This is a genomic window from Kitasatospora sp. NPDC093806, assembly GCF_040683335.1.
In the GTDB taxonomy this organism is placed as follows: domain Bacteria; phylum Actinomycetota; class Actinomycetes; order Streptomycetales; family Streptomycetaceae; genus Kitasatospora.
On sequence record NZ_JBFBDO010000002.1, the window covers coordinates 57,672 to 168,769 of the forward strand.

General features: G+C 73.1%; 107 protein-coding genes and 3 tRNA genes (2 of these 110 cut by a window edge). 50 read left to right on the forward strand and 60 right to left on the reverse strand.

Annotation, left to right across the window (positions count from 1 at the left end):
• A protein-coding gene (locus AB0N76_RS02540; RefSeq protein ID WP_363552320.1) for a S41 family peptidase crosses the window boundary here: on the forward strand, positions 1-1,255 show its 3' end. 1,991 nt of this gene lie to the left of the window's left edge; the window shows 1,255 of its 3,246 coding nt (coding positions 1,992-3,246); its start codon lies off the left edge, out of view; its stop codon occupies positions 1,253-1,255.
• A 51-nt stretch (positions 1,256-1,306) separates the two neighbouring features.
• On the opposite strand, the gene AB0N76_RS02545 is transcribed toward AB0N76_RS02540, so the two are convergent.
• The gene (locus tag AB0N76_RS02545; protein ID WP_363552322.1) at positions 1,307-1,522 is read right to left on the reverse strand and encodes a hypothetical protein; all 216 of its coding nucleotides are present in this window, start codon (positions 1,520-1,522) and stop codon (positions 1,307-1,309) included.
• A gap of 234 nt (positions 1,523-1,756) precedes the next feature.
• Here AB0N76_RS02545 and AB0N76_RS02550 point away from each other — a divergent pair, with 234 nt between their 5' ends.
• Positions 1,757-2,554: a phosphoribosyl-dephospho-CoA transferase MdcG domain-containing protein gene (locus tag AB0N76_RS02550; RefSeq protein WP_363552324.1), complete on the forward strand. Its 798-nt coding sequence runs from the start codon at positions 1,757-1,759 to the stop codon at positions 2,552-2,554.
• 10 nt (positions 2,555-2,564) lie between these two features.
• On the opposite strand, the gene AB0N76_RS02555 is transcribed toward AB0N76_RS02550, so the two are convergent.
• The 4 genes from AB0N76_RS02555 to snpA (AB0N76_RS02570) all read right to left on the reverse strand — a co-directional run bounded on the left by AB0N76_RS02555 (position 2,565) and on the right by snpA (AB0N76_RS02570) (position 7,463).
• On the reverse strand, positions 2,565-4,682 hold the full coding sequence (locus AB0N76_RS02555; RefSeq protein WP_363552326.1) for a phosphocholine-specific phospholipase C: 2,118 nt from the start codon (positions 4,680-4,682) through the stop codon (positions 2,565-2,567).
• A gap of 192 nt (positions 4,683-4,874) precedes the next feature.
• On the reverse strand, positions 4,875-5,531 hold the full coding sequence (locus AB0N76_RS02560) for a pentapeptide repeat-containing protein (protein WP_363552328.1): 657 nt from the start codon (positions 5,529-5,531) through the stop codon (positions 4,875-4,877).
• Between the two features lie 420 nt (positions 5,532-5,951).
• Positions 5,952-6,572 (reverse strand): snapalysin, encoded by a 621-nt coding sequence (gene snpA, locus AB0N76_RS02565; protein WP_363552330.1) that lies wholly within the window; start codon positions 6,570-6,572, stop codon positions 5,952-5,954.
• A gap of 216 nt (positions 6,573-6,788) precedes the next feature.
• Entirely contained in the window at positions 6,789-7,463 is a 675-nt protein-coding gene (snpA, locus tag AB0N76_RS02570) for a snapalysin (RefSeq protein WP_363552333.1), read from the reverse strand.
• A gap of 261 nt (positions 7,464-7,724) precedes the next feature.
• On the opposite strand from snpA (AB0N76_RS02570), the gene AB0N76_RS02575 reads away from it, so the two are divergent.
• The gene (locus tag AB0N76_RS02575) at positions 7,725-8,921 is read left to right on the forward strand and encodes a LysR family transcriptional regulator (RefSeq protein WP_363552335.1); all 1,197 of its coding nucleotides are present in this window, start codon (positions 7,725-7,727) and stop codon (positions 8,919-8,921) included.
• Positions 8,922-9,019: 98 nt separating this feature from the next.
• On the opposite strand, the gene AB0N76_RS02580 is transcribed toward AB0N76_RS02575, so the two are convergent.
• A complete protein-coding gene (locus tag AB0N76_RS02580; protein WP_363552337.1) occupies positions 9,020-10,210 on the reverse strand; it encodes a low temperature requirement protein A in 1,191 nt (396 codons plus the stop codon).
• Positions 10,211-10,808: 598 nt separating this feature from the next.
• Positions 10,809-12,515, reverse strand: a complete 1,707-nt coding sequence (locus AB0N76_RS02585; RefSeq protein WP_363552339.1) for an ABC transporter family substrate-binding protein — start codon at positions 12,513-12,515, stop codon at positions 10,809-10,811.
• Between the two features lie 351 nt (positions 12,516-12,866).
• Between AB0N76_RS02585 and AB0N76_RS02590 the strand changes: the two genes are divergently transcribed.
• The 6 genes from AB0N76_RS02590 (at position 12,867) to AB0N76_RS02615 (ending at position 19,051) form a co-directional block, all read left to right on the forward strand.
• Entirely contained in the window at positions 12,867-13,850 is a 984-nt protein-coding gene (locus AB0N76_RS02590) for an ABC transporter permease (protein WP_363552341.1), read from the forward strand.
• A 121-nt stretch (positions 13,851-13,971) separates the two neighbouring features.
• Positions 13,972-14,865, forward strand: coding sequence for an ABC transporter permease (locus tag AB0N76_RS02595; RefSeq protein WP_363552651.1), 894 nt, complete (start codon positions 13,972-13,974; stop codon positions 14,863-14,865).
• Positions 14,862-17,003, forward strand: a complete 2,142-nt coding sequence (locus AB0N76_RS02600) for a dipeptide ABC transporter ATP-binding protein (RefSeq protein ID WP_363552343.1) — start codon at positions 14,862-14,864, stop codon at positions 17,001-17,003. Before AB0N76_RS02595 ends, AB0N76_RS02600 begins: the two co-directional genes overlap by 4 nt.
• Positions 17,004-17,169: 166 nt before the next feature.
• The gene (locus AB0N76_RS02605) at positions 17,170-17,931 is read left to right on the forward strand and encodes a DUF4239 domain-containing protein (protein ID WP_363552345.1); all 762 of its coding nucleotides are present in this window, start codon (positions 17,170-17,172) and stop codon (positions 17,929-17,931) included.
• Between the two features lie 89 nt (positions 17,932-18,020).
• A tRNA-Lys gene (locus AB0N76_RS02610) sits at positions 18,021-18,094 on the forward strand.
• A gap of 156 nt (positions 18,095-18,250) precedes the next feature.
• Entirely contained in the window at positions 18,251-19,051 is an 801-nt protein-coding gene (locus AB0N76_RS02615; RefSeq protein ID WP_363552347.1) for a GPP34 family phosphoprotein, read from the forward strand.
• A 33-nt stretch (positions 19,052-19,084) separates the two neighbouring features.
• Here AB0N76_RS02615 and AB0N76_RS02620 read toward each other — a convergent pair whose 3' ends face one another.
• Both AB0N76_RS02620 and AB0N76_RS02625 read right to left on the reverse strand, forming a co-directional pair.
• Positions 19,085-19,969, reverse strand: coding sequence for an alpha/beta hydrolase (locus AB0N76_RS02620; protein WP_363552349.1), 885 nt, complete (start codon positions 19,967-19,969; stop codon positions 19,085-19,087).
• Positions 19,966-20,847: a DUF998 domain-containing protein gene (locus AB0N76_RS02625; protein WP_363552653.1), complete on the reverse strand. Its 882-nt coding sequence runs from the start codon at positions 20,845-20,847 to the stop codon at positions 19,966-19,968. Before AB0N76_RS02625 ends, AB0N76_RS02620 begins: the two co-directional genes overlap by 4 nt.
• Positions 20,848-21,038: 191 nt before the next feature.
• Here AB0N76_RS02625 and AB0N76_RS02630 point away from each other — a divergent pair.
• The 3 genes from AB0N76_RS02630 (at position 21,039) to AB0N76_RS02640 (ending at position 25,039) form a co-directional block, all read left to right on the forward strand.
• Positions 21,039-21,112, forward strand: a tRNA-Lys gene (locus AB0N76_RS02630).
• A gap of 268 nt (positions 21,113-21,380) precedes the next feature.
• Complete coding sequence (locus AB0N76_RS02635; protein ID WP_363552351.1) at positions 21,381-23,789, forward strand: transglycosylase domain-containing protein; 2,409 nt, start codon at positions 21,381-21,383, stop codon at positions 23,787-23,789.
• An 86-nt stretch (positions 23,790-23,875) separates the two neighbouring features.
• Entirely contained in the window at positions 23,876-25,039 is a 1,164-nt protein-coding gene (locus tag AB0N76_RS02640) for an EamA family transporter (protein WP_363552353.1), read from the forward strand.
• Here AB0N76_RS02640 and lepB read toward each other — a convergent pair.
• A complete protein-coding gene (lepB, locus tag AB0N76_RS02645; RefSeq protein ID WP_363552355.1) occupies positions 25,006-25,788 on the reverse strand; it encodes a signal peptidase I in 783 nt (260 codons plus the stop codon). The two genes, AB0N76_RS02640 and lepB, sit on opposite strands and share 34 nt — an antisense overlap.
• A 215-nt stretch (positions 25,789-26,003) precedes the next feature.
• Complete coding sequence (locus AB0N76_RS02650; protein WP_363552357.1) at positions 26,004-26,366, reverse strand: chorismate mutase; 363 nt, start codon at positions 26,364-26,366, stop codon at positions 26,004-26,006.
• A 390-nt stretch (positions 26,367-26,756) separates the two neighbouring features.
• On the opposite strand from AB0N76_RS02650, the gene AB0N76_RS02655 reads away from it, so the two are divergent.
• Positions 26,757-27,185, forward strand: coding sequence for an OsmC family protein (locus AB0N76_RS02655; protein WP_363552359.1), 429 nt, complete (start codon positions 26,757-26,759; stop codon positions 27,183-27,185).
• A gap of 425 nt (positions 27,186-27,610) precedes the next feature.
• Entirely contained in the window at positions 27,611-29,887 is a 2,277-nt protein-coding gene (locus tag AB0N76_RS02660; protein WP_363552361.1) for an EAL domain-containing protein, read from the forward strand.
• Between the two features lie 146 nt (positions 29,888-30,033).
• On the opposite strand, the gene AB0N76_RS02665 is transcribed toward AB0N76_RS02660, so the two are convergent.
• Positions 30,034-31,149: an LLM class flavin-dependent oxidoreductase gene (locus tag AB0N76_RS02665; protein WP_363552363.1), complete on the reverse strand. Its 1,116-nt coding sequence runs from the start codon at positions 31,147-31,149 to the stop codon at positions 30,034-30,036.
• Between the two features lie 583 nt (positions 31,150-31,732).
• Here AB0N76_RS02665 and AB0N76_RS02670 point away from each other — a divergent pair.
• Together AB0N76_RS02670 and AB0N76_RS02675 are read left to right on the forward strand one after the other, a co-directional pair.
• A complete protein-coding gene (locus AB0N76_RS02670) occupies positions 31,733-32,332 on the forward strand; it encodes a hypothetical protein (protein ID WP_363552365.1) in 600 nt (199 codons plus the stop codon).
• Between the two features lie 297 nt (positions 32,333-32,629).
• A complete protein-coding gene (locus tag AB0N76_RS02675) occupies positions 32,630-33,916 on the forward strand; it encodes a hypothetical protein (RefSeq protein ID WP_363552367.1) in 1,287 nt (428 codons plus the stop codon).
• Here the strand turns inward: AB0N76_RS02675 and AB0N76_RS02680 are convergent.
• The 6 genes from AB0N76_RS02680 to AB0N76_RS02705 form a co-directional block, all read right to left on the reverse strand.
• Positions 33,913-34,776, reverse strand: a complete 864-nt coding sequence (locus tag AB0N76_RS02680; RefSeq protein WP_363552655.1) for an alpha/beta hydrolase — start codon at positions 34,774-34,776, stop codon at positions 33,913-33,915. The genes AB0N76_RS02675 and AB0N76_RS02680 overlap by 4 nt on opposite strands.
• Before the next feature lie 98 nt (positions 34,777-34,874).
• The gene (locus AB0N76_RS02685; protein ID WP_363552369.1) at positions 34,875-35,987 is read right to left on the reverse strand and encodes a branched-chain amino acid ABC transporter permease; all 1,113 of its coding nucleotides are present in this window, start codon (positions 35,985-35,987) and stop codon (positions 34,875-34,877) included.
• A 143-nt stretch (positions 35,988-36,130) separates the two neighbouring features.
• Positions 36,131-36,997 (reverse strand): branched-chain amino acid ABC transporter permease, encoded by an 867-nt coding sequence (locus AB0N76_RS02690; protein ID WP_363552371.1) that lies wholly within the window; start codon positions 36,995-36,997, stop codon positions 36,131-36,133.
• Positions 36,997-37,863 (reverse strand): ABC transporter ATP-binding protein, encoded by an 867-nt coding sequence (locus AB0N76_RS02695; RefSeq protein WP_363552657.1) that lies wholly within the window; start codon positions 37,861-37,863, stop codon positions 36,997-36,999. Before AB0N76_RS02695 ends, AB0N76_RS02690 begins: the two co-directional genes overlap by 1 nt.
• 2 nt (positions 37,864-37,865) lie before the next feature.
• A complete protein-coding gene (locus AB0N76_RS02700) occupies positions 37,866-38,618 on the reverse strand; it encodes an ABC transporter ATP-binding protein (protein ID WP_363552373.1) in 753 nt (250 codons plus the stop codon).
• A gap of 77 nt (positions 38,619-38,695) precedes the next feature.
• The gene (locus AB0N76_RS02705) at positions 38,696-39,970 is read right to left on the reverse strand and encodes a substrate-binding domain-containing protein (RefSeq protein WP_363552375.1); all 1,275 of its coding nucleotides are present in this window, start codon (positions 39,968-39,970) and stop codon (positions 38,696-38,698) included.
• A gap of 386 nt (positions 39,971-40,356) precedes the next feature.
• Between AB0N76_RS02705 and AB0N76_RS02710 the strand changes: the two genes are divergently transcribed.
• The 4 genes from AB0N76_RS02710 (at position 40,357) to AB0N76_RS02725 (ending at position 46,259) form a co-directional block, all read left to right on the forward strand.
• Positions 40,357-41,127, forward strand: a complete 771-nt coding sequence (locus AB0N76_RS02710) for a CoA transferase subunit A (RefSeq protein ID WP_363552377.1) — start codon at positions 40,357-40,359, stop codon at positions 41,125-41,127.
• Between the two features lie 6 nt (positions 41,128-41,133).
• Positions 41,134-41,844 (forward strand): 3-oxoacid CoA-transferase subunit B, encoded by a 711-nt coding sequence (locus AB0N76_RS02715; protein ID WP_363552379.1) that lies wholly within the window; start codon positions 41,134-41,136, stop codon positions 41,842-41,844.
• 482 nt (positions 41,845-42,326) lie between these two features.
• Positions 42,327-44,303: a cellulose synthase catalytic subunit gene (locus AB0N76_RS02720; protein WP_363552381.1), complete on the forward strand. Its 1,977-nt coding sequence runs from the start codon at positions 42,327-42,329 to the stop codon at positions 44,301-44,303.
• A 96-nt stretch (positions 44,304-44,399) separates the two neighbouring features.
• Positions 44,400-46,259 (forward strand): kelch motif-containing protein, encoded by a 1,860-nt coding sequence (locus AB0N76_RS02725; RefSeq protein ID WP_363552659.1) that lies wholly within the window; start codon positions 44,400-44,402, stop codon positions 46,257-46,259.
• A 10-nt stretch (positions 46,260-46,269) separates the two neighbouring features.
• Here AB0N76_RS02725 and AB0N76_RS02730 read toward each other — a convergent pair whose 3' ends face one another.
• The 4 genes from AB0N76_RS02730 to AB0N76_RS02745 all read right to left on the reverse strand — a co-directional run bounded on the left by AB0N76_RS02730 (position 46,270) and on the right by AB0N76_RS02745 (position 50,493).
• Positions 46,270-47,514: a glycoside hydrolase family 6 protein gene (locus AB0N76_RS02730; protein WP_363552383.1), complete on the reverse strand. Its 1,245-nt coding sequence runs from the start codon at positions 47,512-47,514 to the stop codon at positions 46,270-46,272.
• A 51-nt stretch (positions 47,515-47,565) separates the two neighbouring features.
• Positions 47,566-48,294: a uracil-DNA glycosylase gene (locus AB0N76_RS02735; protein WP_363552385.1), complete on the reverse strand. Its 729-nt coding sequence runs from the start codon at positions 48,292-48,294 to the stop codon at positions 47,566-47,568.
• A 114-nt stretch (positions 48,295-48,408) separates the two neighbouring features.
• Positions 48,409-49,623 carry a low temperature requirement protein A gene (locus AB0N76_RS02740; RefSeq protein ID WP_363552387.1) on the reverse strand — a complete coding sequence of 405 codons (1,215 nt, stop codon included), beginning with the start codon at positions 49,621-49,623 and terminating at the stop codon, positions 48,409-48,411.
• Positions 49,624-49,713: 90 nt separating this feature from the next.
• Positions 49,714-50,493 (reverse strand): HAD-IIA family hydrolase, encoded by a 780-nt coding sequence (locus AB0N76_RS02745; RefSeq protein ID WP_363552389.1) that lies wholly within the window; start codon positions 50,491-50,493, stop codon positions 49,714-49,716.
• Between the two features lie 492 nt (positions 50,494-50,985).
• On the opposite strand from AB0N76_RS02745, the gene AB0N76_RS02750 reads away from it, so the two are divergent.
• The 3 genes from AB0N76_RS02750 to AB0N76_RS02760 all read left to right on the forward strand — a co-directional run bounded on the left by AB0N76_RS02750 (position 50,986) and on the right by AB0N76_RS02760 (position 53,154).
• The gene (locus AB0N76_RS02750) at positions 50,986-52,095 is read left to right on the forward strand and encodes a Gfo/Idh/MocA family oxidoreductase (RefSeq protein ID WP_363552391.1); all 1,110 of its coding nucleotides are present in this window, start codon (positions 50,986-50,988) and stop codon (positions 52,093-52,095) included.
• A gap of 64 nt (positions 52,096-52,159) precedes the next feature.
• Positions 52,160-52,663: a hypothetical protein gene (locus AB0N76_RS02755; protein WP_363552393.1), complete on the forward strand. Its 504-nt coding sequence runs from the start codon at positions 52,160-52,162 to the stop codon at positions 52,661-52,663.
• Positions 52,664-52,704: 41 nt separating this feature from the next.
• On the forward strand, positions 52,705-53,154 hold the full coding sequence (locus AB0N76_RS02760; protein ID WP_363552395.1) for a hypothetical protein: 450 nt from the start codon (positions 52,705-52,707) through the stop codon (positions 53,152-53,154).
• 6 nt (positions 53,155-53,160) lie between these two features.
• Here the strand turns inward: AB0N76_RS02760 and AB0N76_RS02765 are convergent, their stop codons facing one another.
• Positions 53,161-53,583 carry a type II toxin-antitoxin system VapC family toxin gene (locus AB0N76_RS02765; RefSeq protein ID WP_363552397.1) on the reverse strand — a complete coding sequence of 141 codons (423 nt, stop codon included), beginning with the start codon at positions 53,581-53,583 and terminating at the stop codon, positions 53,161-53,163.
• Positions 53,576-53,860, reverse strand: a complete 285-nt coding sequence (locus AB0N76_RS02770; protein ID WP_363552399.1) for a type II toxin-antitoxin system Phd/YefM family antitoxin — start codon at positions 53,858-53,860, stop codon at positions 53,576-53,578. The genes AB0N76_RS02765 and AB0N76_RS02770 overlap by 8 nt, the downstream gene beginning before the upstream one ends.
• A gap of 155 nt (positions 53,861-54,015) precedes the next feature.
• Here AB0N76_RS02770 and AB0N76_RS02775 point away from each other — a divergent pair, with 155 nt between their 5' ends.
• The 5 genes from AB0N76_RS02775 (at position 54,016) to AB0N76_RS02795 (ending at position 58,925) form a co-directional block, all read left to right on the forward strand.
• The gene (locus tag AB0N76_RS02775) at positions 54,016-54,312 is read left to right on the forward strand and encodes a DUF6412 domain-containing protein (RefSeq protein ID WP_363552401.1); all 297 of its coding nucleotides are present in this window, start codon (positions 54,016-54,018) and stop codon (positions 54,310-54,312) included.
• Positions 54,313-54,408: 96 nt separating this feature from the next.
• Positions 54,409-55,116: a membrane protein insertase YidC gene (gene yidC, locus AB0N76_RS02780; RefSeq protein WP_363552403.1), complete on the forward strand. Its 708-nt coding sequence runs from the start codon at positions 54,409-54,411 to the stop codon at positions 55,114-55,116.
• 122 nt (positions 55,117-55,238) lie between these two features.
• Complete coding sequence (locus AB0N76_RS02785; protein WP_363552405.1) at positions 55,239-56,009, forward strand: CDP-alcohol phosphatidyltransferase family protein; 771 nt, start codon at positions 55,239-55,241, stop codon at positions 56,007-56,009.
• Between the two features lie 185 nt (positions 56,010-56,194).
• The gene (locus AB0N76_RS02790) at positions 56,195-57,460 is read left to right on the forward strand and encodes a serine hydrolase domain-containing protein (protein WP_363552407.1); all 1,266 of its coding nucleotides are present in this window, start codon (positions 56,195-56,197) and stop codon (positions 57,458-57,460) included.
• Between the two features lie 244 nt (positions 57,461-57,704).
• Positions 57,705-58,925: a serine hydrolase domain-containing protein gene (locus AB0N76_RS02795; RefSeq protein ID WP_363552409.1), complete on the forward strand. Its 1,221-nt coding sequence runs from the start codon at positions 57,705-57,707 to the stop codon at positions 58,923-58,925.
• Positions 58,926-59,072: 147 nt separating this feature from the next.
• On the opposite strand, the gene AB0N76_RS02800 is transcribed toward AB0N76_RS02795, so the two are convergent.
• Together AB0N76_RS02800 and AB0N76_RS02805 are read right to left on the reverse strand one after the other, a co-directional pair.
• Positions 59,073-60,305: a hypothetical protein gene (locus AB0N76_RS02800; protein ID WP_363552411.1), complete on the reverse strand. Its 1,233-nt coding sequence runs from the start codon at positions 60,303-60,305 to the stop codon at positions 59,073-59,075.
• 142 nt (positions 60,306-60,447) lie between these two features.
• A complete protein-coding gene (locus tag AB0N76_RS02805) occupies positions 60,448-60,879 on the reverse strand; it encodes a hypothetical protein (protein ID WP_363552413.1) in 432 nt (143 codons plus the stop codon).
• Positions 60,880-60,982: 103 nt separating this feature from the next.
• Here AB0N76_RS02805 and AB0N76_RS02810 point away from each other — a divergent pair, with 103 nt between their 5' ends.
• Entirely contained in the window at positions 60,983-61,453 is a 471-nt protein-coding gene (locus tag AB0N76_RS02810) for a MarR family transcriptional regulator (protein WP_363552415.1), read from the forward strand.
• Between the two features lie 34 nt (positions 61,454-61,487).
• Here the strand turns inward: AB0N76_RS02810 and AB0N76_RS02815 are convergent, their stop codons facing one another.
• From AB0N76_RS02815 to AB0N76_RS02825, 3 genes are read right to left on the reverse strand one after another with little or no spacing between them, the layout of a single operon-like run.
• Positions 61,488-62,336 (reverse strand): helix-turn-helix transcriptional regulator, encoded by an 849-nt coding sequence (locus AB0N76_RS02815; RefSeq protein ID WP_363552417.1) that lies wholly within the window; start codon positions 62,334-62,336, stop codon positions 61,488-61,490.
• Between the two features lie 19 nt (positions 62,337-62,355).
• Complete coding sequence (locus AB0N76_RS02820) at positions 62,356-62,871, reverse strand: DUF6879 family protein (RefSeq protein ID WP_363552419.1); 516 nt, start codon at positions 62,869-62,871, stop codon at positions 62,356-62,358.
• The gene (locus AB0N76_RS02825; protein ID WP_363552421.1) at positions 62,843-63,097 is read right to left on the reverse strand and encodes a hypothetical protein; all 255 of its coding nucleotides are present in this window, start codon (positions 63,095-63,097) and stop codon (positions 62,843-62,845) included. Before AB0N76_RS02825 ends, AB0N76_RS02820 begins: the two co-directional genes overlap by 29 nt.
• A 209-nt stretch (positions 63,098-63,306) precedes the next feature.
• Here AB0N76_RS02825 and AB0N76_RS02830 point away from each other — a divergent pair, with 209 nt between their 5' ends.
• From AB0N76_RS02830 to AB0N76_RS02845, 4 genes are read left to right on the forward strand one after another with little or no spacing between them, the layout of a single operon-like run.
• Positions 63,307-63,456: a hypothetical protein gene (locus tag AB0N76_RS02830; protein ID WP_363552423.1), complete on the forward strand. Its 150-nt coding sequence runs from the start codon at positions 63,307-63,309 to the stop codon at positions 63,454-63,456.
• On the forward strand, positions 63,453-64,634 hold the full coding sequence (locus tag AB0N76_RS02835; RefSeq protein ID WP_363552425.1) for a methyltransferase domain-containing protein: 1,182 nt from the start codon (positions 63,453-63,455) through the stop codon (positions 64,632-64,634). The genes AB0N76_RS02830 and AB0N76_RS02835 overlap by 4 nt, the downstream gene beginning before the upstream one ends.
• A gap of 46 nt (positions 64,635-64,680) precedes the next feature.
• Positions 64,681-65,427, forward strand: coding sequence for a phosphotransferase (locus tag AB0N76_RS02840; RefSeq protein WP_363552427.1), 747 nt, complete (start codon positions 64,681-64,683; stop codon positions 65,425-65,427).
• A gap of 8 nt (positions 65,428-65,435) precedes the next feature.
• On the forward strand, positions 65,436-65,978 hold the full coding sequence (locus AB0N76_RS02845) for an AAA family ATPase (RefSeq protein ID WP_363552429.1): 543 nt from the start codon (positions 65,436-65,438) through the stop codon (positions 65,976-65,978).
• 195 nt (positions 65,979-66,173) lie between these two features.
• On the opposite strand, the gene AB0N76_RS02850 is transcribed toward AB0N76_RS02845, so the two are convergent.
• A complete protein-coding gene (locus tag AB0N76_RS02850; RefSeq protein WP_363552431.1) occupies positions 66,174-66,296 on the reverse strand; it encodes a hypothetical protein in 123 nt (40 codons plus the stop codon).
• Positions 66,293-66,655, reverse strand: coding sequence for an ATP-binding protein (locus AB0N76_RS02855; RefSeq protein ID WP_363552433.1), 363 nt, complete (start codon positions 66,653-66,655; stop codon positions 66,293-66,295). Before AB0N76_RS02855 ends, AB0N76_RS02850 begins: the two co-directional genes overlap by 4 nt.
• Positions 66,656-66,851: 196 nt before the next feature.
• On the opposite strand from AB0N76_RS02855, the gene AB0N76_RS02860 reads away from it, so the two are divergent.
• The 5 genes from AB0N76_RS02860 to AB0N76_RS02880 all read left to right on the forward strand — a co-directional run bounded on the left by AB0N76_RS02860 (position 66,852) and on the right by AB0N76_RS02880 (position 70,437).
• Positions 66,852-67,694 (forward strand): helix-turn-helix transcriptional regulator, encoded by an 843-nt coding sequence (locus AB0N76_RS02860; protein WP_363552435.1) that lies wholly within the window; start codon positions 66,852-66,854, stop codon positions 67,692-67,694.
• An 8-nt stretch (positions 67,695-67,702) separates the two neighbouring features.
• Positions 67,703-67,888, forward strand: a complete 186-nt coding sequence (locus AB0N76_RS02865; RefSeq protein ID WP_363552437.1) for a DUF397 domain-containing protein — start codon at positions 67,703-67,705, stop codon at positions 67,886-67,888.
• Between the two features lie 68 nt (positions 67,889-67,956).
• Entirely contained in the window at positions 67,957-68,613 is a 657-nt protein-coding gene (locus AB0N76_RS02870) for an RNA polymerase sigma factor (protein WP_363552439.1), read from the forward strand.
• Positions 68,610-69,650 carry a CU044_5270 family protein gene (locus AB0N76_RS02875; RefSeq protein ID WP_363552441.1) on the forward strand — a complete coding sequence of 347 codons (1,041 nt, stop codon included), beginning with the start codon at positions 68,610-68,612 and terminating at the stop codon, positions 69,648-69,650. Before AB0N76_RS02870 ends, AB0N76_RS02875 begins: the two co-directional genes overlap by 4 nt.
• A 115-nt stretch (positions 69,651-69,765) precedes the next feature.
• The gene (locus AB0N76_RS02880; protein ID WP_363552443.1) at positions 69,766-70,437 is read left to right on the forward strand and encodes a peptidase inhibitor family I36 protein; all 672 of its coding nucleotides are present in this window, start codon (positions 69,766-69,768) and stop codon (positions 70,435-70,437) included.
• Between the two features lie 88 nt (positions 70,438-70,525).
• On the opposite strand, the gene AB0N76_RS02885 is transcribed toward AB0N76_RS02880, so the two are convergent.
• Positions 70,526-72,028 (reverse strand): MFS transporter, encoded by a 1,503-nt coding sequence (locus AB0N76_RS02885; protein WP_363552445.1) that lies wholly within the window; start codon positions 72,026-72,028, stop codon positions 70,526-70,528.
• Positions 72,029-72,201: 173 nt separating this feature from the next.
• Here AB0N76_RS02885 and AB0N76_RS02890 point away from each other — a divergent pair, with 173 nt between their 5' ends.
• Positions 72,202-72,933, forward strand: a complete 732-nt coding sequence (locus AB0N76_RS02890) for a TetR/AcrR family transcriptional regulator C-terminal domain-containing protein (RefSeq protein ID WP_363552447.1) — start codon at positions 72,202-72,204, stop codon at positions 72,931-72,933.
• Between the two features lie 120 nt (positions 72,934-73,053).
• Here the strand turns inward: AB0N76_RS02890 and AB0N76_RS02895 are convergent, their stop codons facing one another.
• From AB0N76_RS02895 to AB0N76_RS02930, 8 genes are all read right to left on the reverse strand, one after another.
• The gene (locus tag AB0N76_RS02895; RefSeq protein WP_363552449.1) at positions 73,054-73,611 is read right to left on the reverse strand and encodes a hypothetical protein; all 558 of its coding nucleotides are present in this window, start codon (positions 73,609-73,611) and stop codon (positions 73,054-73,056) included.
• A gap of 149 nt (positions 73,612-73,760) precedes the next feature.
• Positions 73,761-74,819 carry an adenosine deaminase gene (locus AB0N76_RS02900; RefSeq protein ID WP_363552661.1) on the reverse strand — a complete coding sequence of 353 codons (1,059 nt, stop codon included), beginning with the start codon at positions 74,817-74,819 and terminating at the stop codon, positions 73,761-73,763.
• 105 nt (positions 74,820-74,924) lie between these two features.
• Entirely contained in the window at positions 74,925-76,220 is a 1,296-nt protein-coding gene (locus AB0N76_RS02905) for a DUF445 domain-containing protein (RefSeq protein WP_363552451.1), read from the reverse strand.
• A gap of 89 nt (positions 76,221-76,309) precedes the next feature.
• On the reverse strand, positions 76,310-77,716 hold the full coding sequence (locus AB0N76_RS02910; protein ID WP_363552453.1) for a nucleotide sugar dehydrogenase: 1,407 nt from the start codon (positions 77,714-77,716) through the stop codon (positions 76,310-76,312).
• The gene (locus tag AB0N76_RS02915) at positions 77,713-79,065 is read right to left on the reverse strand and encodes a glycosyltransferase (RefSeq protein ID WP_363552455.1); all 1,353 of its coding nucleotides are present in this window, start codon (positions 79,063-79,065) and stop codon (positions 77,713-77,715) included. Before AB0N76_RS02915 ends, AB0N76_RS02910 begins: the two co-directional genes overlap by 4 nt.
• 194 nt (positions 79,066-79,259) lie before the next feature.
• Complete coding sequence (locus tag AB0N76_RS02920) at positions 79,260-80,219, reverse strand: ATP-binding cassette domain-containing protein (RefSeq protein WP_363552457.1); 960 nt, start codon at positions 80,217-80,219, stop codon at positions 79,260-79,262.
• 38 nt (positions 80,220-80,257) lie between these two features.
• Complete coding sequence (locus tag AB0N76_RS02925; protein WP_363552459.1) at positions 80,258-81,106, reverse strand: ABC-2 family transporter protein; 849 nt, start codon at positions 81,104-81,106, stop codon at positions 80,258-80,260.
• Positions 81,099-81,899: an ABC-2 family transporter protein gene (locus AB0N76_RS02930; RefSeq protein ID WP_363552663.1), complete on the reverse strand. Its 801-nt coding sequence runs from the start codon at positions 81,897-81,899 to the stop codon at positions 81,099-81,101. Before AB0N76_RS02930 ends, AB0N76_RS02925 begins: the two co-directional genes overlap by 8 nt.
• Before the next feature lie 306 nt (positions 81,900-82,205).
• On the opposite strand from AB0N76_RS02930, the gene AB0N76_RS02935 reads away from it, so the two are divergent.
• Positions 82,206-84,641, forward strand: a complete 2,436-nt coding sequence (locus AB0N76_RS02935) for a transglycosylase domain-containing protein (RefSeq protein ID WP_363552461.1) — start codon at positions 82,206-82,208, stop codon at positions 84,639-84,641.
• Between the two features lie 32 nt (positions 84,642-84,673).
• On the opposite strand, the gene AB0N76_RS02940 is transcribed toward AB0N76_RS02935, so the two are convergent.
• The 4 genes from AB0N76_RS02940 to AB0N76_RS02955 form a co-directional block, all read right to left on the reverse strand.
• Positions 84,674-85,849, reverse strand: a complete 1,176-nt coding sequence (locus AB0N76_RS02940) for a winged helix DNA-binding domain-containing protein (protein ID WP_363552463.1) — start codon at positions 85,847-85,849, stop codon at positions 84,674-84,676.
• Between the two features lie 80 nt (positions 85,850-85,929).
• Positions 85,930-86,802 carry an MBL fold metallo-hydrolase gene (locus AB0N76_RS02945; RefSeq protein ID WP_363552465.1) on the reverse strand — a complete coding sequence of 291 codons (873 nt, stop codon included), beginning with the start codon at positions 86,800-86,802 and terminating at the stop codon, positions 85,930-85,932.
• Positions 86,803-86,935: 133 nt separating this feature from the next.
• On the reverse strand, positions 86,936-87,238 hold the full coding sequence (locus AB0N76_RS02950; protein ID WP_078881937.1) for a co-chaperone GroES: 303 nt from the start codon (positions 87,236-87,238) through the stop codon (positions 86,936-86,938).
• 142 nt (positions 87,239-87,380) lie between these two features.
• Positions 87,381-87,722: a DUF3618 domain-containing protein gene (locus tag AB0N76_RS02955; protein WP_363552467.1), complete on the reverse strand. Its 342-nt coding sequence runs from the start codon at positions 87,720-87,722 to the stop codon at positions 87,381-87,383.
• Positions 87,723-87,862: 140 nt separating this feature from the next.
• Between AB0N76_RS02955 and bcp the strand changes: the two genes are divergently transcribed.
• On the forward strand, positions 87,863-88,336 hold the full coding sequence (gene bcp / locus AB0N76_RS02960; RefSeq protein ID WP_363552469.1) for a thioredoxin-dependent thiol peroxidase: 474 nt from the start codon (positions 87,863-87,865) through the stop codon (positions 88,334-88,336).
• Positions 88,337-88,421: 85 nt separating this feature from the next.
• On the opposite strand, the gene AB0N76_RS02965 is transcribed toward bcp, so the two are convergent.
• Positions 88,422-90,878 carry a glycosyl hydrolase family 18 protein gene (locus AB0N76_RS02965; protein WP_363552665.1) on the reverse strand — a complete coding sequence of 819 codons (2,457 nt, stop codon included), beginning with the start codon at positions 90,876-90,878 and terminating at the stop codon, positions 88,422-88,424.
• Between the two features lie 174 nt (positions 90,879-91,052).
• Positions 91,053-91,643, reverse strand: coding sequence for an ABATE domain-containing protein (locus tag AB0N76_RS02970; RefSeq protein ID WP_363552471.1), 591 nt, complete (start codon positions 91,641-91,643; stop codon positions 91,053-91,055).
• Positions 91,644-91,735: 92 nt separating this feature from the next.
• Between AB0N76_RS02970 and AB0N76_RS02975 the strand changes: the two genes are divergently transcribed.
• The 3 genes from AB0N76_RS02975 to AB0N76_RS02985 all read left to right on the forward strand — a co-directional run bounded on the left by AB0N76_RS02975 (position 91,736) and on the right by AB0N76_RS02985 (position 93,222).
• Positions 91,736-92,221 (forward strand): HPP family protein, encoded by a 486-nt coding sequence (locus AB0N76_RS02975; protein WP_363552473.1) that lies wholly within the window; start codon positions 91,736-91,738, stop codon positions 92,219-92,221.
• A gap of 78 nt (positions 92,222-92,299) precedes the next feature.
• Positions 92,300-93,130 (forward strand): HNH endonuclease, encoded by an 831-nt coding sequence (locus AB0N76_RS02980; RefSeq protein ID WP_363552475.1) that lies wholly within the window; start codon positions 92,300-92,302, stop codon positions 93,128-93,130.
• A gap of 14 nt (positions 93,131-93,144) precedes the next feature.
• A tRNA-Leu gene (locus tag AB0N76_RS02985) sits at positions 93,145-93,222 on the forward strand.
• A gap of 61 nt (positions 93,223-93,283) precedes the next feature.
• Here AB0N76_RS02985 and rdgB read toward each other — a convergent pair.
• From rdgB to AB0N76_RS03005, 4 genes are all read right to left on the reverse strand, one after another.
• Positions 93,284-93,889, reverse strand: a complete 606-nt coding sequence (gene rdgB / locus AB0N76_RS02990) for an RdgB/HAM1 family non-canonical purine NTP pyrophosphatase (protein ID WP_363552477.1) — start codon at positions 93,887-93,889, stop codon at positions 93,284-93,286.
• 35 nt (positions 93,890-93,924) lie between these two features.
• Positions 93,925-94,314 carry a hypothetical protein gene (locus AB0N76_RS02995; RefSeq protein WP_363552479.1) on the reverse strand — a complete coding sequence of 130 codons (390 nt, stop codon included), beginning with the start codon at positions 94,312-94,314 and terminating at the stop codon, positions 93,925-93,927.
• A 180-nt stretch (positions 94,315-94,494) separates the two neighbouring features.
• Complete coding sequence (rph, locus tag AB0N76_RS03000; RefSeq protein WP_363552481.1) at positions 94,495-95,229, reverse strand: ribonuclease PH; 735 nt, start codon at positions 95,227-95,229, stop codon at positions 94,495-94,497.
• A gap of 135 nt (positions 95,230-95,364) precedes the next feature.
• Complete coding sequence (locus AB0N76_RS03005) at positions 95,365-95,598, reverse strand: PTS glucose/sucrose transporter subunit IIB (RefSeq protein ID WP_238862766.1); 234 nt, start codon at positions 95,596-95,598, stop codon at positions 95,365-95,367.
• 402 nt (positions 95,599-96,000) lie between these two features.
• Between AB0N76_RS03005 and AB0N76_RS03010 the strand changes: the two genes are divergently transcribed.
• From AB0N76_RS03010 to AB0N76_RS03025, 4 genes are all read left to right on the forward strand, one after another.
• Entirely contained in the window at positions 96,001-97,290 is a 1,290-nt protein-coding gene (locus AB0N76_RS03010; protein WP_363552483.1) for a PTS transporter subunit EIIC, read from the forward strand.
• Positions 97,291-97,631: 341 nt separating this feature from the next.
• Positions 97,632-98,909, forward strand: a complete 1,278-nt coding sequence (locus AB0N76_RS03015) for a PTS transporter subunit EIIC (protein ID WP_363552485.1) — start codon at positions 97,632-97,634, stop codon at positions 98,907-98,909.
• A gap of 422 nt (positions 98,910-99,331) precedes the next feature.
• On the forward strand, positions 99,332-100,435 hold the full coding sequence (locus AB0N76_RS03020) for an LLM class flavin-dependent oxidoreductase (protein ID WP_363552487.1): 1,104 nt from the start codon (positions 99,332-99,334) through the stop codon (positions 100,433-100,435).
• On the forward strand, positions 100,432-101,721 hold the full coding sequence (locus AB0N76_RS03025) for an LLM class flavin-dependent oxidoreductase (protein WP_363552489.1): 1,290 nt from the start codon (positions 100,432-100,434) through the stop codon (positions 101,719-101,721). Before AB0N76_RS03020 ends, AB0N76_RS03025 begins: the two co-directional genes overlap by 4 nt.
• Positions 101,722-101,736: 15 nt before the next feature.
• Here the strand turns inward: AB0N76_RS03025 and AB0N76_RS03030 are convergent, their stop codons facing one another.
• The 9 genes from AB0N76_RS03030 to clpS all read right to left on the reverse strand — a co-directional run bounded on the left by AB0N76_RS03030 (position 101,737) and on the right by clpS (position 107,944).
• Positions 101,737-102,483 carry an MBL fold metallo-hydrolase gene (locus AB0N76_RS03030; protein WP_363552491.1) on the reverse strand — a complete coding sequence of 249 codons (747 nt, stop codon included), beginning with the start codon at positions 102,481-102,483 and terminating at the stop codon, positions 101,737-101,739.
• 186 nt (positions 102,484-102,669) lie between these two features.
• Entirely contained in the window at positions 102,670-102,861 is a 192-nt protein-coding gene (locus AB0N76_RS03035) for a MerR family transcriptional regulator (RefSeq protein ID WP_363552493.1), read from the reverse strand.
• Between the two features lie 178 nt (positions 102,862-103,039).
• Positions 103,040-104,008, reverse strand: a complete 969-nt coding sequence (locus AB0N76_RS03040; RefSeq protein WP_363552495.1) for a cysteine synthase — start codon at positions 104,006-104,008, stop codon at positions 103,040-103,042.
• An 88-nt stretch (positions 104,009-104,096) separates the two neighbouring features.
• Entirely contained in the window at positions 104,097-104,375 is a 279-nt protein-coding gene (locus AB0N76_RS03045; protein ID WP_363552497.1) for a MoaD/ThiS family protein, read from the reverse strand.
• Positions 104,376-104,478: 103 nt separating this feature from the next.
• Positions 104,479-104,598, reverse strand: a complete 120-nt coding sequence (locus tag AB0N76_RS03050; protein WP_326846449.1) for a putative leader peptide — start codon at positions 104,596-104,598, stop codon at positions 104,479-104,481.
• A gap of 150 nt (positions 104,599-104,748) precedes the next feature.
• Entirely contained in the window at positions 104,749-105,180 is a 432-nt protein-coding gene (locus AB0N76_RS03055; protein ID WP_363552499.1) for a M67 family metallopeptidase, read from the reverse strand.
• A gap of 64 nt (positions 105,181-105,244) precedes the next feature.
• Positions 105,245-106,726, reverse strand: a complete 1,482-nt coding sequence (locus AB0N76_RS03060) for an amino acid permease (protein ID WP_363552501.1) — start codon at positions 106,724-106,726, stop codon at positions 105,245-105,247.
• A gap of 266 nt (positions 106,727-106,992) precedes the next feature.
• A complete protein-coding gene (locus AB0N76_RS03065) occupies positions 106,993-107,568 on the reverse strand; it encodes a DUF2017 domain-containing protein (protein ID WP_363552503.1) in 576 nt (191 codons plus the stop codon).
• An 82-nt stretch (positions 107,569-107,650) separates the two neighbouring features.
• On the reverse strand, positions 107,651-107,944 hold the full coding sequence (gene clpS, locus AB0N76_RS03070; protein WP_063351371.1) for an ATP-dependent Clp protease adapter ClpS: 294 nt from the start codon (positions 107,942-107,944) through the stop codon (positions 107,651-107,653).
• 217 nt (positions 107,945-108,161) lie between these two features.
• On the opposite strand from clpS, the gene AB0N76_RS03075 reads away from it, so the two are divergent.
• Together AB0N76_RS03075 and AB0N76_RS03080 are read left to right on the forward strand one after the other, a co-directional pair.
• The gene (locus AB0N76_RS03075; protein WP_363552505.1) at positions 108,162-109,478 is read left to right on the forward strand and encodes a nicotinate phosphoribosyltransferase; all 1,317 of its coding nucleotides are present in this window, start codon (positions 108,162-108,164) and stop codon (positions 109,476-109,478) included.
• Between the two features lie 213 nt (positions 109,479-109,691).
• Entirely contained in the window at positions 109,692-110,282 is a 591-nt protein-coding gene (locus AB0N76_RS03080; RefSeq protein ID WP_363552507.1) for an isochorismatase family protein, read from the forward strand.
• Positions 110,283-110,313: 31 nt separating this feature from the next.
• Here AB0N76_RS03080 and AB0N76_RS03085 read toward each other — a convergent pair whose 3' ends face one another.
• Positions 110,314-111,098 carry the 3' portion of a hypothetical protein gene (locus AB0N76_RS03085; protein WP_363552509.1) on the reverse strand. Its footprint extends 295 nt past the window's final position, so 785 of the gene's 1,080 nt are visible here — the last part of the coding sequence; its start codon lies off the right edge, out of view — the gene reads right to left on this strand; it ends in the stop codon at positions 110,314-110,316.

The following is a 111,098-nucleotide window of genomic DNA, read 5'->3' on the forward strand; positions in this document are numbered from 1 at the left end:
GCACCCGCCCGCCGAGTGGCGCCAGGCCTACGCGGAGGCCGCCCGGATCGTCCGCGACCAGTTCTGGGACCAGGGCATGTGCGGGCTGGACTGGCCCGCCCTGGTCGCCCAGTACGAGCCGCTGCTGGCCCGGATCGCCGGCCCGGACGACTTCGCCGACCTGCTCCGCGAACTCCTCGGCGAACTCGGCACCTCGCACGCCTACGTCACCCCCTCCCGGCGCGGCGAGGGCCCCGCCCTCGCCCAGCAGCCGCTAGGCCTGCTCGGCGCCAACGCCCACCGCTCCCCCGACGGACGCTGGCTGGTCCACCGGGTGCTGCCCGGCGAGTCCTCCGACCCGCGCGCCCGCGCCCCGCTCGCCACCCACGGCGTGCTGGACGACGACGAACTGCTCGCCGTCGCCGGACGGCCGGTCGACCCGGTGCGCGGGCCGCTCCCGCTGCTCGCCGGCACCGGCGGCACCAGCGTCGAACTCACCCTGCGCCGGGGCGGGCCCGACGGCACCGTCCGGCGGATCACCGTCACCCCGCTCACCGACGAACGGCCGCTGCGCTACCAGGACTGGGTGGTCAAACGGCGCGCCCTGGTCCGGGAGTTCAGCGACGGCCGGTGCGGCTACCTGCACATCCCGGACCTCGGCGGCTCCGGCTGGGCGCAGTTCAACCGGGACGTGCGGCGGGAGATGGACAAGCCCGCGCTGGTCCTGGACGTGCGCGGCAACGCCGGCGGCAACGTCTCCGAACTCGTCCTGGAGAAGCTCACCCGGCGGGTGCTGTCCTGGGACTTCAGCCGGGGGCGGGAGCCGGTCCGGTGGCCGCGCGACGCACCGCGCGGGCCGGTGGTGGCGCTCGCCGACGAGGCCACCAGCTCGGACGGCGACGTCATCATCGCCGCCATCCGGCTGCTCGGGCTCGGTCCGGTGGTCGGCAACCGGACCTGGGGCGGGGTGGTCGGCATGACCGGGCGGCACACGCTCGGCGACGGGACGCAGATCTCGGTGCCGAAGAACGCCTCCTGGTTCACCGGCGGGCTGGGCTGGTCGGTGGAGAACCGGGGCGTCGAACCGGACGTGCACATCCTGCGGGCGCCCGCCGACTGGGCCGCCGGGCGGTACCCGGAGCTGGTCACGGCAGTCCGGCTGGCGCTGGAGTTGCTGGAGGACGCGCCGGCCGCCGTCCCGCCGCCGGCCGACACGCCCCGGCCGGACCTGCGGCGGCCGCCGCTGCCGCCGCGGGAGCGGTGGCGGCAGCGGTGAGGGCGCGCCCGGCGGCGGGCGCGCCCCTCAGGGGTGATCCGGGCGGGGTGGTCAGCCCCAGGGGTCGCCCTCGGCCGTCATGTCCGCGCGAGCCCGCTCCTCGGCCTCCTGCTCGCTGATCGCGGCACTCTCCCGGGCCTCCCGGGCCTTCTCCGCCTCGACGCTGAACGCGTCGGCGGCCTCGTCGTGCGCGAGGGCGGCGCGCTGGGCGGCGGCCTCCTCGGCGGCGTGCGGCGCCCTGTGGCGGAACCTGTCGAAGATGCCCATGACTCCTCCTCCGGACGAATTCCGGGCTGCCCCCACTCTCACACCGCCACGCCCCGCCCGCATCCGCTACATGACCGGCGGCCCGGCCCCCCGGGGCCCGGCGGTGTCGGGGTGGTGTCGGGGGCGTTGAGTCCTTGGTCCCGGGTGGAGGCGTCGAAAGGCCGTAGTCACCCCGGTGGGGCGGGGGGAGGGTGGAGTCGTCAGCCGGTCCCGATCCCACCCCTGGAGCCCGCCGTGACCGTCGCCGCCCGCCCCCACGTCCCCCGTCCGAGCGAGGAACTGCACGGCGGACCGCGCCGCCTGGTCGGACCGCTGGCCGCGCTCGACGGGCGGCTGCCCGGCGTCCACGACCTGCTCCTGGTGCAGTGCCCGAGCTCGCTGCGCCCGCTCGGCGGCGGCGCGCTGCCGGACTGGGCGCGCCAGGTGCTGCGGGCGCACCCGTGGGTGACGGTCGGACGGGCGTCGGCCCTGGTCGGCGCGCCCGCCGACACCCCGCACCCGGTGCGCTGCACCCGGGACGTGTCGGCCACGCCGGAGACCTGGCTGCCGGTGACGGTGCGCGGCCCCGAGCGCGGGCAGCGCCTGGACGCGCTGGCGCCGCGCGCGGCGGTGGCCCGCACGCTGCGCCCGGAGCAGTTGCCGGGCCGGATCGGGCTGCTGCCGGCGGAGCGGGTGGCGGCCGTCCCGGCGCTGGTGGTGCTGCCGCTGGTCGGGCAGCTGGTCATGGACCACCGGCTGGCCTGGGGGCCGATCGGCGCGATCGGCTACGAGTTGGCGACCGGCGAGCCGGTGGCCGGTCCGCTGAGCCCGCTGCGGCTGGTGCTGCGCGCGCCGCAGCCGGTCAGCCGGCGGGACGCGCTGCAGTTGCGGCGGGCGCTGAGCCGGCTGCGGGTGCCGGTGCAGGCGGAGCTGGAGACCCGGCACGGCGCGGTGCTGCTGGCCGAGTACGCGGCCGCGCCGCCGACGCTCACCCTGCTGACGCCGGACGGGCCCCGGGAGGTCCACGATCCGTGGTTCCCCCGGGGCCGGTGAGCGGCGGCGCTCAGCCGCTGACGCTGGCGGCGCCGGTCTCCAGGTGGCCGGTGAACCGCTGCGACCAGGTGCTGTCCGCGTCCACGGTGACGGTGAAGTCGTACCAGCCGTTGGTGTAGGCGACGGCGTTGAAGAAGTCGCTGACGCTGCCGCCGGCCGGCACCTGGTACGTCCACGGGCCGTCGGTGCGGTAGTTGGTGGAGGTGACGGTGAAGGTCAGCGCGGTGCCGCCGGTGTTGGCGAGCTTGAGGTAGAGCGCGAGCCTGCCCGTCCCCGGCTCGACCGCGTAGGAGGCGGTGACGGCGGCGTTCTTGCCGGCCTTGGTGGCGTCGCCCTTGAAGCGGCGCAGGAAGCGGTTGGGGCCGACCACGCTCAGGTCGTACTGGCCGCCGCCGTAGCCGGTGCCGCAGTTGAAGAAGTCGCTCTGGTTGCCGCCCGGGTCGACGGTGTACTGCCAGGGGCCGCCGCCGCGGTAGGCGTTGGCGTAGGCGGCGAAGTGGGCGGACTTCGCGGCGGTGGCGCCCTCGTTGGCCATCTTCAGCCAGACCTTGATCGCCCCGGCCGAGCCGTACTCCAGCCGGTCCAGGTTGGCGTTCGGCTGGTAGGGCAGGGCGCGGGCCGGGCGGGTGCCGGTCTCCTGGGCGGGCAGCTTGTTGTCGACCGGCGCCGGGTTGGGCAGCGGGCCGCAGCTGGACATGCCGACCACCGCGCCGGCCGTGTCGGGCAGCGCGGGCAGGCCGTACACCGGGTTGGCGAAGTCGAACAGGCCGGTGAGGTCGCCGCAGACCCGCCGGCGCCAGTCGCTGATGTTGACGCAGGCGGCGGGCTTGCCGAGGGCGGCGGTCCACTTCTCCAGGAAGCGCAGCACCGAGGTGTGGTCGAAGACCTCGGAGGAGACCCAGCCGCCGCGGGTCCACGGCGAGACGGCGATCAGCGGGACGCGGAAGCCCAGGCCGATGTTGGTGCCGTTGTAGAACTCGCCCGGGGTGCCGGCCGGGGCGGCGGGCGGCGGGACGTGGTCGAAGAAGCCGTCGTTCTCGTCGTAGTTGAGGAACAGCACGCTGGAGTTGAAGACGTCCGGGTCGGCGTTGAGCGCGTCGATCACCCGGTGGACGAAGTGCGCGCCGTCGGCCGGGGTGGCGTACGGGTGCTCGGAGACCTCCTGGTTGGGGACGATCCAGGAGACCTGCGGGAGGGTGCCGGCCTGCACGTCGGCCTTGAGCGCGGCGATGATGTCGTCCGGGGTCTTCCCGGTGACCTTGGGCACCGAGCCCATGCCCTTGACGGCGAGCGGGCTGCCGGCCGGCGCGTTCGCGAACTGGGTGAAGTAGGCCAGGGCGTTGTCGCCGTAGTTGTCGGCGGCGTTCTGGTAGACCTTCCAGCTGACGCCGGCGTTCTCCAGCGCCTCGGCGTAGGTCTGCCAGCGCAGGCCCTTCTCGTCGCCGCCGTCGTAGGCCGGGCCGCCCGCGGCGCCGGCCGGGTCGATCTGGCCGGACCAGTGGTAGGTGCGGTTGGGGCCGGTGGCGCTCAGCACCGAGCAGAAGTAGGCGTCGGCGATGGTCCAGTTCTCGGCGAGCGCGTAGTGGAACGGGATGTCCTGGCGGGTGAGGAAGCCGAGCGGGCGGTTGTTGCCCTTGGCCGCCACCCAGGAGTCCATCTTGCCGCCGTTCCAGGCCCGGTGCTGATCACCCCAACCGTGGGCGAGGTCGCCGTTGCACTGGGCCAGGCGCTCCGGGTCGGCGCCGCCGGCCGGCTTGGTGAGGCTGAACTGCCACGGGTACTGGCGGCCCAGGCCGTTGGGCTGGTTGAAGACGGAGTAGCCGCCGGCGATCTGGATGGCGGAGCGGTCCGCGAAGCCGCGGACACCGCGCAGCATGCCGAAGTAGTGGTCGAAGCTGCGGTTCTCCTGCATGAGGATGACGACGTGCCGCGCGTCGGCGATGGTGCCGGTCTGTGACAGCGCCGCCGAGGGCGCCACTCCGGTGCTGTCGGCGACCGTCCCGGCGGCCGTCTCGGCGGCCTTGGCGGGGGCGGCGCCCGCGCCGGCGGTGCCGGCTCCGGCCACCGCGAGGCCCGCGGCGGCGGCGCCGGACAGCGTCACGAACTTCCTACGGCTCAGCTCGGCCATCAGCCCAGCCCGTCCCTTCACTGGCGGATGTTGTGCGGCGATGTTGTGCACACAAGTCGGGGCCCACTCGATCGCGCAGCATCCTCCACCGGCCCGCCCGCCCCCACCAGGGGCGCGCGGCAGGGTTGGCGGACTGTTCGCCCGCCCGTCACCGAACGACCGTCGGCTGAACGGGGGGCCGGGGCGGGGTGTTCAGTCCTTCACGGTGATCCCCAGGGCCTGGGCGAACTGGGGGGCCAGTTCGAGGAGTTGGGTGGAGCTGATCAGCGCGCCGCGCAGGCCCTGGTGGCCGTCGGGCAGGCCCAGCGAGACGGCGCCGCGCAGGTCGGTCCTGGTCAGGGTGGCGCCGCGCAGCCGGACCTCCTCCAGGGTGGAGCCGGGGAAGGCCACGTCGGTGAGCCGGGCGTCGCCGAAGTCGACGTCGCGCAGCAGGCAGTCCTCGAAGACGACGTCGCGCAGCGCGGCGGCGCGCAGGTTGACCGCCTCCAGCTTGCAGCCGCGGAAGACCGTCCGGCGCAGCGCCGAGCCGTGCGCGGTGACGCCGGCCAGCACGCCTCCGATGACGGTGACGTCCTGCCACTCGGCGCCGGCGAGGTCGCAGGCCACCCAGCGGCCGGCCTGCACCCAGGCCTCGTTGAACCGGGCCTGGCGGAGCTTCACCCCGCTCAGCGCGACGCCGCTGAAGGCGCACTCCAGGAAGGTCGCGCCGGCCGCCGACTGGTCGGTGTACTCGCCGCCGTCGAAGTGGACGGTGTCGTAGCGCGCGTCGCCGCGCAGCGGGCCGGTGTGCGGGCTCAGGTGGTCGGCGTAGGGCAGGTCTTCGAGGCGGTCGGGGACGGACTTGGGCATGGCGGGCGGCACCTCGCGGTCGGCGGCGGACGGTTCCTCGTCCGCATGCTCGCACGCGGCACCGACAACGCCGGGGGTGCGCGACTGCTCGGGGTGTCCGGCCCGCCGGGGGCGGGCCGGGCGCGAGCGGGCGCGGCGGTGACACGGTGGGGCGCGCACCGCCGGCCCTGCTCGGGGTCGCCGCAGGGCCTGTCCGGCGGATCCGGTCGGATCAGGTCGCGGCGTCTGAGTGCGTGCATCGCAAGGCGGAGGAGGGAGTCCATGCGGAGCATCGGCGACCGACGACAACGCGGCGAGGTGCGTGCTCAGGCGTCGCGGGCCTGGCCGGATCCGCCGGACAGGCCCTTGGCGGGCACGCGCGTGGGGCGGCCCGGCCGCCGGGGTGCCGGCGGCCGGGCCGTCCGATGCGGTGCGGAGGGATCAGCCGCGCGCCCAGAGGGAGTTGACGCGGCTGCGCTCGGCGCTGTTCGGGTTCGGGTTGGTGCAGGAGGTGCCGGGGCCGCCGCCGGACATCAGCTCGCTGCACGGGCCCGAGTAGTGGTCGGGCAGGCCCAGCACGTGCCCGGTCTCGTGCGCGACCACCCGCAGCGAGGAGTACTGCCGGTTCTGCGCGTAGTCGAGGAAGATGAAGCCGCGGCCGTGGCCGTCGGTGCTGGCGTAGGAGCCGCGCGAGTCGTTGCCCTCGCGGTAGCGGAAGTCGGCGGGCGAACCGGCCCGCAGCTGGACGTTGGCGACCGAGCTGTTCCAGATCTGCGCGCTCTGGGCGATCTGGTTGCGGAAGGTGGGCGCGCTGCTGGCGTCGTAGGTGACGGTGACGGCCTTGAGGTAGGGGTTGGCGGCCTTCTTGGCCAGCGCGGACTTCATCACGGCCTCGTAGAAGGCCTGGTTGTCGGCGTCCTCGGCGGCCGAGGCGGAGTAGCCGGTGGCGGCGGCCGTGTAGCCCTGGACCGGCGCGGCGACGGCCGTGGTGGGCAGCGCGGCCAGGCCGGTGGCGAGCGCCAGGCCGAGGGCGGCGGAGAGCGTACGCGAGACTCGGTTCATGTGGGGGGCTCCCGTCACGGAGTGGAGGGGTGGGGGTGGCGCGTGCGGCGGTGCGCCGCACGCGCTGGTGGTGCGTGCGCTGGTGGTGCGTGCGGCGGTGCCGCGTGGGGTGGTGCCGGAGTTGCCGCGCGGATTGGGCGCGCGCCGCCCGGCCGGCCGGAGGGGGTCGTCCGGTCGGGCTCGTCAGGGGTTCGCCGGAGTGGGTTCCGGGGGCCGTCAGCCGGCCAGGCCGTAGCGCCAGAGGGAGTTGACCCGGCTGCGCTCGGTGCTGTTCGGGTACGGGTTGGTGCAGGACGGGCCGGGGCCGCCGCCGGACATCAGCTCGCTGCACGGGCCCGAGTAGTGGTCGGGCAGGCCCAGCACGTGCCCGGTCTCGTGCGCGACGACCCGCAGCGAGGAGTACTGCTGGTTCTGGGTGTAGTCGAGGAAGATGTAGCCGCGGCCGTGGCCGTCGGTGCTGGCGTAGGAGCCGTTGCTCGGGTCGTCGCCCTCGTAGTAGTCGAAGTCCGCGTTGGAGCCGGCCTGGAGGCGGACGTTGGCGACCGAGCCGTTCCAGATCTGCGCGCTCTGGGAGATCTGCCCGGCGAAGGACGGCGCGTTGCTCGGGTCGTAGGTCACCACCACGGCCTTCAGGAACGGGGCGGCGGCCTGCTTGGCCCGCGCGGACTTCATCACGGCGTCGTAGAACGCCTGGTTGTCCGCCTTGCCGGCGGTCTTGCCGGCGGTCTTCCCGGCGTCCGCCGCGGCGGTGCCCGGGGTGTAGTGCTGCGCGGAGGCACCGGTGGCGGGGGCGGTCACGGGAGCGGCGGTGGCGGCGGTGGGCAGGGCGGCCACCCCGGCGGCGAGCGCCAGGCCGAGCGCGGCGGAGAGCGTCCGCGAAATGCGGTTCATGTGGGGGCTCCGATTCGCGAGTGCGTCGCGGCTCGGTGGGGGCCGGGCCGCGGGCATCGGATGAATGCTTGCTGCCCCAGAGCTTCGGCCAGGCCGGCGGCCCGGCGGATGATGTCAACCGGCGATAGCACGAAGCAATCACCGGGGTTGCCACGGGCACTTCCGGGCCCTTCCGGCGCCCCGTGCGGAGCCCGTTCCGGCGTCCGTTCCGGAGCCTCCCGCGGCGCCTCCGTCACGCCCCTGCCGACCCGATGGCCTGTCATGTCCCTGGCGTCATACCGTTTCGACCGTTACGCTCCCGATGTGGAGCTCGACGTGAGACACCTGCGGGTGCTGTGCGCGATCGCCGACTCCGGCAGCCTCCGCAAGGCCGCGCTGCAGCTCGGCATGACCCAGCCGTCCCTCACCACCCAGCTGCACCGGATCGAACGGGCCGTCGGCGGAACGCTGTTCACCCGGGAGCAGACCGGCAGCCGGCCCACCGCGCTCGGCCACTCGGTGCTGTCCCGGGCCAGGCCGGTGATCGCCGAGATGGCCGCGCTGGTCGCCGCCGCCCGCCAGGAGGCCCGCGAGGCGGCCGGGGGCGAACGGGCCCGGCGGCTGCGGATCGGCAGCGTCGGCAGCCGGGCGGTGGCGGCCTGGCTGCGCCGGGTGCACGAGCGGCTGCCGGAGACCGACACCACGATCCAGGTCGACATCTCGGCCAACGCCCTGCTCCGCATGATCGCCGGCGACCAGCTGGACGTCGCCTTCGTGCACGAGAGCGAGGGCTTCCCGCTGCGGCTGCCCCCGGACGCCGAGCACCGGGTGCTGCTGGCCCGGGAGCCGCAGTTCGTCGCGCTCGCGGCCGGCCACCCGGCGGCCGCCCGGTCGCAGGTCGCGCTGGCCGAACTCGCCGGGGACACCTGGATGGTGGACCCGACCGCCGACCACGAGTACGCGGCGATGCGCCGGGTGTTCCGCGCCGCCGGGCTCAATCCGCGGGTGGTCCAGGTCGGGGACAACGCCACCGCCGCCGAACTGGTCGCCTCCGGCGAGGCGGTCCGCCCCTGCCAGCCGACCTCCGTCCCCGGCCCCGGCACCGTCGTGCGGCGGCTGCGCGGCGACCCGCTCGCCGTCCGGCTGCTGCTGGTCTGGCGGCCGCGCGCGCTCGGCCCTCCGGCCGGTGAGGCGTTGTACCAGGAGCTGCGGGCGGCCTACCTCGACCTCGCCCAGGCCAGCCCCGCGTACCGGTGCTGGCTGGCCGGCCACGACGAGACCCTCCGGGACCTGCTCGGCCCGCCGCCCGGCCCGCCCGAGGCACGCGGACCGACCGGGGCCACCGGCCCACCCGGGACGGTCGGGCCGGTCGGGACGGTCGGGCCGGTCGACGAGGTCCGGGCCGAGGAGCACCCCCGCGACGGGCAGCCGCAGGGGTCCGCTCCACCGCGCCGGGCCGCCGTCCTGGGCCGCCGCTGACGCCGCGCCGCCCGTCCACCGGTGACTCCGGGCGGACGGGCGGGCGAGCCGGCGGGCGGGCGGACGGACGGACGGGCGGCGCGGCGGTCCGGTGCCGCTCAGCGCTCCCGGGCGTGCAGCGCCACCCCGACCGCCACCGTGGCCGCGCTCACCAGGCCCGCCGCCAGCACCCCGTCCCCGCCCGCCGCCGTGCAGGCGAGCACCGCGGCCGCGGCCACCGGCAGCAGCGCCTGGGCCGGGCCGGTCTTGACGTGCCGGGAGTGCAGCAGCCAGACGGTGAACAGGTAGAGCGCGGTCGGGACGGTCACCGTGGCGGTGGCGGCCGTCTCGGAGACGTGCGCCTTGTGCACCGCCGACTCCACCGCGACCTCCAGCCCGGAGCCGATCGCGGCCGCCGCGCCGAACACCAGGTAGTGGCCGTAACCCCAGAGGAAGGCCTGCCGGTTGCCGCGCAGGTGCTCGTGGACCGGCCGGGCGAAGTAGATCCACCAGGCCGAGAAGCAGATCAGCAGACCGCCGGCCGCGACCGGCAGCAGCCGACCGAGACCCTCATGCTCGTCCACCGCGGACTGCACCGCCACGGTCGCCGCCGCCACCGTCTCACCGAGCACGATCAGCGTGAACAGGCCGTACCGCTCGGCGATGTGGTGCGGGTGCCAGGTGGTCTGGAACCGCAGTTCGGCGACGGCCGGGACGGCCAGCTCGGCCAGCACGCCCAGCGGGATCACCACCGGGCGCGCCCCCTCCGGCAGCGCCAGCACCACGCCCCAGCCGATCTGGCAGAGCGTGATCCCGACCGCGTAGCGCAGCGCCACCGCGCGCGCCGCGCCCTCCTCGGCGGCCGCCGCGCGCAGCCACTGGGTCACCATGGCCAGCCGCATCACCATGTAGCCGACCACCGCCAGCACCAGGTCCTGTTCGCCGAACAGCCTGGGCACACCGGCCGCGAGGATCAGCACCCCGGCGATCTGGACCAGGGTGGTGACCCGGTACGGGACGTCGTCGCAGTCGTACGCGGAGGCGAACCAGGTGAAATTCATCCAGGCCCACCAGATGGCGAAGAAGGCCAGGACGTACCCGGTCAGGCCGTCGCCCCAGTGCCCCTCGGCGAGGTCGTGGGCGAGCTCCCGGCCGGCCTGGCCGACGGCGACCACGAAACAGAGGTCGAAGAAGAGCTCCAGCGGGGTGGCGACCCGGTGCGGCTCGTCCCGGCTGCGCGGGACCATCCGGCGCACCGGGCGCGGGTCGACGGGGTGCGGGCGGGGGGCGGCGGCGGAATCGCTGCTCATCGGCGGGTCTCCGGGCTCCGGACGGGCGGGCTGTACCCGCCGCATCCTGGCAGCGGGCCGGGCCCCGCGCACGCACCGCCGCCCGCACCGGCGCGGCCCCGGACCGTCCGGGGAAACGGCCCCGACGCGGCCCGGACCGCAGCCCCGTACTCGCCCCCGTACTCGCCCCCGTACGCGACCCCGTACGCGACCCCGCCGCCGGCCCGGGACGACCGCCGGGGTCGGCCCGCCACCCGCCCTGCGGGGCGCGGCGATTGCCCCGGACCGGGCCGATTTGCCGTGTCGTCAGCGAGAGTTGACGCCCCGGTGCGCGAACCGGGTGACAGCGCGACGGGTTTCCGGGCCCGGCCGCGCCGTACGCCCCGGCGGCCCGGTCACCCCGCTAGATTCGTCCCCGGTTCGAAGCGGGCGGGTCCGGGGACGGATCCCACGACACGGGCGGCCTGCGGGCATCGCGGAAGGTCAAGGCCGGTGGCAGGACAGCGGGGGCGGCAGCGCCGGTCTTCCCGTGTCCGCACCACCGGCCTCGTGATCACCGCGCTGCTCGCCAGCGCCTGCCGTGCGGTCCGTCGTGCGGTGGATCCTCCGCCGTCAGCGGCTACTTCTCCCAGCCGATCCTGGCGTAGTCCGTGCTCGCCAGGCCGAACGCCCCGTAGTTGGCCAGGCCCTTGCGGGACGCCACCACGGTCGGCCGCTGGTACAGCTCGACGGTGTGGCCGAGCTCCCAGATCTTGGCGTCCGCCTGGTTGTAGAGCTTCGCGGCCTCCGCCGGGTCGATCGTGCCGGCCGCCTTCTTGAGCAGCCCGTCGATCTCCTCGCTGCCCAGCTTGGAGAAGTTGCCGAAGACGTTGTCGCCCTGCGGCAGGCGGAAGTTGGTCAGGCTGGTGGAGAGCGGGAACGAGTCGGTGTTGCGCCAGCTGGCGATGTCGAACTTGCCCGCGTTGACGTACTTGGTGAAGAAGTCGTTGGACGGCACCTTGTCGACCTCCACCTTCACCCCGGCCGCCAGCCACATCGCCTGGGCGGCGGTGGCGAGGTCGACCTGGGCCTGCGGGGTGGCCTCGTTGAGCACCCAGTGCAGGGACAGCGCCTGGCCGTCCTTGGTGCGCGGCTGGCCGCTGCCGGCCTCCTTCCAGCCCGCCTCGTCCAGCGCCTTCTTCGCGGCGGCCAGGTCGAACTTGGCCCACTCGCCGGAGTTGTCCTGGTAGCCGGTCTGGTTGGGCATGATGATGTGGTTGCCGAGCGGCTTGAACTCGACCGGCACGCCGTTGTTGGCGATCTTGATGAGCGCGTTGCGGTCCAGCGCCTTGCCGAGCGCCTGGCGGACCTTCTGATCGGCCAGCGGACCGCCGCCGCCGAAGGAGATGTGCACCTCGTCCCACGGGCTGGCGGACCGGATCACGGTGTCCTTGGCGTCCTTGAGCTGCCCGTACGCGGTGGCGGTGCCCGCGGTGGCGAAGTCGATCTCGTTGTTCAGGTAGGCCTGGGTGGTCGCCGACTGCGACATCACCCGGAAGGTGACCTTGTCCAGCTTGGGCTTGGTGCCCCACCAGGCCGGGTCCGGGACCAGGGTGAGGGTCTGCGCGGTCTTGTCGGCCGTGCCGATCTTCAGCGGGCCGGCGGTGATCGGGACCTTGTCGACCCAGCCCTTGTTGAAGTCGTCCGCGGTGGCGATCCCGGCGGCCGGGATCAGCGGGCGGAACAGGTTCTGCCAGTCCGCGTACGGCTCGGAGAAGGTCACCTTGACCTCGGCCGGGTCGGCGCCCTGCTCGACCGCGGAGATCAGCTCGTAGCCGGCCGAGTCGGCGATGTTGTAGCCGTCCTTCTTGCCGTTGCTGGCCTCCCAGTCGGCCTTGAAGTCGAGGTAGCTCAGCGGCTTGCCGTCCGACCACTTGGCCTTGGGGTTGAGCTTGTAGGTGATCACCTGCGGCGAGGTGGAGGTGACCTTGGCGTCCACCAGGTAGTCGGCGACCGGCTTGAAGGTGCCGGTCTCGTCGGTCTTGAAGAGCTCCGGCTCCAGGACGCGCATGATGTCGACCGCGTCGCCGTAGCGGCCGTCCACCTGGAACGGGTTCCACTGGGTGATCCACTGGTAGAGCGGGAACTTGACCTCGCCCCCGTCGCGGATCTGCTCCAGCGGCTTGGGGTTGATGTCGTTGGAACCCTGTCTCGGCGCCTCGCTCTTGACCACGTTGTCGGCTGAACCACCGCCGCCCGAGGTGCACGCGGTGAGGGCGAGGCCGACGGCGAGGGCGAGTGCGGCGGCGCGGCCGATCCGGCGCGCGGGCGTGGCGAGAGCGTCCATGAGGGTCCCCCGAGGGTGGGTTCGGCGAGGTGAGCGGTGGGAATTGAGCGTCGCGAGGTGTGGCGAGGCTTGAGCGTGGGCAGCCAAGTCGGTGCCGGCGGACAGAACGTAACAGCCGTTCAGAGCGAGTACCAGGGGGCCGAGTTCACACCTGATCCAAACGAAACAAGAGGCAACAAAGCCGCAACACCCCGGCCGCGCGCCGGTGCAACACTCTGACCTGCGGTTTCCCGACCACCACCCCGACCGCCACCCTCACCGGCCCCCCGACCCGGGGCCCCCGTCCACCGAAGGCCACCCCCCGATGCCCACCAGACGCGTCGGCCCTGCCCCCACCCCGGGCGGCCGTTGATGCTCCGCTATCTGACGAAACGGTTCGCCTACTACGCGATCCTCCTGGTCGCCGCCGTCTTCCTGGCGTACGCCCTCGCCGCCGCCGCCCTGCAGCCGCGCACCTACTTCGAGGCCAAGGTGCCGCGCCCGGCCGCCGCCTCGGTCGAGCGCCAGCTCACCGACCTCAACCTGAACGACCACACCCCGGTCGTCGAGCGGTTCGGCCGCTGGGCCGGCGACCTCGTGCTCCACGGCGACCTCGGCCGCACCATCCACGACACCCCGGTGATCGACGACTTCCGCCGCCGGATCTGGGTCTCGCTGCGGCTGCTGCTGGTCGGCAGCCTGCTCGGCATGGTCCTCGGCGTCGCCGCCGGTGCCTGGAGCGCGGTGCGCCAGTACCGGATCTCCGACCGGCTGCTCACCGTCCTCTCCTTCGTCCTGCTCTCCACGCCGGTCTTCCTGGTCGCGCTCTTCCTCAAGAACGGCGCCATCGCCGCCAAGGACGCGGTCGGCCACGAGGTCATCCCGTTCACCGGCTACGAGACCCCCGGGCTCACCGGCGGGTTCGGCGCCCACCTCGCCGACTGGTCGCTGCACCTGCTGCTGCCCACCCTCTCGCTGGCGCTCGGCGGCCTCGCCACCTACAGCCGCTACCAGCGCGGCACCATGCTCGACGTGCTCGGCTCCGACTACCTGCGCACCGCCGAGGCCAAGGGCCTCACCCGGGGCCGCGCCCTGCTCAAGCACGGGCTGCGGACCGCGGTGATCCCGATGTCGACGATGTTCGCCTACAGCTTCCTCGGCATCTTCACCGGCGCCGCCTTCACCGAGACCATCTTCGGCTGGCACGGCATGGGCGAATGGTTCATCCAGTCCATCAACGAACAGGACGTCAACGCGGTCGTCGCGGTCAACCTGTTCGCCGCGGTCGTGGTGCTCGCCTCCGGCTTCCTCGCCGACACCCTGCACGCCGCCCTCGACCCGCGCGTGCGGTCCTGACCGGAGGAGAAGCCCTGTGACCGCCGTGACCGCGGAGCCCTCGGAGCCCCTGGAGCCCGCTCCCACTCCCGTTGCCGCCGCCGCCCCCGGGCGCCCCGAGCCGACCGGCCGGGGCCGGCTCGTGCTCGCCCGCCTGCTCGCCGCCCGCTGGGCGCTGGTCGGCGCCGTCGTCGTCCTGCTGCTGTTCGTCCTCGCCTTCGGCGGCCAGTACCTCACCCCCTGGGACTACGCCACCCCCGACTACACCGCGCTGCGCCAACCCCCCTCCGGCAGCCACTGGTTCGGCACCAACGGGGTCGGCCAGGACGTCTTCGCGCAGACCATCCGCGGGCTGCAGAAGTCGCTGGTCATCGGGCTGCTGGTGGCGCTGTTCTCGACCGTGCTGGCCTCCGTGGTCGGCGCCTGCGCCGGCTACTTCGGCGGCTGGACCGACCGGCTGCTGATGTTCCTGGTCGACCTCATGCTGGTCTTCCCCAGCTTCCTGATCATCACGATCATCTCGCCCCGGCTGAAGGGCGCCGGCTGGCTCGCCTTCGTGCTGCTGCTCGCCCTGTTCAACTGGATGATCACGGCCCGGGTGATCCGCTCGATGACCATCTCGCTGCGCGAGCGCGAGTTCGTCCGCGCCGCCCAGTTCATGGGCGTCCACCCGCTGCGGATCATCACCCGGCACATCCTGCCGAACGTCGCCTCCTTCCTCATCATCGACGCCACCATCGCCGTCGGCGGCGCCGTGATGAGCGAGACCGCGCTCTCCTACTTCGGCTTCGGCGTCAAGGCGCCCGACGTCTCGCTCGGCACCCTGCTCGCCGCCGGAACCAGCGAGGCACCCGTCTTCCCCTGGCTGTTCTACTTCGCCGCCGGGCTGCTGGTGCTCTTCGTGCTGGCCGTCAACCTGATCGGGGACGGGCTGCGCGACGCCCTCGACCCCACCGCCGAAGCCGCCCGACGCCCCCGGCGCCGACGCTCGACCCGCGCCGGCCGCCCCGCCCGCGGGAAGGAGACCCCCGCATGACCACCACCGTCGACGCCCCGCTGCTGCACGTCCGGGACCTGCGGGTCGACTTCACCGGCCCGCGCGGCGCCGCCCCCGTCCCCGCCGTCCGCGGCGTCGACCTCACCCTGCGGCGCGGCGAGACCCTCGGCATCGTCGGCGAGTCCGGCTCCGGCAAGTCCGTCACCGCGCTCGCCGTGCTCGGCCTGCTGCCCGGCACCGCCCGCGTCCACGGCTCGGTCCGGCTGGACGGGCGCGAACTCGTCGGCCTGCCCGGACGCGAACTCGCCGCCGTCCGCGGCCGACGGATCGCCATGGTCTTCCAGGACCCGCTCTCCGCCTTCACCCCCGTCTACCGGATCGGCGACCAGCTGGTCGAGGCGCTCCGCATCCACCAGCCCGGCCTCGACCGGGCCGCCGCCCGCAAGCGGGCCGCCGAACTGCTCGACCTGGTCGGCATCCCTGCCCCCGAGCGCGCCCTCGACAGCTTCCCGCACGAGTTCTCCGGCGGCATGCGGCAGCGCGCCATGATCGCCATGGCGGTCGCCAACGACCCCGACGTCCTGCTCGCCGACGAACCCACCACCGCCCTCGACGTCACCATCCAGGCCCAGGTGCTCGACGTGCTGCGGACCGCCCAGCGCGAGACCGGCGCCGCCCTCGTCCTGGTCAGCCACGACCTCGGCGTGATCGCCGGGATGGCCGACCGGGTCGCGGTGATGTACGCCGGACGGGTGGTCGAGACGGCCGGCGTCGACGAACTGTTCGCCGCGCCCCGGCACCCCTACACGCTCGGCCTGATCGGCGCGGTGCCCCGGCTGGACGGGCGGCGCGGGCCGCTGGTGCCGATCCCCGGCACGCCCGCGCCGATGGGCGCGCTGCCGGCGGGCTGCCCGTTCGCCGCCCGCTGCCCGCTGGTCGAGGACCGGTGCCGCACGGCCGAGCCGCCGCTGGCCGGGGGCGGTTCGGGCGGTTCCGACCCGGGCTCCGGCTCGGGCTCCGGCTCGGGCTCCGGCTCGGGCTCCGGTGTCCACCTGGCCGCCTGCGTCCGGGCCGACGAGCTGGCCGAACGACGGCCCGCGCCCGCCGAGGTCTACCCCGTCCCCGAGCTCCCGGCCGCCGCCGGCGCCGAGGTCCCGCGCGCCGACCGCGCGCCCGTCCTGGAGGTCGGCGGGCTCACCAAGACCTTCCCCCTGCTCAAGGGCACCGTGCTCAAGCGCCGGGTCGGCTCGGTGTACGCGGTGGACGGCGTCGAACTGTCGATCCGGGAGGGCGAGACGCTCGGCATGGTCGGCGAGTCCGGCTCCGGCAAGTCCACCACCCTGTTCGAACTGCTGCGGCTGGCCGCCCCCGAGTCCGGCCGGATCGAGCTGCTCGGCCGCGACACCACCGGGCTCTCCCGCGCCGAGGCCCACCGGCTGCGGGCCGAGGTGCAGATCGTCTTCCAGGACCCGATGGCCAGCCTCGACCCCCGGATGCCGGTCGGCGACATCGTCGCCGAACCGCTGCGCGCCCAGCGGGCGGCGAAGGAGGACATCGCCCACCGAGTGCCCGAACTCCTCCGGCAGGTGGGCCTCGACCCGGCCCACGCCGTCCGCTACCCGCACCAGTTCTCCGGCGGGCAGCGGCAGCGGATCTCGATCGCCCGCGCGCTGGCCGTCCGGCCGAAGCTGCTGGTGCTCGACGAGCCGGTCTCCGCGCTGGACGTCTCCATCCAGGCCGGCGTGCTCAACCTGCTCCAGTCGCTCAAGGCCGAGCTGGGCCTCTCCTACCTCTTCGTCTCGCACGACCTCTCGGTGATCCGGCACCTCGCCGACCGGGTCAGCGTGATGTACCTGGGGCGGACCGTCGAACAGGGCGAGGTGTCCGCCGTCTTCGACCGCCCCCGGCACCCGTACACCCGGGCGCTGCTCTCCGCCGTCCCGCTGCCGGACCCGGCCGCCGAACGCGCCCGGACCCGCGTCCTGCTCGCCGGCGACCCGCCCTCGCCCACCGTCCGGCACACCGGCTGCCCGTTCCGGGCCCGCTGCCCCGTCTACGCGGGGCTCGGCGAGGCGGCGGCGCGCGGCCGCTGCGAGACGGAGGCCCCGCCGCTGACGGCGGGCCCCGGCGGGGAGCGCGTCGACCACCAGGCCGCCTGCCACTTCCCGGAGGGCTGACCGGGGCGGCGCGGGTTCCGCGGGGAGCGGGTTCCACGCGGAGTGGGAAGTCGGCCGGTCCGATTTCCCACTCCCGTCCTCCCGCTGTCCTCCTCCCGTCCTCCTCGCCGCCGAACAGCGGACGCCCGTCTGGCAGACCCCCGGCCACCGTGCGACAACTGCTGCTATGACGTGGTCCAACCTGACGATCCTGTACGGCACCCTGGCCGTCGTCGCCCTGGGCCTCCGTCTGCTGCCCCGCCGTCCCCCGGGCAAGGGCCGGGCCCCGAGCAACGAGGTGGCCGGCGCCATCTTCGCGATGGTCGGCGTGCTCTACGCGGTGCTGCTGGGCTTCGTGGTGATCGTGGTCTGGGAGGCCGCCGACGCCGCCCGCGACACCACCTTCCGCGAGGCCGACCACCTGGCCGGCCTGTACTGGAACTCCCGTCAGTTCCCCGGCCCCGAGGGCACCCGGCTGACCGACCTGACCCTGGAGTACGCACACACCGTCATCGACCGGGAGTGGTCGATGATGGCGGACGGCCAGCGCAGCGACCCGGAGGCCACCGCCCTGGTGTACCGGATCCGGGACACCGTCAACGCCCTCCGGCCCGCCGACACCCTCCAGCAGATCCAGTACGAGCACGCCCTGAGCCACGTCGAGGGCCTCGCCACCGAACGCCGCTCCCGGCTCACCCAGATCCAGGACGCCGTCCCGCCCCTGCTCTGGGCCCCGCTGATCCTCGGCGCGGTGCTGACGATCGGCTTCACCTTCCTGTTCAGCGTCTCCAGCCTGCGCCTGCACACCACGATGGTGCTCATCATGACCGCGATGATCTGCGTGGCCCTGATCGTGGTGAAGGAGCTGAACTACCCCTTCGACGGGCTGAGCTCGATCCAGCCCGAGGCCTTCAAGGTCTTCCTGGCCCGGCTGCCCGTCACCCGCTGACGGATACCCCAAACGGTCACGTTCAGTGACCACATGGTGGCGATTCGGCGGATCGGACCGACTGCGTGTAATGTCTTCCAGGTCAGCAGGCGCCGCTAGCTCAGTTGGTTAGAGCAGCTGACTCTTAATCAGCGGGTCCGGGGTTCGAGTCCCTGGCGGCGCACCGACGGTCGAAGGGCCCTCTCGCATCAGCGAGGGGGCCCTTCGGCGTTGTACGGCCGTGCCGGTGGGTAGTTTGAGGGCGTTCGGTCCCCGGCGTCCCCGGCCCTCGGCACGTCGACCCCGGGGCTCCGCCCTCGCTTCCGGAGGTCGTGTCGCCATGGCTCCGTTCGACGCCGTCCCGTTCGAGGCCGTTCCACCCGACCCCGTCCCGCCCGGCGGGCTCTCGCTCCCGGAGGAACTGGTGCTGCTGTGCACCGATCCGGAGCAGGGGCTGCTGCGGGTCTCCTCCGCCGCGTTCCAGCGGGTGATCGCGGGCGCGGTCATCGCCGAGCTGCTGCTGACCGGCGGGCTCACCGTCGAGGGCCGGCTGATCACCGGCTTCCAGCCGCTCGGCCCCCGCGACGAGATCGGCGCCGACGTGCTCGCCCGGCTGGACCGGGCGCGCAAGGGGCGCCGGCTCGGGCTGGACGCCGCCGTGCGGCAGGTCCCCCGGGCGGCGGCGGTCCGGTACTTCCGCGAGCGACTGGTCGCCGAGGGCGTGCTGACCGTCGAGCGGCGCCGGATCCTGCTGGTGCCGTACCGGGCCCGGATACCGGTCCGGGCCACCGCCGGACAGGAGATCGCCGACCGGATCGGCGCCGGCCTGGCCGCCGTGGCCGGCCGTTCGGGGCCGAGCGGCCGGTCCGGACCGGATGGACGGCCGGAACCGGAGGGCAGGTTCGGGCAGGAGGGCCGGTCCGGGCAGGAGGGCCGGGCGTCCGGGACGGCGGGCGCGGGTCTGCCCGAGCGGGACCGGCAGCTGGCCGGCCTGCTCTGGGCGGGCCAGTTGGACCGGCGGCTCTACCCCGGACGGCAGCACGCCGGGCTCCGGAAGGCCGCCGGGCAGGTGGCCAAGGACCTGCCGATCGCCCAGGCCGTCCGGCGGGTGGTCTCGGCGGACAACTCCGGCGGGGGCTGACCGGGCCCGCTGCTCCACCGGCCTGCCCCACGTTCAGCGGACGGTGTCCAGGACGGCCGAGGCCACCGCGTCCGGCCGGTCGAACATCAGCAGGTGCCCCGCCGGGGCGGTGCTGCGGTACTCGGCGCCGAGCAGCGCGGCGAGCTCCCGCTGGGCGGCCAGCCACTCCTCCGTCCGACGCCCGTGCAGGCCGTCGTCGGCGGCGAGCACGGTGACCGGCAGGCCGTCCGGCAGCGGGGTGCTGCGGCGCAGTCCGGCCAGTTCGGCGGCCATGTCCAGGTAGTGGGTGTTCTCCCGGAGCAGCGCGCGCAGCGACCGCCCGGTGCGGTAGCAGTGCCGGACCAGCGGCGCGGGGGCGAGGTCCTCGCGCCGGACCGTCCCGGCCCGGGCGACCAGCCGGCGCACGGTGGGTCCGAGCAGGTACGGCACGGCGGCGGCGGTGGCCGCGCTGGCGGCCGCGCGCGCCGCGAGGTCGCGCAGGGCCGGGGAAGGGCGCGGGCGCGGGTCCGGCTCGACGCTGCCGTCCAGCAGGACCAGCCCGGCGGTCCGCTCCGGGTGGAGCCGGGCGAAGGCCTCGACGTGGAACGCCGCGAGCGAGTGGCCCGCCACCGTGCACGGACCGTGCAGGCCGAGCGAGTCCAGGACGGCCCGGATCCGGTGCGCCTCCCCGGCGGCGGTCGGGACGGGGCGGGTGGCCGGCTCGGGCGCGCTCAGGCCGTAGCCGGGGCGGTCGAAGCGGACCACCGTGCGGTACGGGGCGAGGAAGGGGACGACGAGGTCCCAGTCGAACCAGCTGCTGCCGAGTCCGCCGGTGAGCAGGCAGACCGGGCCCCGGCCCCCGACCCGGACGTGCAGCGGGATGCCGTCGACGCGCCGGAAGGCGGCGGTACCGGCCGAGGCGTCGTGGGCGTCCGTCATGCCGACCCCCTCCCCTCGGGCCGGGGCGGGGCCTCGGTCGTGGCCGACGTGGGGGTCGTCGTGGGGGGCGTCGTGGGGGCCGGGGCGGCCGCGCCGGGCGCTTCGAGGGCGGCCCGGCCCTCGGGGTCGGTCCGGGCGGCGAGGAGCGCGGTCGCCAGCAGGGCCAGCCAGAGGGCGACCAGCAGCACCTGGAGGCGTTGGCCGGCGCCGAGCGCCCAGGTGCCGTGCCCGGCCTCGAAGGCGGCGATGGCGCTCAGGCTCCACCCGGTGGCGAGCAGCTCGGCGCCCAGCAGCCACGGCCCGTACCGGCGCACCGGCGGCCACCAGCCGTAGCGCCGGGCGGCGACGGTGAGCGCGGTGAGCCCGGTGAGCGCGCCGACCATGGCCAGGCTGCTGGTCACGGCGTGCGCGGTGTGGGTGGCGGGGACCAGGCCGGCGGTCTCCCGGGCGGCGCACATCTCGTCGCTGGTCGGGGCGCAGCTCAGCGGCAGCCGGGAGTCGGCGGCGGTGGCCGCGCCGAACAGGGCGAGCGCGGCCCAGCCGACCACCGCCCAGGCCCGCCGGGGGCGGGTGCGGCCGGGCGCGCCGGGTCCGGCGGCGGTTCGGGGCCCGGCGATTCGGGGCCGGGCGATTCGGGGCCGGGCGATTCGGGGCCGGGCGGTTCGGGACCCGGCGGAGGTGTGGAAGGCGAGCGGCGCGAGGGTGGCGCCCGCGAGTACCGCGAGTCCGGCGACCAGGTCGGTGGCCCGGAACAGGCCGCCGAGCGGCTGGTCCTCGGCGGCGAGCTCGCTGAGGTACGCCTGGACCGGGTCGAGGCCGGTGCTGAGCACCACCTCCAGGACCCATGCGGTGTACGCCACCGCACTGAGCAGCAGCAGGCCGGCGACGGCGGTGGTGAGCCGAACCGTCCGGCGGCCGGGCTGGGAGCTGGGCACGGTTCCACCCTAACCGGCAGGAAACTCCACCCCAACCGGGCGGAAACGGACAGCGGAGAGTCGCTCCGGAGCCGGTGACACCGCACGTGGTTCGAGGCACCTCCGGAAGCGTGTATTGTTTTCCACGTCAGCAGGCGCCGCTAGCTCAGTTGGTTAGAGCAGCTGACTCTTAATCAGCGGGTCCGGGGTTCGAGTCCCTGGCGGCGCACCGACACCGGGGAGCCTCTCGTATTCAACGAGGGGCTCTCCGGCTTTTTGCTGCCCATTGACGCCCGATTTGCGTGTGATGTCGGTCTCGCTTCCCGTTGCAGTGGAGCCAACCGGTACCTTCGGCGCGTTCTGGGCTGTAAACCGGAAATGGGACAAAGTTCCCCGAACGCCGACCATCCCGTCTGTGCGAGCCGGAGCCGGCACGGTCCCGCCCGTCCGAGCCGCCCGCACAGCCGCCTGCCCGCCGCACCGAAAGGCCGCCGCTCTTGTCCCGAAACGCCCTTGGCGGCGCGCAGCGCACCCGGAAGAGCAAGGCCCGCCATCCGCGGCGCACCGGCTGGCGCCGGCTGATCCCGACCTGGCGGATGACCCTGGCCGGCTCGGTCGCGGCGCTGCTGCTCGGCGTCGGCCTGTTCGCCCTCGGCATCGCGCTGGTGAAGGTGCCGGACGCGCACGCCGCCGCCACCGCCCAGAGCAACACCTGGCTCTACCAGGACGGCTCGGTGATCGCCCGGACCGGCCAGACCAACCGGCAGAACGTCGGCCTCGACAAGGTCTCCCCCGCCGCGCAGCACGCCACGCTGGCCGCCGAGGACCGGAACTTCTACCACGAGGGCGCCGTCAACATACCCGGCCTGGTCCGCGCCGCCGTCAACACGGCCAAGGGCGAGGGCACCCAGGGCGGCTCCACCATCACCCAGCAGTACGTGAAGAACACGTACCTGAGCCAGAAGCAGTCGATCACCCGCAAGGTGAAGGAACTCTTCATCGCGATCAAGGTGGACGCCACCGAGAGCAAGGACGAGATCCTCTCCAGCTACCTCAACACCTCCTACTACGGGCGCGGCGCGTACGGCATCCAGGCCGCCGCCCAGCAGTACTTCGGTGTCGACGCCGCCCAGCTCTCCGCCGCCCAGGGCGCCTACCTGGCCGCCCTGCTGAACGCGCCGAGCGCCTACGACGTGGCCACCGCCACCCCGGCGGGCAAGCAGAACGCGGTCAACCGCTGGAACTACGTGCTCGACGGCATGGTGAAGGAGGGCTGGCTGTCCGCCGAGGAGCGGGCCGCCACGACCTTCCCCGAGGTCAAGGACCCGCAGTCGCAGCTGGGGCTCTCCGGCCAGGCCGGCTACCTGGTGAACGCCGCGACCGAGTACCTCACCACCAACCAGATCATCAACGAGGCGGAGCTCGCCAAGGGCGGCTACACGATCAAGCTGACCGTCGACCCCAACCGCCAGCAGGCCCTGGAGGACGCGGTCCAGACCCAGCTGCACGACACCCTCAACCCGGAGAAGCGGAAGCAGGACGCCGTCGTCCAGCCCGGCGCCGTCTCGGTGGACCCGAAGACCGGGGCCGTGGTCGCCCTGTACGGCGGGGTCGACTACACCAAGCACTACGTCGACAACGCGACCCGGCGGGACTACCAGGCGGGCTCGACCTTCAAGCCGATCGCGCTGGCGGCGGCACTGGAGAACGACGCCAAGACCCAGTCCGGTCAGACCATCACCCCGCGCACCGTCTACGACGGCACCAGCGGCCGCAAGGTCCGCGGCGGGAAGGGCACCCCCTACGCGGCGCCGAACGAGGGGAACAAGAGCTACGGCCAGATCACCCTCCAGCAGGCCACCGACTGGTCGGTGAACTCGGCCTTCACCCAGCTCGCCCAGGACACCGGGCTGGCGAAGGTGCGGGACACCGCGATCGCCCTCGGCCTGCCCAGCAACACCCCCGAACTGGACGCGGTGCCGTCGATCCCGCTGGGCACCTCCACCCCGAGCGTGCTCGACATGGCCGGCGTGTACGCCACCCTCGACAACGGCGGCAAGCAGATCACCCCGTGGCTCGTGCAGGCGGTGGACCACGAGGGCGAGCCGATCGCACTGCCCGCGCACAAGAGCACCCAGGCGATCAGCGAGCAGACCGCGCGTGAGGTCACCGCGATGCTCCAGGGCGTGGTGACCGACCCGGGCGGCACCGGGTGGCGGGCGAAGTCGCTGGGCCGTCCGGCGGCCGGCAAGACCGGTACGACGGACGAGCAGCGGTCGGTCTGGTTCGTCGGCTACACCCCCGAGCTGGTCACCTCGGTCGCGCTGTTCGGCCAGGAGCCGGGCACCGGCACGCAGGTCAGCCTCAGCGGCACCGGCGGGATGGACGGCGCGGCGGGCGGCCAGTTCCCCGCGCAGATCTGGACCAGCTACATGAAGGCCGCGCTGAAGGGCCAGCCGGTCGCCGACTTCCCCGCGCCGTCGGGCTCGGACGACTCGCGCGGCGCCTCGGTGCCGACCAGCCCCGCCACCCCCTCGGCCGGCCCGACCGGCGCGGGTTCCGCCGCCCCGTCGGCGACGCCGTCCGCCGAGCCGTCGCCGCAGGCGGGCCAGGGCGGGAACGGGTCCAATTCCTCCGGCGGGTCCGGCTCGGGCTCGGGCTCGACGCCGTCCACCGCGCCGACGACGGCACCGACCACCGGTCCGACCACGGCTCCGCAGCCCACCGGCGGCGCGACCGCGACGCCCACCCAGCCCGCGACGCCGCAGCCGACCACCAAACCGACCAGGACGCCCGCACCGACCACCGCCCCGACCACCGGGCCGACCCCGGCCCCGCAGCCCACCGGCGGCACGGGTGGGACCGGCGGCACCGGCGGGACCGGGACGGACGCGACCACGGGGTAGGCCCGCGATCGCGGACGGTGCGGGGCAGGACCGAATGACGGAATGACCCCTTACCGAATCACCGGTACGACTGTCACAATTCGTCGGTGCACAGCTCAAAAGCCCCACTCGTCAGCGCCCCCGGCCGGACCCTCGGCCTCACCCTCGCGCTCGTCTCCGCGTTCGCCTTCGGCGGCTCCGGCACCGCGGCCAAACCGCTGATCGAGGCCGGGCTGTCACCCCAGCACGTGGTCTGGCTCCGGGTGACCGGCGCCGCCGTCGTCCTGCTGCCGCTGGCCTACCGCCACCGCGACGCCGTGCTGCGGCGGCCCGGCCTGCTCATCGGCTTCGGCCTGCTCGCCGTGGCCGGCGTCCAGGCCTGCTACTTCGCGGCGATCTCCCGGATCCCGGTCGGGGTCGCGCTGCTGATCGAGTACCTCGGCCCGCCGCTGCTCATCGGCTACGTGCGGTTCGTCCAGCGCCGGCCGATCAGCCGGGGCGCCGCGATCGGCGCCGGGGTCGCCGTCGCCGGCCTCGCCTGCGTGGTCGAGGTCTGGAACGGCCTGAGCTTCGACGCGGTCGGCGTCCTGTTCGCCCTGGGGGCGGCCTGCTGCCAGGTCGGCTACTTCGTGCTCGCGGACGCCGGCAGCCGGGGCGACCGCCCGGTCGACCCGATCGCCGTCAGCGCGTACGGCCTGCTCATCGGCTCGATCGTGCTCACCGCCCTGACCCGCCCCTGGGAGGCCGACTGGGGCCGGCTCGGCGGGGACGTGGTGATGAACGGGCACTCCCTGCCCGCACTGATCCCGGCCGCCTGGATGGTCCTGATCGCGACCGTGCTCGCCTACCTGACCGGCGTCGTCGCCGTCCGGCACCTGTCGCCGCCGATCGCCGGGGTGGTGGCCAACCTGGAGGCCGTCGTGGCCACCGTGCTGGCCTGGGTGCTGCTCGGCGAGCATCTCGGGCTGCCGCAGGTGGCCGGCGGTCTGCTGGTCCTGGCCGGGGCGTTCGCCGCCCAGGCGAGCAAGCCCGCCGAGACGGGGGCGGAGGGTTCCGCGGGGGTTTCAGCGCCGGCGGAGGCCTCGGGTCCGGCGGACTCGTCGGGGCCGGCCGGGGCGACGGCGCTCGGCGAGCGGCTCGCGCGCGCCGCCGAGAAGGAGGCCGGGGCCGGGGCCGGGGCCGAGACAGCGGCAGCGGCAGCGGCAGCGGCCGTGCCCGGACGGGGCCGGGGCCGGGATCAGCGGCCGACCCAGCCGAACCAGTCGAGGTGACCGAGCGGCCACACGACGGCCGACACCGGGCCGACCACGTTGCCCACCGGCACGGCCCCGCCACCGGGGCCGCGTTGGTGGTACCGCGAGTCGGCGGAGTCGCTGCGGTGGTCGCCCTCGACCCAGACGTACCCCTGGGGCACCGTCACCGGGCCGAAGTCCAGCCCGGCGCAGGAGTCGTCCCCGGGGTGGAGGTACGGCTCGTCGACCTTCGCGCCGTTGACGGTCAGCGTGCTGCCCGAGCACTGGACGGTCTGCCCGCCGGTCGCGATGACCCGCTTGACCAGGTAGTTGTCGTCCTTCGGCGGCACCAGGCCGACGAAGCCGAGCACCGAGCCCAGCGCGTTGGTGACGGGGTTCCCGTCGGTCGGCTGCGGCGGGAGCCAGTCGCCCGGGTCCTTGAACACCACCGGCTGCCCCGGCTCCGGCTCCCAGCCGGTCAACGGGGCGAGCTTGTTGACGCCGACCCGGTCACCGACCCGCAGGGTGTTCTCCATCGACCCCGAGGGGATCGTGAACACCTGGAACAGGCAGGTCTTGATCAGCAGCGCGACCACCAGTCCGACCGCCGCCATCGCCGGGATCTCGATCCACCAGGGGCGCTGCCGCCGTCCGGGGCGCCTGGCCTTCGGCGTCCTGCGCCCCTCGGCCGCGCGGCGGGCCCGCCGGGCCTCGGCCCGGCCCCCGACCGGGGCGGCGGCACCGGCCCCGGTGTCTCCGCCGCGCGTATCGGGCAGGTTCACCGCCATGGTCGCTGCTCCACTCTCCGGCTGCGGGGGAACCTGCACGCTACGCCACCCGGGGATCCAGGCGAAATCGGACGTTTACCCCTGCCCGACATCCCCCGGACCGGACACGATCCCGTCGTACGGCCCCCGGTGGTCCCGGTGCTCCCGAAGCCCTCGAAGCCCTCGGAGCCCCGGGTGGGCGGGCCTCCGCCCGGCGGGCCGTCCCAGGTGGACCGTCAGGCGGGGGCGTCCCCGGTGGTCACGGCGTCACTCGCGATGGCCTCGTGGTGGCGGATGACCTCGGCGATGATGAAGTTGAGGAACTTCTCCGCGAACACCGGGTCCAGGTGCGCGCCGGCGGCCAGCTCGCGCAGCCGCTTGATCTGGGTGCGCTCGCGCGCCGGGTCGGCCGGCGGCAGCTTGTGCTCGGCCTTGAGCCGGCCGACCCGCTGGGTCGCCTTGAAGCGCTCGGCCAGCATGTGGACCACCGCGGCGTCGATGTTGTCGATGCTCTCGCGCAGGCTGGTCAGCTCGGCCCGCACGGCGTCGTCGACCCCCTCGGGCAGTCCGGCGTCGGGGGTCGTGGGGTGGTCCGTCATCGGGGAAGCTCCGCGGCTCTCTCGGTCTGACACCCGGCCTGCGGCGGCCGGGCTCGGGCCCGGGCAAATCTAACAGGGAGCCCGGCACGGGCCCGCACCATTTGGCCCATCCGTCCACAATACGGACCTCGTCCCGGACGGCCGCCGGACCGGTCCGGAGCCGGTAGCGGGGCGGGAGCGGACCGGGAGCGGGGCGAGCCGGGAACGGAGGGCTCCGGCCACCCGGACGGCCGGGGGGTCGCCGGGGGATCACCAAGGGATCGCCGGGGGATTTTCGGCCGCGACCGCCCGGTGCGCTACTTGTGGCAGGCCCCCGGCCTGCCCGTAGGCTGGGCGCCGCATGACCGGACGTGACGAACCAGCAGTTCCTCAGTAACGGAGGTACCGATCGTGGCAACCACCCGCACCGCCCGCACCGCGTGGGAAGGCAACCTGCTCGACGGCAAGGGCCAGGTGACCTTCGCGTCGTCCGGCATCGGCGAGTACCCGGTCTCCTGGCCGGCCCGCGCAGAGGCGGCGAACGGCAAGACCAGCCCGGAGGAGCTCATCGCCGCCGCGCACTCCGCCTGCTTCTCGATGGCCCTCTCGCACGGCCTGGCCGGCGCCGGCAACCCGCCCGCCAAGCTCGACACCCAGGCGGACGTCACCTTCCAGCCCGGCACCGGCATCACCGGCATCCACCTCACCGTCATCGGTGACGTGCCCGGGCTGGACGAGGCCGGTTTCGTGAAGGCGGCCGAGGACGCCAAGGCGAACTGCCCGGTGAGCCAGGCCCTGACCGGCACCACCATCACCCTGACGGCCAAGCTGGCCGACTGACGGTCCGGGTACCCCGCCCGCTCGGCCCGATGGGGCGCGCATCCAGCGCCCCATCGGCGCCCGAGGGCGCATTTCCGGAGCACGCGCCCCCGGTTCACATCATGTGATGTACACCGGGGGCGTCCGCATGTATCGGCACACTTGACCCCAAAGCCGACGAATCACCCTGGCGGCGGTCACCGCGCGTTGCCATCGCGACTTATGATCGGCCGCAGCGCCCTGTTCCTCACGGTTCCTCAGGCGGGTTTCCACCCGGCCGCTCCGTCCCGAGCGTTCCGCCGGACCCCGACCCCCGAGAGCCCCGACAGAGTGCGGAGTCGGCCGCCGAAATCGGGCGACCGGCCGGACCAGCATCAAGCGTCAGCAGCGGACGGGAGCATGCCGTGCCGGGCCAGAACGAGGGGGCCGACGCACACCACCCAGGCGTGCGGCACGAGGAACCACGGCCACGCCGCCGCCTTCCGCCGCCCGCCCTCCATCCGGCCAACGGCACCGCCCCGGGCGTCCAGCCCGCCCAGGCCGCCCCGGCCACCCCGGCCGCCCAGAGGGTCCGAACGGCGCTGGCCGACCCCTACGACTCCGTCGGCCACGGGGACCTGCTCTTCTGTCCCACCTGCTCGACGCCGCTCTCGGACGACACCCACCGCTCGGCGGGCAGCGGGAGCGCCCGCGCTGCGGACTCCTCCATCGGCACCGGCGGAACCGTTGACGGCCATGGCAGCAACGGCGCCACGGGCGCCCAGGGGGGAACCGGCGGCACCGGGCCGGCCGCCGAGGGCGGCGACCGGCTGCTCGCCGCCCTGCGGGCCAGCGAGTCCCGGTTCCGGGCCGCCTTCTGCGACGCCGGCATCGGGATGGCCCTGATCGACCCCGAGGACCGGATCATCGAGGTCAACCCCGCCTTCGCCGCCCTCACCGGCCGCGGCGTCGGCGAATTGGTCCGGACCCACATCCACGAGATCGTCGACCCCGAGGGCATGCCGCACCGCCTGTTCCCGGCGCTCGTCCAGGGCGAGCGCGACCGGTTCCGGGTCGAGAAGCAGCTCAAGCACCGCGCCGGGCGGACGGTCTGGAGCAAGGTCACCGTCTCGCTGATCCGGGACGCCGCGGGCAGCCCGCTCTACACCCTCGCCCTGGTCGAGGACATCACCGAGCAGCGCCGACTCGGCGACCGCCTGGAGTACCAGGCCCTGCACGACCCGCTCACCCGACTGCCCAACCGGACCTACTTCTTCGAGCGCCTCGACGCCGCCTGCCTCACCCCCGACCGGGCGACGGCGGGGGCGACCGGGACGGCGGCCGCGACCGCCGCGGGTTCCGCCGTCACGACGGCCGCCGGGGTCCCGTCGGCGGCGGGCCCGGTCGGCGTGGGCGCCACCGGTGCGGAGCGGAACGGGGCCGACCGCCCCGCTGCGGACGGCCGGCGGGTCGGCGTCTGCTACCTGGACCTCGACGGGTTCGCCGCGATCAACGAGACCCTCGGCCACCACATCGGCGACCAGCTGCTGATCGCCGTCGCGACCCGGCTGCGCCGCGGCTTCTCCGCCCACGGCACCCGGCTGGTGGCCCGGATGGGCGGCGACGAGTTCGCCGTCCTGGTGACCGACAGCACGGGCAGCGAGCAGCTGACCGACCTGGCCGCCCGGATCCTCGAAGCCCTGGAGCGCCCCTTCGACGTGGCCGGCCACCGGCTGGTGGTCACCGCCAGCGTCGGCGTCGTCGAACGCTCCGTGCACGAGACCACGCCCACCGACCTGGTCAAGGACGCCGACGCCACCCTCTACTGGTCCAAGGCCGACGGCCGGGCCCGCTGGACCCTCTACGACCCCGACCGGGGGGCCCACCAGCTGACCCGCCAGCTGCTCGCCACCGCGCTGCGCCCGGCCCTGGAGCGCGGCGAGTTCACCATCGAGTACCAGCCGCTGGTCGGTCTCGCCGACGGCACGGTACACGGCGCCGAGGCCCTGGTCCGCTGGCGCCACCCCCGCTACGGGACGCTCTCCCCGGACCGGTTCATCCCGCTCGCCGAGGAGTCCGGGGCGATCGTGCCGCTCGGCAAGTGGGTCCTGGAGGAGTCCTGCCGCCAGGCACGGTGCTGGCTGACCGAGTTCCCCGAGACCGAGACCTTCGTGAGCGTGAACCTCGCCGCCCGCCAGATCTGGGACTCCGACGTGGTCGCCGACGTCGCGCAGGCGCTCGACCGCACCGGCCTGCCGGCCCGGCTGCTGCAGCTGGAGATCACCGAGAGCGCGCTGCTCGGCCCCGGCGGGCGTCCGCTCCAGGCCCTCCAGGCGCTCGCCGACATGGGCGTCCGGATCGCGATCGACGACTTCGGGACCGGCTACTCGAACCTGGCCTACCTCTCCCGGCTCCCGGTGCACGTCCTGAAGCTGGACGGAACGTTCATCGAGGGGTTCCGCGACCCGGCGCCGGTCGGCGGCCGGCCCGAGCTGCCCGCGTTCGGCTCCCGCCGGAGCGACGCCGACGAGCAGATCGTCGGCGCGATGGTGCAGCTGGCCCACACCCTGGGCCTGACCGTCACCGCCGAGGGCATCGAGAGCGCCGCCCAGGCCGAGCGGCTGCGGCTGACCGGCTGCGACACCGCCCAGGGCTGGTACTTCGCCCGCCCGGGCGAGGCGGAGCTCGTCGCCGCGATACTCCGCGACGGCCGGGACGGCCGCCCCGGCCCGGGCGAGCGGTAGGTCCGGGCCGAGCCTGCGGACGGGCGGGTCGGCGGGCGAGCCGACGGGCACGAGCAGGCCTGGTTCTGCCGCCCGCACCCACTCGCCGCCCGCACCCGGCCGCGTCCACCTCGTCCGGACCGGGTGCGGGCCGGTGCGGGACCGGCTCAGGCGGTCTCGGCCTGCGGGCCGGTCAGGCCGTACGCCTCGGCGATCAGCCCGTAGGAACGGAGCCGCGCCTCGTGCCCGTGGATGTTGGAGGTCACCATCAGCTCGTCCACCCCGGTCCGCTTGCGGAGCGCCTCCAGCCCGTCGGCCACCTCACCCGGCGAGCCCAGGACCACGTTGCCCAGCCAGTCCTCGATGAAGTCCGCCTCCACCGGGCTGTACGGGTAGGACTCGGCCTCCTCGGGAGTGGGGATCGGGCCCGGAGTGCCCCGGCGCAGCCGGAGCATCCCGAGCGCCGCCGAGCGCGCGAGGCGACGGGCGGCGGCTTCGTCGTCGGCCGCGACCGCACCCACCCCGATCAGCGCGTACGGCTCGTCGAGGACGGCCGAGGGACGGAACTCCGAGCGGTAGAGGTCGAGCGCCGGGAGGGTGTTGGCGCTGCTGAAGTGGTGGGCGAAGGCGAACGGCAGGCCCAGGCGGCCGGCCAGCTGGGCGCTGAAGCCCGAGGACCCGAGCAGCCAGATCGGCGGCCGCCCGTCCCCCTTCGGCACGGCGGTGAGCCGGGCGTACGGGTGGTCGCCCGGGAAGCTGCCGTCGAGGAAGTGGGTCAGCTCGGTGAGCTGGCGGGGGAACTCGTCGCCGCCCTCGGTCAGACCGCGGCGCAGGGCGCGGGCGGTGGCGGGGTCGGTGCCGGGGGCCCGCCCGAGGCCGAGGTCGATCCGGCCGGGGTGCAGCGCCTCCAGCAAGCCGAACTGTTCGGCGATCGCCAGCGGGGCGTGGTTGGGCAGCATCACACCGCCCGAGCCGAGCCGCAGCGTGGTGGTGTGGGCCCCGAGATGGGCCAGCAGGACGGCGGGGGTGGAGCTGGCGACCCCGGGCATGCCGTGGTGCTCGGCTACCCAGAAGCGGTGGTAGCCCCACTTCTCGGCGCTGCGGGCCAGGTCCGTGGTCACGGAGAGCGCCTGCGCGGGCGTGTAGCCGACCCCGACGGTGGCCAGGTCGAGAATCGACAGCGGGGCGGGCGCCGTCCCCCGCACGGTGCCCCGGATCGGGTCCGGCGCATTCGCCCCGGCCCCGCCCTCCCGCTGGTTCTCCTGCCGGTCCTCGGTCGTCATGCCGTCCGTCCTCCTGGCCGTGGTGGGTACCGTCCGCCGGTGCTGCCCACCGGCGCCGTCCACCGGTCGACGGTGGGTGCCGCCGCCGGTGCCGACAGTGGTCAACCCCGTTCCGGGGGCCGCTTGTTCCCCGGTTCGGGGCCCGAATCGGGGAGCTTCACGCCGCCCTCTCCGACCTGCCCCGACGGCTTCGGCCGGCGGCCGCCGATCTGACGGCGGGACAGTTGTCGGACGCCGGTGGCGACTTCACGCCAGCGCGGGAAGTCGCCAGCCCCAGGGCTCGCGATCGGCGGCCGACCTCCGGCAGGCTAGGGCCCAGGAGCGGGTCACCCAACCGGATCCGCACTCACCAGCAAGATCGTCGGGCTGGACCAGCGCCGATCGATCCCCGCGAGCCCCCGGAGCGGCACCCCGCCCCGGGGGCTCGCGCCATTCCGGCCCGCCCGGCGGCGGCGGCCCCCCGCGAGCGCCAGCGCGTGTGAGCCGCCACACAGCCGGGGTGCTTCATGGCATGAAAAGTCGAGGCGCTAGCGTTGTCCCCCGCAGTCACTGCTCCTCCGGGCAGCCTGGAGGGAGCAAGAACGTGGACATCGCGACGCTGGTGGGATCCTCATGGATCTGTGCCCTGGCGCTCTGCGCCGTCCTCGGGGACGCCTTCCTCCCCTTCATCCCCAGCGGCACACTCGTCATCCTCGCCGTGCTCAAGACGGCGCAGATAGAGGGCGCCCCCTTCATGCTGGCCCTCGGCGTGGCCATGGCCTCGTTCCTCGGCGACCTGCTGCTGCTCCGGCTGGCCCGGCGCGGCGCGCCGATGCTCCGCCGGCGCCTGGAGCACCGGCCGAAGCTGGCGGCCAGCGTGGAGCGGGTCCAGCAGGCCCTGGACGGGCGCACCACCCGGGCGGCGGCCGCGATGGTGGTGGTCGCCCGGTTCGTGCCAGCCGGCCGGACCGTCCTCGACCTGGCGATCGGCCACTCCCCCGCCGCCCACCCCTACCGCTTCCTCCGGTGGTCGGCGCTGGCCGCGATGATCTGGGCGGCCTACATCGTGACCCTGGGCTGGCTCAACAGCCACTGGTTCGACACCGCCTGGCTGAGCCTCGCGGTCTCCTGCACGGCCGCCACCGTGGTCAGCACCGCCATCGCGCGGATCGTGCGCCGCAACCGCCGCATCTCCTTCGGCTGACGCCGCCCCCGCCCCCGCACCCGCCCCCGCCGCACCCACGCTTGCACCGCCCGGGCGCCTGCCGCCGCGACCAGCCCTGCCCGAAAACGGGCGAAGCGTCACAGGACGGCAACAGAAGACACTTCTTCGCATCCCGCACAAGCGTGCCGTGCGTGTTCTCTTCCGGCAGGCCATGGCTCCTTGGTGATCCACGCGTCCGCATGCCATGCTAACGACGGAAAATCAATCATTTGTCCGATTTGACCGGCGCGGCCTCGAACGCGATCACGACCCGGTCGGGGGCAATCAGGGGAGACGATGAGCAGCATCTCGCGCAGGACCGTGCTCACAGCCACCGCCGCGACTGCGGCTCTCGGAGCGGTGGCGGCCTGTTCCGGCGGCGGTTCGGGATCGCCTTCGGCCTCGGGCTCGGCGTCGGGATCGGCCCCGGCCGGCAACAGCGGTAGCACCGGACCCACCGGTGGCAGCCCCACCGGGAGCCCGACCAAGGGCACCCCGATCGGTGACGGTTCCACCTCCGACACCGGCCCGCAGCCGAACCAGCCCAAGCCGGAGAAGCTCAAGCCGGGCGAGCGCCCGCCGCAGTTCGTGGTCTTCTCCTGGGACGGTGCCGGCGCGACCGAGGACGGCCAGTTCCCCCGGTTCCTCAAGCTCGCCGAGGAGCACAAGGCCTCGATGACCTTCTTCCTCTCCGGCATATACACCCTGCCCAAGGGCAAGGCGGAGCTGTACCACCCGCCGAAGCACTCGGTCGGCGCCTCCGACATCCCCTATCTGTCGGACGGTGCGGTGAAGAGCACGATCAAGCTCATAAGCCAGGCCTGGCTGGCCGGCCACGAGATAGGCACCCACTTCAACGGCCACTTCTGCTCGACCCGCTCGGACGGCAACGGGGTCAACAAGTGGACCCCCGAGGACTGGCAGAGCGAGATAGACCAGGCCGTCGGCTTCGTCACCCAGTGGCGGACCAACACCGGCTTCACCGACGTCGACCCGCTCCCCTTCGACTACAAGAAGGAGCTGATAGGCGGCCGCACCCCGTGCCTGGAGGGTCAGAAGGCCCTGCTGCCGACCGCCGCCGGCCTGGGGTGGAAGTACGACGCCAGCTCCTCCGGCGGTCAGCAGATCTGGCCGCAGAAGGTGCAGGACGGGAAGGTCTGGGACTTCCCGCTGCAGAGCATCCCCTTCCCCGGGCACACCTTCCAGGTGCTGTCGATGGACTACAACATCCTGGCCAACCAGTCGAGCGGCAGCACCAAGGGCGACCCGGCCAAGTACAACGACTGGCGCACGCAGGCCCGCGACTCCTACCTGGCCGGGTTCGACCGCGCCTACAACGGCAACCGCGCCCCGTTCTTCATCGGCAACCACTTCGAGCAGTGGAACGGCGGCATCTACATGGACGCCGTCGAGGAGGTGCTCAAGACCGTCGCCGGCAAGCCCGAGGTCCGGCTGGTCTCGTTCAAGCAGCTGGTCGAGTGGATGGAGGTGCAGGACCAGTCCACCCTCCGCAAGCTGCGCACGCTGAACGTCGGGCAGGCTCCGACCGGCGGCTGGGAGTCCTTCCTCGGCGCGGCCGGCTAGGACCCGAGCAGCGACCGCACCACCGCCTCGGCCCCGGCCTCGCCCCAGAGGATCGAGTAGTGGTTGGTGCCGGACACCGGTGAGGCCGTGACCGGGTGGTCGTGGTCCAGTCCGACGGCGGCGAGCCGCTTCTCGTCGTAGAGGCCCTGCGGCTCGTCGAGCAGACCGCGCTCCGCCCAGAGCAGCTCGCCGGGGCAGCGCAGCCGGTGGATGGCGCCGATCGCCTCCTGGTCCAGCAGCACCTGGGCCCCGTCGGTCTCGACCGCCGCCAGTACGCAGGAGGAGCGCAGCTCGGGCTCGCTGCCGACGAGATCGTGCTGGGTGTAGGCGTCGATCCCGGCCGACCAGCCGGCGGCGAGGGCCGGGTGCCGCTGCCAGAACTCCCGGTACGCCTGCCGGTCGGGGAAGGTCATCGACAGCCTGGCCAGGGCCGGGCCGAGCACGGCGGCCAGGACCTCGTCCTCGCTCACGCCCTCGGGCAGCGGAAAGCTGACCGCGCCGTCGACCAGCAGCACCCGGCTGACCAGCTCCGGGTGGCGGACGGCGGTCAGCGCCGTCACCCAGGCCCCCATGGAATGGCCGACCACCACGGTCGGCCCCAGGTCGAGCGCCGTGATCAGCGCCGCCACGTCGTCGGCGTGACGGGCCAGTCCGTACGGCCCGGCGAGGGTGTGGCTGGCGCCCCGCCCGCGCAGGTCGGGGGCGAGCAGGGTGACCCGCCCGGCGAGTCGGCGGGCGACCTCGAACCAGGCGAGGCCGTTGGCGGTGATGCCGTGCACCGCGATCACGGTCGGGGCCCCGGGTACGGTGGCCGGCCAGCGGAGCACGGCCAGCTCGCCGCCGGGGACCGGGACGGCCAGCTGCTCCGGGACCGACGGCGGGCCTGGGACCGCCGACTGCTCGGTCCGGGAGGGCGACTGGTTCGACGGCGGGGGCGTCGAGGGGCTCGCGGGCTGGCTCACGCGGGATTACCTCCTGTGGGACGGATGTTGGGCGTGATCACCCGGCCGGTCGCGCGGGCCGAGCGGGTGGAGCGGGCGGCGCGGATCCGGGCGGGCAGCCTGGCCAGGCCGCCCGGCAGCACGTAGACCACGGCGACGAACAGCGCACCCAGCAGGAACAGCGGCTGGGAGAGCGGGACCCGCAGGATCGCCGGCAGGTCGGCGATGGCCGCGGAGTTGGCGAGGTCGCCGAGCCGGTGACCGGCCCAGGTGTAGATGACTCCGCCGAGCAGCGGGCCCCAGCGGGTCCCGGATCCGCCGAGCACGACCATCACCAGCAGCGAGAGGGTCGCGTCGGAGGTGGCGGCCTGCGGTGTGGCGCCACCGGTGAGCAGCAGGTAGACCACCCCGCCCGCTCCGGCCAGGCCGCCGGCGAGCACGAAGGCGACCAACTTGTATCCGTAGGGCCGGAGTCCGAGCACCTCCACCCGGCGCTCGTTCTCCTTGATGCCCTCCCAGACCCGGCCGGCCGGGGAGCCGACGGCCCAGTGGACGGCGGCGAGCGTCAGCACCAGGTAGGCGAGGGCGATCCAGTAGAGGTTGGCGGTGTTCTCGATGCCCAGGACGGCGGCGGGCAACCGGTCGGCCGGCGCGGACCGGCCCTCCTCGCCCCCGGTCAGGCCGCCGGGGTTGCGCTGGACGAGGATCGAGCCGGCCTGCGCGAAGGCCAGGGTGACCATGGAGAACCCGATGCCGGTGACGCGGAGGCTGACCGAGCCGAGGAGCAGGGCCAGCGCGACGGCACAGGCGACGCCGAAGACCGCTGCTGCGGCGAACGGCAGCCGGAGCTCCAGCATGGCGAGGTTGGTGGCGTAGAGGCCGGTCGCGAAGTAGAGCGCGTGGCCGAAGGAGAGCAGTCCGGTACGGCCGAGCAGGAGGTCGTAGCCGGAGGCGAGGGCCCCGTAGAGCAGGCACAGGGCGATGAGTTGAAGACTTCCCGGGCTGCCGAGTGGGCCGTCGAGCAGTCCCGGAACGGGAAGCGCACTGTATGGGGCGACAAGGAACAGGATCAGCAGAGCGATCGGCCACCAGCGTAGCCATCGACGCGGCGGTGTCGAGCGATTTGCCATTGATTCACCTGTTCGAGGGATTTCGGCTCGTTCGCGACCTCCTGGGCCGAAAACGGCCGCGTCATTGTCAGTGCCGCGTGCTGAGGTGACGTCAGTGCGATCGGCGGCGGTGCCACCGGTGCTCGCGGGTGAGGGGTCGGTGCTCACGCGAGCCTCCCGGTGAGTCCGCGGGGTCGCACCAGGAGCAGGACGGCCAGCAGGACGACGACCGAGAGGTCGCCGAGGCCGGCCGCGGTGTAGTAGTTGGCGAACTGCTGCACCAGGCCCACGCCGACGGACGCGACGGCGGCTCCGGTGACGGAGCCCATACCCCCCATCACGACGACCACGAAGGCGAAGATGAGCAGGCCGGTCCCCTGGCCGGGATTGACCGACCCGAAGTAGAGGCCGCCGAGGGCGCCGCCGAGCGAGGCGGCGGCACCCCCGATGGCGAAGACCAGGGTGAACGCCCTGCGGACGTCGATGCCGAGCGCGGTCACCATCGCCCGGTCCTCGACCCCGGCCCGGACGATCAGGCCGTAGCGGGTCCTGGCCAGGAACAACTTCAGAACGAGCAGGAGCAGCGCGGCCGCGGCCACGAGCACGAAGCGGTTCACCGGGACGGTCGCACCGAGCAGGTGCCAGGTGCCGGAGAGCAGCGCGGGTTGTGGGAAGGGGCGGGCGTCGGCGCCCCAGACGCCCATCAGCAGCGCGGGCACGGCCAGCCCGACGCCGACGGTGGCGAGGATCTGGTCGCGCGGGCGGCTGTAGAGCGGCCGGATGAGGGAGAGCTCCAGCAGGACGGCGGCGGCCGTTCCGACCAGCGTGCCGAAGGGCACGGCGAGCCAGAAGGAGAGACCGGCCTCGGCACCGGCCCACCAGGTGGCGTACGCGCCGATGGAAAGCAGGGCGCCGTGGGCGAAGTTGAGCACGTCCATCAGACCGAAGATCAACGACAGACCGGAGGCGACCAGGAAGTACAGCGCGCCCAGACCGAGTCCGGTGCAGGAGAGGAGGACAACGGTGTCCATCAGGGGTTCACCTCCGTGGTGACGACAGGGGCGGCCGCGTTCGGGGCTGCCGGGGAGCCGACTACCGGTGAGCCGGTGTTCGGGGCCCGGCCGCCGCCGGGGCGGTGGCTGCCGACTCCGAGGAGTCGGCGGGCCGCGTCCTCGTCGGCCAACAGTTCGGCGGTGTCGCCCTGGTGGGCGGTGCGGCCGTCCGCCAGGACGGCGCAGGTGCCGGCCAGCCGGCGGACCAGGGCGAGGTTCTGCTCGACCAGCAGGATCGGCACCGCCTCGGCCGCGCGGGCCAGCACCTCGGCCACCTCGGCGACGATCTTCGGCGCCAGGCCCTTGGTGGGCTCGTCGGCGATGATCAGCCGGTTCCGGTTGAGCAGGGTCCGGCCGATGGCCACCATCTGCTGCTGCCCGCCGGAGAGGGTTCCGGCCAACTGGCCGGCTCGCTGCTGGAGTTCGGGGAACAGCTCGTGGACCAGCCGGTAGTCGGGCTCGGCGTCCCGGTCGCGTTCGGCGAGGCGGAGGTTCTCGGCGACCGTGAGGCCGGCGAAGATCCCGCGGTCCTCCGGGGCATAGCCGATGCCCTGGCGGACCACCAGATGCGTCGGGAGGGAGGAGATCTCGGATCCGGAGAAGAGGATGCCGCCGGTGCGCGGCACGAGGCCCATCACGGCCTTGACGGTGGTGGTCTTGCCGGCGCCGTTGCGGCCGAGCAGGGCGGTCACCCCGGTCGGCGCGACGTCGAAGTCGACGCCGTGCAGGATGTGCAGCCCGTCGATGACCACCCGCAGATCACGCACGGAGAGGAGGGGACGACCGGAGGAGGAGAGGGAGGACTGGGAGGAGTGGGCGGAGGACGGCTCAGGAGAGGAGTGCATGGTCACAACGCCTCCCCCAGGTAGGCCTGTTGCACGGTGGCGTCGGCCATCACCGCGTCCGGTGCGTCCAGGGCGAGCAGCGTGCCGTGGTGCATCACGGCCAGCCGGTCGGCCAGGTCGAGCAGGACGTCCATGTGGTGCTCCACCATCAGGACGGTGCGGCCGAGATCGCGGTGGACGGAGCGGATGAGAGCGGTGAGCGCCGGCACCTCCTCCGCGCTGACACCGGCCATCGGCTCGTCCAGCAGGATGAGCCGAGGATCGGAGACCAGCAGGACGGCGAGTTCCAGCTTGCGCTTCTCGCCGTGGGATAGGGCGCTCGCCAAGGTGTCGGCACGGTGGGTGAGTTCGGTGCGCTCCAGGGTCTCGGCCACCTGTTCCCGGTAGCGGTCGGCCCGGCGCCAGAGCCGGTACGAGGCCCGGGGTCCGGCGGCGGCCTGTGCGGCGAGTCGGACGTGGTCCGCCACAGTCATCCCCGGCCAGAGGGAGGAGGTCTGGAAGGTGCGGCCGAGGCCGCGGCGGGCGCGGGCGTGGACGGGCTCGGCGGTGATGTCGGCGCCGTCGAGTTCGAGCCGGCCGTGAGTCGCGGGGTAGATGCCGGAGATCAGGTTGAACAGGGAGGTCTTGCCGGCGCCGTTGGGGCCGATGAAGGCGATGAACTCGCCTTCCGAGACGGAGAAGGAGACGTCCTCGACGATCGGGACACCACGGACGGACCAGCCGAGGCCGACCGTCCGCAGCACCGGCGCGGGCACGGTGCGAGAGGCGACAGAGGAGGCGGCAGGGGAGGTGGCGGGAGAGGTACCGGAATCAGCGGAGCCGGGCATGGCGATCAACCCGCCATCGGGGTGACCGGGGGCGCCGCCTCGTCGGCGGTCAGCGTCTTCTCCACCGAGGGCTTGGCAGCGGCCCCGGTGCCGGTCAGCCGGACCTGGAACATCGGCTGGAGGAGCGCGTGGTCCTCGGCGCGCACCGTGACCCGGCCCTTCACCCCGTCGAAGCTCCAGCCTTCGAGGGCCTTCACCAGGGCGGCGGTGTCGTCGGCCGAGCCGTGGTTGGCCTCGATGGCGTGCACGATCAGCTGGGCGGCGGTGAAGCCGTCCGGGGTGAAGATGTCGGACTTGCCGCCGGCGGCGGTCACGGCCTCGTCCATGGCCTTCTCCACCGGGGTACCGGCGGCCCCGCCGAAGTAGTGGTTCAGAAAGGAGATCTTCTCGCCGGCCGGGCCGAACAGCGGGTAGGAGGCGGCGAGGTCCAGGCCGGTGACGACCTTGGTGTCGGCGAACACGTCCTGCTGGCTGAGCGCCGTCCAGAGGGCCGCCGAGGTGTCGCCCGCCCAGGCCACGAACAGCAGGTCGGGCCTGGCGGTCTTGGCCTGGGTCGCGAACGGGGTCAGGTCGGTGGCGCTCGGCGGGGCGAGCACCGCCTCGACCGTGGCGCCCTGAGCGCCGAGCACGCCCTTGACGGCGGCCACGTTGGCCTGGCCGAAGGCGTTGTCCTGAGCGAGCACGGTGACCTTGCGGCCCTTGGCGTCACCGATGAACGAGGCCGCCGTCCGGATGTCCTGGTAGGACTGGCGGCCGGAACGGAAGGTGTACTTGTTGAGGCCGGTGACCTTGTCGGCGGCGGCCGGGCCGCTGATGAAGAGCACCTTGTTCTGCGCGGCGATCGGCCCGACCTGGAGGGCCACGCCGGAGGCGGTGGAACCGGCCAGGATCTTGTGGCCCTTGCCGATGAGGTCCTTGGCGGCCGACACCGCCTTGGCCGGGTCGCCCGCGTCGTCCTGCTCCTCGAACTCGATCTTGTGCCCGTCGACCGCGCCGGTGCCCTTGGTCGCGTAGGTCAGCCCGGCCTTGAAGCCCTCCAGATACTGCTTGCCGTAGGCGGCGAGCGGCCCGGTCTTGGAGTACACGAGCCCGACCTTGACCGGGCTCTTGGCCCCGGCGCCGTCCGCCGCGCCGGTGCCCGCCGTCCCGGCCTTGGCGCAGCCGGCCGCGAGGAGGACGCAGGCCGCCGCGGCGAGGAGCCTGCGTGCGGGGCGGCCGGACGGGGTCGCGCCCGCGTGGGTGCCGGAGGCGGTCCTGGTGGGGGCTGTCGAGCTGCGCATGATGACCGGCTCCTGGGGGTGCTGCGGGGGTGGATGCCGGAACCGTAGGTGGGGCGTGCGGGCTGCGACATGTGCCCGCAGCACGCATCAGCCCGCGTGGCTGTGGCGGCCACGGCCATACCGCCGGCCTCGCGCGCGTCCGGTGACGGCCCGGTGTGGCCGTGCGCCATGCGTCGGCGGGCGGGCGTGGCGGCGTCCGCCATGGCCCCGGCGGGCCCGTCGACGTGACGGTTGGTGAGGCGGGGGGACAGGGCGCTGCGCGGACCGGCGACGGCTGACCACGGGCCGGCGGCCCCGGACGGCGGCCCGAACGGCGGCCCCCGAAAGGCCTGGTCCCGCCCCCGCTCCACACACTCCCCCTTCGCTCCCTTCTACGAGGTGACACCTTGGACAAGGTCCTGGACTCCGCCGCCGAGGCGGTCGGGGACATCCCCGACGGCGCGGTGCTCGCCGTCGGCGGCTTCGGCCTCTGCGGCATCCCCAGCACGCTGATCGGCGCGCTCGCGGCCACGGACGCCACCGGTCTGCGCGTGGTGTCGAACAACTGCGGCGTCGACGACTGGGGGCTCGGGCTGCTGCTGCGGGCGGGGCGGATCGCCCGGATGACCTCCTCGTACGTCGGGGAGAACAAGGAGTTCGCGCGGCAGTACCTGTCCGGCGAGCTGGAGGTGGAGCTGACCCCGCAGGGCACGCTCGCCGAGCGGCTGCGGGCCGGGGGCGCGGGGATCCCGGCGTTCTTCACCCCGGCCGGGATCGGCACCCAGGTCGAGGAGGGCGGGCTGCCGTGGCGCTACGCGGCGGACGGTTCGGTCGCGCTGGCCTCGCCGCCGAAGGAGGTCCGGGAGTTCGGCGGCCGCCGCTACCTGCTGGAGGAGGCCATCACGGCGGACTTCGCGCTGATCCGGGCGGAGGTCGCGGACCGGCACGGCAACTGCGTGTTCCACACCGCGGCCCGGAACTTCAATCCGCTCTGCGCGACGGCCGGGCGGATCACCCTGGTCGAGGCGGACCGGATCGTCGAGCCCGGCGAGTTGCCACCGGACGCCGTCCACCTCCCGGGGGTGTACGTCGACCGGGTGGTCGGCGCCGATCCCGCGGACCGGCGGATCGAGCGCCGGACCGTCCGCCCCGCCCGCACCGCACTCCAGGAGGCCTGAGCACCGATGCCGACCACACCCAGCACACCGACCGCGCCGACCGCGCCGACCGCTCAGACAGCACCGACCCCCCTCGACGCCCGGAACGCGCTGGCCGGGCGGGCGGCGCGCGAGCTGCGCGACGGCCAGTACGTCAACCTGGGCATCGGCCTGCCCACGCTGATCCCCAATCACCTGCCGCCGGGCGTCCGGGTGGTGGTGCATTCCGAGAACGGCGTCCTGGGCGTCGGGCCGTACCCGGTGGAGGGCGAGGAGCACCCCGACCTGATCAATGCCGGAAAGGAGACCGTGACCGTCGGCGCCGGGGCCTCCTTCTTCGATTCCGCGTTCTCCTTCGGCATGATCCGGGCCGGCCGGATCGACGTGTCGGTGCTCGGCGCGATGCAGGTCTCGGCCGCCGGCGACCTCGCCAACTGGATGATCCCGGGGAAGATGGTCAAGGGCATGGGCGGCGCGATGGACCTGGTGCACGGCGCGCGGCGGCTGGTGGTCGTGATGGAGCACACCGCGCGGGACGGTTCGCCGAAGATCGTCGAGCGGCTCACGCTCCCCGCCACCGGGCGGGGCGTCGTCGACCGGATCGTCACCGACCTCGCGGTGGTCGACGTGACCCCGGAGGGCCTGCGGCTGGTCGAGACGGCACCGGGCGTGACCTTCGACGACGTGCGGGCGGTGACGGAGCCGCCCCTGTTGCCGCCGGTCCGCCCCCTCGACTGAGCGACCGAGCGCGGCGCGCCGTGCGCGGGGCGGGCCACCCCACTCGGGCGGCCCCGCCCCGCGTCGCATTCGGACAATCAGCGGAACCGGAAACGCGATTCGGCTCCCCATAACACCCACCAGCCCCCAGGTGGCCGGGAATCGCCATATTTTCATGCCTGAGCAATGATCATTTTTCGGATCGGTTGCGATATCGCCCCCGCTTCGCGAAAGTTGACGAAGCCAAGGATCCTGGAGCTCGCCGGAAGGGAGTCCGGAGACTCCACAGGGATCCCGCATTCGAAGCCGTGGTGTCGCCACACACCACAATCGATCGTATACGTTTCACTGCTTCGAGGGCGAGGCTCCGGGGGGACCGGATCGCCGCGCGGCGCACGACCGCGCGCGGCGCGCGCCGTCGTACGGCGGTTCCGGATCGCATACCCCCGGTCGGAGCACGCACGAAAGGCCGGTCCGCGCCACCGGCCACGGGGGGAGCACGCATGGTCAAACCGTTCTCACGCCGGACGGAGGACGCCGGACCGTCCACCGGAACCAGCCCGCCGGAGCCGATCGCCGTCCCCGAAGCCCCGTACGACTACGCCTACTTCAGCCGCCTCGCCGGACCCACCACCGAGCCCGCCACCGACCCCGCCACCGACCCCGCCACCAACCACCACCACGACCACCACCACGACCACCACCACGCCACGGGCGACGACCGCGGAGGTGCCGACGAGCCGTACCGGGTGCGCTACCGCAGCCTGTTGAGCCGTGAGCCGCACCGGTTCCGGGCGGCGCTGCTCCTGCTGGCCGCCCCGCTGGTCGAGGGGGTGCTGCTGATCTGGCTGCTCCAGCCCGAGCACTGGCCGGTCCGTCCGGGCGAGACCGACACCTGGCTGCTGGTCGGCGACAAGGTGATGATCGGGATCATCGCGGTGGTCGAGGCGTTCCGCCTGGTCAACGTCGTCTCCAACACCCACGCGACGCTCGCCGCCCGGGACCCGGTCCCGGTGAGTCCCGCACCGGGCAGCCGGGTCGCGTTCCTCACCACCTGCGTGCCGGGCAAGGAACCGCCCGAGATGGTGCGCGCCACGCTCACCGCCGCCCTGGCCGTCCGGCACGACGGCCCGTACCACGTCTGGCTGTTGGACGAGGGAAACGATCCTGCGGTGCGCTCCCTCTGCGCCGAACTCGGCGTCCGCCACTTCAGCCGGCACGGTGTCGAGCAGTGGAACCGTCCCAAGGGCCGGTTTCGCGCCAAGACCAAGCACGGCAACTACAACAGCTGGCTCCAGGCGCACGGCGACGACTACGACTTCTGGGTCTCGGTGGACACCGACCACGTCCCGCTGCCCGAGTTCTGCGAACGCATGCTCGGCTACTTCCGTGACCCGGACGTGGCGTTCGTGGTCGGACCGCAGGTGTACGGGAACTACCGCAGCTCGGGTTCGGCGGTCACCAAGTTCTCGGAGAGCCAGCAGTTCCTCTTCCACGCCCTGGTCCAGCGGGCCGGGAACCGGTACGGCGCACCGATGTTCGTCGGCACCAACAACGCCGTCCGGATCCGGGCGCTGCGCTCGATCGGCGGGCTGTACGACTCGATCACCGAGGACATGGCGACCGGCCTGGAGTTCCACCGCCGCCGGAACCCGGCCACCGGCGCGCGCTGGAAGTCCGTCTACACGCCGGACGTGCTGGCCGTCGGCGAGGGGCCGTCGTCCTGGACGGACTTCTTCTCCCAGCAGCTGCGCTGGAGCCGGGGCACCTACGAGACCCTGCTCACCCAGTACTGGCGCGCGGTCTGGGGGCTGTCGCCGGGGCGGGCGCTCAACTACACGCTGATGGTCTGCTTCTACCCGATGGCGGCGCTGACCTGGCTGCTCGGCGGGGTGTCCAGCGTGCTGTACCTGGGGTTCGGAGCCTCGGGCGTGCACGTGTCGTCCGAGATCTGGATGGCGCTCTACAGCGACGCGGCCGCGCTGCAGGTGCTGCTCTACACCTGGAACCGCAAGCACAACGTGAGCCCGCACGAGCCGGCCGGCTCGTCGGGGGTGGCGGGCATGGTGATGTCGGCGCTGTGCGGTCCGATCTACGCGGCGTCGTTCCTGCAGGCCTTGCTCAGGCTCCGCAGCCGTTTCGTGGTGACGCCGAAGGGCGACTCGACCAGCCGCGACCGGGTGACCACTTTCCGGCTCCACCTGTTCTGGGCCCTCGTGTTCGCCGGCGCCGTCGCCGCCTCCTTCCACACCGGCTACGGCCACGTGGCCATGCGGACCTGGGCCTGCCTGGCGCTCCTCCTCAGCCTGCTGCCGATGCTGGTGCTCGCCGCGGACGCGGTCCGCCGCCGCCGGGCCCGGCCCACCTCCACCCTCGCGATCCCCCCGACCGGCGCAACGGCGGCCGCGCCCGCCGCGCCCGCCACCGTCCCGCCGCAACAACGCACCGAGCCCGTCCCGGCTCCCACCAACACCCGCTGAGCACCCCGAGGGGGACGAACCACCGTGAAGATCCGCAACGCCGGCCGCACCCGTCGCTTCGCCCTCGGCAGCACCGTCGCGCTGACCGTGGCCGGGATGAACGCGCCGGCCGTGCTCGGCTTCGCCAACGACCAGTACCACCAGTACGTGATCAACCGCCCCGACTACAAGGCCGAGTACGGCCACTGGCAGACCCTCGTCCTCCCCGCCGAGTTCCGGATCAACGCCATCCACTCCGCCCTGCTGCGCACCGGCAAGGTCCTGATCATCGCCGGTTCCGGAAACAACCAGCGGAACTTCGACGCCGGCACCTTCAAGAGCCTGCTCTGGGACCCGGCGCAGAACACCTACAAGCTGATCCCCACCCCCGCCGACATGTTCTGCGGCGGCCACACCGCGCTGCCCGACGGCCGGATGCTGGTCGCCGGCGGCACCCGCCGCTACGAGGCGCTGGACGGCAAGGTGAAGAAGGCCGCCGGCACCATGCGGATCCGCAACGAGAACCCAGACGCCGCCCGCACCCTCCCCAAGGGCACCGTCTTCCGCGCGCCGAACGGCCGCGCGTACGTGTCCACCGGCGAGGTCACCGTCCCCGCCGCGGTGAAGACCGGTTCCGGCGCGACGACCGTCGTCAAGGCCAGCGAGGAGCACGTGTTCGCCGAGGCGGTCGCGGAGGGGAAGGACTCGGTGCTCGACTCCCCCGCCCAGTACACGATCGAGGGCCTGACCGGCGCCGAGGCCCGCAACCTCTACGGCATGGCCGACCGGATGACCCTGGAGAAGCAGGACTTCCAGGGCATCCGCGCCGCCTTCGAGTTCAACCCGGACACCGAGATGTACGAGCAGGTCACCGACATGGCCTACGCCCGCTGGTACCCGACGCTGACCGGGCTCGGCGACGGCCGGGTGGTCACCGTCTCCGGGCTGGACGACACCGGGCAGATCCTCAGCGGCAACGACAACGAGATCTACGACCCGAAGAGCAAGACCTGGTCCAAGGCCCCGGACCGCTACTTCCCGACCTACCCGTCGATCTTCCTCACCTCGTCCGGCCGGCTCTTCTACTCCGGTTCGAACGCCGGCTACGGGCCCGCCGACAAGGGCCGCGAGCCCGGGCTCTGGGACCTCACGGACAACAGCTTCCACCCCGTCCCCGGCCTGCGCGACCCGCAGCTGACCGAGACCTCCTCCTCCGTCCTGCTGCCGCCCGCGCAGGCGCAGAAGGTGATGGTGCTCGGCGGCGGGGGCGTCGGCGAGTCCCCGCTGTCCACCGCCCGCACCGACATCGCCGACCTGACCGCCGCGAAGCCCGCGTTCGCCCCGGGCCCCGACCTGCCGGCCGGCGGCACCCGGTACCTGAACAGCGTGATCATGCCGGACGACACCGTCTTCACCACCGGCGGATCACGCGACTACCGGGGCAAGCACCGCAGCGACCTGCTCAAGGCGCAGACCTACCACCCGGACACCAACACCTTCACCACCGCCGCCGAGCCCACCGTGGGCCGCAACTACCACTCGGAGGCGCTGCTGCTGCCGGACGGCCGGGTGGCGGTGCTCGGCTCCGACCCGCTCTTCGACGACAAGGCGAACACCGTCCCGGGCACCTTCGAGCAGCGGATCGAGATCTACAGCCCGCCGTACCTGTTCCACGGCGACCGGCCGCGGGTGACCGGCGGCCCGGCCGCCGCCAAGCTCGGCGGCACCGTCCGGGTGGGCGTCCCGGCACCGGACGGCGTCGCCACCGCCAAGCTGATCCGGCCGAGTTCGGTCACCCACGCCACCGACGTCGAACAGCGCTCGGTCGCCCTGGACGTCACCGCGCGCACGGCGGACGGCGTCTCGCTCACCCTGCCCGCCAACCCGAACCTGCTGCCGCCCGGCTGGTACATGCTCTTCGTCACGGACGCGGCCGGCACGCCCTCGGCGGCCCACTGGATCCGGGTCACGCCGTGACGGCGGGGGCTCAGCCCGCGGCGGTGCCGGCGCCCCCGGGGGAACCGCCCCCGGCCAGCCCCAGCGCGTACGGGAGCCAGAACTCGCCGGCCCGGGGCTCGCCCCGCCCGCACTCGCCGTCCGACTCGCCCGGGTTCTTGATCCACAGGTACGCGTCGACGCCCGGCCGCCCGGTCGCCGCCGTGGGCGCCGCGCCGAGCGCGCGGCCGGGCGGATTGCACCACGCCTCGCTGCCCAGCGGGCCGTTGCCGTTGCGGCTGGTGTCGACGACGAAGTGCTTGCCGTCCAACAGGGCGGACAGCTGCGCGCCGTACGCCTCGTTCCGGTCGGTGGTGTAGAAGTTGGAGACGTTCACCGCGAAGCCGTCGGCCGCCGCGATCCCGGACCTGCGCAGCGCCTCGGCCAGCGCGGACGGGTCCTGCGCCCAGCCGGGGTTGCCCGCGTCCAGGTAGACCCGCAGCTGCGGGCGCTTCTTCAACTCCTGGACGGCGAAGGCCAGCAGGGCGTACCGCTCGGTGGCCGCCGGGCCCTTGACCCCGCAGGCGTCCAGCGTGTGCGCGACCGCGTCCGGCTCCAGCACCACCCAGGCCCGACGGTCGCCGAGCGCCTCGCCCAGGCCGGTGATCCAGGCCCGGTACGCGGCGGCGTCGGTCGCGCCGCCGGCCGAGTAGAGGCCGCAGTCGCGGTGCGGGATGTTGTACGCGACGAAGACCGGGGTGCGGTCCGCCTCGGCGGCGCGGCGGCTCACCTGCTCGACGATGCCCCGGGCGGCCTGGTCGCCGAGCCACTGCGAGGAGGGCTGGGCGGCGATCCGGAGCAGGGTGTCGGCCTCCGCCGTGCGGCTCTGGCCGCGCAGGGCGACGACCTGGCGGGCGGCGGCGGTCTGGTCGGAGACGTAGAAGGTCTGACCGGGGAGCTGCGGCAGCGCGCCGGCCCCGCCACCGGGCCCGGTCGGCGCCGCGGCCGGGGCCGTCGCGCCGGACCCGTTCGAACTCCCGCCGCCGGACGGTTCCTTGGCGCCTCCGGTGGTCCCGCCGGCGCTCCCCCCGGTGCAGCCCGCGACACCCGTGACCAGCCCCAGCAGCGCCGCCCCCACGGCCAGCCGGAACCCCGCTCCTCGCCCCACTCGGCGCACGTACCGCCCCTCCCAGACCCGGTCCGGCGACCGATCGGCCCCCAGCTTCGCACACCGGGCACCGCCCGCCGTCCACGGGAGGGTGAACGGCGGGCGGACGGGGCCGAGGAGACGATCCATCAGCAAGAACCACAGGTCAGCGGGGATCGTCGGCCAAGGCATGCAGGCGCGTCAGCCCTGCTTGAGGTCCGGCACCCGCCAGTCGATCGGGTCGACGCCGAAGCCGTCCAGCGCGGTGTTGATCTGCGAGAACGGCCGGCTGCCGAAGAACAGCTTGGCGGAGAGCGGCGACGGGTGGGCGCCCTGGACCACCACGTGCTTCCCGGTGTCGATCAGCGGCAGCTTCTTCTTGGCGTAGTTGCCCCACAGCACGAAGACCACCGGCTCCTCGCGCGCGCTCACCGCCTTGATGACCGCGTCGGTGAACTTCTCCCAGCCCTTGGCCTTGTGCGAGTTGGCCTCGTGCGCGCGCACCGTGAGCACCGCGTTGAGCAGCAGCACGCCCTGCTCGGCCCAGTGCATCAGGTAGCCGTTGTCCGGCGCCGGGATGCCGAGGTCGGCGTCCAGCTCCTTGAAGATGTTGCGCAGCGACGGCGGGGTCTTGGTGCCCGGCAGCACCGAGAAGCTCATGCCGTGGGCCTGGCCGTCGTCGTGGTACGGGTCCTGGCCGAGGACCAGCACCCGGACCTTCTCGTACGGCGTCGCCGTCAGCGCGGAGAACTCCTGCCCGCTCGGCGGGAAGACCTGGTGCTGCGCGCGCTCGGCCGCCACGAAGGCCGCCAGCTCGGCGAAGTAGGGCTTCTCCGTCTCGGCGCCCAGCACCTCGCGCCAGGCCTCGGGCAGCTCCAGCGCGGCCCCCGCGTCCGTCCCGTCCACGCCCGGCTCAACCGTCTCCGTCACGACCGTCTCCGTCACGACACCTACCTCCCACCGGACGGCCGCTCACCGCCGCGCCGCCCCGACCTCCGGGCGCGCCGCCACCTCGCGCCGCATGCCCGCTTTCCACCCCGAACGCTACACAGCCCCACCGACAACCGGCTCCGCCGGAGCCTCGGGCAGCTCCCCGGAACGGCTGGCCCGGGCGGCCCGCCCCACCCGGACGTGCTCGACCACGTTCAGCACCACCAGCACCACCGCGAGCACCAGCAGCGCGACGATCGCCGGCCACCGCACCACCGCCGGCGCGAGCGCCAGCACCACCCCCGCCGCCACGATCCGGGTGGTCGCGACCGAGCGGAACATCATCCACCGCGTGTAGCCGAAGGTCAGCAGGTACAGCACGCAGCCCCCGTACAGCAGCGCCACCGAGCCCGCGCCGAGCGCCCGCCCGGGGTCGGCCACCGTCTCGCCGAAGCCGACCGCCACCGCCAGCACCCCGGCGACCAGCGCCAGGTGCCCGTACTGGAAGACCCGGCGGATGACGTCCCGGCGCGAGTCGGCGACGGTGACCGCGTGCCGCATGGCGTCGGCCGCGTAGACGAAGTACTGCCACCAGAGCCCGGCCGAGATGGTGAACGCGGCGGTGACGGCGACGAGTTCGGCCGCGTCGAGCCGGGTCGCGGCCGCGCTCGCGCCGATCCCGACGATCGACTCGCCGAGCGCGACCAGCAGGAACAGGGCGAACCGTTCCGGCATGTGCTCCGGGTGGTAGGAGACCGCGGCCAGCCGGCGGCGGAAGAACACCGGCCCGGACAGGTCGCAGAGCGCCGCCAGCGCCCACAGCACCATCCGCGGCCCCTCCGGCAGCAGCCCGCCCGCCAGCAGCAGCGGCCCGCTGACCAGCACCCCCACCCCGTACGGGCCGCGCCAGACGCCCGGGATCCGCACCAGCAGGAGCAGCAGCACCACCCGCGCCGCCCAGTACGCCGCGCCGAGCAGCACCCCCCGGCCCTCGTACGCGCCGGGCAGGGCCAGCGCCATGACCAGGCCGGTCAGGCCGACGGCGAGGATGCCGAGCCGGTCCCGCGGGGTGTCCACGTTCCGGATGTTGGCCTGCACGGTGGTGCCGACCCAGCACCAGTAGACCGGCACGAACACCACCAGGGCCTGGACGACGCCCGTCCAGTCGTGGCGGTGGTGCAGCAGGCCGGAGACCTGGGTGATGGCGAAGACGAAGACCAGGTCGAAGTAGAGCTCCGCCCAGGTGACCCGTTTCTCCTCCGGCCCGGCCATCCCCGCCCCCACCACCACCGGCCCGACCCCGGCCACCGACTCCCCCGTGGTGCTCATCCACCCCTCCTCGACGCACGGCGAACGGTCCCCGCCCCCGACCGTCGGCCGGGGGCGGGGACCGCGACAGCAGTGCCGAGGCTAGACCAGCTAGATCAGCTCGACCAGGTCCGCGATCGACTTGACCACCCGGGTCGGCCGGTACGGGAAACGCTCCACGTCGGCGGCCGCGGTGAGGCCGGTGAGCACCAGGATGGTCTCCATGCCGGCCTCCATCCCGGCCACGATGTCGGTGTCCATCCGGTCGCCGATCATGACGGCGGTCTCCGAGTGGGCGCCGGCCGTGTTGAGCGCCTCGCGCATCATCAGCGGGTTGGGCTTGCCGACGAAGTACGGCTCGACGCCGGTCGCCTTGGTGATCAGCGCGGCGACCGAGCCGGTGGCCGGCAGCACGCCCTCGGTGGACGGGCCGGTCTCGTCCGGGTTGGTGCAGATGAACCGCGCGCCCTGGTTGATCAGCCGGATCGCCTTGGTGAGCGCCTCGAAGCTGTAGGTGCGGGTCTCGCCGAGGACGACGAAGTCCGGCTCGCTGTCGGTCAGCACGTACCCGGCGTCGTGCAGGGCCGTGGTGAGGCCGGCCTCGCCGATCACGTAGGCGGTGCCGCCCGGACGCTGCGTGCTGAGGAACTTGGCGGTGGCCAGCGCAGACGTCCAGATGTTCTCGGCGGGGATGTCGAGTCCCATCCGGGCGAGCCGGGCGTGCAGGTCACGCTGGGTGTAGATCGAGTTGTTGGTCAGCACCAGGAACGGCTTGCCGGACTCCCGCAGCTTGGTGATGAACTCGGCGGCCCCCGGGATCGGCGTGCCCTCGTGGATGAGGACCCCGTCCATGTCGGTCAGCCACGATTCGATGGGCTTGCGCTCTGCCACGTAGGTGTCTCCTCTTGCAACGGTTCTGAACGATCTCGCACATCGCTCCGGACCGGACACCCTCGGCCGGCCGGGCGCCACAGGCTGCCCCAACGCCGACCAGCGTAGTCGTCCATCCGCGCGGCCCACAGTGCCCGCATACCCGCCGGGCCCGGCCGGGTACGTCCGGCCCCCGGTCGGCCCGGGCTCGCCGGTGGCGGCTCCGGCCCGCCGATCCGGAACCTCCCCGTCGTCTCAACAGGGCCTTAAGCGGCCCCTAACCGCGTCGCCGACCCCTCAGCGGCGCCGCCCGACGCGGTTAGCGTGAGGGGCAAGCCGGTTCCCCCCGAACCCCCCGGCGGGGCGGAACCGGCGTACCGGCCACCCGTACCGGCCGCCGCCGCGCCCCCACCGCGGCGGCGGCGACGCACCCCCGCCACACCCTCCGCCCCCGACTCCCGAGCCGATGCCGAAACCGGGGCCAACCGGGCGCACCGTGGTTGAGTAGGGCGCATGACCACCTCCGCGCACTCCACTCCCACCGGAACCGGGACCGACCCGCTCCGCGTCGGCCTGATCGGCTACGGCCTGGCCGGCTCCGCCTTCCACGCCCCGCTGATCGCCACCACCCCCGGACTCCGGCTGGACGCGGTGGTCACCGCCAACCCCGACCGCCGGGCCCAGCTGCACCGCGAGCACCCCGACGCCCGCGCCGTCGACACCCCCGAACAGCTGCTCGCCGACCCGGACGCGCTCGACCTCGTCGTCATCGCCTCCCCCAACCGCACCCACGCCCCGCTCGCCCGGGCGGCCCTGCGTGCCGGACTGGCCACCGTGGTCGACAAGCCGCTGGCCGGCACCGCCGCCGAGGCCCTCGACCTCTGCACCCTCGCCGAGTCGCAGGGCACCCTGCTCACCGTCTTCCAGAACCGCCGCTGGGACGGCGACTTCCTGACCGCCGCCCGCCTGGTCCGCGAGGGCGCGCTCGGCCGGGTGCACCGCTTCGAGTCCCGCTTCGAGCGGTTCCGGCCCAAGCCCAAGCCCGGCTGGCGCGAGCTCGCCGACCCGGCCGAGGTCGGCGGCACCCTGTACGACCTGGGCAGCCACCTCGTCGACCAGGCGCTCACCCTGTTCGGGCCGGTCGAGACGGTGTACGCGGAGATCGACGTCCGGCGCGACGGCGCGGTGGTCGACGACGACGCCTTCCTCGCCCTCACCCACGCCAACGGCACCCGCTCCCACCTGTGGACCAGCGCGATCACCCCGCTCGTCGGCCCGCGCCTGCGGGTCCTCGGCGACACCGCCGGCTACGTCAAGTCCGGCATGGACCCGCAGGAGGCCGACCTCCGGGCCGGCCGCCGCCCCGACGGCACCGCCCCCTGGGGCGCCGACGCCCCGGCCCACCACGGCACCCTCGGCACCGACGAGTCCGCCGTCCCCCAACCCACCGACCCCGGCGACTACCCCGCCTTCTACGCGGCCGTCGCCGCCGCCCTCACCACCCCGGGCACCCCGCCCCCGGTCGACCCGCGCGACGCCGTCGCCACCCTCACCGTGCTGGAGGCCGCCCGCGCCTCCGCCGCCACCGGCACCGCCGTCCGCCTCGAACCCGCCCACGACTGAACTCCGCTGAACTCCTCCCACCACCCCTGACGACCCGTCACCTCGTTCGCCTACGCTGCACGGCATGCGAACCTGGGAGGAGCGCTACCACCAAGGCCAGGCCGACGCCGCAGAGTCGGCCCGCCGTACCCGGGCCGAGGCACTCGCCCTGCAGCGACGCCTCTGGGCCCGGGGCGAACAGGCCCACCTCGCCCCGGTCACCGTGACCGGCCCGGACGACGTGACGGTGAACATCCGCGTCGTCTGGGCCGGGGCGATCCCCGCCCCACCCGCCGTCGACCGCGCCGGGAGACGCCGGCTCTGGCTCATGGAGGCCCTGGGCGCCGTGGCCACCGTGCTGTACCCGCTCGCCGCCCTCTTCCTCCTGGGCCTCGCCGCCCGCTGGCTCTTCATCGAGCTGACCGGCCGCCCGCACTACGCCGTCCTCGCCACCGCCCCCGCCACCGGCGCGCACGTCATCACCCACCGCACCCGCCGCCGCAAACACGCCTTCATCGCCGCCGCCACCCTCGCCGACCGCGTCGAACGCGACGGCGCCACCGCCCTCACCCCGGCGGCCGGCCGATGAGCGTCGGGGTGGGCGGATACGGCCAGTCCCGCATGATGGCCTTGCAACGCCGGAGCTGGGCCAGGGGCGAGAGCATCAACTTCACGGGCTACGTCGAGGTGGCCGGGCCGGACCGTCAGCGGATCTGCCTCTACGTCGTCTGGCTCGGCAGCCCCGGCGCCGTACCCAAACCGAAGTCGAAGCCGAAGCGCTTTCGTCGTCTCCGCCGCTTCAACCTCGATTCCTCCGGCCTCGCCTCCGACGCCTCCGGGCTGGGCGCCCTGCTGGCCGTGATCGTCGGCCTCGGCTTCCTGCTCTTCCTCGCCACCCGCTGGTTGTTCATCGAGCTGACCGGTCGGCCGCACTACGCAGTCCTCGCCATCACCGCCGCCGCCGGCGCGCACGTCATCACCCACCGCACCCGCCGCCGCAAACCCTCCCTCCTCGCCGCGGCCGACCTCGCCGACCGGGTCGAGCGGGACGGTGCGGCGGCGGTCAGCTGTCCCGGCTGAGGGGGTTCAGATGCCGATGACCTCGACGGCCGAGCCGAGGCCCTTGAAGTCGGCGACGTTGCGCGTGTACAGCGGCAGGCCGTGGGCGGAGGCGATGGCGGCGATCATCAGGTCGATCCGGCGCGGGCGCGGCTGCCGGCCGGCGGCGATGGTCAGGGTGACCAGGGTGCCGTAGCGGGCGGCGGCGTCCGCGTCGAAGGGCAGCGGCTCGAAGTCGGCCATCGCCGCGCCCAGCACCTCCAGCCGGGCCGCCCGGCTGACCGGGTCGCGGGCCATCGAGACGCCCTGCTGGAGCTCGGCGAAGGTGATCGCGGTCAGCTCCGGCACGGCGGGCAGGTCGGTGGGGCTGAGCAGGGCCAGGTCGATGTAGACGCAGGTGTCCAGCACCCCGGCCGGCCGCCGCCGGGGCGCCCGCCGCCGCTCAGCCACGCGGCCGCTCGAACGGGTCGCCGTCCTCGTCCCCGACCAGTTCCTCCGGCCCGAAGTACTCCTCGGACTCCTTGCGCATCTGCTGGTAGTCCACCCGCGGCAGCTTCACGTGCCGCGCCACCAGCTCCTCCGCCGTGAGCCGCCGCCGCCCGGACACCGGCCGCAGCTCCGCGACCTCGACCCCGTTCCTGGTGATGTGGAAGGTCTCCCCCGCCTCCACCGCGTCCATCACCGCGGCGGAGTTGTTCCGGAACTCCCGCTGGGTAATCGTCTTCATGCTCCCCAAGGTAGCCCCGTGTAGCACCGCTGGCTACACCCCGCGCAGATCCACCCCGCGGATCCGTCGCGCTCTCGGGAACCGGGAGGCGTGGTCGATCGTCTAGGGTGGCTGACAGCACGAATCGGGTCCGGAGCGCGGGAGAGGAGCATGACGTGACGGTGGTCGCGATGCTGCTCGGGGTGCTCCGGGTGCTGAGCGGGGCTTGGCTCGCCGAGGGTGGCGGGTCGCTGACGTCGGTGGCGGCCGCCGCTGCCGTGGTGCTGGTGACCGGGGCGGTCGCGGGGGCGTTGGTCGTCGCCCGACTGCTGGGTGCGCGGGCGCCGGCGGCGGTGCGGGACGGGGTGCTGCGCAGGCGCGCGTTCCGGACCGCGTTCCTTCCGCAGCGGGATCCGGACGCCCGTGGCCGGCGACGTCCGAGGGCCCCGGGTGCGGCCCCGGCGGCCGCGTAACCCCCGGAGAAGTCCCCCACCGATCCATCCCTGGGCCCAGCGTGGCCGTCCTCCGCCGTTCACTCGTTTCCCGAGACCCCGGAGGGCTCGCCCAGCATGTCCGTTTTCGCCATCCTCGACCCGGCCGTCGGCCTGGCCCACGACGCCGTCGCCGCACTCGCCCACGTGGTGCCGACCGCGCTCGCGATCGTCCTGTTCACCGTCTGCGTCCGGCTGGCGCTGCACCCGCTGGCGCGGGCGGCGGCGCGGGGCGAGAAGACGCGGGCCCGGCTGGCGCCGCGGATCGCCGAGCTGAACCGCAAGCACAAGGGCCGCCCCGAGAAGCTCCAGGCCGCGCTGGCCGAGCTGTACCGGGAGGAGAAGGCCTCGCCGTTCGCCGGGTGCCTGCCGATGCTGGTGCAGCTCCCGTTCTTCTCGGTGATGTACCGCCTGTTCACCACCCCGAACGACCTGCTCGGCCACACCCTGTTCGGCACCCCGCTGGGCCTGCACGTGGGCGGCGCCCAGGGCGCGGGGCAGTGGGCGGTGTTCGGCCTGCTGTACGCGGGGCTGGCGGCGGTGGCGTACGTCGGGTTCCGGCGGGCCCGGCGGGCGCAGGCGGACGCGGCGGCCCAGGGCACGGCGACGCCGCAGCAGCCGGGGCTGGCGTTCCTGCCGTACCTGTCGTTCGGCACGGTGGTGTTCGCCGCGCTGGTGCCGCTGGCGGCCGGGGTCTACCTGCTGACCACCACCGCCTGGTCGGCGGCCGAGCGCGCCTGGCTGCACCGGGGCGCCCCGGTGCCGGTGGGGGTCGCGCTGGTCTGAGGCCCCGGTCGGGCAGGGCGCCGCGGTTCCTCTAGCCTGTGTGATCGTTTGGACGTCGTTCGGACGGAACGAGCCGGACGGAACGAGCCGGACGATCACACGGGTGAAGGGAAGGGTGTGCCATGGCGGTCGCTGCTCCGGCGTTGGCCGAGTTGCGGGAGGTCTGCCAGCCGCAGGCGAAGCTGGCGAGCCGCAACGGGGAGCACTGGGCCGGGCGGTTGTACATGCGCGGCATCTCGCTGCGGGCCACCCGGCAGCTGGTGCGGACGTCGGTGTCGCCGAACACGCTCACCTGGCTGATGGTGGTCTGCGGGGTCGGCGGCGGCGCCGCGCTGCTGATCCCCGGGGTCACGGGCGCGGTGCTGGCGGCGGTGCTGTTCCAGGGCTTCCTGCTGTTCGACTGCGTGGACGGCGAGGTGGCACGCTGGAAGCGCCAGTTCAGCACGGCCGGGGTGTACGTCGACCGGCTGGGCGCCTACCTGGCGGACGCCGCGCTGATGATCGGCGCGGGCGTGCGGGCGGCCCGGGGCGGCTCGGAGCTGTGGGTGTCGGTGGGCCTGGCGGCCGCGCTGGGCGTGGTGCTGCTGAAGGCGTCGACGGACCTGGTGGACGTGGCGCGGGCGCGCAGCGGGATGGCGCCCGCGGACGAGGAGTCGACGCAGCCGCGTTCGCAGGGCATCGCGACGGCGCGCCGGCTGGCCTCGGTGTTCAAGATCCACCGGGTGACCAACGGCATCGAGGCCTCGCTGGTGCTGCTGGCGGCGGCGGTCGTGGACGCGGTGGTCGGCAACACCGATCCCACCCAGGCGACGGTCGCCGGGATCGCCGTGATCACCTGGGGGATGGTGGTCGCGCACCTGGCGTCGATCCTGTCCTCCTCGCGCCTGCGCTGAGCTGTGAGTGACCTCAAGTCATCATCCCTGACGGTGATTTGAGGCCACCCCTCCCCCTACACCGGTCCCGTCGGAACTACCTCCCAGGGCCCGGTCCGTTGTCCTCCGCAGGACGACGCGGCCGGGGCCGGGCGGGTGCGAACGTGGCAGCAGGGCCCGGGGGTCGGGCCCGGGAGGGATTCGCCATGCATGGATTCCGAGCGACCGGTGGCCGTCCGCGCCGCCGCATCAGCCTGCGCCTCGCCGCCGTCACCCTGGCGGGGGCCACCGTCGTCACCCTCGCACCGACGGCGGTGGCGGTGGGGAACGCCGACACCGTGACGGCCACCGCGTCCGCCGACGCCCGCGCGGCGGTCGACCTGAGCCCCGAGCTGCGGGCCCTGGTCGAGCGCGGCGGCGACACGGCCGCCCTCGCCGAGGTGCGCGAGAACGGCCGGCGGCTCTGGCACGACGCGGCCGGCAAGACCGACCTGGCCACCGGGCAGCCGGCCAGGGCGGACGGCCGGTTCCGGATCGGCAGCGTCACCAAGACCTTCGTGTCGACGGTGCTGCTCCAGCTGACCGAGGAGGGCCGGTTCCGCCTGGACGACCCGATCGAACGCCACCTGCCGGGCCTGGTCCCGAACGGCGCCGCGATCACCGTCCGACAGCTGCTCAACCACACCAGCGGGTTGTACGACTACCTGGAGGACCCGCAGTTCCTCTACCACGACGAGGCCTCCCTGCGGGTCTTCCTCGCCAAGGGCCGGTGGACCGACTACCGCCCGGAGCAGCTGGTCGCGGCCGGGGTCGGGCACGCGCCGTACTTCGCACCCGGCCAGGGCTGGCACTACTCGAACACCAACTACATCCTCGCCGGGATGCTGATCCACAAGCTGACCGGCCGCAGCTGGCAGAGCGAGGTCGAGCGGCGGATCGTCAAGCCGCTGAAGCTGCGGGACACGGTCTTCCCGTACTCCTCGCCGCGCATCCCGGGCCCGCACGCGCACGGCTACGTCCAGCTGCCGGAGGGCCCGGCGGACGTCACGCTGATCAACCCGACCGTCGGCGACGCGGCGGGCAACGGCATCTCCACCACCGCCGACCTCAACCGCTTCCACGCCGCCCTGTTCGGCGGCAAGCTGCTGTCGGCGGCGCGGCTGGCGGAGATGACGGCGGTCGTCCCGGCGCCGGGAATCGGCGCGGAGTACGGGCTGGGCGTGATCCGGTACGAGCTGCCGTGCGGCGAGGCCTGGGGCCACACCGGCGGCATCCCCGGCTACGGCACGGTGCTGCTCGGGGCGAAGGACGGGTCGCGGCAGTTCGCGCTCTCCCAGAACGGGCTGGAGGGCGTCGAGCCGCCGGACGGCGGCCGGTCGTTCGCGGACTTCCTCTTCAAGGCGGCGTGCGGCGCGAACGTGCCGACGGCCAAGGAGACCGCAACCGACTCGCCGCTGACGATCCTGCGTTGAACAAGCCGTAGCGGTCCGCGTCAACCCCGCTGACGGTGAAACGGACGCGCACCACCCCCGCCGTTCGGCCGGGTGGCGCGCGTCCTCCGGGGGACGGCCGGGGGCGGGCGAAGCAACCCGTGGGGGCGACGCGGGCCCGGGCCGACGAGTGCGAATCTGACTGACGAGGGCCCGGAGGTCCGGGCCGGGAGGGTGGTTCATCTTGCTGTCTACTCAAGCTCAAGCTCCGCACGGGAAGCGCCGGTTGGGGCTGCGGCTGGCCGCCGCCGCACTGGCGGGGGCGAGCGTGGTCGCGCTCGCCCCCGCGGCGATCGCGGCACCGACCGCACCGACGGCGACGACCACGCGGGCGGGCGTCGACGCGCAGGCGGAGGTGCGGGCGTTCGTCGAGAGCGGCGTCGCGACGGCCGCGTTCGCCGAGGTCCGGCAGGACGGCCGCCGGGTCTGGCGCGGCGCGGCGGGCAAGGCCGACCTGGCCACCGGGCAGCCGGCCAGGGCGGACGGGCGGTTCCGGATCGGCAGCGTGACGAAGGCGTTCGTCTCGACGGTCGTGCTCCAGCTGGTCGCCGAGGGGAAGCTGCGGCTGGACGACCCGATCGAGCGCCACCTGCCGGGCGTGGTCCCGAACGGCGGGGCGATCAGCGTCCGCCAACTGCTCAACCACACCAGCGGGTTGTACGACTACCTGGAGGACCCGCAGTTCCTCTACCACGACGAGAAGGACTTCCCCGACTACGTCTACGGCCAGCGCCGCTGGCAGGACTACCGGGCGGAGCAGCTGGCCGCGGTCGGCGTGTCGCACGCGCCGTACTTCGCGCCGGGCGAGCGGTGGCGCTACTCGAACACCAACTACATCCTCGCCGGGATGCTGATCGACAAGCTCACCGGGAACAGTTGGCAGAGCGAGGTCGAGCGGCGGATCGTCCGGCCGCTGCACCTCGACGACACCGTCTTCCCCGGCTCCGCGACCGGCCTGTACGGCCCGCACGCCCGCGCGTACGCCAAGATGCCGGCGGGTCCGGCGGACATCACCCGGCTCAACCCGACCGTCGCCGACGCGGCGGGCAACGGCATCTCCACCACCGCCGACCTCGCCCGCTTCCACGCCGCCCTGTTCGGCGGCAAGCTGCTGCGCCCGGCCGAACAGGCGGAGCTGACCCGGACGGTGCCGACCGGCTCGGGCGTGTCGGACTACGGACTCGGCGTGGCCCGGGCGGACTTCGGCTGCGGCCCGCTCTGGGGGCACGACGGCGGACTGCCCGGCTGGGGCACGCTGCTGTTCGGCACGGCGGGCGGGGAGCGGCAGGTGGCGCTGTCGTACAACACCTACGAGGGCGCGGACCAGTCGGGCCTGGAGGAGGCGGTCGTCAAGCTCGCGGTCAAGACGCTGTGCGGGACGGCCGCTCCGGCGGCCGGGGCCGGGTCCCTGAGCGTTTCGGGCGGCCTCGCGGCATTCCGAGGATGAGTCGGGGTCGGTCCGGTGGCCGCGTCTGAACCTCGCGCGCCCCGAACGGCGCCGAGCGGCGAACCGACCGTCCGGCTCCACGCGTGCCCCTGCTCCCGCACCCGGACCGGGCGCGGGAGCAGGGGCAGGGACAGGATCAGGACGGCGTCACCTGCGGCCGGTGAGCACCATCGGCTGGTAGGTCGACGACTTCGGGGTGATGCCGGCGCCCACGGCGGTCAGCCGGCCGCCCGGCCCGGCCACCACCGCCTGGTAGGACAGGTCGGCGTAGCCGGGCACGGCGAGGTCGAGCGTCTCCCAGCGGCCGTGGGTGAAGCGCAGGCCGAGCGGCCGGTCCGGCCCGCCGTTCGCCTCCCAGCCGACGGCGGCCATGCCGCCCGGGACGGCGGTGACCGACCACAGCTTGCCCGCCACGCCCTCCGGGGCGGCCACCGTGCTCCAGGAGCGGCCGTCGTAGTGGGCGACCAGCGGGTGGCCGCGGTCCTTGTCGGTCAGGACGGCCCGGCCCACCACCCAGACGTCGTCGGGCCCGGCGGCCGCGACGCTCTGGTACTCGCCGTAGAGCCCGGTGAAGGCGGGGGCGGCGACCCTGGTCCAAGCCCGGCCGTCGTAGTGCAGCAGGACGGGCTGGTCGTCGGGGTAGGCGGTGTTCCCGACCGCCCAGACGTCGTCCGGCGCGATCTCGGTGACGGAGCTGAGCCACCAGTTCCCGTCGATCTCGGGAACGGCGAGCCGGTGCCAGGCGGTACCGTCCCACCGTTCGACCAGTCCGGTGGTCCGCTGCTCCACCGTGTCGCTCCCGGGGACCGGGCCCGGGGTCCGGGAGGTGACGACCGCCGCACCGCCGACCGCCCAGGCCCGGCCCGGCCGCGGTGCGGAGGCGCCGAGCAGATAGAGGGAGCCGACCTCGCCGGGCGGCGGCTCGACGGTGGTGCCGGTCCACGCGGTGCCGTCCCAGTGCCGGGCGAGGATCCGGCCGGTGCGCGGCTCGCGATCGCCCACGAGCCAGGCGTCGCGCGGCGAACTGCCCGCCAGCGCCGTCGCCCGGCCGTCGAAGTCGGGAGCGGGGGCCGGGAGTTCGCGCCAGGCACCGTCCCCGCCCACCCGCTCGGCGACCACCGGGGTGAACCGCAACCCTTGGCCGACCTCGGTGATCCGGAACCCGGCCACCCAGGTGGTGCGGGCGTCGAGCTGCGCGCCGGAGCTGAGCACCGCGCCCTCCAGCGGCAGCTTCGCCGGCGTGAAGCGCGCCCCCGCCGCCCGCGCGCCGTCGGCCTCCGGCGCCCCGGCCGCCGCGGCCGTGGTGGCCCCGGTGGCCGTCGCCGCCATCAGCACGGAAGCCGCCAGCGCGGCCGCGGCCCAGTGTCGTACTCGCCTCATGTCTCGATCCCCGGATTCCTCGGTCGGTGTCGTATCGCGGGGCGCCATCGGCGTGATCGCGCCCCCCACAGATGAGAGGCACCGAACTTGACGATCCGTTACATGTCCGCGCCGTGCCCATCGGGCAGTCGGCATGCGGGCCTCACGCGGAGGGTCTCAGATCCCAGGGGTTGTCCTGAACGTTCTGCAGAAGCCTGCGACCCGTCCCCTTGTCGGCGCTGTTGGTGAACATCAGCAGGCATCGCCGGGGCCGGTCGAACCGCACCTCCACCAGGTAGCCCGAGTCCGTTTCCCAGTGGTCCTCCCAGGTGCCGTCCGCGACCTCCAGCAGGTCGGCCGTCGGCAGCACCGCCGAGGAGTCCTCGCAGGCGGCGGCCGGTACGACGGACGGGCCGAGCCGTCCGCCGTCCAGGAGTTCCAGCCGGGTGCCCGCCTCACCGGTGCCCACCCACCGGCCGACCGGGCTCGGCGGGGGGTCGTCGGCGAGGAGGCTCGGGAGCATGAGCAATCCGGCGAACACCAGGCCGAACGCGAGAGCGACGGCCGGGATGGCGTACTGCATGGATCTCGTCATCCCGGGACGGTAGCAGTGCGCGGCCTGCGGGGCGGGCTTGACTTCAAGTGAGCTTGAAGTTCTACGGTTGTCGACATCAGAGATCACGTACAGGGGGTACGACATGACCACCGATCAGCAGATGACCGACGCCGAGCTCGCCGGGCAGCCGGCCGCCTACTGGACCCGGCTGGCCTACGAGGCCACCATCGCGTTCACCCGGGCCCAGCAGGCCGAACGGGGATTCAGCCAGCCGCAGTTCTGGCTACTGCGCAACCTGTCGAAGAACGACATCTCGCCGGACGGTCAGGGCATGACGGTCCCCGAGCTCCAGCAGGCCATGAGCTCCTACCTCCGGGCCGAGGACGACCTGGCGGCCGAGGCGGAGGTCCTGGTGGAGCTCGGCTGGCTCAGCCGGGACGCCGAGCAGCGGCTCTGGATCACCGAGGCGGGCGAGGCCGCGCGCAACGACCTAAAGCAGCACGCCCCGGCGATCCGCGCGCTCATCCACCAGGGCATCGACGACGCCGACTACGTCACCACGATGAAGGTGCTCCAGCAGCTGATCCGCAACACCGGCGGCGCGATGGCCTAGGAACAGAGCCCATACGCGATCCCGATCGCGGACATCAGTCCAGCCGCGCCAGTGCGTCGGCCACCAGCGAGCGCGCCGGGCCACCCCGGACCGCCCCTTGCGAGAGCCGATCGAACGCCCGGGCGTACAGGTCGATCTGGCCGGGCTGCGTGAGGGTGGCGGCCGCGTCCAGCGTGTCCGCGTGAACCCTGGCGGCATCGAAGATGGTGAAGGTCGGCATGGGCCACACGGCCCGCTGTGCCGCGAACGGGACGATGCCCACGGCGACGTTCGGGAGATCCATGACCCCGAGCAGGTGGCCGAGCTGTGCCGCCATGGTCTCGGCGCCGCACACGCGGTACCGCAGCACGGACTCCTCCAGCACGAAGGAGAAGCGGTGTGCGCCGTTGGTCAGCACCGCGTTGCGCCTCATGCGGGCCGCCACGGCGTCGGTCACGTCGTCCGGGGTTCCCCGGAAGTCCGCGATGGCCGAGAGCAAGGCGGCGGCGTACCTGGGCGTTTGGAGGAACCCGGGGATCACGTCGGAGACGTAGACCCGGAACACCTTGGTCTGTCGGTACAGGTCTCCGACCGACTCCTGCAGGAGGCGGAGCCCACTGCGCTGGAGTCGCTTCCACTGCACATGGGCGTCGGCGGACTGCCGGTTGGCGGCGATGAGGTCGGCGGCTTGATCGTCGGCGCCACAGGCGTGGCACCACGCCTTGATGTCGGCGTCGGAGGGAGGCGTCCGGGCGTTCTCGATCCGGGACGACTTCGATTCCGACCAGCCGCACCTGACGGCCAACTCCCGCCCACTGATCCCCGCGTCCTTCCGAAGCTCGCCCAGCCGACCGGCCAGGGCTTCGCGAGCCTTCTGAACGCTTTCGGAGGGGTGTGCGGGCATGGAGCCGAGCCGGCCTTCGTCAGATCTCGTACAGGTGGTGCGGAATCGCCTTCTCCCAGACCGCTTCGAAAGCGGTGGCGCACAGGGCCACGGCCTCGGGGTCCGCCGTGATCTCGTCTTCGACCACGCCGCCGTCCCCCGAGAAGTGGTGCACCCGAAGCAAGGCACCGTCGAAGAGCCAGAAGTCGTTCCCCGGCAGGGCAATGCTCGTGGCCCGCCGCCGTGGCAGCCAGCGGACCTGCTCTCCCGCTGTGATGTTGGCGTGGGTGACGTAGTGCTCCCACCGGATGTACTCGGACACCGGCTCGGAGACGACTCGGGCTCGGCGGATGACCACACCTCGCGACACGGTGTCCGCGATCAGCTGGTCATACGGGTGCCACCAGGACTCCCGGTCCTCCCAGCTGATCCGCTCACCGTGCTGCCAGGCATCAAATCGCTCCGTCGGGGCGTACGAGTCGCGCAGCTCCAGATGAACGGCGGAGCGCTCACATTGCCCAAGCAGCTCAGCGAAGCCGGGCACGCTCGATGGCATCACACGCCTCCCTGATCATGGGTACCATCCGGGCCGGAAGCCTGACGATGGCCTCATTGTCGGGCACCGGTCCGTTCGCGGGGCTGCTTCCCTCGCATTCCGTCTGGATCTCGGGGCGCGGGTTCCACCCCTGGAAGAGGATCTCCTGGGCCTCCGGGTCCACCCACACGGTGGGGCAGTGGTCCCGGTCGCTGTCGGGGTCGATGCCAACGAACTCCACGGCCATGGCCGGCTCCCTGGTCTAGGTGCCTGCTCGGGCTTGCGTAAGCATCTCCGAGCAGCAGACGTGCCGTCAATCTCACTATTCAGCATCAAAGTTGGCGCGCAAGCTCATGCAAGTTCGTAGAGATCGGCACCTTGCCGTCCGTAGCCTCGCGAGCATCAGCGAAGCAGGCGGCCGAGGAGCTACCTCGGCCTGTCCAGAGGGGAAGAACCATGGGCAAGCACGGCGGTGGGTCCGGCGACGGCAAGGGCGGCAAGCAGCAGGACGACAGCAACAAGGGCGCCGGGCACGGCGGCGGCGGCTCCGACGAGGGTGGCAACACCTCGGACGGTTCGGCCCCGGCGGGCGGCGGCGGCAAGTGACCGGCGAGACGCACAAGGAGGCGGGCCCCCAGGGGCTCGCCTCCGCGCTGGTGGCGAGCGGCGCACTTTTCTCGGACTGGCTCCCGTCCTTCAAGGCCGTTCCCCGGGAGCTGTTCGTCCCGGACCGCATCTGGCCGGGCATCGCGGACGGCACCCGGCAGACGGCGGTGGTATACCGGTCGCAGGACCCCGAGGCGTGGTGGCGGGCGGTCCACGCGGACGTCCCACTGACCACGCAGTGGGACGACGGGGAACACGCGGGGGACGAACTCGGGACGACCCCGAGTTCGTCCAACTCCATGCCCACGATGGTGTTCTCGATGCTCCAAGACCTCGACGTGCGCCCAGGAGACAAAGTGCTGGAGGTCGGAACCGGCACGGGGTGGAACGCGGGCCTGCTGGCCCACCGCCTGGGAGGCCCCAACGTGGTGTCGGTCGAGTTCGACCCGGATGTCGCCCGCGGCGCCCGGGAGAACCTGGACCGGGCCGGACTGGAGCCGACCGTCGTCGAGGGTGACGGGCGGCACGGCTGGCCCGACGGCGCTCCGCACGATCGGATCATCGCCACCTGCTCCCTGCTGGAGATCCCTCCGGCATGGCTGACGCAGACGGCGCCCGGCGGGATCATCGTGGCGCCGTTCGGTACCGAGTACGGCGGCGAGCAGATCGTCCGGCTGACCGTGAACGACGACGGGACCGGCGCGAGCGGCAGGCTCACCCGCAACTCGGCGTTCATGCGGCTGCGCCAACAGCGCACCGACCGGCCGCCCTTCGAGGACTACCTGCGCGGCCGGGAGTGGCCGGCGGACGGAGTGAGAAGCACCACCCGCCTGGCTCCTCCGGAGACGGGCGGGTGGTTCGAGCAGTTCGTCATCGGGGCCGGCGTGCCCGGGGCGTTCTGGCGGGCGGAGCGCTACGGCGACGGCGCGTACACCTTGTGGCTCTACAGCCGGGACACCCTCTCGTGGGCATCGGCCGACTACGAGCGGGGCTGCACGGCGTACGAGGTGTACCAGTCCGGCCCCCGGAAGCTCTGGGACGAGGTGGAGGCCACCTGGCGCTGGTGGGACGGGCACGGCCGCCCCGGCTTCGACCGGTTCGGCCTCACGGTCACCCCGGACGCGCACACGGTGTGGCTCGACTCCCCGCAGAAGCCGGTGCCGCGTCGTCGCACGTGAGAAATCCGGCGACGGTGGTAGGGGGTGGCCGGGATACTGGGCGGCCATGGATGAGGTCGAGGTCGTCGTCGCCCATTCCGAGCGTGCGACGTTGCGTGTCGGGGATGTCTTCCTGAAGGTGGACGCCGATCAGGCGCGCATCGATGTCGAGGTGGCGGCGATGGCCCTGGCGCCGGTGCCGACTCCGGAGGTCCTGTGGCACAGGCCGCCCGTACTCGCGATCACGGCGGTCCCGGGGCGGACGCTCGGGCGCCTCGGCGGGCCGTCGACCGGGGCGCCGGCGGAGTGGGCCGCAGCGGGTGCCGCCATCCGGAGGCTGCATGACGCGCCGCTGCCGTCCTGGTCCGGTCGGGCCGGGCGGGATGTGGCCGCGCTGGCGGCGGAACTCAGTGATGAGTGCGAGTTGTTGGTGACGAACGGTGTCCTGCCCGCCGAGCTGGTCGCCCGGAACCGCCGAGTCGCGGAGGCCGCGTTCCGGCCGTGGACTCCGGCATTCACGCACGGCGACCTGCAGATCGCGCACGTGTTCGTGGAAGGCGGCGAGGTCACCGGGATCATCGACTGGTCCGAGGCGGGGCGGGGGGACGCCCTGTACGACCTCGCCACCTTCACGCTCGGACACGAGGAGCGTCTCGACGACGTCATCGCCGGTTACGGCGGCGAGGTGGATGTCGAGGTGATCCACGCGTGGTGGTCGTTGCGGAGCCTGCTGGCGGTTCGCTGGCTGGTCGAGCACGGCTTCGACCCGTTCGCGCCGGGCTGTGAGGTCGATGTGTTGCGATCCCGAATGTGAGGGCACCGATGAAGCGCTACATCCTGACCGGCACCCCGGGCGCCGGAAAGACGGCGATCCTTCGTTCGCTGGAGTACGACGGCTACACCGTCGTCGAGGAAGCGGCGACGGACGTCATCGCCCTGCGGCAGGCCCAGGGCGACCCCGCGCCGTGGACGAAACCGTCCTTCGTGGACGCGATCACCGATCTGCAGCGCCGACGGCAGGAGCGGGCGGCGGCCCTGGACGGCCGGGTGCAGATCTACGACCGGTCGCCGGTCTGCACCTTCGCCCTGGCCACCTACCTGGGCCATCCCGTCGGTTCGACCCTGGCCCGGGAGTTGGAACGCATCCGGGAGCGGCGGGTCTACGAGCGGGAGGTGTTGTTCGTCCGGAACCTCGGGTTCGTCACGCCGACCGAGGCGCGGCGGATCGGCTTCGAGGAGGCGCTGCGGTTCGAACAGGTCCACCTGGACGCGTACGCCTCGTTGGGATACGAGTGCGTGTTCATCGAGCCGGGGCCGTTGGCGGACCGGGTGGCGGCGGTCAGGGGGCGTGTCGGCGCGGTGTGATGTGCCGTCATGTACGGCGGGGAGCAGTGCGTTTCCGGAATGCGCTGCGCTTGGAGGAGGAGTTTCCTCCAGCCGATCGGCAGATGGACGCGCACCCGTCAGGGCGGAGACGATTGGAGCGCAGGGCATGCGCACGTGGTCCGGCCTGGCCGTCGGGCAGTCGGCCAGGCCGGACGCACGTTTCCGGCGGGTGAGTCAGTCGGATATGCGCTGATCGTGGTCGCGGTGGCGATCACGGAGAGCCTGCGAGCGGACCTGGCAGACGCCGCCGACGACGGCGGCCACCAGGATGAGGATCAGCAGACCGAGAGCGGTCACGCGGCGGCGTCCAACTCGAACCAGACGAGCTTGCCGCGCTTCTGCGGCTCGACGCCCCAGCGGTGGGTGAGTCCCTCGACGAGCTGGAGGCCCCGGCCGGACTCGGCGAGGCCGGCCGGGGCGGTGCGGTCGGGGAGGTCGGAGGAGTCGTCGCCGACGGAGACGCGGAGCGTCCGGTCGAGGACCAGGAGGAGGACGACGGGGGACTCGGTCCGGCCGTGCCTCCAGGCGTTGACGATCAGTTCGACGAGGGCGAGCTCGGCGTCGGCGATGGCGTCGGGGTCGAAGGAGGAGCGGGCCATCGCGTCGCGCAGGGCGCAGCGGGAGATGGTGAGGGAGGGGGTGTTGCGGTTACACATGGGGATTCTCCCAGCGGTGTAGGTGGGGGCGCACCAAACGGCAACTTCCGCACGACGGAAGGTTGATGACTACCCGTCCAGTGAGCGGTGCATCACAGACTGTAGGGCACGGGACGGCAAATTTGCCAGTCGATCAGAGAAGATGTGCCTATCGCCGGGCTGGACTGGCACACTCGCAGCGGTAGATGCTTGGCACATGCCACCTATCCCGACCGCACGCCGTAAGCGGGTCGGCATCGAGCTTCGAAAGATGCGAGAAGCCGCCGGCCGCACGGCAGGTGACGCTGCTGCCGTTCTCGGAGTGGACCGCAGCAAGGTCACGCTGATCGAACAGGGCACCTACCCGGTCAGCAGCGAGCGCGTGATCGCCCTCGCCGACGAGTACGAAGAAGGCGACTCCGCGTACGTCGACGCTGTTGCCGCAATGGCCGCCGACAGGTCAAAGGGCTGGTGGGAGGAACACCGAGGGCTGGTCCCTGCGGGGATACTGGAGATTTCCGAGGTCGAGCACCACGCCCATGGCATCTCGACCTATCAGATCTGCCATGCACCCGGGCTGATGCAGACCGAGGACACCGCAAGGGAGATATTCCGCGAGGTCTATCCTCCACTGCGACCGCTGAACGTCGAGGCGCGAGTGGAGAATCGACTTCGCCGCTCGCAGATCCTCTCTCGCGGCGACCTCGACTACGAGGCGATCGTGCATGAGGCCGCGCTGCGGATGGAGTTCGGTGGAGCCGGCGTGGCAAGGGCCCAGCTCAAGCACATGCTGGCGCTGGCCGAGCAGCCCAACATCACCCTGCGCGTTCTGGAGTTCCGATCAGGGGGCTTCAAGGGTGCGGGCCAGGCCGTCATGTACGCCCAGGGTCCGGTGCCCCGCCTCGATACCGTCCAGTTGGACTCCGTGGGATCACCGGCGTTTCTGACCGAGGTGAACCAACTTGAGAACTACCGGAACATCATCGGTGCGATGCGAGACCGCGCTCTCGGCCCGACCGAGTCCTGCGAACTCATCTCCGGCATCCTGAAGGACCTGTGAGGAATCCAGTGGAAGAACTCCCGTGGCGGAAGCCCAGCCTCTGTGGTGATGGCAACAACTGCCCCGAGGTGGCCATCACAGGCGATGCCGTCTACGTGCGAAGCAGCCTCCAGCCCTCCTCCATAGCCCGGCTCACCGTCGCCGAGTGGCGTGACCTCCTCGACGGGGTGCGCAACGGGGAGTTCGACGTGTGATCGACCTTTCTCCAACTTCCCCGGAACCGCTCGCGCTCTGCGGACACCACATCTGCGTGGAGGCCTCCTTGTCCAGTAAGCATTCGCAGGCCGGCGAGCGCCAGCTGTTCGCCGAGCTCTACGATCAGCACGCCCGAACGATCTTCGCCCACGCGTACAGATCCACCGGGGACCGCGACATCGCCGACGACATCGTCTCCCTCACCTTCCTCGAAGCCTGGCGGCTCCGGAAGAAGCTCCGCGACGAGGTCCTCCACCCCCGCGCGTGGCTCCTCGCCATCTCCACCAACGTCCTCCGCAACACCGCCCGCACCGCCCGCCGCCACCGCGACGCCATGTCCCGCCTCCCCCGCCGCGACCCGATCCCCGACTTCGCCGACGAGGTCGTCGGCCGGATCACCGACGCCGGCACCGCCGCAGCCGCCGTCCGGGCCCTCGACCAGCTCGGCTGCGCCGAGCGCGAGGTGTTCACGCTCGTCGTCTGGTCCGGCCTCGGTTACGCCGAGGCCGCCCAGGCCCTCGGCATACCCGTCGGCACCGTCCGCTCCCGCCTCTCCCGGGTCCGGGACAAGCTCCGTCGGATCGTGGACGCCGACGATCCCCCCGAGCCACGGTGCGCCGTCCTCCCCCCGCCCGCCGCCACCATGCCCGCCCCCGCCGCCCCCACCGCCAGCCTCGCCATCAGCCATCAGTCCGTGGGCCACCACCAGGAAAGGCGGCCATGAGCAACACACGCACCGAGCACACCGAGCACACCGAGTGGGACGAGCACTGCGAGCGGCGTGAACTCGCCCGGCTGCTCCCCCCGCCACCCCATCCGGTCCCCTCCCCCTCCCACCTGGCCGCCCGGCGCGACTTCCTGCTGACCGAGTTCGACCGCCGCCCGCGCCCGTTCACCGCCCTCACCACCCGCTGGCGCGGCCTCGTCCTGGTCGCCGCCGCCACCACCGCCGCCGCCGTCACCGCCCTGACCCTCGTCCCCGACAGCACCTCCCCCGGCGACCCGCCCCCACCCGCGACCGCCGCCTCCGTCGAACTCCTCGACCGGATCGCCAAGGTCGCCTACGGCCTCCCGCAGTCCCCCGCCCAGGACGCCCAGTTCACCTACCTCCGGACGGTCGGCCACACCGTCACCCTCACCGAGGCCCCCGACGGCACGATGGCCCGCACCGCCACCACCGAGACCGCCGAACGCTGGACCGCCGTGGACGGCACCCGCACCGGTCTCGAACGCCACGACGGCACCGACGAACAGCTCCCCGCCGTCCCCCGCGGCTCGCTGAACTCCCCCACCTACCGCCTGCTGGCCAACCTCCCCACCGACCCGGACACCCTGCTGACGCTGATCCACTCCGACACCCGGCTCAACCACGGCACCGGCTCGGGCTCCACCACCGGCGCCGACCACGAGGCCTTCATCGCCATCGGCGACCTGCTGCGCGGTTCGGTCGTCCCGCCCCTGGCGAGCTCGACGCTCTACCGCGCCGCCGCGCGCATCCCCGGAGTGCAGACCGTCGACGACGCCGTCGACGCCACCGGCCGGCACGGGGTGGCCGTGGCCCGGGTGAACGACGGTCGGCGCTTCGAGTGGATCTTCGACCGGACCACCCTGCGGCTGCTCGGTACCCGCACCGTCCTGACCCAGGACGGCCCGTGGGGCAAGGCCGGCGAGGAAGTGGAGTCGGTCGCCGTCCTCGCCCAGGGCGTCGTCGGCGCCCTCGGCGAGGCACCGCCTGCGGAAGCCGCAGAATCAAGCCATTGACCGAATTCGGTCAGCCATTGACCGGTCCCTGTCGGAACTATTGTGCGAACGACGGATCCGGCGTTGGGTCGTGGCAGCACAGTCCTGCCACGACTCATCCAGGGAGAAGTTGACCGTGCGTTCCTTCCGCACGCTCGCCGTCGCCATCGCTGCTGCCGGCGTGCTCACGCTGGCGGCCCCGGTGGCTTCGGCGGCACCCGCGCCGTCCGCGCCTGCCGCACAGCCCTCCGACGCCCAGCCGGGCGCCGGTTCGGCGAAGGCAACGCCGGCCAAGCCGGTGATCGCCACCTACCGGGGCAAGAAGATCGACCTGTCCCAGGGCTGGGGCGGCGCCCGGGTCTGCACCGAGGTGACGGGCGGAGCGGTCTACTGCCACGACAGCGTCGCCGAGGCCGACAAGGCGCTCGCGACCGTGGACCCGGCGCTCGCCCCGGCCGCGAGGACCGCGTCCTCCTCCTCGGTGGCCGCCAACGGCGGGATGTCGCAGCAGGCGACCTCGGACTGCCCCTCCGGCTACGCCTGCCTCTGGGAGCACGCCAACTTCTCCGGCGTCCTGCTGCGCTGGTCGCAGCCGGGCACCAAGTACCTCTCCGACTGGTCCTTCCGCGACCAGGCCAGCTCCGCCTGCGTGTTCCGCTCCAGCGGTGACCTGACGGTCTACGACGACCGCACCCTGCAGCCGGACCCCTCGGTCTACCTGTGGAACGGCAACTGCTACGACTTCACGGGCCTCAGCTACCCGTACGGCGGCAACTGGAACGACAAGGCCGACTACATCGTCCTGTAGTCGCCACCCGCGCCGGCCGCCGCCGGCACCGACGCGGAAGGCCGGTCCCCCTCCCCGGGGGTACCGGCCTTCCGCGCTACCGCCGCTGTCAGACCGCCAGCTCGACGGCTTCCTCCGCCGGGGCCCCGGCGGCCGCCGGCTTCTTGTTCTTCAGGACCACCGCCGCCAGCAGGGCCGCCGCCAGGACGCCCGCCGCGCTCAGCGTGAAGGTGGTGGACATCGCCGAGGTGAACGACTCCCGGGCCGCGTGGACCAGGCCCGGGTCGCCCTTGGCCTCGGCCAGCGCGCCGACGATCGACTGCTTGGCCACCTCGGAGGAGCCCGCCGGCATCTTGTCGGCGTAGCCGCTGGCCAGCAGCGAGCCGAGGATCGCGATGCCCAGCGCCGTGCCCGCCTGCTGGATGGTGTCGTTCAGGGCCGAGCCGACGCCGGCCTTCTCCGGCGGGATCTCCCCCATCAGCGCGCCGACCGCGGCCGGCATCGCGAGGCCGGCGCCCAGGCCGAGCAGACCCAGCGCCGTCGCCGGGACGCCGAACCCGGTGTCCGCGTCGACCGTGCTGAGCAGGACGAACGACCCGGCCATCACCAGCATGCCGAGCAGCACCAGCGGCCGGTAGCCGATCTTCGCGGTCAGGCCGGCGCCGGCGCCGTTGCCGATCAGCGCGGCGAACGCCATCGGCACGAAGGCCAGGCCCGCCTTCATCGGCGAGTAGTCCAGCACGAACTGCAGGTACTGGGTGAGGACCAGCAGCAGACCGCCGTTGCCGATCTGGACCAGGGTCAGCGAGAGCGAGCCGCCGCTGAAGTTGCGCTTGCGGAAGAGGGCCAGCGGGACCATCGGCTCCGCCACCCTGGTCTCCCAGACCACGAACCCGACGATCGAGACGACCGCCACCGCCAGCGTGACCAGCGAGTTGCCGCCGAACGCGCCGTGCTTGGGGATCTCGATGATCCACCAGATCAGCGCGGTCATGCCGACCACCGAGAGCACCGCGCCCAGCGGGTCCGGCTTCTGCCACGGGCCCTTGGACTCGGGCATCAGGAGCAGCGCAGCCGTGATCGCGATCGCCACCACCGGCACGTTGATGAAGAAGATCGAGTGCCAGGAGAAGTGGTCGATCAGCACGCCGCCCAGCACCGGGCTGCCGACCAGGCCGAGCATCGAGACCGCGCCCCAGGCCGCCATGGCCTTGCCGCGCTCGTCCTCCTCGAAGACGGTGATGAGGATCGACAGCGTCGAGGGCATGATCAGCGCGCCGCCGACACCCATCGCCACCCGGCTCGCGATGACCTCACCGGGGTTGCTGCAGAGCGTGGCCGCGAGCGACGCCGCCCCGAAGAGCAGCAGGCCGACGATCATGAGCTTGCGGCGGCCGAACCGGTCCCCGAGGCTCCCCGAGGTCAGCAGCAGGCCGGCGAAGACCAGGATGTAGGAGTCGAGGATCCACTGCGTGTCCTGTGCGGTGGCCTTCAGGTCCTCGGTCATCGACGGCACCGCCACCGTCAGCGCCATGCTGTCCACCACCAAGACCAGCGTGCTGAGGCTCAGCACGATCAGGATCCACCAGCGCCGCGGGTTACGGCCTTCCATGATTTTCCCCTCCGAGTAACGACGTGCGTACGATGTTCCGTCGATGCGCACACTGTACGCAGCGCGGAACAGTGTGCGCAACCCCCGCACCGTGTTCGCAAAGTGCGTACGCTGTGCGCAGGGACTTGGCACTGATCTACTGATGCACTGACCTACCGAGGGAGGACCGGCCGATGGCCGCGAAGACCAACCCGATCCCGTCCGTCTGGGCCCGCCGGCAGCGCGAGCCCGAGCAGCCCGCGCTCAGCCAGGCGGTGATCGTCCGCGAGGCGATCGCCATGCTCGACGCCGACGGGGTCGACGCGCTCTCCATGCGCAAGCTCGGCGCCCGCCTCAACGCGGGCGCGACGTCCCTCTACCGGCACGTCGCCACCAAGGACGAGCTGATCGAGCTCACCGTGGACGAGGTCTTCGGCGAGGTCGTCGTCCCGGACGCCGGCGCGCCCGACTGGCGCGCCGCCGTCACCGAGACCTGCGAGTCCTTCCGGGCGACCGTGCTGCGCCACCCCTGGCTGGCCTCCGTCATCGGCCAGGCCGGACTGGTCTACCTGGGCCCCAACCTGGTCGCCGTCTCCGAGCGGATGGCCGCGCTCTTCATCGCCATCGGCTTCCCGGAGCCGTCGCGGGCCATCGACACCGTGCTCTCCTTCGTGGTCGGGATGAGCAACACCGAGGCCGCCTACCTCGTCACCGTGGCCCGGAGCGGCGAGAGCGAGGCGGACTTCCTCGCCCGGCTGATGCCCTCCGCCCAGGAGGCGGTGGCCGACACCGAGTTCCTCGCCGACGCGTTCGCCGAGGCCGCGGCCGCCGCCGCGACCACCGACCCCGCCGACATGCGCCACGCGAAGTTCGCCTACGGCCTGGAGGTCATCCTCGACGGCCTCTCACTGCGCCTCCCGCGCTGAACGCCGAAGCGCGACCGAACCCCTGACCTGCGGCCGCCGCCCGTCACGGCGGCCGCAGGAGCCTGAACTCCACCCCCCTGAAGCCCGCCCCGCCCCGAACCCGGGACGGACCAGGTGCCGCTAGCGGACCCACCCCGTGAAGCCCTGGCCGCCGCCGCGCCGACCGCGCGCCTCGAACCGGACGGGCGGCGCGCCCGGCTCCAGCGCGGCGCCGACGGCCCGGACCAGCCAGGCGTTGACCGAGAGCCCCTCCTGCCCGGCGGCCTCCTCGACCCGGGCCTTGAGCTGGGCGGGGAGCCGGAAGTTGATCCGGGCGGTATTGCCGTCCTCGACCGCCTCCCCGCCGGCACCCCCGGAGGCCGCCCCGGATGGCACCGAGGATGGCGCCATCACCGAGACCGGCGGCCCCGCGTCGTGGAACGGCTGATCGACCGACGGGGGCGCCGTCACCACGAACTCCGGATCCAGCCCGCGCAGCCGGACGTCCACGGAGCCGGGCGCCAGCTCCCGGGTGACCTCCCCCATGGCGGCGGACAGCGCGTTGAGCAGCGTGAGCCGGACGGCCGACTCCAGCGGCAAGGTCAGGCGCTCGGCCAGAGCGCGGGCTTCGTCCCCGCCCGCGCCCGCGGCCACCGCGAGCTCGTGCCGGAGGTTGTCGACGTACGGCGTGAGATCCATGCCAAGAGAATGGCACGCCCGTGGCGCCATGTCGAGCGATTTTGGCACCACCTCATGGCGCCACTCGAACGAGTGAGTGATGCCATCGACGGCGAGGGCCCCGCCGGCGAACCGCCGACGAGGCCCGGAGCGCCGGGAGGAGCGGGAGGTCAGCCCTGCTGCCACCGCGCCAGGTAGGCGTCGATCTCCCCGCCCAGCCGGGTCTTGCCGGCCACGTCCAGGAAGGACGCCTCCACCGCGTTGCGCGCCAGCGACGCCACCCCGGCCTCGTCCAGGCCGAGCAGCCGGGCCGCCACCGCGTACTCGGTGTTGAGGTCGGTGCCGAACATCGGCGGGTCGTCGCTGTTGACGGTCACCAGCAGGCCGGCGTCGACCATCCGCTTGATCGGGTGCTCCTCGATCCGCTCCACCGCGCGGGTGGCGATGTTCGAGGTCGGGCAGACCTCCAGCGGGATCCGGTGCTCGCCGAGGTGGTCGAGCAGCGCCGGGTCGTGCACCGCCTGGGTGCCGTGGCCGATCCGCTCGGCGCCGAGGTCGCGCAGCGCGTCCCAGACGGTCTGCGGACCGGTGGTCTCGCCGGCGTGCGGCACGCTGTGCAGGCCGGTCGCGCGGGCCCGGTCGAAGTACGGCTTGAACTGCGGGCGCGGCACGCCGATCTCCGGGCCGCCGAGGCCGAAGCTGACCAGGCCCTCGGGGGCGAGGTCGACGGCCAGCCGGGCGGTCTCCTCGGCGGCGGCCAGACCGGCCTCGCCGGGGATGTCGAAGCACCAGCGGAGCACCACCCCGAGCTCCTTCTCGGCGCGCAGCCGGGCGTCCTCGATGGCCTCCATGAAGGCGACGTCGGGGATGCCGCGGCTGACCGAGGAGTAGGGGGTGACGGTCAGCTCGGCGTAGCGGATGTTCTGCCGGGCCATGTCCTCGGCGACGCCGTAGGTCAGCGCGCGGACGTCCTCGGCGTCGCGGATCAGGTCCACGACGCTGAGGTAGACCTCGATGAAGTGGGCGAAGTCGGTGAAGGTGAAGTACTCGGCGAGGGCCGCCGGGTCGGCGGGCACCTTCGCCCGGCCGCGGTGGCGGGCGGCCAGCTCGGCGACCACCCTCGGCGAGGCCGATCCGACGTGGTGGACGTGCAGCTCCGCCTTGGGCATCCCGGCGATGAACGCCTCGATGCTCCGGTCGGCCTGCGGGGTACTGCTGGGGGTTCCGATCCGACTTCCGTCCGGCTGGACCACGGTGGTGTGCCCTTCTGTTCTGAGGTCTACGCGCGTGTCAAGCGGTGTCCGCAAGGATATGCGCGGACGTACGGGGACGGCTCAGCCGCCGAGGCCGACCGCCACCGTGTGGATCAGCAGCCCGGCCAGCGCGCCGACCACGGTGCCGTTGATCCGGATGAACTGGAGGTCCCGCCCGACGTTGGCCTCGATCTTGCGCGAGGCGTCGTCGGCGTCCCAGCCCGCCACCGTCTCGGAGATCAGCGAGGTGATCTCGGTCCGGTAGGTGTCGACCAGGTACTGCGCGGCGTCCTGGAGCCAGCCGTCCACCTTCTGCTGGAGCTTGCGGTCGGTGGCCAGGCGCGTGCCGAAGGTCCGCACGCCCTCGCGGATGCGCCGGCGCAGCTCGCTGTCCTCGTCCTCGGCGGCGTTCAGCACCAGCGAGCGGACGGCGGCCCAGGTGGAGGCGATGAGGTCCTGCACCTCGGGGCGGGCGAGCAGCTCGGCCTTGGCCCGCTCGACCCGGGCGATGGTCTCCGGGTCGGTCTGCAGCTCGGTGGCGAAGTCGGCGAGGAAGTTGTCGACGGCCCCGCGCGCCGGGTGCTCCGGGTCGTCCCGGATGTCGGTGACGAAGCGCATCAGCTCCTTGTAGACCCGCTCGCCGACCTGGTGGTCGAGGAACTTGGGGGTCCAGCCGGGGGTCTTCTGGGTGACCCGCTGGACCACCTCGGCGTGGTTCTCGGTCAGCCAGTCGTGGGCCCGGACGGCCACCAGGTCGACCACCCCGTGGTGGCCGCCGTCCGCGACCACCTTGCCGAGCATCCGCCCGGCCGGCTCGGCCACCGAGGTGGCGGCGGCCCGCCGGGTGACCGCCTCGGCGACCACCGCCTGCACGTCGTCGTCGCGGAGCACCGCGAGCACCCCGCGCAGCGCCGCCGAGGCCTCCTTGGTGACCCGCTCGGCGCTGCCCGGGGCGGCCAGCCACTCGCCGAGCCGGCGGCCGATGCCGAGCGCGCCGAGCCGGCCGCGCACGACGTGGCCGGAGAGGAAGTTCTCGCCGACGAAGTCGCCGAGCGACCGGCCGAACGCGTCCTTCTTGGTCGGGATGATCGCGGTGTGCGGGATCGGCAGGCCGAACGGGCGGCGGAACAGCGCGGTCACCGCGAACCAGTCGGCCAGCGCGCCGACCATGCCGGCCTCGGCGGCGGCTGCCACGTATCCCGCCCAGGCGCCGGCCCCGGCCGCCTTCGCCCAGGTGGCCAGGGCGAAGACCAGGGTCGCGAAGGCCAGCAGGCCGGTCGCGATGGTCTTCATCCGGCGGACGCCACGCGTCTTCTCTTCGTCGGCCGCGGTGAACCGCACCCCGGGCCCGGTCCCGCTGAAGGCTTCGTCGCTCACCCCGCCAGTCTGCCCGCTGCCCGGCGCGAGCGGCGGCGCGCCCCGTGCACACGCGCCGTTCCGCCCCCGCGCCCGCCGTCAGCCCGGACTCACGCGCCCCCGAGCACGATCCGGCGCACCCCGTCCACGCCCGCCCACGGCGCCGGATCGGTGCACCGCCGCCCGTCCAGCAGCACCCGCACCCCCGGCAGGTCGGCGGGCGCCAGCTCCCGGTACTCCGGGTGGTCCGCCTGGAGCACCGCCGCCACCACCGGCTCGCCGCCGTGCGCCGGCAGGCCCAGCGCCGTCAGCTCCGCCGCCCGGTACAGCGGGTCGGCCACGTACGGCCGGGCGCCCGCCGCACGCAACGCCTCCACCAGCGGGAACACCCCCGAGTACGCCGTCTCCTTGACCCCGCCCCGGTACGCGGCGCCGAGCACCAGCACGCCCTGCCCGGCGATCCCGCCGGCCAGCGCGCCGTCCAGCACCCCCACCGCGTACGCCGGCATCTCCAGGTTGGCCGCCCGGGCCGCCCGGACCACCGTCGCCGAGGGGTCGTTCCACAGGTAGAGCCGCGGGTAGACCGGGATGCAGTGCCCGCCGACGGCGACGCCCGGCCGGTGCAGATGGCTGAACGGCTGCGAGTTGCAGGCGTCCGCGACGGCCGCGAAGTCCACCCCGACCCGGTCCGCGTACCGGGCGAACTGGTTGGCCAGCGCGATGTTGACGTCCCGGTAGGTGGTCTCGGCGAGCTTGGCGAACTCGGCCGCCTCGGCCGACTCCAGCGTCCAGACGCCGTTGGGCCGGCCCAGGGCGTCCAGGTCGGGGCGCGGGTCGAAGTCCAGCACCGCCCGGTAGAACTCGGCGCCGCGCCGGGTGGCGGCCGGGTCGATGCCGCCGACCAGCTTGGGGTAGCGGCGCAGGTCGGCGAAGACCCGGCCGGTGCGGACCCGTTCGGGGCTGAACACCAGCGCGAAGTCCCGGCCGGCGGTGAGCCCGGAGCCGGCCGCCAGCCGCGGCGCCCAGCGGTCCCGGGTGACGCCCACCGGCAGGGTGGTCTCGTAGCTGACCAGCGCGCCCCGGCGCAGCCCGGCCGCGACCGCGTCGGTGGCGGCGTCCAGCAGGGTGAAGTCCGGGGTGCCGTCGGCGGTGGTGACCAGCGGGACGACCAGGACGACGGCCTCGGCCCCGGCGACGGCGGCCGTGGTGTCGGTGGTGGCGCGCAGCCGGCCCTCGGCGACCACCCGCTTGAGCGCCTCGTCCAGCCCGGCCTCCCGGGGAAACGGCGGCCGGCCCTCGTTGACCGCCTCGACCACCGGCACGGCGATGTCGGCGCCGGTCACCCGATGGCCCTTGGCGGCGAACTGGACGGCGAGCGGCAGGCCGAGCTTGCCCAGGCCGACCACGCAGATGTCGAGCGGCCCGGAGGCCGACGACCGGCCGTCGGGCGCGCGGCCGTCGGGCGCGCGGAAGCCGGGCACGCGGCCGTCGGGCGTGCGGAAGCCGGGCGCGCTCATCCCCGGCCCCCGTTCCGGCCGCCCGCGGTGACGGTGGCGGTGAAACGGCGCCAGGCCGGGGAGCGGCGCAGCCGGCGCCGCACCCGCACCGGGACGACCCCGCGCCACAGCTGCTGCGCCAGCGTGGGCGGCGGGGCGGCCTCGGCCTCCGCCGCCGACCGCGGCCGCGGGATCACGACGGCGCCCACCCCCGCCTCCGACTCATCCGACTCCGGCACCGGTGCCACCACCGACTCCTCCCCCTCCGGCTCTTCCCCCAGCAGGAACAGCTCGTCCGCCAGCCCCACCGCGCCGTCCCGGAACACCGGGTACCCCGCGTACCGCCGGCGCCGCCCGTCCGCGCCGGTCTCCACCACCTCCGGCGGCCCGCCGTGCGCCGCCTCCCAGCCGATCAGCTCCTCCAGTTCCGCGTACCGCCCGGTGGCGGCCAGCTCCAGCCGCACCCGGTCCGCCACGGCGAGCCGGTGGTACACCTCGCGGGCCTCGAAGCCCCGGACCAGCTCGCCGACCCCCGCGCAGATCTCCCGCCGCGCCGCCCCGTCGAGCGCGAGCAGGTCAGGCTGGAGCAGCTGCGGCACCTCCCAGCCGAAGTGCCGCGCCTTGATCGCGTCCAGCTGCCCGCCCGGGGCGGCCAGCTCGGCCGCCACCCACTGGACCGCCGCGACGCCGCGGATCCGGTCCAGCGCGCCGGCCCGCTGGGTGACGTTGCCGCGGTCCTCGCGCAGGACGAGGAAGTAGTAGTCGTAGTCGGCGAGGACGGAGATCCGCCGGGCCCGCAGGCAGGCGGCCAGGGTGAAGGGCTGGTCGGAGTAGACCTTCAGCTCCTCCTTGCGGGCCAGGTTGTGCCGCCGGACCAGGTCGAGCCGGAACAGCTTGGTGTCGGCGAGCGCCCAGGCCAGCGCGGAGTCCTCGAAGCCGACCGAGGCCTCGGTGGCGTGGAAGATCCCCTGCGGCACCAGCCGCCCGTTCACCCCGACCTGCTTGGGGATCAGCACATCCGACCCCCATTCGTCGGCGGCCGTCACCATCCGCTCCAGAGCCTCGTCGCCGAGCCAGTCGTCGGCCCCGAGGAAGAGCACGTACCGGCCGCGGGCCAGCGCCAGACCGCGGTTGGTGGGGGCGGCCGGGCCGCCGGAGTTGGCCTGGTGGACGACCTGGAACAGGCCGGGGTGGCGGGCCGCGTACTCGTCGAGCAGCGCGCCGCCGCCGTCCGTGGAGCCGTCGTCGACCGCGACCACCTCCATGCGCGCGTGCCCGATGGTCTGCCGGACCAGCGAGTCCAGACAGGCGGTCAGGTACGGCATGGTGTCGTAGACCGCGATCACCACGGTCACGTCGGGAACGGTCATCGGGCGCTGCCCTCCGGTGCGCGGGTCGCCGAGCGGATGGCGTCCGGCGACGCGCCACCCCCACCGAGGGGCGGCGCGTCGCCGGACGATGCAACGGACAACTCGGCGACGTGCCGTGGAGTCACGTGCACCACCCGCACGAGCGAGCCGGTCCGCACGCCCGTACCGGGATCGAACGGTCAGCCGATCGCGACTCAGCCGATCGCGACCTCCGCGTACATCCGGGCGATCACGTCCTCGATGGCCGGCTCGCGCACCGACAGGTCGACCAGCGGGTACCGGTCGGCGACGGCGGCCACGATCGGGGCCGCGCTCTGCCGGGCCGGGAAGGCCAGCCACTGGCGCGGGCCCTCGACCCGGACCACCCGGGCGCCGGGCACCTCGATCGGCGGCCGGCTCTCGGCCAGGTCGACGACCAGGGTCCGCTCGCTCTCGCCGGCGGTGTGCAGGCCCGTCAGCCCGCCGTCGTAGACCACCCGGCCGTGGTCGATCACCATCACCCGGTCGCACAGCTGCTCGATGTCGGTGAGGTCGTGGGTGGTGAGCAGCACGGTGGTGCCCCGCTCGCGGTTGACCTCGCGCAGGAACTCGCGCACCTTGCCCTTGCTGACCACGTCCAGGCCGATGGTGGGCTCGTCCAGGTAGAGCACCCGCGGGTCGTGCAGCAGGGCGGCGGCGAGGTCGCCGCGCATCCGCTGGCCGAGCGAGAGCTGGCGGACGGGCGTGTCGAGCAGCCCGCCGAGGTCGAGCAGCTCGACGCAGCGGTCGAGGTTCGCGCGATATCGGTGTTCGGGGATCCGGTAGAGCCGGCGGGCGAGTTCGTAGGAGTCGCGCAGCGGGAGGTCCCACCAGAGGGTGGTGCGCTGCCCGAAGACGACGCCGATCCGCCGGGCCAGGGCGGCCCGTTCGCGGGCCGGGTCGACGCCGGCGACGCGCAGCCGTCCGGCGGTGGGGACGAGGATGCCGGTGAGCATCTTGATGGTGGTGGACTTGCCGGCGCCGTTCGGGCCGATGTAGCCGACGCACTCGCCGGCGCCGACGGTGAAGGTGAGTCCGTCGACGGCGCGCACCTCGCGCTTCTCCCGCTTCAGCCGGCCGACCTTGGCGCGGACGGTGAAGGTGCGGCGGACGTCGTCGAGTTCGATCAGTGCCATGGGGGTGTTCCTTTGTCCGAGGGGCACGAGGGGGGTGTTCAGCCGCCGGCGCCGCGGTAGGCGCGCAGTCCGGCGCGCCAGGCCAGGCCGGCGGCGGCCAGGGCGAGCAGGGCGGCGAGCGGGGAGGCGAACTGGAAGGCGGTGGGCAGGCCGAACGGGTCCGGCTTGTCGAGGATCCGCAGCGCGGGCAGCCAGTTGACGAAGGCCAGCGGCACGCCGAAGACCGTGCCCGCGACCAGCTCCTTGGCGAAGACGGTCGGCGGGTACTGCAGCACGGTGGCGCCGCCGTAGGTGAAGGAGTTCTGCAGCTCACTGGCCTCGCCCCACCAGAACTGCAGGCTGGCGAAGCCGACGAAGACCGCCGAGAAGATGAGCGTGCCGCAGACCAGCAGGACGGGCACCAGCAGCACCCGGTCCCAGGTCCAGCGGACGTCCAGCACGGTCAGCGACCAGACCAGCACGCCCACCGCCTGGGCGACCCGGCCGAGCCGGCGCAGCGAGAACCGCTCGGCGCAGAGCTGGGCGAGCGCGGGGGCGGGCCGGACCAGCACGATGTCGAGGCTGCCGGCCCGGATCCGCTCGCCGAGCGCGTCGATGGAGCCGACGAACAGGTTGGCCAGGCCGAGGGCGAGGGCGGAGGTGCCGTAGAGGAAGCCGAGCTCGGCCAGGTTCCAGCCGCCGAGCGTGTCGGTGTGCCGGAACATCAGGATCACCACGACGAAGTCGAGGAAGGTGACCACGACGTTGGCGCCGAGCATCAGCACGAACGACGTCCGGTAGGACATCAGCGCCCTGGTCCACATCGCGGCCACCAGCCACCAGGAGCGCAGCGCCCAGGCCGTCCGGGCGCCCGGCGACTCCCGGGTCAGGAGGGTCTGCTCAGCCACCCTGGACCACCACCTTGCGGGTCGCGAGCAGCTGGACCAGCCGGCCGGCGGCGAGCAGGGTCACCGCCCAGGCGAGCTGGAAGCCGAGCGCGCCGAGCAGTCCGGTGCCGGTGACGCGCTCCAGGAAGACATCGGTCGGCACCTTCACCAGGGCCGCCCAGGGCATCAGCTCGGCGAGGTCGCCGAGCCGGCCGGGGAAGAGCGCGAGCGGCAGCAGCATGCCGGAGAAGAACATCGACACCACCAGCATCACCGAGCGCACCCCGTCCGAGTCCTGCAGCCAGAAGCCGGTGAGCGAGACCAGGAACCGCACGCCGAAGCTGACCACCACCGCGAGCGTCACCGCGAGCAGGAAGCACACCCAGGTCAGCGGGTTGCCGGGCAGCCGGAGGTGGAAGACCAGGCCGCCGGCCAGCATCGGCGGCGCGCCCCGGGAGATCAGCTGGAAGGCGGCCCGGCCGAGGTCGGTGGCCAGCCACCAGCCCTGGAAGTCGACCGGGCGGTAGAGGTCGATCGCGATGTCGCCGCTGCGGAAGCGCTCCTGGACGTCGTCCTGGAAGCCGCCGCCCATGACGGCGACGGCGACCAGCAGCGCCTGGCTGACCCAGATGTAGGTGACGGAGGTGCTGGTGTCGTAGCCGCCGAGGCCGGGGCGGGCCTGCCAGAGGGCGAGGAAGGTGTAGGCGAGGATGAAGCCGAAGACGGTGTTGGTGAAGGCGCCGGCCAGGTTGGCGGCCCGGTAGGTGGAGAAGCGGCGGAACGCGCCGCGGGCGACCGCGGCGTACAACCGCAGGTCGCCGAACGGATCAGGGGGGTGGAGCTCAGCCTTCTGCATATTGTCTCCTTGTCGACAAATAGCGGCACAGGGAGGCGCCCGGACGCGACGGCGCACGCCGGAGCGGCTCCGGCCGTCCTCACCCGGGGGGTACCGGGCCAGGCGGGCGGAGCTGGACCGAGCCGAGACTCGGAAGTGGGTGCGCTATCTGGTTTGCATCTTTCACCGTACCGCCGCCAACAGCCCTACGCACCGGGTTTTTCCACCGCCGACCACACCCCGGTCCACCGCCTGATCGACGGTCAAATAGCACATAATCTCGGCATGACCATGAGCACCCGCCGCCGGGCCAGACGCGCCGCCCGCCGCGAGGCCCGCCGCGCCCTGCCGCTCTGGCGCCGGCTCCTGCCCACCTGGCGGGTCACCCTCGGCTTCCTCACCGCCGTGCTGCTGCTCGCCGTCGGCGCCTTCGCGGTGCTCTACGTCATCGTCCCGCTCCCCGACCCCAACGCCCACGCGGTCGCCCAGAGCAACATCTACCTCTACGCCGACGGCACCACCGAGATCGCCCGCACCGGGGCCGTCAACCGCACCGAGGTGACGATCGACAAGATCCCCGTCACCACCCGCCAGGCCGTCGTCTCCGCCGAGGACCGCACCTTCTACCAGAACGGCGGCATCGACCTGACCGGCATGGCCCGGGCCGGCTGGAACACCCTGCTCGGCAAGGGCATGCAGGGCGGCTCCACCATCACCCAGCAGTACGTCAAGAACTACTACCTCACCCAGAGCCAGACCATCGAGCGCAAGGGCCGCGAACTCTTCATCGCCCTCAAGGTCGACCAGCAGCGCAGCAAGGACGAGATCCTCGCCGGCTACCTCAACACCAGCTACTTCGGCCGCGGCGCCTACGGCATCCAGAGCGCCGCCCGCGCCTACTACGGCGTCGACGTCTCCGAGCTGACCCTCCCGCAGAGCGCCTACCTCGCCGCCCTGCTCCAGGCCCCCAGCGCCTACGACGTCAAGACCGCCACCCCCGCCAACCGCGACAAGGCCGTCGCCCGCTGGCACTACACCCTCGACGGCATGGTCCAGCTCGGCTTCCTCGGCGCCACCGACCGCGACGCCGCCGTCTTCCCCGACCCGCTCGACCCGCAGCCCGCCACCGGCCTGGCCGGCCAGGCCGGCTACCTGGTCGGCGTCGCCGACGACTACCTGCTCGGCAACGGGATCATGGACGCCGCCACCCTCAAGGCCGGCGGCTGGCGCATCACCACCACCTTCGACCAGGAGAAGCAGGACGCCTTCGGCCGCGCCGTCCAGGAGGAGCTCACCGCCCGGCTCGACCCCACCGCCCGGCCCACCACCGACACCGACGTCCGGGTGGCCGGCGCCTCCGTCGAACCCGCCACCGGCCGCGTCGTCGCCGTCCACGGCGGCCCCGACTACGCCAAGCAGCCCTACAACGACGTGCTCCGCCAGGACAACCAGATCGGCTCCACCTTCAAACCGATCGACCTCGCGGCCGGCCTCACCTCCACCCACAGCAGCGGCGACGGCCACCCGATCAGCACCGAGACCCGCTACGACGGCACCAGCGAACGCCCCGTCACCGACGGCCCCACCCCGTACGCGCCGCCCAACGAGGACGACATCGACTACGGGACCATCAGCCTGCGCCAGGCCATGGTCAAGTCCGTCAACTCGGTGTACGCGCAGGAGGGCGTCGACGCCGGACTCGACCACGTCCGGCAGACCGCCATCCGGCTCGGCATCCCCGACAACGTCCCCGGCCTGGACCCGGCCAACACCTCGATGACCCTCGGCACCGCCACCCCCAGCGCCCTCGACCTGGCCGGCGTCTACGCCGCCTTCGCCAACCACGGCGAAGCCCACCGGCCCTGGTCGGTCGAGCGGATCGAACGCGTCAACCCCGGCTCCGGCTCCGTCGACGTGCCCCGGCTGCCCGAACACCCCCCGGTCCGCGTCCTCGACCGGGGCACCGCCGACGCCGTCACCGACGTGCTGCGCGAGGTCGTCAGCGCGCGCGGCACCGGCGCCGCCGCCCTCGACCTCGGCCGGCCCGCCGCCGGCAAGACCGGCACCACCGACGCCAACCTCGCCGCCTGGTTCGCCGGCTACACCCCCGAACTCGCCACCACCGTCGGCCTCTTCCGGGAGAACCCGAAGACCCACGCCAAGGAACCGCTGGCCGGCACCGCCGGCTACGCCCGGATCAACGGCGGCGTCTTCCCCACCCTGATCTGGACCGCCTACATGAGCGACGCCCTGGACGGCACCGCCGTCCAGTCCTTCGACCTCGAACCCAGCCCGGGCAACACCCGGTCCGCCGGCAACCACCCGACCGACACCCCGAGCCCCACCGCCACCCCGTCGGCCACCCCCTCGCCGACCGCCACTGCCGCCCCGTCCACCGGGAGCGGCGCACCGACCACCGCGCCCCCGGCGCCGACCACCCCCAAGCGGCCCACCGCCACCACCGGCCCCACCCCGGAGCCCGAGCGGCCGACCACCACCGCCCCCGAACCGCCCGTCCCCGCCGCGCCCGCCCCACCGGAGCCGGTCCAGCCGCAGCCCACCCCCACCGCCGCCGCCCGGCCCGGCACCGCCCAGCCGCCGACCGAGCAGCCGGCCACCACGCCCGGCAAGGCCCCCGAACCGACCCGCACCCCGGTCCAGCCGCCCACCGCCAGCAAGCCGCCCACCACCGGGCAGCCCGCCACCCCGCCCCCGACCTAGCAGCCCCGGGCCCAGCGACCCCGGCGGCCCGCTCAGGCCACCAGCCCGCGCTCCAACGGCGTCCGGAACCGCGGCGTCACCCGCACCTCCCCCAGCCAGCCCGCCAACCGCTCCGCCTCCGCCCCGATCGCCGCCTCCGCCGCCGCGCCCACGTCACCGAACAGCCGCCACACCAGCTCGCCGTCCGCCCGCTGCGCCCAGCCGCCGACCACCTCACCGCACCACCACACCGTCGGCCCGGCGTTCCCCGCCCGGTCGAACAGCTCCGGGACGTGCTCCGGCCGCAGGTACCACTCCCGCCCGCGCCAGCCCATCACCGCCGGGTCCAGCCCCGGCAGCAGCGCCGCCCACGGCTCCGGCTCCGCCACCGGCCCCTCGTCCCCCGGCAGCACCAGCCCCACCCCGCCGCCGGCCAGCGCCACCTCCACCGCGCCGACCTCGGCCAGCGCCTTCCGGACGTCCCCCAGCGTCCAGCCCGTCCACCACTTCACGTCCTCGACGGTGCCCGGCCCGTACGCCGCCAGCCAGCGCCGCACCACCTCCGCCTTCGCCTCCCGGGCCGGCAGCTCCGGCCACTGCTCCACCAGCGCCCACGGATAGCTGCTGCTCAGCCACGACCCGCGCGGCCGGCACCGCCGCACGTGCCCGTCCGAGGCGAGCAGCCGCAGCAGCCGGCTCCCCACGCTCTGCTTCGCCTCGTACGGCTTGCCCGCCGACATCAGCATCGTCTCGCGCAGCGCCGGCACGTCCGCGCCCAGCTCGGCGGTGGTCGCCTCGCCGCGCACCGCGAGCGCCGCCAGCACCGCCCGCTCCGTCTCGGCCAGCCGCTCCTCGCCCCACCCCTCGGCGAACTCGCCCAGGTGCTTCAGCAGCGTCGCCCGCTCCTTGACCGCGATCGGCCGCGCCGCCGCCGCGCTCACGTACGGCGCGAACTCCTCCGTCACGGCGAATATCGTCCGCCGCATCGACAGCAGCTTCACCAGCGACACGGACTCGTAGAGCGCCCGCTCCACCTCCGCCGCCGAGGGCTCGCGCAGCCGCGCGCAGGCCGACAGGTAGACCGTCGCGGCGTCGGTGGCGTGCAGCCCGACCACCGCGTCGGCCACCTCCTCCACCCGGGCCGCCCGCCCGGCCGGCGCCAGCAGGTGCCGATGCCCCAGCCGGGCGCGCCGCTGCTCGTCACTGATCGAAGGCCTGATGCCGCTCATGCCGGGACCATAGCGCCCGGCACCGACAACGCGGCTCAACCGACGGTGCGGCTCAACCGACAGTGCGGCTCAGCAGCGGCTCAGGTGTTCGGCGACAGGATGAAGAGCGGGAACACCCGCCGCTGCGGCACATCGCCGAGCTCGGCCAGCGCCGCCCGGATCTCCCGCAGGTGGTCGACGGTCAGCTGGAGCGGCACCTCGTACGGCTGGTAGGTGTACCGGATCGGGTAGTCCACCCCCGGCTTCACGCTCATCTCGATGTGGCAGCCCAGCACATGGCTGACCGTCCGCTCCTCGCAGAAGTCCACCAGCCGGCCGATCGACCGGCCGAAGGCCCGCCAGTCCTGGATGTAGAGCCGCCCCGGGTAGACCGTGTCGCCGGTGAGCAGGAACCCGGTCCACGGGTCGAAGAAGGTCACCGCCGCCTCGTGGTGCCCCGGCGTCGCCAGGCACTCCAGCACCCGGCCGCCGAGCTCCACCCGGGCGAGGGCGTCGGCGTCCCGGTCGAATCCGAAGTACGCCCAGGCGGTGGCCTTGTCCGCGGGCACCAGCGTGGTGTCCGGCCGGTCGGCGAACTGCCCGTCCCCGGCGACGTGGTCCCCGTGCGCGTGGGTGTGCAGCACCAGCAGCCGGTAGCCGTCCCGGGGATTGCGCTCCAGCCAGTCCTCGATCAGCCCGTCGACCGTCGCCCGGAGCGGGAAGTACTCCGCCGACGCGGTCGCCCCGGTGTCGATCAGCACCACGCGCTCGTCGCCGAACAGCAGGAACAGGAACGGCGCCTCGTAGTTGACGGCCATGTTCTGCCGCAGCACGAAGGTGTGCTCGTCGTACTCGTGGACCTGGATGTCCGGGTCGGTGTTGTGCTTCGCCGACTCCGACCCGTGGATCCACCGGACGTCCAGCCCCCGCACCGCCGAGGCCGTCCCGCTGAAGTCGATCGGAGAAGTACCCATGCCGCCCCCTTGCGCATCTGCCTGTCGTCCCCGGCGGCGACGCTACCACCGCGCCGTGACAGCCCCCGGAGACGCCGACGGGCCGCCGCGCCCACGGCGCGGCGGCCCGAAGGAGGCCACCGGCCTCAGCGGATCACAGGTACAGCCCGGTCGAGCCCTCGGTGTCGCCGAAGCGCATCGCGGCCACCGCGTGCAGGTCGCGCTCGCGCAGCAGCACGTACGTCGCCCCGCGGACCTCGACCTCCAGCTTGTCCTCGGGGTCGTAGAGCACCCGGTCGCCGGGCTCCACCGAGCGCACGCTCTGACCGACGGCGACCGCCTCGGCCCAGGCGCAGCGCTTGGAGATCTCGGCGGTGGCCGGGATGAGGATGCCGCCGGTCGAGCGCCGCTCGCCCTCACCGGCCTCGGTCTTCACCAGCACCCGGTCGTGCAGCATCTTGATCGGCAGCTTCTCGCCCAGCCGGTCGTGACGCGGCGAGTCGGTCGGTTCGTCGTTCGTTCTCACGCCCCGAAGGTACCGCCCCGGGGCGCGGCGCGTGCGGTCGGCCCGTGGGTGGCCGGCCCTTGCGGCGCCGTGGTCAGCCCTTGCGGCGCTTGCGGGCCGAGGCGATCAGCAGCACCAGGCCGACGCCGACCAGCGCGGCCGGGACGATCCGCTCCTTGCGCGGCTGCCCCTTCTCGTCCACGAACTGCGCCCTGGCCTGCTCGACCAGCCCGCTGGCGGCCACGTACGCCCGGCCGGCCTTCTCCTCGACGGCGGCCGCGGCCTTCGCCTTGACCTGGGCGGAGATGGTGGTCGGGTGGACCCGCACGGCGAGCTCGTCCAGCGTCGCCGCCAGCTGGGTGCGGGTGCGGGCGATGTCCGCCTCGATCTGGGCGGTCGTCCGCGCCGACTTGTCCGTAGTGCTCGCCTCGCCCACTCGGGCCACCCCATTCACTGATGTTGTCCTGTGCGACTGCCCCAGTGTGTCAGCTGCGGTCCGGGGCCGCGCGGCCCCACCCACCATCGGGGGTAAGTTTGCCGTGGTACGACCGTCCGTCCAGCACCAGGAGAAACCCCGTGAGTGAGCGTCTCCAGCCCGGTGACACCGCGCCCGCCTTCGCCCTGCCCGACGCCGACGGCAACGAGGTGTCCCTCGCCGGCCACCTCGGCCGCAAGGTGATCGTCTACTTCTACCCGGCCGCGCTCACCCCCGGCTGCACCAAGCAGGCCTGCGACTTCACCGACAACCTGGAGGTGTTCGCCGGCGCCGGGTACGACGTCATCGGCATCTCCCCGGACAAGCCGGAGAAGCTCGGGAAGTTCCGCGAGGCCGAGGACCTCAAGGTCACCCTGCTCTCCGACCCGGAGAAGAAGGTGCTGGAGGCCTACGGCGCGTTCGGCGAGAAGAAGCTGTACGGCAAGACCGTGACCGGCGTGATCCGCTCCACCGTGATCGTGGACGAGCAGGGCAAGGTCGAGCACGCGCTGTACAACGTCAAGGCGACCGGCCACGTGGCCAAGCTGCTGCGCGACCTCAAGGTCGAGGCCTGACCCAGGGCGTGAAGCAGCGGTGGCGGCGCACCCCCCGACCGGGTGCACCGCCACCGCCGTCTCTCACCTCAGGCGACCGCTGTGATCAGCAGGTCCCGAGGTCGCTCCAGACACCCCAGGCGCCGCTGGCGCTCGGGTCGTCGCCCTTGGTCCACCACTTGTTCTGGTAGTAGTGGCCCTTCCAGGAGACCTTGGTCGGGGTGGCGTAGGTGGTGGCCGCGTCCCAGCTCGGGGCACCCGCGCAACCGGCCGGCGTGGTCGGCGGCGTCGTGGGCGGAGTGGTCGGCGGGGTGGTGGGCGGAGTGGTCGGCGGCGTCGTGGGAGGCGTCGTCGGCGGGGTGGTCGGGGGCGTGGTCGGAGGCGTCGTGCCGCCGTCCACCGCGCCGCGGGTCAGGTCGCCCTTGAGCCCGTACAGCGTCCCGGCCACGTTGACCGTCCAGTTGGACGGGGTGGACACCGGCAGGTAGTAGACGAAGTCCATGTCGATCGACGCGCCCGGCGCGAGCGACTGCCAGCCCGGCAGCTTCACCGAGACGCGGTTGTAGGTGCCCTTGAGGCCGCCCACGTTGCCCGGACCCGGGTTGTCCTGCTTGATCACGGTCAGGCCGAAGCCGGACTGGTCCTTGGCGTTGCCCGGGGCCGAGTTGCTGTAGTCGAACTGGAACTCGGTGCCGCCCGGCAGGGTCAGGGTGGAGTTGTTGACGATGTGGATCTTCGGGTTGATCGGGTAGTTCGAGTCACCCAGCGCGAAGTTGGTGAACGACACGTCGATCGGCAGGGTCTGCTGCGGCAGCGCGGTGGTCGCCCGGATCGCGCCGTACGGCGAGGCCGCCTTGAACTTGTCGTACATCAGCGAGGTCAGCGTGGAGCCGGGCACGTACTGGCCCTTGCCGCCGTTCGCGGCCGCGTCCCACTTGTAGTCGCCCGCGAGCTCCCAGATCATCGCGCCGCCGGCGCCCTGGTTGACGATGTAGTCGGCCTTGGAGCCGACCGACTGCTCGTCCTCGGTGGACAGGAAGACCTTCTTGGCGTCGTTCCACAGCCACGGCGCCACCAGGGTGGAGTTGTAGTTGCGGACGTAGCTGCCCTGCAGGGCGGTGTCCTTGACGCCGTACTTGGCCAGGTAGTCCGGGAAGACGCCCTTCTCCAGGTTCTTGGCGTGCCACATCGGGTTCGACCCGGCCGGGGACTCCTTGCCCGCGTCGTCCTTGTCGTTCCAGATGTTGTCGATGCCGACCGCGCCGTCACCGCACGCGGTCAGGCCGGAGCCGACCGGGCAGGTGGTCGCGGACGCCGTGCCCCACAGGCCGTTGGTGCCGCCCTGGACGTTCTTGAAGCCGCGGGTGTAGTACGGCAGGCCGACGTTGATCCGGCCGCCGGGCATCGCGCCGCGGAAGTAGTGGTACGACCAGTCGGCGTTCAGGTAGCCGATGCCGCCGTACTGGCCGGTGCCGTAGACGTTGGCCGCCGCCAGCTCGCCGTCCTTGCCGTCGTCGAACAGCGAGGCGTTCGGGCCGACGTACTTGTTCCAGGCGCCGTGCAGGTCGTACGACATGATGTTGACGTAGTCCAGGTACTGCGCCACCTGGAAGGTCTCCATGCCGCGCAGCAGGTAGCCGGACGACGGGGCCGCGACCGAGAGCAGGTAGTGCTTGCCGTCGGCGGCGCCGGCCCGGTCCAGCTTCTCGCGGAGCGTCTTCATCAGCGCGGCGTAGCCCTTGGCCAGCGAACCGCGCTTGCTGTTGGCGAGCTGCCAGTCCAGCGGGTTGCCCGCGTCCTTCATCGAGGTCGGGTACTCGTAGTCGATGTCGACGCCGTTGAAGCCGTACTTCTTGATGAAGTCCACGGACGAGTTGGCGAAGGCGTCGATGCCCGCCTGGTTGACGCTGCCGTCCGGGTTGACGGTCATCGAGTAGAAGCCGCCGGAGTTGACCCGCTTGCCGTCGTCCCCGAAGTACCCGCCGGTCTCGGTCCAACCGCCCACCGAGATCATGGTCTTGACGTTCGGGTACTGCTTCTTGTACTTGGTCAGCAGGTTGAAGTGGCCCTTGTAGGGCAGCGACGGGTCCAGCTCGGCGCCGGGCACGCCCGGGAAGGAGATCCCGGTGGCCTCGTTCTTGTCGTTGTCGGTGCCGACCGAGAGCTTGTTGTCGGAACCGACGTGACCGAAGGCGTAGTTGAGGTGGGTGACCTTGTCCCACGGGATGTCGCTGACCAGGTACGGCGGGGTGCCGTCCTTGCCGGTGCGCCAGCCGGTGAAGTAGCCGATGATGCGGCGCTGGTGGTCGGCGCCCATCTTCTCGCGGCCACTGGTGTCGTAGACGCTGCAGTACGGGACGTCGACGCCGGGGGTGGCGTAGAGGCCGTCGGGACGACAGCTGGCGTTGTCGACGGTGGCGGACGCCTGGGAGGGCGCCGCGCCCAGCGTGGCCACCAGCAGGCCGGCCAGGCCGGCGGCGGCCAGCGAGGCCAGGCCGGCGCGGGCCGCCGGGCTCGTGGAACGGGGAGCGGCGGTGGGACGCCGATCCGCCGAGGAACGGATCAACACTCGGTCCTCCGGGCAGAGTGTCGGCGCGTGCCTGTGGGGGAGCACGCACAGTGGGGGAAAGCGGATTGGCGCTGAAGCTATGTGGTCTGAACCACATAGGTCAATAGGTCTGTACCAATTGGTAATCAATTCCCCAACATCACCGGTCGAACGGCCGATTGTCGACGGTCAGCCCTCGGCTTGCCGGCGACTGTGCCGGGCCACCCGCACCCGCGTCCCGCACGAGGTCGAGCACCAGGCCCGCCGCGCGTGCTGCTGCAGGAAGAAGAGGATGCAGCCGGGCGCCGGACACGCCTTCACCGACCCGCGCCGCTCGCCCGTCAGCAGCTCCACCGCCGCCCGCGCCACCCGCGCCGACAGCACCGCCCCCCGCTCCCCCGCCAGACTCCGCGACACCGCCCGCCCCACCGCCCCCGGCGGCAGCTCCGCCCACCCCGGCGCCGCCCGCACCGCCGCGTTCACCACCGCCACGTCCGCCTCCGCCGCCGGCCCGCCCGCCACCACCGCGCCCAGCACCCCGCGCAGCGCCCGCCGCAGCTCCCGGAACGCCGCCAGCTCGGCCGCCCCCAGCTCCCCGGCCGGAACGCTCGCCAGGTCCAGCGCCTCCGCGTGCCGCTCCACCCAGACGGCCAGCCCGGCCGGCTCCACCAGCACGTCCACCAGGTGCCCGCGCAAACCGCCCCGGATGAACGTGGTGTTCACCAGGTCCAGCGCCAGGTGCTCGCCGTCCACCGGCATCTCTTCGACTTCTCCGCCCATACCCATACCTAACGGTAACGCGACTTGCCATCCGCTAGCCAAGCCCCGCAAACTAACGCTACCGACTACTCATTACCGTTAGGACTCCCGACATGCCGCTCCCCAGCCACGCCCCCGCCCGCCCCGCCACCGGCACCCTCCTCGCCTCCACCGCCACCGCCGTCGCCGCCCTGCTCCTGCTCGCCGCGCTCGGCGCCCTCCTCCATCAACCCCTGCTCATCCCACCCCTCGCCGCCTCGATGGCCCTCATCGCCGGCGCCCCCGACCTCCCGCTCGCCCAGCCCCGCAGCGTCATCGGCGGCCAACTCCTCTCCGCCCTCACCGGCTACGCCGTCCTCGCCGTCGCCACCCCCGGTTACTGGTCCGCCGCCGTCGCCGGCGGCCTCGCCCTCGGCGTCATGACCCTCGCCCGCACCCCGCACTCCCCCGCCGCCGCGACCGCCGTCATCGTCGCCCTCACCGCCCCCGCCCCACTCCCCTTCCTCCCCCTCCTCACCCTCGCCGCCACCCTCCTCACCCTCACCGGCCTCCTCTCCGCCCGCCTCCACACCCGCCGCTACCCGACGTACTGGTGGTGACCCCGCAACCCATCCGGCCCACGCTCGTTCGCACACACGGGGGACGGGCGCACACACAGGCCCGAAGGGGAAACAACCATGCCGGTCAAGTACACCCGTGAACTGTTGGCGGCGACCGCGGCGGAATCGATCAGCATCAACGACATGATGCGGAGGCTCGGCGTGCCGATGGCGGGTGGCACACACAGCTACCTGAGCAAGCGGCTGCGCCACTACGGAATCGACACCTCGCACTTCACCGGCGGCAGGCCGGCCTACGAACGCCGGACCTACAGCCGGGAGGAGCTGGCCGAGGCCGCCGTGCGGAGCACGTCCGTCGGGCAAGTGCTCCGCGAACTGGGCATCGTGCCCTACGACAGTGCGTACTCCTACCTGAAGCGCCGACTGGCCGAGTTCGGCATCGACACCTCGCACTTCACCAAGGAGCTACCGGCGGAGCAGGTCATCGCCGCCGTTCGCGAGCAGACCAGCATCGCGGGCGTCATCCGCGCCCTCGGGCTCATCGACGGCGGCGGGACCCGGAAGCTGGTCAAGGACGCCATCGCCCGACACGGCCTGGACACCGGCCATTTCACCGGACAGGCGCACAACCGGGGAGCGAAACCGGGACCCCGGATCCACCCGGACGTCCTCCTGGTGAAGCTGCCGCCCGGAAGCCACCGGATCCCCGGCGACCGCCTCCGGGCCATGCTCGTCCACATCGGCCGACCGGACGCCTGCTCCGGCTGCGGCACCCCGCCGGTCTGGCGCGGCCGTCCGATGACGCTGGAGGTCGACCACACGAACGGCGACTGGCTCGACAACCGGCGCGAGAACCTCCGCCTGCTCTGCCCGAACTGCCATGCCGTCACGGACACCTACTGCCGCCGGAATCGCAAACCCACCCATGAAGCCGACGACAACCGGTAGGCTGAGTTCGACGTGCGCCCGTACTCCAGCTGGCTAGAGAGGTACGGTTTAGGTCCGTATTGTCGTGGGTTCGAGTCCCACCGGGCGTACCAAGCAGACCGACCCCCTGCCTTCGATTCGAAGGCAGGGGGTCGTTGTCGTTTCGAGCCGGGGTCAGCTCAGCAGCTCCCGGACCACCGGGGCGAGGCCGCGGAAGGCCTGGCCGCGGTGGCTGATGGCGTTCTTCTCGGCGGGGGTGAGTTCGGCGCAGGTGCGGGACTCGCCGAGGGGCTGGAGGATCGGGTCGTAGCCGAAGCCGCCGTCGCCGGAGGGGGTGGTGCGGAGGGTGCCGAGGAGGCGGCCCTCGACGACGCGCTCGGTGCCGTCGGGGAGGGCGAGGGCGGCGGCGCAGAAGAAGTGGGCGCCGCGGTGGGCCGCGTCGATGTCGGAGAGCTGGGCCAGCAGCAGGTCCAGGTTGGCGCGGTCGTCGCCGTGCTTGCCGGACCAGCGGGCGGAGAAGATGCCGGGGGCGCCGTTCAGGACGTCGACGCAGAGGCCGGAGTCGTCGGCGACCGCGGGCAGGCCGGTGGCCTTCGCCAGGGCGTGCGCCTTGAGCAGCGCGTTCTCGGCGAAGGTGACGCCGGTCTCGGGGACGTCGGGGATCTCGGGGTAGGCGTCGGCGCCGACCAGTTCGACGTCCAGGCCGGCGTCGCCGAGGATCTCGCGCAGCTCGGCGACCTTGTGCTGGTTGCGGGTGGCGAGGATGAGTCGGGTGGTCATGCAGCCACCCTAGACCGGGGCACCCTAACCGGGCGTCAGCCGGTGCAGACCTTGGTGAGGTTCGAGGCGGCGTCGCCGAGCGGCTTGAAGTCCGGGACCTGCTTGTTGTTGACGGCCGCCTGGACCTTGTCGACCTGGGTGCTGAGGTCGGTGATGGCCTTGGCGACGTCGGTGTCCTTGGAGTTCTTGCCCAGCTGGTCGAGGTCGTTCTTGAGCTTCTGCAGCGCCTGCCCGGCGGCGGCCGCGTCGTTGCTCGCGTTGCTGTAGGCGTTGCTGACCTCGTTGATGTCCCCGGTGATCTTGACCGCGGTGTTGCCGCAGTCGAGCGCCTTCTGGGCGGCGGAGCAACTGACCGCGCTGAGCGGGAGGATGGCGATCAGGCCGGCCACGGCGAGCATCGTGGGGCGGGCGAGACTCTGGGGCATCCGGTCCTCCTGGGTGCGCGGGTATCCGGAAGGGGAGGACGCGCGCTGAGGGGTGCGCGGTTCCCGCAACGGGGTGCTGCGGGAACCGTACGGGCTCCGGACCCGGCGTGTACAGCGACCGGGGCCGGAGCCCGGGGGTTTTCGGAAACCGGAACGGAACCGTGTCCCGAAAGGGCAATATCAGCCTTCGAGCTCGCCGAGGGCCTTGCGCTGGATCTCGTCGAGCTCGGCGCAGCCGAGGGTGCCGAGGTCGAGCAGCCGGTCGAGCAGCGCGCGGTCGAAGGGGGCGCCCTCGGCGGTGCCCTGGACCTCGACGAAGCGGCCGTCGGAGGTGCAGACGATGTTCATGTCGGTCTCGGCGCGGACGTCCTCCTCGTAGCGGAGGTCGAGCATCGGGACGCCGTCGATGATGCCGACGCTGACGGCGCTGACGCCGCCGGTGATCGGCTTGCCCTTGGCGCGCAGCAGCTTGCGGTCGCGGGCCCAGGAGACGGCGTCGACGAGGGCGATGTAGGCACCGGTGATCGCGGCGGTGCGGGTGCCGCCGTCGGCCTGGAGGACGTCGCAGTCCAGGACGATGGTGTTCTCGGCGAGCGCGCGGTGGTCGACGACGGCGCGCAGCGAGCGGCCGATGAGCCGGCTGATCTCGTGGGTGCGCCCGCCGAGCCGGCCCTTGACGGACTCGCGGTCGCCGCGGGTGTTGGTGGCGCGCGGGAGCATGGAGTACTCGGCGGTGACCCAGCCCTCGCCGCTGCCCTTGCGCCAGCGCGGGACGCCCTCGGTGACGCTGGCGGTGCACAGCACCTTGGTGTCGCCGTAGGAGATGAGGACGGAGCCTTCGGCGTGCTTGCTCCAGCCCCGTTCGATGGTGACGGGGCGGAGCTGGTCGGGGGTGCGGCCGTCGATGCGTGACATAGGCACCGAGCGTAGCCGCTTCCGGTGGGTGCTCCGGGTACGCCCCGACCCGCTCCGGGTCCGTGCCCGGACGCGCGACGGCCCGCCGACCGGTGGGGTCGGCGGGCCGGGCGTGGTGAGCCTGGTGGGCTCAGCTCACATCATGTCCTCGATGTCGGCGGCGATCGGGTCGGCGTCGGTGCCGATGACGACCTGGATCGCGGTGCCCATCTTGACGACGCCGTGGGCGCCGGCGGCCTTCAGCGCGGCCTCGTCGACGAGGGAGGCGTCCTTGACCTCGGTGCGCAGGCGGGTGATGCAGCCCTCGACCTCTTCGATGTTCTCGATGCCGCCGAGACCGGCGACGATCTTCTCAGCCTTGCTGGCCATTGCTTTCTCCCTCTGTCTCGGCCCGTCGGCTGCTCTGCCGGGTGCCGTCCTGCGCTGTGACCTCGGTCGCGGTCGGTACTGACGCCAGGTCAACGCCTGGCGGGGTGCCGTGCCGTGCTGCCGGGCAGCGCGACCAGCATGGCCCGAGCCGGACCGATATGCCACGTTAGTCCACTTTTGGCCCATCCCGGCGCGCACGCCCCGGGTCGGCGCCCGAGGATGACGAGCAGCGGGGCTCGTCTCCCGGCGCGCGGCCTGTGTCCCAAAGTGGTCTACACCAATATATGTGTACTCCGATGAACGCAGGAAGCGCCCCGGGTGTTCCCGGGTACGGCACGGCGACCCCCGCCCGAGTTTCCCGCCGGGGACCACCGGCCGGCAACTGCTCCCGGAGGGCGACAGATGAGTTCGGCAGGCGCCACAGCCCCGCAGACGACGTGGTGGCACACCTTCTACGGCGGCCTCCAGAAGATGGGTCGCTCGCTCCAGCTGCCGGTGGCGGTGCTCCCGGCGGCCGGCATCCTCAATCGGCTCGGCCAGGACGACGTCTTCGGCAAGGACGGCGCCGGCTGGAACGACGTCGCCAAGGTCTTCGCGGCGGCCGGCGGCGCGCTGCTGGACTCCTCGCTCGGCCTGCCGATGCTGTTCTGCATCGGCGTGGCGATCGGCATGGCGAAGAAGGCGGACGGCTCGACGGCGCTGGCCGCGGTGGTCGGCTTCCTCGTCTACTACAAGGTGCTGCACGCCTTCCCCGAGCACTGCAAGCCGCCGACGGTCCTGGTCAGCGACCAGTGCGTGGACTACAGCTCGGCCAAGGCGGCGGCCGCGACGTACCAGAACCCGGGGGTGCTGGGCGGCATCCTGATCGGTCTGATGTCGGCCTGGCTCTGGGTGCGCTTCCACCGCACCAAGCTGGTCGACTGGCTGGGCTTCTTCAACGGCCGCCGCCTGGTGCCGATGATCACCGCGCTGGTCGGCCTGGTCACCGCGTGCCTGGCGCTCTGGGTGTGGCCGCCGATCGGCCGCGCCCTGAACGACTTCAGCCAGAACCTCGCCGACCTGGACGCGGGCGGCGCGGGCCTGTTCGGCCTCTTCAACCGGGCGCTGCTGCTGATCGGCATGCACCAGCTGCTGAACACCTTCGTCTGGTTCCAGTTCGGGGAGTACACCAAGGCGGACGGCAGCATCGTGCACGGCGACATCCCGCGCTTCCTGGCGGGCGACCCGACGGCCGGCCAGTTCCAGTCCGGCTTCTTCCCGATCATGATGTTCGCGCTGCCGGCCGCCGCGCTGGCGATCGCGCACGCGGCGAAACCGCACCGGCGCAAGGAGATCTACGGCCTGATGCTCTCGGTCGGCCTGACCTCCTTCGTGACCGGTGTCACCGAGCCGATCGAGTACTCCTTCGCCTACATCGCCCCGGCGCTGTACGGGGTGCACGCGCTGCTGACGGGCGCGTCGATGGCGATCACCTGGGCGCTCGGGGTGCACGACGGCTTCAGCTTCTCGGCCGGCCTGATCGACTACGTGATCAACTGGAGCCTGGCCACCAAACCGTGGCTGATCATCGTCATCGGACTCTGCTTCGCGGTCGTGTACTACGCACTGTTCCGCTTCATCATCGTGAAATTCGACCTGAAAACGCCCGGGCGTGAGGACGAGAGCGAGGTCGAGGACGTCACCAAGGCATAAACCGAGCGTCACCGCGAGAATCCGAATAGGCCCCCGGACCGCCGGTCCAGGGGCCTTCGGCATGCCCGGCGGCCCTCGTCAGAACGCCCGTCGGACCGCCCGCCTTTTGTTGCGCAATTAGCCAAAATCCCCATCACGGCGGGTAATCATGATCGTCGATCCGCAAGTAGGTTTCGATTTCATAGCGCTTCCCAGCAGCACCGCTTTCGAGGGTTCCCCGCCCCCTCCGCCCGTGCTACAAAACTGGTCTACACCACGTGTGGTGTAGACCAGTTCGCGGTTCGGCCCCCCTGTGCCCCTCCCCCCGACCGACCCGCCCTTGCCGTTAGGAATCCACCCCCATGAGTCAGTCTGCGCAGGCACCGGCGCCCGCCACGGCTCCGGCCACGCCCAGCCCCACCAAGAAGTTCGGCCAGAGCCTGCTCCAGGGTCTGCAGAAGATCGGCCGCAGCCTCCAGCTGCCCATCGCCGTTCTCCCGGCCGCCGGTCTGCTGCTGCGTCTCGGCCAGGACGATGTGTTCGGCAAGGACGGCCTCGGCTGGAACAAGGTCGCCTCGGTCTTCGCCACCGCCGGTGACGGCGTCTTCGCCAACCTGCCGCTGCTGTTCGCGGTGGGCATCGCGATCGGCTTCGCCAAGAAGGCCGACGGCTCGACCGCCCTCGCCGCCCTGGTCGGCTTCCTGGTCTACAAGAACGTGCTGACCGCGTTCCCGATCACCGAGGGCCACATCGCCGACGGCAAGTGGGTCGCGCCGACCTACCAGAACCCGGGCGTGCTCGGCGGCATCGTGATCGGCCTGCTCAGCGCGATCCTGTGGCAGAAGTACCACCGCACCAAGCTGGTCGACTGGCTCGGCTTCTTCAACGGCCGCCGCCTGGTGCCGATCCTGATGGCCTTCGTCGGCACCGCCGTCGGTGTGATCTTCGCCCTGACCTGGGGCCCGATCGGCGACGGCATCAAGAGCCTGAACGACTCCCTGATCGGCGCTGGCGCGCTCGGCGCGGGTGCGTTCGGCCTGGTCAACCGCGGTCTGCTGCCGGTCGGCATGCACCAGTTCGTGAACTCCTTCGCCTGGTTCCAGACCGGTGACTTCACCAAGCCCGACGGCACCGTCGTGCACGGCGACCTGACCCGCTTCTTCGCCGGCGACCCGACCGCCGGACAGTTCATGTCGGGCTTCTTCCCGATCATGATGTTCGCGCTGCCGGCCGCCGCCTTCGCCATCGCCCACACCGCCAAGCCGCACCGCCGCAAGGCCGTCACCGGCATGATGCTGTCGCTGGCGCTGACCTCCTTCGTCACCGGTGTCACCGAGCCGATCGAGTTCGCCTTCGTCTTCATCGCCCCGGCCCTGTACGTCATCCACGCCGTCCTGACCGCCGTCTCGATGGCCGTCACCTGGGGCCTCGGCGTGCACGACGGCTTCACCTTCTCCGGCGGTCTGATCGACTACCTGCTCGCCTGGAACAAGGCCACCGACCCGTGGATGATCATCCCGATCGGCCTGGCGTTCGCCGCCCTGTACTACTTCCTCTTCCGCTTCGCGATCGTGAAGTTCGACCTCAAGACCCCCGGTCGTGAGGACGAGGACGAGATCGAGGACGTCACCAAGGCCTGACGCCGAGAACCACCCGACGCCGCTCACGGCCCCGCCCCGCCACCCGCTCCCCCGGGTGGCGGGGCGGGGCCGTTCGCGCGTCTCGCACCGGCGACCGCCCGGTGAGACGGTGGTTGACGAACCAGCGAGGCCGCTGGTCAACTGGGCTGGTGAACGCCGCCCGCATGCTGGTCACCCGCAGCCACATCGACTTCGGTCGCGTGTGGTCCGCGGCGTGTTGCGCCTGACCCGCGCGTTCCCCCCGCCGCCGCCCGGCTGACGTCCCGCCGCGCCCGGCCCTCCTCCCCGTCACCCCGTGACCGCCCGCCCGCGACCCGGGCCGCCGTCGCGCACCCACGTCCGCGTGCCCCCGCGTCCGCGTGCCGGTACGGCCGCGCCGCCGGGCACGCACCGCTCCCGTACGAGGAAAGCCAAGGCCACACATGCCCCGCCAGCTGCATCTTTCCGCCGCCCTCGACAGCCCCGGCCAGGTCGACGCCGCCCACTTCACCGCGCTCGCCCGGCACGCCGAACGGGCCGCGCTCGACTTCGTCACCCTCGACGACTCCTACACCCCCGAGCCGCTCCGGCTCGACGCGCTCGCCACCTTCGCCCGGCTCGCGCCGGTCACCCGCGGGCTCGGCCTGGTGCCGACCGTCACCACCACCCACACCGAGCCGTTCCACACCTCGATCTCGGTCAACACCCTGGACTGGGCCAGCGAGGGCCGGGCCGGCTGGCTGGTCGGCGTCTCCGACACCGAGGCCGAGGCCAGGGCCTTCGGCCGCAAGGCCGCCGCCCCCGCCGACGAGCTCTGGGCCGAGGCCGCGGACGCCGCCGAGGTCGCCACCCGGCTCTGGGACAGCTGGGAGGACGACGCGGAGATCCGCGACGCCGCCACCGGCCGGTTCGTCGACCGCGCCAAGCTCCACTACATCGACTTCGAGGGCCCGCACTTCTCGGTCCGCGGCCCCTCCATCACCCCGCGCCCGCCGCAGGGCCGCCCGGTGGTCGCGGTCACCGTCACCGCCGCCGACCTCGCCCCGGACGCCACCGCCGGCGGCCGCGCCCGGGCGACCACCGCGATCCGCTACGCCGACGTCGTCCTGCTCGACGCCCCCGACCGGGCCACCCGGCTCACCGCCGCCACCGAACTGCGGCTGCACGGCGGCGAGTCGCTGCGGATCCTGGCCCGGATCCCGGCCGCGCTCGACACCGACGCGGCGGTCTCCGCGCTGCTCGCCGAGATCACCGAGGGCGGCGGCGGGGTGGACGGCTTCCACCTGGTGCCCGCCGAACCGGCCCGCGACCTCGCCGTCCTCGCCGACCGGGTGGTCCCCGCCCTGCGCGAGCGCGGCCTGTTCCGTGCCGGGTACACCGGCCGCACCCTGCGCGAGCACCTCGGCCTGGCCCGCCCCGACAGCCGGTACGCCGCCGCCACCGCCGTACCCGCCACCGCCCCTGCCACAGCCCCCGCCGCACCCGGCACCGTCTCCGCCGCCGTCCCCGCCCCCGCCCGCACCGCCCCCGCCGAGGTGACCCGATGACGGACCGCCCGCTCAAGCAGATCCACCTCGCCGCGCACTTCCCCGGCGTCAACAACACCACCGTGTGGGCCGACCCGGCCTCCGGCAGCCAGATCGCCTTCGACTCCTTCCGCCACCTCGCCGAGACCGCCGAACGCGGCCTGTTCGACTTCTTCTTCCTCGCCGAGGGCCTGCGGCTGCGCGAGGTGAACGGCCGGATCCACGACCTGGACGTGGTCGGCCGCCCCGAGTCGATCACCGTGCTGAACGCGCTCGCCGCCGTCACCAGCCGCCTCGGCCTGGCCGCCACCGTCAACGCCACCTTCAACGAGCCGTACGAGCTGGCCCGCCGGTTCGCCTCGCTGGACCACCTCTCCGGCGGCCGCGCCGCCTGGAACGTGGTCACCTCCTCCGACGCCTTCACCGGCGAGAACTTCCGCCGCGGCGGCTACCTCGACCGCGCCGACCGCTACACCCGGGCCGCCGAGACCGTCCAGCTCGCCCGGGAGTTCTGGGACGCCGCGGGCACCGGCACGGTCCGCCACCGGGGGCCGCAGTTCGACGTCGAGGGCACCCTCTCGCTCCCCCGCCCGCCGCAGGGCCACCCGGTGGTGATCCAGGCCGGCGACTCCTCCGACGGCCGGGAGTTCGCCGCCGCCACCGCCGACATCGTGTTCAGCCGGCACTCCACGCTGGCCGCCGGCCAGGCCTTCCACGCCGACGTCAAGGGCCGGCTGGCCGCGTACGGGCGCAAGCCGGACGAGCTGAAGATCATGCCCGGGGTCACCTACGTGCTGGGCGACACCGAGGAGGAGGCCGCCGAACGGGCCACCGCGATCCGCCGCGCCCAGGTCAGCCCGGCCAACGCGATCCACTACCTGGAGCAGGTCTGGGGCGTCGACCTGTCCGACCACGACGTGGACGGCCCGCTGCCGGCCGCCGACCCGGTCCGCGACTCCGGCCTGATCCAGGGCCGCACCATCCTCGGCGACCCGCACGAGACCGCCGCCAAGTGGCGCGCGGTGGCCGCGGAGAAGGGGCTCAGCAGCCGCGAACTGGTGATCGAGCTGACCGGCCGGCAGTCCTTCATCGGCACCCCCCGCTCGGTCGCCGAGCAGCTCGACCGCCATGTGCAGAGCGACGCGGCGGACGGCTTCATCCTCGTCCCGCACCTCACCCCGGGCGGGCTGGACGAGTTCGTCGACAAGGTGGTGCCGCTGCTCCAGGAGCGCGGGGTGTTCCGCACCGAGTACACCGGCACGACGCTGCGCGAGCACCTCGGCCTGCCGCTCCCCGGCCGCCGCTGACTCCCGCCGGACGGCTCAGAGCTCGTACACCGCGCCGGCCCGGGCGACGTCGACCGGCCCGGGGTAGGCGGCGGCCGCGTCCCGCCGGTTGAGCTCGGCGTCGGTCCACGGCGGGATGTGGGTGAGGACCAGCCGGCGGGCGCGGGCGGCGGTGGCGTGCTCGCCGGCCTCCCGGCCGTTCAGGTGGACGGCCCGGTAGGTGTCGCGCCCGTCCAGGTAGGCGGCCTCGCACAGGAAGAGGTCGGCGTCCCGGGCGAGTTCGACGAGCTCCGCGCTCTCGCCGGTGTCGCCGGAGTAGACCAGGCTGCGGCCGGCGTGTTCGAGCCGGAAGGCGAAGGCGTCGACCGGGTGGTTGACCTGGGCGACCTCGACCCGGAACGGCCCGAGCTCGAAGCGCCCGGGGGTGAGGGTGCGGAACTCGAACACCTCCTTCATCCCCGGGTTCTCCGGCATGTCGTAGGCGCGCGCCATCCGCTCGGCGGTGCCGGCCGGGCCGTAGACCGGCATCGGGTCGGGGCACCCCTCGGCGCGGTAGTTGCGGGCCACCCAGTAGGCGCACAGGTCGACGCAGTGGTCGGCGTGCAGGTGGCTGAGCAGGACGGCGTCGACCTCGTAGATCGAGGTGTACTTCTGCAGGGCGCCGAGCGCGCCGTTGCCGAGGTCGAGCACGACCCGGTAGCCGTCGGCCTCCACCAGGTAGCTGGAGCACGGCGAGTCGGCGGACGGGAAGCTCCCCGAGCACCCCACCACGGTCAGTTTCATCCGAGCCCCTCCGCCCCGACACGTCCTGGCTGCCGCTGGTCATGGCAGTGCGGGCCGGGTGTACCGGCCGGTGGCGCTGCCCTTCGCGTGTGTCGAGGGTAAGGGCGGAGGGGCACTTTGCCCCCGTCTCCGTGCCGTGCTGTGGCTGGAATCACCAGAACGCCGGGAGACGGGGCGAAGCGGGCTTCAGCGGTGGCCGGGGCGCCGGCGGGCCCAGGCGCGGATGGTGTCGGGGTACCAGCGCGGGTGCCCGCTGCCGTCGATCACGTCGGGTTCGGGCAGCAGGCCGTGCCGCCGGTAGTTGCGGACGGTCTCCGGCTGGACGTTGATGTGCCGGGCGATCTCGCTGTACGACCACAGGTCGGGGCTGCGGCTCACGGGTCACCTCCGGTGGTGCCTGGGGGGACGTTCGTGAGCAGCCTTTCCGCGCCCGGGCGCAACCTTGAGCGCGGAACGGACACCGTGGTCGGACCGTGACGAACCGGGAGCGCGGCACGGACAAATCCCCGATCGTCACGATCGGGGGCTCGGGGGTTTCAGGCCCCCGGTTCCGGCCTCAGGCCCAGAGCTGGCCCTGCAGCGCCTCGACCGCGGCCTCGGTGGACTCGGCGGTGTAGATGCCGGTGGAGAGGTACTTCCAGCCACCGTCGGCGACCACGAAGACGATGTCGGCGCGCTCGCCGGCCGTGGCGGCCTTGCGGCCGACGCCGATCGCCGCGTGCAGGATCGCGCCGGTGGAGACGCCGGCGAAGATGCCCTCCTGCTGGAGGAGCTCGCGGGTGCGCCGGACGGCGTCGGCGGAGCCGACCGAGAAGCGGGTGGTGAGCACCTCGGCGTCGTAGAGCTCCGGGACGAAGCCCTCGTCGAGGTTGCGCAGGCCGTAGACCAGGTCGTCGTAGCGCGGCTCGGCGGCGACGATCCGCACGCCGGGGACCTTCTCGCGCAGGAAGCGGCCGACGCCCATCAGGGTGCCGGTGGTGCCCAGGCCGGCCACGAAGTGGGTGACGTCGGGCAGGTCGGCGAGGATCTCCGGGCCGGTGGTGGCGTAGTGGGCGCCGGCGTTGTCGGGGTTGCCGTACTGGTAGAGCATCACCCAGTCGGGGTGCTCGGCGGCGATCTCCTTGGCGATCCGGACGGCGGTGTTGGAGCCGCCGGCGGCCGGCGAGGGGATGATCTCGGCGCCCCACATGCGGAGCAGCTCGCGGCGCTCCTCGCTGGTGTTCTCGGGCATCACGCAGACCATCCGGTAGCCCTTGAGCTTGGCCGCCATGGCGAGCGAGATGCCGGTGTTGCCGCTGGTGGGTTCGAGGACGGTGCAGCCGGGGGTGAGCCGGCCGTCGGCCTCGGCGCGCTCGATCATGTGCAGCGCCGGGCGGTCCTTGATGGAGCCGGTGGGGTTGCGGTCCTCCAGCTTGGCCCAGAGCGTGACCAGGCCCTCGGTGTTGCCGGGCACCGCGGCGGAGAGCCGGGGCAGGCGGACCAGCGGGGTGTTGCCGACGGCTTCGAGCGGACTGTCGTAACGCAAGGGGGCCTCCGGCGACGGCGGTGAGGGTCGGGACGGGCGGCCCGCCCGGCCCCGCCCGGTGGTCGCGGCGGGGCGGGGCGGGCGGTGGTCAGCGGGCGCCGCCGGCCACGGCGGGCAGGATGGTGACGTTGTCGCCGTCGGCGAGCGCGGTGGAGATGCCCTCCAGGAAGCGCACGTCCTCGTCGTTCAGGTAGACGTTGACGAAGCGGCGCAGCTCGCCGCCGTCGAGCAGGCGGGCGGCGATGCCCGGGTGGCGGGCGTCGAGGTCGTGGAAGAGTTCCCCGAGGTTGCTGCCGGTGCCCTCGACGGCCTTGGCGCCGTCGGTGTAGGTGCGGAGGATGGTCGGGATGCGGACCTCGATGGCCATGGGTGCGCTCCTGTGCGAGTCGTGAGGTGGGTGGGCCGCTGCGGGCGCGGCAGGGCGTGGTGGGCCCGGGGCGTGGAGCCTGCGGCGGGCCGGGGCGGGCGGCTCAGCGCGAGCGCGCCGGCGTGCCGGGACAGATCGCACTGGCGAGCCGGCACAGGTCGATGTGCAGGCGCGCCACGAGGCGGGTGCCCGGGGCCTGGGTGCTCACATCGACGGAACGCATGGGCTCATCGTATAGATTCCCGGGCCCGCTCCTCCATGCCCGTCTCGGGATCCGGATGTTCTCGTTCCCGATGCTGAGACGGCGCCGGAACGGCAAAGGCCCGCCGACCACTCGCGGACGGTCGGCGGGCCTCGCCCAGGTGGGTGCGGGTCAGGCCGGGTGGGCCTCGACGACCTGGACGTCTTCCTCCGTGATCGCGCCGTCCACGATGCGGAACGAGCGGAACTGGTAGGGGTCCTCGGGGCCGTTGCCCTCGGCGGTGGAGACCAGCACGTAGTGGGCGTTCGGCTCGGAGGCGTAGGTCACGTCGGTGCGCGACGGGTAGGCCTCGGTGGCGGTGTGCGAGTGGTAGACGATCACGGGCTCCTCGTCCCGGTCGTCCATCTCGCGGTAGAGCTTGAGCAGGTCGCCCGAGTCGAACTCGTAGAACGTGGGCGAGCGGGCCGCGTTGAGCATCGGGATGAACCGCTCGGGCCGGCCGCTGCCCTCCGGCCCGGCGACCACGCCGCAGGCCTCGTCCGGGTGGTCGGCGCGGGCGTGGGCGACGATCGCGTCGCGCAGTTCTCGGGTGATGGTCAGCATGCGGCCAGGATAACCACGCCCCGGCGGTGGCCCGCCGGGGCGTCCGAGGACCGGTCGGCGGGCCTCAGTTGGCCTTGTCGCCGGTGTCGCGGGCGGTGTCGCCGGCGGTCCCGGCGGTGGCGTGCAGGTGGTCGTGGGCGACCGCGTGGACGGCCTCCGGGCTGCGGCGCTTGAGCACCTGGTAGCCGATCACCAGGGCGACCGCCCAGGCCGGGAAGACGAACAGCGAGATCCGGTTGTCCTCGTCCAGGCCGATCAGCACGACGACCAGGACGAGGAAGGCGAGCGCCGCCCAGCTGGGCCAGGCGCCGCCGGGGGCCTTGAAGGTGGGCGGCGGCAGGTGGCCGGCCTTCCAGGCCTTGCGGTAGCGGATCTGGCAGATCAGGATCATCGCCCAGGTCCACAGGCCGCAGACGGTGGCGACCGAGGTGATGTACTCGAACGCCCGGGCCGGGACGAGGTAGTTGAGCACCACGCCGGCGCCCATCAGCAGGCTGGAGAGGGTGATCGCGACGGCCGGGGTGCGGCGGGAGTTGAGCTTGGTGAGCCGGCCGGGGGCCTGGCCGCGCAGCGCGAGGTCGCGCAGCATCCGGCCGGTGGAGTACATGCCGGAGTTGCAGGAGGAGAGCGCGGCGGTGAGCACCACGAAGTTGATGATGCCGGCCGCGGCGGGGATGCCGATCTTGCCGAAGGCGGCGACGAACGGGCTGACGCCGGGCTGGAACTCGGTCCACGGGACCAGCGAGAGGATGACCACCAGGGCGCCGATGTAGAACAGCGCGATGCGCCAGGGCAGCGTGTTGATGGCGCGCGGCAGGGTCTTCTGCGGGTCCTCGCTCTCACCGGCGGTGACGCCGACGAGCTCGACGCCGAGGTAGGCGAACATGACGATCTGCAGGGTCATCACGGTGGCGCCGATGCCCTTGGGGAAGAAGCCGCCGTCCTGCCAGAGGTGGGTGATCGAGGCGGTGTCGCCGGCGTCGCTGAAGCCGAGGGTGAGCACGCCGACGCCGATCAGGATCATGCCGATGATGGCGGTGACCTTGATCATGGAGAACCAGAACTCGATCTCGCCGAAGAGCTTCACCGAGATCAGGTTGGCCGCGTAGAGGATGACCAGGAAGGTGAGCGCGCTGAGCCACTGCGGGATGTCGGGCGCCCAGAACTTCACGTAGACGGCCGCGGCGGTGGTTTCCGCCATGCCCGTGACAACCCAGAAGAGCCAGTACGTCCAGCCGGTCACGTAGCCGGCGAACGGGCCGAGGAACTCCCGCGCGTACTCGGCGAAGCTGCCGGAGACCGGGCGGTAGGTGAGCAGCTCGCCGAGCGCCCGCATGATCACGAAGATCGCCACGCCGGCGATCGCGTAGGACAGGATCAGGCTGGGGCCGGACTTCGAGATCGCGGTGCCCGCACCCAGGAAGAGTCCGGTGCCGATCGCGCCGCCGATCGCGATCATCTGGATCTGGCGGCTCCCGAGTCCCCGCTCGTAGCCCTCCTCGTCCGGTTTCGCGTCGACGACTTCGTCGTAGGACTGTTCGGCCATGCTGCACCGTCCTGGATGGGTTCTCGTGGGTGGGACTTCGGGGGTGGGGCTCGTGGGGGTGGGGAGAAGTCGTACCACGCACGATCCGGATAGCGGTCTCCATCTGAGCGATATTTGAGCATGTCCCGGTAGGGTTTCGCCCGTTTTGCACGGAAAAGCCCCGGCCGTCCGTCCGCATGCGGACGGACGGCCGGGGCCGGTACCGCTGTGGCAGGCTCTCGGTCCGAGCCGCCCAGCCCGAAGGGCCGCTCAGCCCGAAGAGCCGCTCAGTCCGAGATCGCCTCCAGCAGCGACTCCTGCACGGCGCCGAGCCACAGGTACGCCATCACCAGCGGCTTGCGGTCGTCGTCGTCCGGCAGGTCGTACAGGCCCTGCTCGTCCTCCTCGGCGATCTCCAGCCGCACCCCGAGGGTCAGCCGCAGGTCGTTGAGCGCGCCCAGCCAGCGCGGGCACTCGGCACCGTCCAGCTTCAGCACGCCGCCCTCGCCGCCGAGCGTGTCCAGCGACCGCACCACGAACAGCGCGTCATCCCGCTTGCGGGCGCGCAGGTCCAGCTCGGTGTAGCGGCGGAACTCGGCGGCGGCCTCCCGGGACTCCTCGTCGGACGGCCGCTCCGGGTCGCCGTAGGCGTCCGGGAAGAGCCGGGCGAGCGCCGGGTCACTGGGCGCCTCGGACGGGCCCTCGGCGAACAGGGCGGCCAGCGGGTCGCCGCCGTCCCCGCCCGGACCGGGGCCGATCAGCTCCAGCATCTGCACCTCCAGGGTGCGCAGGATGGAGGCCTCCAGCTCGTCCAGCGCGATCGCCGCGCTCCCGCCGCCGGCACTCTCGAACAACCCAGCCATCGGTATCGGTCAGCCCGTCTTCGTCTGTCGTCTGTCGCCGACATGCCGGTCGGCACGTCGTCCCCGGTGGTGCCCGCCGGGCTCAGTCGTGCTGGAGCGTGGCCCAGAGGCCGTAGCCGTGCATCGCCTGCACGTCGCGCTCCATCTCCTCGCGCGAGCCGCTGGAGACCACCGTCCGCCCCTTGGTGTGCACCTCCATCATCAGCTTCCGGGCCTTGTCCTTCGGATAGCCGAAGTAGGCCTGGAAGACGTACTGGACGTAGCTCATCAGGTTGACCGGGTCGTTGTGGACGATGGTGACCCAAGGGGTGTCCGGCTCCACCACCGGCAGGCCTTCGACCTCCGGGCGCTCGATCTCCACGGGCGCGACGCTCACCGTCGGGTCTCCTCCTGCAGCTCTGTTCCGCGTTCCGCACGTGACCGCCGGGCGGCGCCGACACGGCGCCCCGGTGGCCGCCACGTGCCCCTTCAGCCCCATGCTGCCATCCGGGGGACCTCCGGGCGATTCCGCCCCCGGCGGGCGCGACCCGCCGGCCGATCGCCCCCGATCAGAAATCGTCACTTTGACGCTAAGGGGTAGTAGCATCATCTGCATGGACGCCACTTCCGTGCCCGCGGCCGGCTCGACCGCGCTGCTCACCGATCGCTACGAGCTCACCATGCTGCAGGCCGCCCTGCGCAGCGGGGCCGCGCACCGTCGCTCCGTGTTCGAGGTGTTCACCCGCCGCCTGCCCGGCGGCCGCCGCTACGGCGTGCTGGCCGGCACCGGCCGGGTCCTGGACGCGGTCGAGAACTTCCGCTTCACCTCCGCCCAGCTCGACTGGCTCACCGACCAGCGGGTGGTCGACGAGGACACCCTGCGCTTCCTCGCCGACTACCGGTTCACCGGCGACATCCACGGCTACCCGGAGGGCGAGGTCTACTTCCCCGGCTCGCCGCTGCTCACCGTCGAGGGCAGCTTCGCCGAGGCGGTGATCCTGGAGACGGTGATCCTCTCGATCCTCAACCACGACTCGGCGATCGCCGCCGCCGCGTCCCGGATGACCTCCGCGGCCGGCGGGCGGCCGGTGATCGAGATGGGCGCCCGGCGCGCGCACGAGCGGGCCGCGGTCTCCGCCGCCCGGGCCGCGTACGTGGCCGGCTTCGCCGCCACCTCCGACCTGGAGGCCGGCTTCACCTACGGCATCCCCACCACCGGGACGGCCGCGCACGCCTTCACCCTGGTCCACGACAGCGAGCGGGACGCCTTCCGGGCGCAGATCGCCTCGATGGGCAAGGGCACCACCCTGCTGGTCGACACCTTCGACCTGCACGAGGCCGTGCGCACCGCCGTCGAGGTGGCCGGCCCCGAGCTGGGCGCCGTCCGGATCGACTCCGGCGACCTCACCCTGCTCGCCCACCGGGTCCGCCGCCAGCTCGACGAGCTGGGCGCCACCGGCACCCGGATCATCGTCACCTCCGACCTCGACGAGTACGCCATCGCCGCGCTCGCCGCCGCCCCGGTGGACGGCTACGGCGTCGGCACCAGCCTGGTCACCGGCAGCGGCCACCCGACCTGCTCGATGGTCTACAAGCTGGTCGCCCGGGCCGCCGAGCCGGATGGCCCGCTGATCCCGGTCGCCAAGCGCGCGGCCGGCGGCAAGACCAGCACCGGCGGGCGCAAGTGGGCGGCCCGCCGGCCGGACGCGGACGGCGTCGCCGAGGCCGAGGTGGTCGGCACCGGGCCGGTCCCCGAGGAGCTGACGCCGCACCTGGTCCAGGTGCCGCTGGTCCGAGCCGGCGAGGTGGTCGGCCGGGAGCCGCTGGAGGCGGCGCGCGAGCGGCACGTCCGGGCCAGGGCGGCGCTGCCGCTGTCGGCCACCCAGCTCTCCAAGGGCGATCCGGTGCTGTCGACCGAACTGCTGGTGTGACGGCGGTGCCTGACGGCGGCGCCGGGCGGGCGTCCGGCGGCGGCGCGGGCCGGTGGCGCGGGCCGGTCGGGCCCGCCCCGGGCCTTCCGCCTCCGGATGCCACTCCCTACAGTCGACCGTAGAGTTCCCCTCACGTCCCCTCCACACGTCCCCCCGAACTCCACCCGTCCCCCGATTCCGCCGCGGGACCCAGCAGACCGAGGAATGCGAGCCATGCACCGGGCACTGATCGTCGTCGACGTGCAGAACGACTTCTGCGAGGGCGGCAGCCTGGCCGTCGCGGGCGGGGCCGAGGTGGCCGCCGCGATCACCGACCTGATCGCCGAGTCCGCCCCCGGCTACCGGCACATCCTCGCCACCCGGGACAACCACATCGACCCGGGCGACCACTTCTCCGAGACCCCCGACTACGTGCACAGCTGGCCGGTGCACTGCGTCGCGGGCACCGAGGGCGTGGGCTTCCACCCCAACTTCGCCCCGTCCGTCACCTCCGGCGCGATCGAGGCGGTCTTCGACAAGGGCGCCTACGCGGCCGCCTACAGCGGCTTCGAGGGCGTGGACGAGAACGACCGCGGGCCCGCCGAGTGGCTGCGCGAGCGCCAGGTGACCGAGGTGGACGTGGTCGGCCTCGCCACCGACCACTGCGTCAAGGCCACCGCGCTGGACGCCGCCCGGGCCGGGTTCACCACCCGGGTGCTGCTCGACCTGACCGCCGGGGTGGCCGCGCCGACCACCGCCGCCGCGCTGGAGGAGCTGCGGGCGGCCGGCGTGGAGCTGGTCGGCACGCCGGTCGTCGGGGGCTGACCGCGCCGCGCTCCTCCGTCCGCCTCGCGGCTCACTGCTCGGTGATCAGCAGCTCGACCACGTCGGTGCCGCCCTGCCGGAACGCCTCGCGCAGTTCGGCGCCGACCGCGTCCGGGTCCTCCGCCAGCCGGAGGCCGGAGACGTACACCACCCGGATGCCGAGGTACTCCATCCGGTGCTGGCCGCCGCGCACCCAGGCCGCCTCGCCCTCGCTGACGCAGCGCAGCTCCGAGTCGACCTCGACCGCGACGCCCGCCGCCGGCCAGTAGAGGTCCGGGACGGCGATGTAGGTGCCGCCGCGCATCCGCAGTTCCGGGGCGGTCAGCGGGACGGGCAGCAGCCACTCGTCCACCAGCTCGCCGACCCGGTCCAGCACCGCGTCCCGCTCGGCGGCCAGCAGGTCGTCCAGCACCGCCCGCACCCGCGGCTCGGCGGCCAGGCCGGACTCGGCCAGCTCGGCGGTCAGCTCCCGCACCGAACAGCCCAGCTCGGGCCGGCGGACGGCCTCGGCCAGCACCTCCCGGACCGGCACCGGCCCGCCCGGGCCCTCCTCGGAGGTCCACTCGCGCAGCGCGTCGGCGACCGCCCGGGCCACCGGCGCGCAGGCCAGGCCGTGCACCGAGCGCGCCACCAACTCCCGGGCGGTGCGGCGGATCCGGACCTCGCCGGCGTCCTTCAGCCGGCGCTGGCGCGGCACCAGCACCTCCACCCCGGTGACGGCGGGCAGCCGGGGGACGGCGGCGAAGCCGTACAGCGCGAGCGCCGCGGCGCCGGTGATCACCGCGCGCTCCCGGCGGACCGCCCCGCGCCCGTCCG

Excerpts from the sequence above, each read along its gene's own strand:
- AB0N76_RS02890 (WP_363552447.1), top strand. The coding sequence starts at position 72,202 with ATGGCCGCGAAGACCAACCCGATCCCGTCCGTCTGGGCCCGCCGGCAG.
- AB0N76_RS02740 (WP_363552387.1), bottom strand. The coding sequence starts at position 49,623 with ATGAGCACCACGGGGGAGTCGGTGGCCGGGGTCGGGCCGGTGGTGGTG.
- AB0N76_RS02560 (WP_363552328.1), bottom strand. The coding sequence starts at position 5,531 with ATGCCCAAGTCCGTCCCCGACCGCCTCGAAGACCTGCCCTACGCCGAC.
- AB0N76_RS02600 (WP_363552343.1), top strand. The coding sequence starts at position 14,862 with ATGACCACCACCGTCGACGCCCCGCTGCTGCACGTCCGGGACCTGCGG.
- AB0N76_RS02580 (WP_363552337.1), bottom strand. The coding sequence starts at position 10,210 with ATGAGCAGCGATTCCGCCGCCGCCCCCCGCCCGCACCCCGTCGACCCG.
- AB0N76_RS03050 (WP_326846449.1), bottom strand. The coding sequence starts at position 104,598 with ATGCGTTCCGTCGATGTGAGCACCCAGGCCCCGGGCACCCGCCTCGTG.
- AB0N76_RS02750 (WP_363552391.1), top strand. The coding sequence starts at position 50,986 with ATGACCACCTCCGCGCACTCCACTCCCACCGGAACCGGGACCGACCCG.
- AB0N76_RS02950 (WP_078881937.1), bottom strand. The coding sequence starts at position 87,238 with ATGCTGCACGACCGGGTGCTGGTGAAGACCGAGGCCGGTGAGGGCGAG.
- AB0N76_RS02695 (WP_363552657.1), bottom strand. The coding sequence starts at position 37,863 with ATGCACTCCTCTCCTGAGCCGTCCTCCGCCCACTCCTCCCAGTCCTCC.
- AB0N76_RS02995 (WP_363552479.1), bottom strand. The coding sequence starts at position 94,314 with ATGCCCCAGAGTCTCGCCCGCCCCACGATGCTCGCCGTGGCCGGCCTG.
- AB0N76_RS02860 (WP_363552435.1), top strand. The coding sequence starts at position 66,852 with ATGCCACCTATCCCGACCGCACGCCGTAAGCGGGTCGGCATCGAGCTT.
- AB0N76_RS03015 (WP_363552485.1), top strand. The coding sequence starts at position 97,632 with ATGAGTCAGTCTGCGCAGGCACCGGCGCCCGCCACGGCTCCGGCCACG.
- AB0N76_RS02685 (WP_363552369.1), bottom strand. The coding sequence starts at position 35,987 with ATGGCAAATCGCTCGACACCGCCGCGTCGATGGCTACGCTGGTGGCCG.
- AB0N76_RS03030 (WP_363552491.1), bottom strand. The coding sequence starts at position 102,483 with ATGAAACTGACCGTGGTGGGGTGCTCGGGGAGCTTCCCGTCCGCCGAC.
- AB0N76_RS03005 (WP_238862766.1), bottom strand. The coding sequence starts at position 95,598 with ATGGCCAGCAAGGCTGAGAAGATCGTCGCCGGTCTCGGCGGCATCGAG.
- AB0N76_RS02935 (WP_363552461.1), top strand. The coding sequence starts at position 82,206 with ATGACCATGAGCACCCGCCGCCGGGCCAGACGCGCCGCCCGCCGCGAG.
- snpA (WP_363552330.1), bottom strand. The coding sequence starts at position 6,572 with ATGAACCGAGTCTCGCGTACGCTCTCCGCCGCCCTCGGCCTGGCGCTC.
- AB0N76_RS02845 (WP_363552429.1), top strand. The coding sequence starts at position 65,436 with ATGAAGCGCTACATCCTGACCGGCACCCCGGGCGCCGGAAAGACGGCG.
- yidC (WP_363552403.1), top strand. The coding sequence starts at position 54,409 with ATGTCCGTTTTCGCCATCCTCGACCCGGCCGTCGGCCTGGCCCACGAC.
- AB0N76_RS02980 (WP_363552475.1), top strand. The coding sequence starts at position 92,300 with ATGCCGGTCAAGTACACCCGTGAACTGTTGGCGGCGACCGCGGCGGAA.
- AB0N76_RS02715 (WP_363552379.1), top strand. The coding sequence starts at position 41,134 with ATGCCGACCACACCCAGCACACCGACCGCGCCGACCGCGCCGACCGCT.
- AB0N76_RS03010 (WP_363552483.1), top strand. The coding sequence starts at position 96,001 with ATGAGTTCGGCAGGCGCCACAGCCCCGCAGACGACGTGGTGGCACACC.
- AB0N76_RS02790 (WP_363552407.1), top strand. The coding sequence starts at position 56,195 with ATGCATGGATTCCGAGCGACCGGTGGCCGTCCGCGCCGCCGCATCAGC.
- AB0N76_RS02825 (WP_363552421.1), bottom strand. The coding sequence starts at position 63,097 with ATGGCCGTGGAGTTCGTTGGCATCGACCCCGACAGCGACCGGGACCAC.
- AB0N76_RS02770 (WP_363552399.1), bottom strand. The coding sequence starts at position 53,860 with ATGAAGACGATTACCCAGCGGGAGTTCCGGAACAACTCCGCCGCGGTG.
- AB0N76_RS02840 (WP_363552427.1), top strand. The coding sequence starts at position 64,681 with ATGGATGAGGTCGAGGTCGTCGTCGCCCATTCCGAGCGTGCGACGTTG.
- AB0N76_RS02650 (WP_363552357.1), bottom strand. The coding sequence starts at position 26,366 with ATGACGGACCACCCCACGACCCCCGACGCCGGACTGCCCGAGGGGGTC.
- AB0N76_RS02665 (WP_363552363.1), bottom strand. The coding sequence starts at position 31,149 with ATGACGACCGAGGACCGGCAGGAGAACCAGCGGGAGGGCGGGGCCGGG.
- AB0N76_RS02815 (WP_363552417.1), bottom strand. The coding sequence starts at position 62,336 with ATGCCCGCACACCCCTCCGAAAGCGTTCAGAAGGCTCGCGAAGCCCTG.
- AB0N76_RS02805 (WP_363552413.1), bottom strand. The coding sequence starts at position 60,879 with ATGACGAGATCCATGCAGTACGCCATCCCGGCCGTCGCTCTCGCGTTC.
- AB0N76_RS02830 (WP_363552423.1), top strand. The coding sequence starts at position 63,307 with ATGGGCAAGCACGGCGGTGGGTCCGGCGACGGCAAGGGCGGCAAGCAG.
- AB0N76_RS02910 (WP_363552453.1), bottom strand. The coding sequence starts at position 77,716 with ATGAGCGCGCCCGGCTTCCGCACGCCCGACGGCCGCGTGCCCGGCTTC.
- AB0N76_RS03060 (WP_363552501.1), bottom strand. The coding sequence starts at position 106,726 with ATGGCCGAACAGTCCTACGACGAAGTCGTCGACGCGAAACCGGACGAG.
- rdgB (WP_363552477.1), bottom strand. The coding sequence starts at position 93,889 with ATGACCACCCGACTCATCCTCGCCACCCGCAACCAGCACAAGGTCGCC.
- AB0N76_RS03045 (WP_363552497.1), bottom strand. The coding sequence starts at position 104,375 with ATGGCCATCGAGGTCCGCATCCCGACCATCCTCCGCACCTACACCGAC.
- AB0N76_RS02785 (WP_363552405.1), top strand. The coding sequence starts at position 55,239 with ATGGCGGTCGCTGCTCCGGCGTTGGCCGAGTTGCGGGAGGTCTGCCAG.
- AB0N76_RS02725 (WP_363552659.1), top strand. The coding sequence starts at position 44,400 with ATGAACGCGCCGGCCGTGCTCGGCTTCGCCAACGACCAGTACCACCAG.
- AB0N76_RS02885 (WP_363552445.1), bottom strand. The coding sequence starts at position 72,028 with ATGGAAGGCCGTAACCCGCGGCGCTGGTGGATCCTGATCGTGCTGAGC.
- AB0N76_RS02605 (WP_363552345.1), top strand. The coding sequence starts at position 17,170 with ATGACGTGGTCCAACCTGACGATCCTGTACGGCACCCTGGCCGTCGTC.
- AB0N76_RS02820 (WP_363552419.1), bottom strand. The coding sequence starts at position 62,871 with ATGCCATCGAGCGTGCCCGGCTTCGCTGAGCTGCTTGGGCAATGTGAG.
- AB0N76_RS02855 (WP_363552433.1), bottom strand. The coding sequence starts at position 66,655 with ATGTGTAACCGCAACACCCCCTCCCTCACCATCTCCCGCTGCGCCCTG.
- snpA (WP_363552333.1), bottom strand. The coding sequence starts at position 7,463 with ATGAACCGCATTTCGCGGACGCTCTCCGCCGCGCTCGGCCTGGCGCTC.
- AB0N76_RS03055 (WP_363552499.1), bottom strand. The coding sequence starts at position 105,180 with ATGCTGACCATCACCCGAGAACTGCGCGACGCGATCGTCGCCCACGCC.
- AB0N76_RS02800 (WP_363552411.1), bottom strand. The coding sequence starts at position 60,305 with ATGAGGCGAGTACGACACTGGGCCGCGGCCGCGCTGGCGGCTTCCGTG.
- AB0N76_RS03020 (WP_363552487.1), top strand. The coding sequence starts at position 99,332 with ATGCCCCGCCAGCTGCATCTTTCCGCCGCCCTCGACAGCCCCGGCCAG.
- lepB (WP_363552355.1), bottom strand. The coding sequence starts at position 25,788 with ATGGCGGTGAACCTGCCCGATACGCGCGGCGGAGACACCGGGGCCGGT.
- AB0N76_RS03065 (WP_363552503.1), bottom strand. The coding sequence starts at position 107,568 with ATGGCTGGGTTGTTCGAGAGTGCCGGCGGCGGGAGCGCGGCGATCGCG.
- AB0N76_RS02585 (WP_363552339.1), bottom strand. The coding sequence starts at position 12,515 with ATGGACGCTCTCGCCACGCCCGCGCGCCGGATCGGCCGCGCCGCCGCA.
- AB0N76_RS02575 (WP_363552335.1), top strand. The coding sequence starts at position 7,725 with ATGTCCCTGGCGTCATACCGTTTCGACCGTTACGCTCCCGATGTGGAG.
- AB0N76_RS02920 (WP_363552457.1), bottom strand. The coding sequence starts at position 80,219 with ATGGCACTGATCGAACTCGACGACGTCCGCCGCACCTTCACCGTCCGC.
- AB0N76_RS02690 (WP_363552371.1), bottom strand. The coding sequence starts at position 36,997 with ATGGACACCGTTGTCCTCCTCTCCTGCACCGGACTCGGTCTGGGCGCG.
- AB0N76_RS02590 (WP_363552341.1), top strand. The coding sequence starts at position 12,867 with ATGCTCCGCTATCTGACGAAACGGTTCGCCTACTACGCGATCCTCCTG.
- AB0N76_RS02705 (WP_363552375.1), bottom strand. The coding sequence starts at position 39,970 with ATGCGCAGCTCGACAGCCCCCACCAGGACCGCCTCCGGCACCCACGCG.
- AB0N76_RS02895 (WP_363552449.1), bottom strand. The coding sequence starts at position 73,611 with ATGGATCTCACGCCGTACGTCGACAACCTCCGGCACGAGCTCGCGGTG.
- rph (WP_363552481.1), bottom strand. The coding sequence starts at position 95,229 with ATGTCACGCATCGACGGCCGCACCCCCGACCAGCTCCGCCCCGTCACC.
- AB0N76_RS02915 (WP_363552455.1), bottom strand. The coding sequence starts at position 79,065 with ATGACCGTTCCCGACGTGACCGTGGTGATCGCGGTCTACGACACCATG.
- AB0N76_RS02720 (WP_363552381.1), top strand. The coding sequence starts at position 42,327 with ATGGTCAAACCGTTCTCACGCCGGACGGAGGACGCCGGACCGTCCACC.
- AB0N76_RS03080 (WP_363552507.1), top strand. The coding sequence starts at position 109,692 with ATGCACCGGGCACTGATCGTCGTCGACGTGCAGAACGACTTCTGCGAG.
- AB0N76_RS03025 (WP_363552489.1), top strand. The coding sequence starts at position 100,432 with ATGACGGACCGCCCGCTCAAGCAGATCCACCTCGCCGCGCACTTCCCC.
- AB0N76_RS02675 (WP_363552367.1), top strand. The coding sequence starts at position 32,630 with ATGAGCAGCATCTCGCGCAGGACCGTGCTCACAGCCACCGCCGCGACT.
- AB0N76_RS02945 (WP_363552465.1), bottom strand. The coding sequence starts at position 86,802 with ATGGGTACTTCTCCGATCGACTTCAGCGGGACGGCCTCGGCGGTGCGG.
- AB0N76_RS03075 (WP_363552505.1), top strand. The coding sequence starts at position 108,162 with ATGGACGCCACTTCCGTGCCCGCGGCCGGCTCGACCGCGCTGCTCACC.
- AB0N76_RS02875 (WP_363552441.1), top strand. The coding sequence starts at position 68,610 with ATGAGCAACACACGCACCGAGCACACCGAGCACACCGAGTGGGACGAG.
- AB0N76_RS02940 (WP_363552463.1), bottom strand. The coding sequence starts at position 85,849 with ATGAGCGGCATCAGGCCTTCGATCAGTGACGAGCAGCGGCGCGCCCGG.
- AB0N76_RS02620 (WP_363552349.1), bottom strand. The coding sequence starts at position 19,969 with ATGACGGACGCCCACGACGCCTCGGCCGGTACCGCCGCCTTCCGGCGC.
- AB0N76_RS02755 (WP_363552393.1), top strand. The coding sequence starts at position 52,160 with ATGCGAACCTGGGAGGAGCGCTACCACCAAGGCCAGGCCGACGCCGCA.
- AB0N76_RS02555 (WP_363552326.1), bottom strand. The coding sequence starts at position 4,682 with ATGGCCGAGCTGAGCCGTAGGAAGTTCGTGACGCTGTCCGGCGCCGCC.
- AB0N76_RS02545 (WP_363552322.1), bottom strand. The coding sequence starts at position 1,522 with ATGGGCATCTTCGACAGGTTCCGCCACAGGGCGCCGCACGCCGCCGAG.
- AB0N76_RS02975 (WP_363552473.1), top strand. The coding sequence starts at position 91,736 with ATGCCGCTCCCCAGCCACGCCCCCGCCCGCCCCGCCACCGGCACCCTC.
- AB0N76_RS02970 (WP_363552471.1), bottom strand. The coding sequence starts at position 91,643 with ATGGGCGGAGAAGTCGAAGAGATGCCGGTGGACGGCGAGCACCTGGCG.
- AB0N76_RS02730 (WP_363552383.1), bottom strand. The coding sequence starts at position 47,514 with ATGGATCGTCTCCTCGGCCCCGTCCGCCCGCCGTTCACCCTCCCGTGG.
- AB0N76_RS02810 (WP_363552415.1), top strand. The coding sequence starts at position 60,983 with ATGACCACCGATCAGCAGATGACCGACGCCGAGCTCGCCGGGCAGCCG.
- AB0N76_RS02615 (WP_363552347.1), top strand. The coding sequence starts at position 18,251 with ATGGCTCCGTTCGACGCCGTCCCGTTCGAGGCCGTTCCACCCGACCCC.